The organism is Paraburkholderia sp. TE9906, from assembly GCF_056279605.1.
In genome coordinates this window covers 514,296-629,638 of sequence record NZ_JBWCCT010000002.1, presented here as the reverse complement: position 1 = coordinate 629,638, position 115,343 = coordinate 514,296, and the positions used below count along the sequence as shown (strand labels likewise).

General features: G+C 64.0%; 94 protein-coding genes, 1 tRNA gene, 1 other RNA gene, 2 pseudogenes and 1 riboswitch (2 of these 99 cut by a window edge). Of the genes and pseudogenes, 50 read left to right on the top strand and 48 right to left on the bottom strand.

The genetic code is table 11. The annotated features are described in order from the left end of the window. Window positions 1–610, bottom strand: the 5' portion of a protein-coding gene (locus tag ACZ9H4_RS06685; RefSeq protein WP_408141621.1) for a pirin family protein. It extends 98 nt beyond the left edge of the window; the window shows 610 of its 708 coding nt (coding positions 1–610); it begins with the start codon at window positions 608–610; its stop codon lies beyond the left edge, outside the window. A 717-nt stretch (window positions 611–1,327) separates the two neighbouring features. Here ACZ9H4_RS06685 and ACZ9H4_RS06680 point away from each other — a divergent pair. The 5 genes from ACZ9H4_RS06680 to ACZ9H4_RS06660 all read left to right on the top strand — a co-directional run bounded on the left by ACZ9H4_RS06680 (window position 1,328) and on the right by ACZ9H4_RS06660 (window position 6,422). Next, on the top strand, window positions 1,328–2,104 hold the full coding sequence (locus tag ACZ9H4_RS06680) for an ABC transporter substrate-binding protein (protein ID WP_408324553.1): 777 nt from the start codon (window positions 1,328–1,330) through the stop codon (window positions 2,102–2,104). Window positions 2,105–2,448: 344 nt separating this feature from the next. Further along, complete coding sequence (locus tag ACZ9H4_RS06675) at window positions 2,449–3,138, top strand: ABC transporter permease (protein WP_408141619.1); 690 nt, start codon at window positions 2,449–2,451, stop codon at window positions 3,136–3,138. Continuing rightward, a complete protein-coding gene (locus tag ACZ9H4_RS06670) occupies window positions 3,135–3,848 on the top strand; it encodes an ABC transporter permease (protein WP_121316851.1) in 714 nt (237 codons plus the stop codon). The genes ACZ9H4_RS06675 and ACZ9H4_RS06670 overlap by 4 nt, the downstream gene beginning before the upstream one ends. A gap of 48 nt (window positions 3,849–3,896) precedes the next feature. Then, window positions 3,897–4,676, top strand: coding sequence for an ABC transporter ATP-binding protein (locus ACZ9H4_RS06665; protein WP_408324554.1), 780 nt, complete (start codon window positions 3,897–3,899; stop codon window positions 4,674–4,676). Window positions 4,677–5,264: 588 nt separating this feature from the next. Beyond that, window positions 5,265–6,422: a porin gene (locus tag ACZ9H4_RS06660; RefSeq protein ID WP_408324555.1), complete on the top strand. Its 1,158-nt coding sequence runs from the start codon at window positions 5,265–5,267 to the stop codon at window positions 6,420–6,422. Between the two features lie 254 nt (window positions 6,423–6,676). Here ACZ9H4_RS06660 and glnK read toward each other — a convergent pair whose 3' ends face one another. Further along, complete coding sequence (gene glnK, locus ACZ9H4_RS06655; protein WP_006048444.1) at window positions 6,677–7,015, bottom strand: P-II family nitrogen regulator; 339 nt, start codon at window positions 7,013–7,015, stop codon at window positions 6,677–6,679. Between the two features lie 136 nt (window positions 7,016–7,151). Continuing rightward, a complete protein-coding gene (locus ACZ9H4_RS06650) occupies window positions 7,152–8,840 on the bottom strand; it encodes an NAD+ synthase (RefSeq protein ID WP_408141616.1) in 1,689 nt (562 codons plus the stop codon). 132 nt (window positions 8,841–8,972) lie between these two features. On the opposite strand from ACZ9H4_RS06650, the gene ACZ9H4_RS06645 reads away from it, so the two are divergent. Continuing rightward, window positions 8,973–10,142 carry a GNAT family N-acetyltransferase gene (locus ACZ9H4_RS06645; RefSeq protein ID WP_476118532.1) on the top strand — a complete coding sequence of 390 codons (1,170 nt, stop codon included), beginning with the start codon at window positions 8,973–8,975 and terminating at the stop codon, window positions 10,140–10,142. Window positions 10,143–10,151: 9 nt separating this feature from the next. Continuing rightward, window positions 10,152–10,478: a GIY-YIG nuclease family protein gene (locus ACZ9H4_RS06640; RefSeq protein ID WP_476118530.1), complete on the top strand. Its 327-nt coding sequence runs from the start codon at window positions 10,152–10,154 to the stop codon at window positions 10,476–10,478. A gap of 16 nt (window positions 10,479–10,494) precedes the next feature. Here the strand turns inward: ACZ9H4_RS06640 and ACZ9H4_RS06635 are convergent, their stop codons facing one another. After that, on the bottom strand, window positions 10,495–12,591 hold the full coding sequence (locus tag ACZ9H4_RS06635; RefSeq protein ID WP_476118529.1) for an FUSC family protein: 2,097 nt from the start codon (window positions 12,589–12,591) through the stop codon (window positions 10,495–10,497). Between the two features lie 302 nt (window positions 12,592–12,893). Next, the gene (gene ppa, locus ACZ9H4_RS06630) at window positions 12,894–13,421 is read right to left on the bottom strand and encodes an inorganic diphosphatase (protein WP_408141612.1); all 528 of its coding nucleotides are present in this window, start codon (window positions 13,419–13,421) and stop codon (window positions 12,894–12,896) included. 305 nt (window positions 13,422–13,726) lie between these two features. On the opposite strand from ppa, the gene ACZ9H4_RS06625 reads away from it, so the two are divergent. From ACZ9H4_RS06625 to ACZ9H4_RS06605, 5 genes are all read left to right on the top strand, one after another. Beyond that, entirely contained in the window at window positions 13,727–15,166 is a 1,440-nt protein-coding gene (locus ACZ9H4_RS06625) for an aldehyde dehydrogenase family protein (RefSeq protein ID WP_408152858.1), read from the top strand. 65 nt (window positions 15,167–15,231) lie between these two features. Continuing rightward, window positions 15,232–15,990: an SDR family oxidoreductase gene (locus ACZ9H4_RS06620; protein WP_408141610.1), complete on the top strand. Its 759-nt coding sequence runs from the start codon at window positions 15,232–15,234 to the stop codon at window positions 15,988–15,990. A 195-nt stretch (window positions 15,991–16,185) separates the two neighbouring features. Beyond that, window positions 16,186–17,502, top strand: a complete 1,317-nt coding sequence (locus ACZ9H4_RS06615) for an MFS transporter (protein WP_476118526.1) — start codon at window positions 16,186–16,188, stop codon at window positions 17,500–17,502. A gap of 513 nt (window positions 17,503–18,015) precedes the next feature. Beyond that, complete coding sequence (locus ACZ9H4_RS06610; protein ID WP_476118525.1) at window positions 18,016–20,337, top strand: type I restriction-modification system subunit M; 2,322 nt, start codon at window positions 18,016–18,018, stop codon at window positions 20,335–20,337. A gap of 381 nt (window positions 20,338–20,718) precedes the next feature. Continuing rightward, window positions 20,719–21,696, top strand: coding sequence for a restriction endonuclease subunit S (locus ACZ9H4_RS06605; RefSeq protein ID WP_476118524.1), 978 nt, complete (start codon window positions 20,719–20,721; stop codon window positions 21,694–21,696). Between the two features lie 968 nt (window positions 21,697–22,664). Here the strand turns inward: ACZ9H4_RS06605 and ACZ9H4_RS06600 are convergent. Beyond that, complete coding sequence (locus ACZ9H4_RS06600; RefSeq protein WP_476118523.1) at window positions 22,665–23,585, bottom strand: restriction endonuclease; 921 nt, start codon at window positions 23,583–23,585, stop codon at window positions 22,665–22,667. Between the two features lie 590 nt (window positions 23,586–24,175). Between ACZ9H4_RS06600 and ACZ9H4_RS06595 the strand changes: the two genes are divergently transcribed. Beyond that, on the top strand, window positions 24,176–24,580 hold the full coding sequence (locus tag ACZ9H4_RS06595) for a hypothetical protein (RefSeq protein ID WP_476118522.1): 405 nt from the start codon (window positions 24,176–24,178) through the stop codon (window positions 24,578–24,580). Between the two features lie 156 nt (window positions 24,581–24,736). Here the strand turns inward: ACZ9H4_RS06595 and ACZ9H4_RS06590 are convergent, their stop codons facing one another. The 3 genes from ACZ9H4_RS06590 to hemC are packed head-to-tail and all read right to left on the bottom strand — an operon-like array spanning window position 24,737 to window position 28,955. Beyond that, a complete protein-coding gene (locus tag ACZ9H4_RS06590; protein ID WP_476118521.1) occupies window positions 24,737–25,927 on the bottom strand; it encodes a heme biosynthesis HemY N-terminal domain-containing protein in 1,191 nt (396 codons plus the stop codon). Window positions 25,928–25,929: 2 nt separating this feature from the next. Then, window positions 25,930–27,948 carry a fused uroporphyrinogen-III synthase HemD/membrane protein HemX gene (gene hemDX, locus ACZ9H4_RS06585; protein ID WP_476118520.1) on the bottom strand — a complete coding sequence of 673 codons (2,019 nt, stop codon included), beginning with the start codon at window positions 27,946–27,948 and terminating at the stop codon, window positions 25,930–25,932. Next, a complete protein-coding gene (hemC, locus tag ACZ9H4_RS06580) occupies window positions 27,948–28,955 on the bottom strand; it encodes a hydroxymethylbilane synthase (protein WP_476118519.1) in 1,008 nt (335 codons plus the stop codon). The genes hemDX and hemC overlap by 1 nt, the downstream gene beginning before the upstream one ends. Window positions 28,956–29,405: 450 nt before the next feature. Between hemC and ppc the strand changes: the two genes are divergently transcribed. Beyond that, window positions 29,406–32,612: a phosphoenolpyruvate carboxylase gene (gene ppc / locus ACZ9H4_RS06575; RefSeq protein ID WP_476118517.1), complete on the top strand. Its 3,207-nt coding sequence runs from the start codon at window positions 29,406–29,408 to the stop codon at window positions 32,610–32,612. Between the two features lie 117 nt (window positions 32,613–32,729). Here the strand turns inward: ppc and ACZ9H4_RS06570 are convergent, their stop codons facing one another. Beyond that, the gene (locus ACZ9H4_RS06570) at window positions 32,730–33,482 is read right to left on the bottom strand and encodes a class I SAM-dependent methyltransferase (protein WP_476118516.1); all 753 of its coding nucleotides are present in this window, start codon (window positions 33,480–33,482) and stop codon (window positions 32,730–32,732) included. Window positions 33,483–33,664: 182 nt separating this feature from the next. On the opposite strand from ACZ9H4_RS06570, the gene ACZ9H4_RS06565 reads away from it, so the two are divergent. From ACZ9H4_RS06565 to ACZ9H4_RS06545, 5 genes are all read left to right on the top strand, one after another. Further along, entirely contained in the window at window positions 33,665–34,477 is an 813-nt protein-coding gene (locus ACZ9H4_RS06565) for a helix-turn-helix transcriptional regulator (RefSeq protein ID WP_408152870.1), read from the top strand. A 146-nt stretch (window positions 34,478–34,623) separates the two neighbouring features. Further along, window positions 34,624–36,030 (top strand): argininosuccinate lyase, encoded by a 1,407-nt coding sequence (gene argH / locus ACZ9H4_RS06560; protein WP_408152871.1) that lies wholly within the window; start codon window positions 34,624–34,626, stop codon window positions 36,028–36,030. Window positions 36,031–36,460: 430 nt separating this feature from the next. Next, a complete protein-coding gene (locus ACZ9H4_RS06555) occupies window positions 36,461–36,946 on the top strand; it encodes an energy transducer TonB family protein (protein ID WP_408141598.1) in 486 nt (161 codons plus the stop codon). A gap of 607 nt (window positions 36,947–37,553) precedes the next feature. After that, window positions 37,554–38,861 (top strand): MFS transporter, encoded by a 1,308-nt coding sequence (locus ACZ9H4_RS06550; RefSeq protein WP_476118514.1) that lies wholly within the window; start codon window positions 37,554–37,556, stop codon window positions 38,859–38,861. A 222-nt stretch (window positions 38,862–39,083) separates the two neighbouring features. Further along, entirely contained in the window at window positions 39,084–39,263 is a 180-nt protein-coding gene (locus ACZ9H4_RS06545; protein ID WP_476118512.1) for a hypothetical protein, read from the top strand. Between the two features lie 19 nt (window positions 39,264–39,282). Here ACZ9H4_RS06545 and ACZ9H4_RS06540 read toward each other — a convergent pair whose 3' ends face one another. Together ACZ9H4_RS06540 and waaC are read right to left on the bottom strand one after the other, a co-directional pair. Further along, window positions 39,283–39,414 carry a hypothetical protein gene (locus ACZ9H4_RS06540; protein WP_277873534.1) on the bottom strand — a complete coding sequence of 44 codons (132 nt, stop codon included), beginning with the start codon at window positions 39,412–39,414 and terminating at the stop codon, window positions 39,283–39,285. A gap of 648 nt (window positions 39,415–40,062) precedes the next feature. Next, on the bottom strand, window positions 40,063–41,067 hold the full coding sequence (gene waaC / locus ACZ9H4_RS06535) for a lipopolysaccharide heptosyltransferase I (RefSeq protein ID WP_408152872.1): 1,005 nt from the start codon (window positions 41,065–41,067) through the stop codon (window positions 40,063–40,065). 211 nt (window positions 41,068–41,278) lie between these two features. Between waaC and ACZ9H4_RS06530 the strand changes: the two genes are divergently transcribed. After that, a complete protein-coding gene (locus ACZ9H4_RS06530) occupies window positions 41,279–42,691 on the top strand; it encodes a chloride channel protein (RefSeq protein ID WP_408141595.1) in 1,413 nt (470 codons plus the stop codon). Between the two features lie 216 nt (window positions 42,692–42,907). On the opposite strand, the gene ACZ9H4_RS06525 is transcribed toward ACZ9H4_RS06530, so the two are convergent. From ACZ9H4_RS06525 to ACZ9H4_RS06485, 9 genes and pseudogenes are all read right to left on the bottom strand, one after another. Further along, the gene (locus tag ACZ9H4_RS06525) at window positions 42,908–43,219 is read right to left on the bottom strand and encodes a hypothetical protein (protein ID WP_408141594.1); all 312 of its coding nucleotides are present in this window, start codon (window positions 43,217–43,219) and stop codon (window positions 42,908–42,910) included. A gap of 372 nt (window positions 43,220–43,591) precedes the next feature. Further along, complete coding sequence (minE, locus tag ACZ9H4_RS06520) at window positions 43,592–43,846, bottom strand: cell division topological specificity factor MinE (protein WP_008922443.1); 255 nt, start codon at window positions 43,844–43,846, stop codon at window positions 43,592–43,594. Between the two features lie 14 nt (window positions 43,847–43,860). Further along, complete coding sequence (gene minD / locus ACZ9H4_RS06515; RefSeq protein ID WP_027799748.1) at window positions 43,861–44,676, bottom strand: septum site-determining protein MinD; 816 nt, start codon at window positions 44,674–44,676, stop codon at window positions 43,861–43,863. A 104-nt stretch (window positions 44,677–44,780) separates the two neighbouring features. Then, window positions 44,781–45,617 carry a septum site-determining protein MinC gene (gene minC / locus ACZ9H4_RS06510; protein WP_476118511.1) on the bottom strand — a complete coding sequence of 279 codons (837 nt, stop codon included), beginning with the start codon at window positions 45,615–45,617 and terminating at the stop codon, window positions 44,781–44,783. Between the two features lie 233 nt (window positions 45,618–45,850). Continuing rightward, complete coding sequence (locus ACZ9H4_RS06505; RefSeq protein WP_408141592.1) at window positions 45,851–46,384, bottom strand: GNAT family N-acetyltransferase; 534 nt, start codon at window positions 46,382–46,384, stop codon at window positions 45,851–45,853. 188 nt (window positions 46,385–46,572) lie between these two features. Beyond that, window positions 46,573–47,358 (bottom strand): type I methionyl aminopeptidase, encoded by a 786-nt coding sequence (gene map / locus ACZ9H4_RS06500; RefSeq protein ID WP_476118510.1) that lies wholly within the window; start codon window positions 47,356–47,358, stop codon window positions 46,573–46,575. Between the two features lie 318 nt (window positions 47,359–47,676). Further along, the gene (locus ACZ9H4_RS06495) at window positions 47,677–47,844 is read right to left on the bottom strand and encodes a hypothetical protein (RefSeq protein WP_476118509.1); all 168 of its coding nucleotides are present in this window, start codon (window positions 47,842–47,844) and stop codon (window positions 47,677–47,679) included. Window positions 47,845–47,926: 82 nt separating this feature from the next. Continuing rightward, window positions 47,927–48,112, bottom strand: a pseudogene (locus tag ACZ9H4_RS06490) (SAM-dependent methyltransferase); the annotation flags it as partial. Between the two features lie 130 nt (window positions 48,113–48,242). Next, window positions 48,243–48,287: pseudogene (locus ACZ9H4_RS06485) on the bottom strand (hypothetical protein); the annotation flags it as partial. Window positions 48,288–49,300: 1,013 nt separating this feature from the next. On the opposite strand from ACZ9H4_RS06485, the gene ACZ9H4_RS06480 reads away from it, so the two are divergent. Next, entirely contained in the window at window positions 49,301–50,041 is a 741-nt protein-coding gene (locus ACZ9H4_RS06480; protein WP_408152874.1) for a hypothetical protein, read from the top strand. Between the two features lie 158 nt (window positions 50,042–50,199). Here ACZ9H4_RS06480 and ACZ9H4_RS06475 read toward each other — a convergent pair. From ACZ9H4_RS06475 to ACZ9H4_RS06465, 3 genes are all read right to left on the bottom strand, one after another. Then, a tRNA-Ser gene (locus ACZ9H4_RS06475) sits at window positions 50,200–50,289 on the bottom strand. 184 nt (window positions 50,290–50,473) lie between these two features. Continuing rightward, a complete protein-coding gene (gene serS, locus ACZ9H4_RS06470; RefSeq protein ID WP_408141589.1) occupies window positions 50,474–51,769 on the bottom strand; it encodes a serine--tRNA ligase in 1,296 nt (431 codons plus the stop codon). Between the two features lie 156 nt (window positions 51,770–51,925). Next, window positions 51,926–53,239 (bottom strand): replication-associated recombination protein A, encoded by a 1,314-nt coding sequence (locus ACZ9H4_RS06465; protein ID WP_408141588.1) that lies wholly within the window; start codon window positions 53,237–53,239, stop codon window positions 51,926–51,928. Window positions 53,240–53,563: 324 nt separating this feature from the next. On the opposite strand from ACZ9H4_RS06465, the gene cytX reads away from it, so the two are divergent. Beyond that, window positions 53,564–54,880 carry a putative hydroxymethylpyrimidine transporter CytX gene (gene cytX, locus ACZ9H4_RS06460; protein WP_408141587.1) on the top strand — a complete coding sequence of 439 codons (1,317 nt, stop codon included), beginning with the start codon at window positions 53,564–53,566 and terminating at the stop codon, window positions 54,878–54,880. Between the two features lie 98 nt (window positions 54,881–54,978). On the opposite strand, the gene speB is transcribed toward cytX, so the two are convergent. Beyond that, the gene (speB, locus tag ACZ9H4_RS06455) at window positions 54,979–55,968 is read right to left on the bottom strand and encodes an agmatinase (RefSeq protein WP_408141586.1); all 990 of its coding nucleotides are present in this window, start codon (window positions 55,966–55,968) and stop codon (window positions 54,979–54,981) included. A gap of 171 nt (window positions 55,969–56,139) precedes the next feature. On the opposite strand from speB, the gene ACZ9H4_RS06450 reads away from it, so the two are divergent. Then, entirely contained in the window at window positions 56,140–57,060 is a 921-nt protein-coding gene (locus ACZ9H4_RS06450; RefSeq protein WP_476118508.1) for a LysR family transcriptional regulator, read from the top strand. A gap of 110 nt (window positions 57,061–57,170) precedes the next feature. Here the strand turns inward: ACZ9H4_RS06450 and lolA are convergent, their stop codons facing one another. Further along, window positions 57,171–57,905 (bottom strand): outer membrane lipoprotein chaperone LolA, encoded by a 735-nt coding sequence (gene lolA, locus ACZ9H4_RS06445; protein WP_408141584.1) that lies wholly within the window; start codon window positions 57,903–57,905, stop codon window positions 57,171–57,173. A 225-nt stretch (window positions 57,906–58,130) separates the two neighbouring features. Continuing rightward, entirely contained in the window at window positions 58,131–60,437 is a 2,307-nt protein-coding gene (locus ACZ9H4_RS06440; protein WP_408141583.1) for a DNA translocase FtsK, read from the bottom strand. 333 nt (window positions 60,438–60,770) lie between these two features. On the opposite strand from ACZ9H4_RS06440, the gene trxB reads away from it, so the two are divergent. The 5 genes from trxB (at window position 60,771) to ACZ9H4_RS06415 (ending at window position 65,568) form a co-directional block, all read left to right on the top strand. Continuing rightward, entirely contained in the window at window positions 60,771–61,772 is a 1,002-nt protein-coding gene (trxB, locus tag ACZ9H4_RS06435) for a thioredoxin-disulfide reductase (RefSeq protein ID WP_408141582.1), read from the top strand. A gap of 340 nt (window positions 61,773–62,112) precedes the next feature. Beyond that, on the top strand, window positions 62,113–62,871 hold the full coding sequence (locus ACZ9H4_RS06430) for a Smr/MutS family protein (protein WP_408324582.1): 759 nt from the start codon (window positions 62,113–62,115) through the stop codon (window positions 62,869–62,871). A gap of 13 nt (window positions 62,872–62,884) precedes the next feature. Next, complete coding sequence (locus ACZ9H4_RS06425; protein ID WP_476118661.1) at window positions 62,885–63,505, top strand: trimeric intracellular cation channel family protein; 621 nt, start codon at window positions 62,885–62,887, stop codon at window positions 63,503–63,505. 240 nt (window positions 63,506–63,745) lie between these two features. After that, on the top strand, window positions 63,746–64,405 hold the full coding sequence (locus ACZ9H4_RS06420) for a glutathione S-transferase family protein (RefSeq protein WP_476118660.1): 660 nt from the start codon (window positions 63,746–63,748) through the stop codon (window positions 64,403–64,405). A gap of 245 nt (window positions 64,406–64,650) precedes the next feature. Beyond that, complete coding sequence (locus ACZ9H4_RS06415) at window positions 64,651–65,568, top strand: LysR family transcriptional regulator (RefSeq protein ID WP_408141579.1); 918 nt, start codon at window positions 64,651–64,653, stop codon at window positions 65,566–65,568. 96 nt (window positions 65,569–65,664) lie between these two features. On the opposite strand, the gene ACZ9H4_RS06410 is transcribed toward ACZ9H4_RS06415, so the two are convergent. The 4 genes from ACZ9H4_RS06410 to ACZ9H4_RS06395 all read right to left on the bottom strand — a co-directional run bounded on the left by ACZ9H4_RS06410 (window position 65,665) and on the right by ACZ9H4_RS06395 (window position 70,120). Further along, complete coding sequence (locus tag ACZ9H4_RS06410) at window positions 65,665–66,780, bottom strand: ABC transporter ATP-binding protein (protein WP_408141578.1); 1,116 nt, start codon at window positions 66,778–66,780, stop codon at window positions 65,665–65,667. Window positions 66,781–66,892: 112 nt separating this feature from the next. Next, the gene (locus ACZ9H4_RS06405; protein ID WP_175158601.1) at window positions 66,893–67,750 is read right to left on the bottom strand and encodes a carbohydrate ABC transporter permease; all 858 of its coding nucleotides are present in this window, start codon (window positions 67,748–67,750) and stop codon (window positions 66,893–66,895) included. Further along, entirely contained in the window at window positions 67,740–68,678 is a 939-nt protein-coding gene (locus tag ACZ9H4_RS06400; protein WP_408141577.1) for a carbohydrate ABC transporter permease, read from the bottom strand. The genes ACZ9H4_RS06405 and ACZ9H4_RS06400 overlap by 11 nt, the downstream gene beginning before the upstream one ends. A 194-nt stretch (window positions 68,679–68,872) precedes the next feature. Beyond that, the gene (locus ACZ9H4_RS06395; RefSeq protein WP_168666398.1) at window positions 68,873–70,120 is read right to left on the bottom strand and encodes an ABC transporter substrate-binding protein; all 1,248 of its coding nucleotides are present in this window, start codon (window positions 70,118–70,120) and stop codon (window positions 68,873–68,875) included. A 551-nt stretch (window positions 70,121–70,671) separates the two neighbouring features. On the opposite strand from ACZ9H4_RS06395, the gene zwf reads away from it, so the two are divergent. From zwf to ACZ9H4_RS06375, 4 genes are all read left to right on the top strand, one after another. After that, window positions 70,672–72,135 carry a glucose-6-phosphate dehydrogenase gene (zwf, locus tag ACZ9H4_RS06390; RefSeq protein WP_408141576.1) on the top strand — a complete coding sequence of 488 codons (1,464 nt, stop codon included), beginning with the start codon at window positions 70,672–70,674 and terminating at the stop codon, window positions 72,133–72,135. Window positions 72,136–72,317: 182 nt separating this feature from the next. Continuing rightward, window positions 72,318–73,049, top strand: coding sequence for a 6-phosphogluconolactonase (pgl, locus tag ACZ9H4_RS06385; protein WP_408324587.1), 732 nt, complete (start codon window positions 72,318–72,320; stop codon window positions 73,047–73,049). Further along, complete coding sequence (locus tag ACZ9H4_RS06380) at window positions 73,027–74,943, top strand: bifunctional transcriptional regulator/glucokinase (RefSeq protein ID WP_476118506.1); 1,917 nt, start codon at window positions 73,027–73,029, stop codon at window positions 74,941–74,943. Before pgl ends, ACZ9H4_RS06380 begins: the two co-directional genes overlap by 23 nt. 193 nt (window positions 74,944–75,136) lie before the next feature. Continuing rightward, on the top strand, window positions 75,137–76,063 hold the full coding sequence (locus tag ACZ9H4_RS06375) for a bestrophin family protein (RefSeq protein WP_476118505.1): 927 nt from the start codon (window positions 75,137–75,139) through the stop codon (window positions 76,061–76,063). A gap of 30 nt (window positions 76,064–76,093) precedes the next feature. Here the strand turns inward: ACZ9H4_RS06375 and ACZ9H4_RS06370 are convergent, their stop codons facing one another. The 5 genes from ACZ9H4_RS06370 to apbC all read right to left on the bottom strand — a co-directional run bounded on the left by ACZ9H4_RS06370 (window position 76,094) and on the right by apbC (window position 81,779). Beyond that, window positions 76,094–76,819 (bottom strand): lysozyme inhibitor LprI family protein, encoded by a 726-nt coding sequence (locus ACZ9H4_RS06370; RefSeq protein ID WP_408141572.1) that lies wholly within the window; start codon window positions 76,817–76,819, stop codon window positions 76,094–76,096. Between the two features lie 2 nt (window positions 76,820–76,821). Continuing rightward, window positions 76,822–79,107 carry an Orn/Lys/Arg family decarboxylase gene (locus tag ACZ9H4_RS06365; RefSeq protein WP_408141571.1) on the bottom strand — a complete coding sequence of 762 codons (2,286 nt, stop codon included), beginning with the start codon at window positions 79,105–79,107 and terminating at the stop codon, window positions 76,822–76,824. Between the two features lie 87 nt (window positions 79,108–79,194). Continuing rightward, the gene (dcd, locus tag ACZ9H4_RS06360) at window positions 79,195–79,764 is read right to left on the bottom strand and encodes a dCTP deaminase (RefSeq protein ID WP_095417209.1); all 570 of its coding nucleotides are present in this window, start codon (window positions 79,762–79,764) and stop codon (window positions 79,195–79,197) included. Window positions 79,765–80,037: 273 nt separating this feature from the next. Beyond that, complete coding sequence (locus ACZ9H4_RS06355) at window positions 80,038–80,571, bottom strand: superoxide dismutase family protein (protein ID WP_408141570.1); 534 nt, start codon at window positions 80,569–80,571, stop codon at window positions 80,038–80,040. Between the two features lie 119 nt (window positions 80,572–80,690). Then, window positions 80,691–81,779: an iron-sulfur cluster carrier protein ApbC gene (apbC, locus tag ACZ9H4_RS06350; protein ID WP_408141569.1), complete on the bottom strand. Its 1,089-nt coding sequence runs from the start codon at window positions 81,777–81,779 to the stop codon at window positions 80,691–80,693. A gap of 339 nt (window positions 81,780–82,118) precedes the next feature. Between apbC and ACZ9H4_RS06345 the strand changes: the two genes are divergently transcribed. Beyond that, on the top strand, window positions 82,119–82,772 hold the full coding sequence (locus ACZ9H4_RS06345; protein ID WP_175158612.1) for a YiaD family glycine zipper/OmpA-like lipoprotein: 654 nt from the start codon (window positions 82,119–82,121) through the stop codon (window positions 82,770–82,772). A 367-nt stretch (window positions 82,773–83,139) separates the two neighbouring features. Beyond that, window positions 83,140–85,275, top strand: coding sequence for a methionine--tRNA ligase (gene metG / locus ACZ9H4_RS06340; RefSeq protein ID WP_476118503.1), 2,136 nt, complete (start codon window positions 83,140–83,142; stop codon window positions 85,273–85,275). Between the two features lie 137 nt (window positions 85,276–85,412). Here the strand turns inward: metG and ACZ9H4_RS06335 are convergent, their stop codons facing one another. Together ACZ9H4_RS06335 and ACZ9H4_RS06330 are read right to left on the bottom strand one after the other, a co-directional pair. Further along, a complete protein-coding gene (locus ACZ9H4_RS06335) occupies window positions 85,413–89,825 on the bottom strand; it encodes a translocation/assembly module TamB domain-containing protein (RefSeq protein ID WP_476118502.1) in 4,413 nt (1,470 codons plus the stop codon). 28 nt (window positions 89,826–89,853) lie between these two features. Further along, a complete protein-coding gene (locus ACZ9H4_RS06330) occupies window positions 89,854–91,689 on the bottom strand; it encodes an autotransporter assembly complex protein TamA (RefSeq protein ID WP_476118659.1) in 1,836 nt (611 codons plus the stop codon). 228 nt (window positions 91,690–91,917) lie between these two features. Between ACZ9H4_RS06330 and ACZ9H4_RS06325 the strand changes: the two genes are divergently transcribed. The 4 genes from ACZ9H4_RS06325 to panD all read left to right on the top strand — a co-directional run bounded on the left by ACZ9H4_RS06325 (window position 91,918) and on the right by panD (window position 94,470). Next, window positions 91,918–92,103, top strand: a complete 186-nt coding sequence (locus ACZ9H4_RS06325; RefSeq protein WP_168664913.1) for a DUF3460 family protein — start codon at window positions 91,918–91,920, stop codon at window positions 92,101–92,103. 16 nt (window positions 92,104–92,119) lie between these two features. Beyond that, entirely contained in the window at window positions 92,120–92,995 is an 876-nt protein-coding gene (locus tag ACZ9H4_RS06320) for a segregation and condensation protein A (RefSeq protein ID WP_408141566.1), read from the top strand. A 211-nt stretch (window positions 92,996–93,206) separates the two neighbouring features. Next, window positions 93,207–94,040: a pantoate--beta-alanine ligase gene (gene panC / locus ACZ9H4_RS06315; protein ID WP_408324593.1), complete on the top strand. Its 834-nt coding sequence runs from the start codon at window positions 93,207–93,209 to the stop codon at window positions 94,038–94,040. 43 nt (window positions 94,041–94,083) lie between these two features. Continuing rightward, window positions 94,084–94,470 carry an aspartate 1-decarboxylase gene (panD, locus tag ACZ9H4_RS06310; protein WP_012432059.1) on the top strand — a complete coding sequence of 129 codons (387 nt, stop codon included), beginning with the start codon at window positions 94,084–94,086 and terminating at the stop codon, window positions 94,468–94,470. Between the two features lie 187 nt (window positions 94,471–94,657). On the opposite strand, the gene ACZ9H4_RS06305 is transcribed toward panD, so the two are convergent. Next, entirely contained in the window at window positions 94,658–95,296 is a 639-nt protein-coding gene (locus tag ACZ9H4_RS06305) for a nucleotide-binding protein (protein ID WP_408141564.1), read from the bottom strand. Between the two features lie 228 nt (window positions 95,297–95,524). Between ACZ9H4_RS06305 and ACZ9H4_RS06300 the strand changes: the two genes are divergently transcribed. Further along, entirely contained in the window at window positions 95,525–95,944 is a 420-nt protein-coding gene (locus ACZ9H4_RS06300) for a PaaI family thioesterase (RefSeq protein ID WP_408141563.1), read from the top strand. A gap of 59 nt (window positions 95,945–96,003) precedes the next feature. Here ACZ9H4_RS06300 and ACZ9H4_RS06295 read toward each other — a convergent pair whose 3' ends face one another. Then, a complete protein-coding gene (locus ACZ9H4_RS06295) occupies window positions 96,004–97,461 on the bottom strand; it encodes a cobyric acid synthase (protein ID WP_476118658.1) in 1,458 nt (485 codons plus the stop codon). Window positions 97,462–97,809: 348 nt separating this feature from the next. Between ACZ9H4_RS06295 and cobU the strand changes: the two genes are divergently transcribed. The 4 genes from cobU (at window position 97,810) to ACZ9H4_RS06275 (ending at window position 101,343) form a co-directional block, all read left to right on the top strand. Next, entirely contained in the window at window positions 97,810–98,364 is a 555-nt protein-coding gene (cobU, locus tag ACZ9H4_RS06290; protein ID WP_408152886.1) for a bifunctional adenosylcobinamide kinase/adenosylcobinamide-phosphate guanylyltransferase, read from the top strand. Then, a complete protein-coding gene (gene cbiB / locus ACZ9H4_RS06285; RefSeq protein WP_476118657.1) occupies window positions 98,364–99,299 on the top strand; it encodes an adenosylcobinamide-phosphate synthase CbiB in 936 nt (311 codons plus the stop codon). The genes cobU and cbiB overlap by 1 nt, the downstream gene beginning before the upstream one ends. Before the next feature lie 4 nt (window positions 99,300–99,303). Beyond that, the gene (gene cobD, locus ACZ9H4_RS06280) at window positions 99,304–100,347 is read left to right on the top strand and encodes a threonine-phosphate decarboxylase CobD (protein WP_476118501.1); all 1,044 of its coding nucleotides are present in this window, start codon (window positions 99,304–99,306) and stop codon (window positions 100,345–100,347) included. A 75-nt stretch (window positions 100,348–100,422) separates the two neighbouring features. Then, complete coding sequence (locus tag ACZ9H4_RS06275) at window positions 100,423–101,343, top strand: cobalamin-binding protein (RefSeq protein ID WP_408152888.1); 921 nt, start codon at window positions 100,423–100,425, stop codon at window positions 101,341–101,343. Window positions 101,344–101,523: 180 nt separating this feature from the next. On the opposite strand, the gene cobC is transcribed toward ACZ9H4_RS06275, so the two are convergent. From cobC to ACZ9H4_RS06245, 6 genes are read right to left on the bottom strand one after another with little or no spacing between them, the layout of a single operon-like run. After that, window positions 101,524–102,114: an alpha-ribazole phosphatase gene (cobC, locus tag ACZ9H4_RS06270; RefSeq protein WP_408141559.1), complete on the bottom strand. Its 591-nt coding sequence runs from the start codon at window positions 102,112–102,114 to the stop codon at window positions 101,524–101,526. Then, window positions 102,099–102,875 carry an adenosylcobinamide-GDP ribazoletransferase gene (locus ACZ9H4_RS06265; RefSeq protein ID WP_476118500.1) on the bottom strand — a complete coding sequence of 259 codons (777 nt, stop codon included), beginning with the start codon at window positions 102,873–102,875 and terminating at the stop codon, window positions 102,099–102,101. The genes cobC and ACZ9H4_RS06265 overlap by 16 nt, the downstream gene beginning before the upstream one ends. A 37-nt stretch (window positions 102,876–102,912) precedes the next feature. Continuing rightward, window positions 102,913–103,974, bottom strand: a complete 1,062-nt coding sequence (gene cobT / locus ACZ9H4_RS06260; RefSeq protein ID WP_476118499.1) for a nicotinate-nucleotide--dimethylbenzimidazole phosphoribosyltransferase — start codon at window positions 103,972–103,974, stop codon at window positions 102,913–102,915. Window positions 103,975–104,011: 37 nt separating this feature from the next. Beyond that, a complete protein-coding gene (locus ACZ9H4_RS06255) occupies window positions 104,012–104,854 on the bottom strand; it encodes an ABC transporter ATP-binding protein (protein WP_408141556.1) in 843 nt (280 codons plus the stop codon). Beyond that, window positions 104,851–105,912 carry a FecCD family ABC transporter permease gene (locus ACZ9H4_RS06250; protein ID WP_408141555.1) on the bottom strand — a complete coding sequence of 354 codons (1,062 nt, stop codon included), beginning with the start codon at window positions 105,910–105,912 and terminating at the stop codon, window positions 104,851–104,853. Before ACZ9H4_RS06250 ends, ACZ9H4_RS06255 begins: the two co-directional genes overlap by 4 nt. Window positions 105,913–105,939: 27 nt before the next feature. Continuing rightward, on the bottom strand, window positions 105,940–107,931 hold the full coding sequence (locus tag ACZ9H4_RS06245) for a TonB-dependent receptor domain-containing protein (RefSeq protein ID WP_476118498.1): 1,992 nt from the start codon (window positions 107,929–107,931) through the stop codon (window positions 105,940–105,942). Between the two features lie 92 nt (window positions 107,932–108,023). Continuing rightward, window positions 108,024–108,283: riboswitch (cobalamin riboswitch) on the bottom strand. Between the two features lie 207 nt (window positions 108,284–108,490). Between ACZ9H4_RS06245 and ACZ9H4_RS06240 the strand changes: the two genes are divergently transcribed. The 5 genes from ACZ9H4_RS06240 to ACZ9H4_RS06220 all read left to right on the top strand — a co-directional run bounded on the left by ACZ9H4_RS06240 (window position 108,491) and on the right by ACZ9H4_RS06220 (window position 110,926). Then, window positions 108,491–108,847: an ATPase gene (locus tag ACZ9H4_RS06240; RefSeq protein ID WP_408141553.1), complete on the top strand. Its 357-nt coding sequence runs from the start codon at window positions 108,491–108,493 to the stop codon at window positions 108,845–108,847. Continuing rightward, entirely contained in the window at window positions 108,844–109,158 is a 315-nt protein-coding gene (locus tag ACZ9H4_RS06235; RefSeq protein ID WP_408141552.1) for a cell division protein ZapA, read from the top strand. Before ACZ9H4_RS06240 ends, ACZ9H4_RS06235 begins: the two co-directional genes overlap by 4 nt. Window positions 109,159–109,249: 91 nt before the next feature. Next, window positions 109,250–109,431: non-coding RNA, 6S RNA (gene ssrS / locus ACZ9H4_RS06230), on the top strand. Window positions 109,432–109,563: 132 nt separating this feature from the next. Then, window positions 109,564–110,022, top strand: a complete 459-nt coding sequence (locus ACZ9H4_RS06225; protein WP_408152894.1) for an EVE domain-containing protein — start codon at window positions 109,564–109,566, stop codon at window positions 110,020–110,022. A 172-nt stretch (window positions 110,023–110,194) separates the two neighbouring features. Continuing rightward, window positions 110,195–110,926 (top strand): SIMPL domain-containing protein, encoded by a 732-nt coding sequence (locus tag ACZ9H4_RS06220; protein WP_408141550.1) that lies wholly within the window; start codon window positions 110,195–110,197, stop codon window positions 110,924–110,926. Window positions 110,927–111,038: 112 nt separating this feature from the next. Here ACZ9H4_RS06220 and lgt read toward each other — a convergent pair whose 3' ends face one another. Further along, window positions 111,039–111,944 (bottom strand): prolipoprotein diacylglyceryl transferase, encoded by a 906-nt coding sequence (gene lgt / locus ACZ9H4_RS06215; RefSeq protein WP_408324604.1) that lies wholly within the window; start codon window positions 111,942–111,944, stop codon window positions 111,039–111,041. Between the two features lie 145 nt (window positions 111,945–112,089). After that, window positions 112,090–113,079, bottom strand: coding sequence for a LysR family transcriptional regulator (locus tag ACZ9H4_RS06210; RefSeq protein ID WP_408141548.1), 990 nt, complete (start codon window positions 113,077–113,079; stop codon window positions 112,090–112,092). 200 nt (window positions 113,080–113,279) lie between these two features. On the opposite strand from ACZ9H4_RS06210, the gene ilvD reads away from it, so the two are divergent. Together ilvD and ACZ9H4_RS06200 are read left to right on the top strand one after the other, a co-directional pair. Continuing rightward, window positions 113,280–114,953 (top strand): dihydroxy-acid dehydratase, encoded by a 1,674-nt coding sequence (gene ilvD, locus ACZ9H4_RS06205; RefSeq protein ID WP_408152897.1) that lies wholly within the window; start codon window positions 113,280–113,282, stop codon window positions 114,951–114,953. A 181-nt stretch (window positions 114,954–115,134) separates the two neighbouring features. Further along, window positions 115,135–115,343, top strand: partial view of a c-type cytochrome gene (locus ACZ9H4_RS06200; protein WP_408141546.1) — the 5' portion only. 133 nt of this gene lie beyond the right edge of the window; the window shows 209 of its 342 coding nt (coding positions 1–209); its start codon is at window positions 115,135–115,137; its stop codon lies beyond the right edge, outside the window.

Sequence of the window (115,343 nt, the reverse complement as noted above, 5' to 3'; positions counted from 1 at the left end):
CCTTGAGCGCCTGGCCGTTCACCGTCAGCGCACCGCGCGCCACGTGCACGTACGCAAGACGCCCCTTCGGCAACGCAAACGTGGCCGATTCCGCACCGTCGATCAAACCCGCATAGATCGATGCGTCCGCGTGAATCGTCACCGAGCCGTCACGGCCATCGGGCGACGCGACCACACGCAGACGGCCGCGCTTGTCGGCGGCGTCGAAACGCTTTTCCTCATAGCCGGGCTGGTCGCCCGCGCGCTTCGGAATCACCCAGATCTGCAACAGATGCGCGGGCTCGTCCTGCGATGCGTTGAACTCGCTGTGCTGCACGCCGGTGCCCGCACTCATGCGCTGCACGTCGCCGGGGCGGATGGTCGAGCCGTTGCCCATGCTGTCGCGATGGGCAAGCGCGCCCTCGAGCACGTACGTGACGATTTCCATGTCGCGATGGCCGTGCGTGCCGAAGCCCTCGCCGCCGGCGATGCGGTCTTCGTTGATCACGCGCAGCGGGCCGAAATGCACGTGCTGCGGGTCGCGATAGTCGGCAAACGAGAAGCTGTGATACGAGTCGAGCCAGCCGTGGTTGGCGTGGCCGCGTTCTTCGGAACGGCGAATCTCGATCATGGAAATACTCCCGGTAAGTAAATAGCGATGACGAGAATGTAGGGGCAGCGCGGCCTCCAAACAATCCGGCGCGAGTGCACCGGATCGTTCCATAAATCCATGCAATCAGGCCAGGCATGGCGGCAAACGCTCGGGCTAAGACTACGATCGCCCACGCGCCGCCCTCGCCGCGAGACCACGAGAAGCCACGAGAAGCCACGAAGCCCAAAAACCACGCCAGACCGGCAAACCAGGCGCGAGTCCCATGCGCAAGCCGACGCACGACCGACGCAAAGCCACATCCACGCAGGGGCAAATCCAGGCAGCGCACAAACCCGCGCAAAACCAGCTTAAGCGAAAAGGCCGCGCCACCGGCACGCTTACCGCAACCGGGGAAGCCGCGCCTCAGCGTCGCGCACGCACAACGCCAACAGCGGCCAGTTAACCGTCATCGGCGTTCCGGCCTGACGCCTCGCCTCTGTTCGGGTAAAATACCGCGCTTTTCAAGATGCGTGGGCGCCCTAGTGCGCCAGCGGACCCGGCATGGTCGGCTGCGAGGCGCTCGCAGCAGGCCTCAGGTCCGCGCCGGGTTTCCTCGACGCATCGAAAAGCCGCCCGCCGGAGCGCAGCAGCATCCCGCGCGGCGCAACAATTTTGACCGCCTAGAATAGCGACGGCCAGCCCAGCGCCGGCGGTCGCCGGGTCACCCCACGACGATCAGTTTGATCCAGGAGAAACATGAAGAAGTTCGCACTGTGCGTGGCGCTTGCGCTCATGGCCACCGGCGCGATGGCGAAAGAGTGGGAGACCGTGCGCATCGGCGTGGACGCCAGCTACCCGCCGTTCGAATCGAAGGCGCCGAGCGGTGAGGTCGTCGGCTTCGACGTCGATCTGACCCGCGCGCTGTGCACGAAGATGAACGTGAAGTGCGTCTGGGTCGAACAGGATCTCGACGGCATCATTCCCGCACTGAAGGCCCGCAAGTTCGACGCGATCGTGTCGTCGCTGACCGTCACGGACAAGCGCCGCGAACAGATCGACTTCTCCGACAAGCTGTTCGACGCCCCCGCCCGCATGATCGCCAAGGCCGGCTCGCCGCTCGTGCCCACGGTCGAATCGCTGAAGGGTAAGCGCGTCGGCGTCGAGCAGGGTTCGACCCAGGAAGCCTATGCCAAGGTCTGGTGGGAGCCCAAGGGCGTGATCGTGGTGCCTTACCAGAATCAGGATCAGGTGTACGCCGATCTCGGCTCGGGCCGTCTCGACGCCGCACTGCAGGACGAAATCCAGGCCGACGCCGGCTTCCTGAAGACGCCGCGCGGCAAAGGCTTCGGCTGGGCCGGCCCGGCGGTGCAGGATCCGAAGACGATCGGCGACGGCACGGCCATCGGCCTGCGCAAGAGCGACGCCAATCTGAAGGCGATGTTCAACAAGGCACTGGCGCAGGCCCACCAGGACGGCACGTTCAAGAAGCTCGAAAAGCAGTACTTCGACTTCGACATCTACCCGGGGCATTAAGCCGGGGCGCCGGGCCGGTTGCCGCGCAAGCGGCCCGCAGCAGGTGGCAGCAGCACAACAGGCAGCACGCAGCATCCACGAGACTCGGGGCTCGCCCGCATGGGCTTTCCCGGGGCTTCGTACTAGAGTCGGGAAGTCAGTCAGTCGGCAGTAGATTCAAACAGTTTCGAGACAAGTTTCCCAACAAGCGCGCTGCAAGGCCGGCAACGTCCATGCAGTCATGATTTGCACAGCGGTGCGCTGTGCGCCGCAGGTCACAGCGAGTATCCGGCTCGCGGCAAACGCGGCGCAGAGCTGGCCGCGTCTTTCGCGGTGCGTCGCAAACGCATCGTCAAGGACCCCATATGTTCCTTCAAGGCTACGGCCCGCTGCTTCTCAACGGCACCTGGCAAACCGTCAAACTGGCGGTGTTGTCGCTGGTGTTCGCCTTCGTGCTGGGCCTGCTCGGCGCGGCGGCGAAACTGTCGAAGAACCGCTTCTCCTACGGAGTCGGCACGGTGTACACGACGCTCGTGCGCGGCGTGCCCGACCTCGTGCTGATGCTGCTGCTGTTCTACAGCATCCAGATCTGGCTGAACGACCTGACCGACGTGCTCGGCTGGGACCAGATCGACATCGATCCGTTCGTGGCCGGCGTCGCGGTGCTCGGCTTCATCTACGGTGCGTACTTCACGGAGACCTTCCGCGGCGCGTTTCTGGCGGTGCCGCGCGGCCAGCTGGAAGCGGGCTCGGCCTACGGCATGACGAGCTGGCAGGTCTTCACGCGCGTGATGTTCCCGCAGATGATGCGCTTCGCGCTGCCCGGCATCGGCAATAACTGGCAGGTGATGGTCAAGGCCACCGCGCTCGTGTCGATCATCGGTCTCGCGGACGTCGTCAAGGCTTCGCAGGATGCCGGCAAGGGCACGCTGCGCTTCTTCTTCTTCACTTTGCTCGCAGGGGCGATCTACCTCGCCATCACCACCGTGTCCAACTTCGTGCTGATGTACCTCGAAAAGCGCTACTCGACCGGCGTGCGAAAGGCGGATCTATGATCGCGATCATCCAGGAATACTGGCGCAACTATCTCTTCACCGACGGCTACCGTTTCACCGGCCTCGCGATCACGTTGTGGCTGCTGGTGGTGTCGATCGGTCTGGGCTTCTGTTTGTCGATTCCGCTCGCGGTCGCGCGGGTGTCGAAGAAGAAATGGCTCGCCGGCCTCGTGTGGCTGTACACGTATATCTTTCGCGGCACGCCGCTCTACGTGCAGCTGCTGCTCTGCTACACCGGCCTGTACAGCCTCGAAATCATCCGCAATAACGAGCTGACCAACGCATTCTTCCGCGACGGCATGCATTGCACGCTGCTCGCCTTCACGCTGAACACCTGCGCGTACACCACCGAGATTTTCGCCGGCGCGATCAAGGCGACGCCGTATGGCGAGATCGAAGCGGCGCGCGCGTACGGGATGTCGTCGTTCACGCTGTACCGGCGCGTGATTCTGCCGTCGGCGCTGCGCCGCGCGCTGCCCTATTACAGCAACGAAGTGATTCTGATGCTGCACGCCACCACGGTCGCCTTCACCGCGACGGTGCCGGACATCCTCAAGATCGCCCGCGACGTGAACTCCGCGACGTATCAATCGTTCAACGCGTTCGGTATCGCCGCGCTGCTCTATCTATGTATTTCTTTCGCGCTCGTGTGGCTGTTCCGCCGCGCCGAGCGCCGCTGGCTCGCTTACCTGCGGCCGCAAGGCAAGTAAAACCGGGCACCACCGTGCCCCTGGCAAGTAAGCTCGTCAAGGATCCTGATGAACACCAAGAAGCAAAAGCTCTTCGTCGACGAGCTTCACAAGCAGTACGGCGATAACGAAGTTCTCAAAGGCGTGTCGCTGAAGGCCAACGCCGGCGACGTGATCAGCGTGATCGGCTCGTCCGGCTCGGGCAAGAGCACGATGCTCCGCTGCATCAACTTTCTCGAACAGCCGAACTCGGGGCGCATCTTCGTCGACGGCGAGGAAGTGCGCACGCAGATCGGCAAGGCCGGCGCGCTGCGCGTGTCGGACCCGAAGCAGCTGCAGCGCGTACGCACCAAGCTGTCGATGGTGTTCCAGCACTTCAACCTGTGGTCGCACATGAACGTGCTCGAGAACATCATCGAGGCGCCGGTCAACGTGCTGGGGTTAAAGCGCAAGGAAGCCGAAGAGCGCGCCCGCGAATATCTGGAGAAGGTCGGCCTCGCGCCGCGTCTGGAAAAGCAATATCCTTCGCATCTGTCGGGCGGCCAGCAGCAGCGTGTCGCGATTGCGCGCGCACTGGCGATGCATCCCGACGTCATGCTCTTCGACGAACCGACCTCGGCACTCGACCCCGAACTGGTCGGCGAAGTGCTGAAGGTCATGCAGAAGCTCGCCGAAGAAGGCCGCACGATGATCGTCGTCACGCATGAGATGGGATTCGCGCGCAACGTGTCGAATCACGTGATGTTTCTGCATCAGGGCCGCGTCGAAGAAGAAGGCCACCCCGACGAGGTATTCAAAAACACGAAAAGCGAACGGCTCAAACAGTTCCTTTCCGGAAGTCTCAAATAATGACCACTCGAAGCCCGATATTTGGGCTTTAACCGCATTGACATTACAAGGCGCTTACGAGCGCCTTTTTTACTTATCTCCGCGCATTTTTGCCGCAAGGGCCGCGAAACCCGCTTCGCGCGGGCCTCCCTCCTCGCCAGACCGCCCTACTCTGCCACTTTGAAAGCGTCAATAGTGGCAATCCTTAATCTTGCCCCCGCCGAACCGTGATTCCCTTACCAGATAAGGGTTTGCACGCTTTTCCAGGCCGCTGCAACGAGTCATTGCACACATTCTTATTGCAATTTGGAGACACCACCAAATGCCGGTACTAATTTCTTCTCCCACTCCAGGGTATTTTTGATAAATTAGTAACCAAAGTAGCAAAACAAAGTTGATTAAAAGTAGTTTCACTTCAAAGCACAGAGGAGAACCGGTCGGCGAGGGATCGGCATGACGAGCAGATAGCCCGAAGGCTACACGTCACGGCAGGAGACCCAATCCACCCGCTAATCTCCCTGGTACCACCGATTTCTGTTCGGCACGGCTCGTGTCCGAACACCATTCGCAGTACTGGGTTTCATTTTTTGACAGGGTATGGAGGAGAAGATGAAGAAAGCTTTGCTCGCCGCTGCGCTGATGTCGGCCGGGGTTGTCGCTCACGCTCAAAGCAGCGTCACGCTGTATGGCCGCCTTGATGCGGGCATCGAATACATGTCGGGTGTTCCGACCGGTGCCAACGCCAATGGCGCGGCCAATGGCAACACGAACCGCTGGAAAGCTGAAAGCGGCGACTGGGGTACCAGCCTGTGGGGCTTGAAGGGCGTTGAGGACATCGGTGGCGGCAACAAGGTCCTGTTCCAATTGGAAGGCTCGTTCAACACGATGACGGGCGCGGGTCCTGGCGGCGGCGGTCTCTTCAATCGTTGGGCAACGATCGGTTTGTCGAACGACCAGTACGGTACGTTCACGATGGGCCGCATGCTCTTCATCTCGAACGGCGTGTGGGACTTCGACCCGTTCGGTCAATCGAACTGGTCGTCGGCATCGCTGGTGCGTGGCCGCAACTGGCCGCAATCGAGCAACAACTTCGCGTACCAGTCGCCGAAGATCGCAGGCTTTGACTTCTACGGTCAATACGCTCTGTCGAACGCAACGGGCTGGAACGGCAACGGCACGACCGCACAAGGTCGCGAAGCCGGCGCACAAGTCACGTACACGAACTCGCTGTTCCAGATCCGCGGTATTTACGACGAAATCCGCAACCCGACCAACGGCGGTCTGTGGGGCGGCGCAGTCGCCAACAATGGCATCAATACGGCTAATACGAATAACGGCGTGTTCGCGGCATCGCGTGAATACTCGGCGCTCGTGAACGTTTTCCTCGGCCAGTTCAAGATTCAGGCGGCTTACCAGGCTGTCCGTTCGGCAGGTGCAACCGGCGTGCTGCCGGGCCAGCCGACCACGCTCGATCATGAATGGGGCGGTGTGACGTGGCAAGCAACGCCGGCTGCAGCGCTGATTGCAGCGGTCTACCACGTGAACGGCAACAATGGCGCAGGCAATGCGACGATCTACACGGTCGGCGGCTCGTACAACCTGTCCAAGCGCACGCTGCTGGATCTGCAGGTGGCAACGGTGCAGAACAGCCGTGCGGCCAACTTTGGTCTGAACGCGAACAACGCAGGTTACGCCGCTTCGACGGACAACCCGCTGCAAGGTCGCGCGCAATCCGGCGTGTACGCAGGTATTCAACACTCGTTCTAAGCGAACGAAGCGCCCCGAAGGAATTTCCTGCGGGGCGCGTTCAAGAGTTCTTCAAGAGAATCTTTTTCACGCTGCTGCGAGAGGCGCGTATCGGTGCAATATCCGCAAGGGTATTGCACCGTTTTTTATTTGTGCGCGCGGTTTTGCCGTGGTCCAGACGCACCGGCTCGGTGCGTGCGTGGATCAGAGAGGGCAAGACCGGCGTTTGCTGCGTTGTGCTTCGATACGCGATTTTGCGAAGCCGAACGCCTGCTTCAGACCGCCGCTTCGTTTTCTTCGCCGGTGCGGATTCGGATTACGCGCTCCACGTCCGCGACGAAAATCTTGCCGTCACCGATCTTGCCGGTGCGCGCCGCGCCGATGATTGCGTCGATGACCTGGTCGCACTGATTGTCCGCGACCACCACTTCGATCTTCACCTTCGGCAGAAAGTCGACCACGTACTCTGCACCACGATAGAGCTCGGTATGGCCTTTCTGCCGGCCGAAGCCCTTGACCTCGGTCACGGTCAGCCCCGTGAGGCCGACTTCAGCGAGCGCCTCGCGCACTTCGTCGAGTTTGAACGGTTTGATGACTGCAGTGATGCGCTTCATGGCGGACCTCGTCTCGTGACTGGAAGAGTGAAAGGGAAATGGATGATTTTTATTCTACGCCGCGCCGGATGCGTTGCGGCATTCCGGCGCGTGCTTCGGGTTGGCTTCGAGTGCGGCAGCAGTGCTGCGCCGCGTCTCACTCCACCGGCTCGGTGTAGCGTGAGGTGATCGGATAGCGCCAGTCGCGGCCGAACGCGCGATGCGTGACGCGAATGCCGATCGGCGCCTGACGGCGTTTGTACTCGTTGATCTTGATCAGGCGCGTGACGCGTTTCACGTCGTCGGCGGCATAGCCCGCGGCGATGATTTCACCGAGCGAGCGGTCCTCTTCCATGTACATGCGCATGATCGCGTCGAGCACTTCGTATTCGGGCAGGCTGTCCTGATCGGTCTGGTTTTCGCGCAATTCCGCCGACGGCGCGCGCGTGAGAATCCGTTCGGGAATCACGTCACGCTTTTCGAACGTCGTGGCTTCGTTGCGATAACGGCACAAGCGGTACACGAGCGTCTTGGCGATGTCCTTGATGACCGCGAAGCCGCCCGCCATATCGCCGTACAACGTGCAGTAACCAACCGCCATCTCGCTCTTGTTGCCGGTGGTCAGCACGATCGAGCCGAACTTGTTCGACAGCGCCATCAGCAACGTGCCGCGAATGCGCGCCTGGATGTTCTCTTCGGTGGCGTCTTCGGCGCGGCCCGCGAATTCCTGCGCGAGCGAACCGCGGAACGCGTCGAACATCGGCGCAATCGCGATTTCGTCGTAGCGCACGCCGACGCGGCGCGCCATCTCGGCGGCGTCGGTGGTGGAGATGTCGGCCGTGTAGCGCGACGGCATCATCACCGCGCGCACCCGGTCCGCGCCGAGCGCGTCGCATGCGACGGCCAGCACCAGCGCCGAATCCACGCCGCCCGACAGGCCGATCAACGCGCCAGGGAAACCGTTCTTGTTGATGTAGTCGCGCACGCCCATCACGAGCGCCGCATATACCTGCGCTTCGAGCGACTGCTCTGCGGCGATCGCGCCCGGCAACGGCACACCGTTGTCGAATTCGACGATCGCGGTCGCTTCCTCGAACTGCGCCATCTTCGCGATCAACCCGCCTTGCGCGTCGAGCACGAATGAACCGCCGTCGAACACCAGCTCGTCCTGCGCGCCGACCATGTTCAGGTAGACCATCGGCAGGCCGGTTTCGCGAATCCGCGCACGCAGGATGTCGAAGCGCACCGCTTCCTTGTTCAGGTGATACGGCGAGCCGTTCGGAATCAGCAGCACTTGCGCGCCCGCCGCCTTCGCCATTTGCGCGGCCGATGCATGCCACGCGTCCTCGCAGATCACCACGCCGTACTTCACGCCGTCGAGGTCGAACACGAACGGCTGCGGGTCAGAGGCGAAGTAGCGCTTCTCGTCGAACACCTCGGTGTTGGGCAAATCCTGCTTGCGGTAGGTGCCCTTCACTTCGCCGTCCACGATCAGCGACGCCGCGTTGAACGTATCGACCGGCGGCACGCCGCGCTCGATCGGCGCGTTTGCATTACCATGGCCGTGCGCTGCGTCGCGCGAAGGATGACCGACGATCACATGCAAGCCGCTGAACGGTTTGAGTTGCACAGCGAGGTCGGCCAACGCCGCCGCGCTCGCGGTATAGAACGCGGGACGCAGCAGCAGATCTTCGGGCGGATAGCCGGAGAGCGCGAGTTCAGGCGCGATCAGCAGCTTCGCACCATCGTTGTGCGCCGCGCGTGCGGCGGCTACGATCTTCGCGACGTTGCCGGCGAAGTCGCCGACAGTGACATTGATTTGAGCAAGAGCGATTCGGGTCTTCATGGCAGGATCGACAGGCAAGCCGGGTGGCTTGCGAGTACCGCGGCTGGTTGGCTCGACGGAACGGACAAATCGGATAAACAAACGACGCGGTCATCACGACACCGCGCCGCTCATTGGGAACAGTCACACAGATTGAACCAGGAACGCTTCGATTATCGCACGGGCATTCTGGCGTCGCCCTCCGAGGTGGACGCCGCCGAATGGAATGCCCTCCTCGCGCAACAGGCGCAACCCACGCCGTTTCTGCGGCACGAGTTTCTGAGCGCGCTGCATGCGACCCAATGCGCGGTCGCCGATACCGGCTGGGCGCCGCAATTCGTCACGCTCACCGACGCGCGCACGGGCAAGCTCGCGGCGGCTGCGCCGGTGTATCTGAAGGGGCACTCGTACGGCGAGTATGTGTTCGATTGGGCATGGGCCGATGCATATAAGCGCAACGGCTTGCCGTATTACCCGAAGCTGCTGTGCGCGGTGCCGTTCACGCCGGTGCAGGGCAACCGCTTGCTTTCGGCGGATGCTCACGCGTTGCGGCATCTCGCAGCCACGCTGATGGCGTTCGCGGAGCAAGCCGACGTGTCGTCGCTGCACGTGCTCTTTCCCACCGAAACCGAAGCAAACGCGCTCACCGGCATGGGCATGATGCAGCGTGAAGGCGTGCAGTTTCATTGGCTCAACGACGGCTATCGCGACTTCGACGATTTCCTCTCGACGCTCGAACAGAAGAAGCGCAAGAACATTCGCGCCGAGCGTCGCAAGGTGCACGACGCCGGCGTGACGATGCGGCGGATTCGCGGCGAGGACATTCAGGATGCGGACTGGCGTTTCTTCAGCAAGTGTTATCGGCAGACGTACCGTGAACACTTTTCGAGTCCGTATCTAAACCTCGATTTCTTCCGCATGATCGGCGCGACGATGCCGGAGAATCTGCTGCTCGTCATCGCTGAATACGAAGGCAAGCCGATTGCCAGTTCGCTCGTGGTGTATCAGCGCGATGAGAAAACCGGCGGCACCTTGTATGGACGCTACTGGGGCGCGCTGGAACATGTGCCGTGTCTGCACTTCGAAACCGCGTACTACCAGCCGCTCGAATTCTGCATCGAGGAAAAGCTCGGCGCGTTTGAAGGCGGCGCACAAGGCGAGCACAAGATGGCGCGCGGTTTTCTGCCGACGGTGACGCGTTCCGCGCATTGGCTCGCGCATCCCGCGTTCGCCGATGCGGTCGGCCATTTTCTCGACAACGAAAAGAACAGCATCCACGCTTACGTGGACGAGCTGCGCGAACACAATCCGTTCAAAGGGTAAAGCGCGTTTATGGCGTGGTTTCTTTATCTGCTCGAATGCTCGGACGGCAGCGTTTATACCGGCATCGCCGTCGATGTGCAGGCGCGTTTCGACAAGCACGTGAGCGGCATGGGCGCGCGTTATACGCGCTCACGCAAACCGGTGCGGGTGCTCGCGTCGTTCGAACTCGCGGACCGGTCGAGCGCGTCGCGGGCGGAGTATTGGGTCAAGCGCTTGTCGGCGGTCGATAAGCGCGCGCTGGCGGCGGGGTTGCGGACGATTGAATCGGTGGTGCCGGCGGCCGAGCCCGAACCGGTTGTCGTTGAAGAGGATCAGGAGGAACGTGGCGCCGCGTGACTCACCCTCCTCCCCACTACCCCCTCGCCTCCCGCATCCTCTCGGTCAACAATCGCTGCATCCGCGCCAGCTCGCCCACCGCATCGGCCTCCAGCGACGTCAACGTGTCCCGCGCGGGAAGCTCATGCCGAACCGGCCGCAAGGTCCGGTTTAACGCCGCGTCGATATCGGCGCTCACCTGCGCAACCCATTCGCCGAGTCCATCGTGCCGGTCGCGCCGGTTCGTACTCAGACGCAACTGCGTCGCGGTCCCGGCCATCCGGCGCAACAGGCTGAGCACCGTCAGCGTCACCGTATCGACCAGCGAGTCTTCGAGTTTTTCGAGGCGAATCCGTCCGATCGCTTCTTCGGCGTTATTGCTGCCGAGACCGGCCGCGCGGCGCAAACGCTCCATGTCCTTCGCGCTGCGATGTGGCGACTCCAGCGCGGCACGCAGATACGCCACATTCGCACGCACCGCATCGCTCAGATAAGCACGGTAGTCGGCCTTCTCGCGCGTCGGCCACAGATAGAAAGTCGCGAGCAGCGCGAGCACGCAGCCGAGCACGTTGTTGCCGAGCCGCGTGAGCGCGAACGAAAATTCGTTGGCGCCCGGCGTCGCGAAGTCGGCGACGAGCACGAAGGTCGGCGTGAGGAACAGTACGAAGAGGCTATAGCTGACGGGCCGCAGCGCCATCGTCGCCATCACCAGCGGGAAAACCGCGAGCGAAATGCCGAGCGGCGAATGAATCGCGTAGCCGATCCCCGCCGCCAGCACTCCGCCGACGATGCTGCCCGCCGCGCGCTCGATGCTGCGCGGCCAGGTCGCGGAAATCGACGGTTGCAGGATCAGCAGCGTCGCCATCGTGGCCCAGTAGCCGAACGGCAGCCCGAGCGCGCGAATCACCAGAAAGCCCGCCGTGGTTGTCACGCCGACGCGCGCCGCGTGCCGCAAGCCGACCGACTCACTCGACAGATTCGCCTTGAGCGTCGCCCACGTGCGCGCCGCGAAACGGGCCGCGCTGTCGCTCCACGATTCGGGCTGGGCATAGCGCGGCGCGAAATCGACCAGCTCGAAATCGGACTGCAGCTTCACGGGTTCCATCAACGCACTTTCGAGGCGCGTCGCGAGACGGCGCAAGCGCTGCTGCAACTCTGCGATCCGGTCCCAACGCGCGTCGCTGGTCGCGGCGGCGATCGCACGCAGTACTTCGCCGAGCGCGCTCAGGAGGCGCGTCGCGCGCTTCGCGCGCCAGGCATCGTCGGGGACTTTCTCGCTCGCGCCGGACACGGCGATCAGATACGCGAACAGCGCTTCGCCATCGGTCAGCAAGCCGAGCAGCGTGTCGTAGACCTGCCGGCCGTTCGTGCGCGACGCGGGCACCTTCGCCAGCGCCTCCCGTGAGCGCTCCAGCGCGGCGCGCGCATCGGCGCGGAATTTCGCGGCATGCGTGGCCCATTCGCGCGGCGGTGCGCGATGCTCCAGCAAACGCGCGCTGTCCAATGCGATGTCGGCGAGCCGCAGATACACCGCGCGCAGCGTCGAGCGGCTCGCGCCGAACGGATGAATGCGCCACACGCTCAAACTCAGCGCGACGGCAAACAGGCAGCCCACCAGATACACGCCGAGAAACGCGAGACCGGCGCGCACGTCGTGCATCGGACGGTCGACCATCACCACGCAGGCGGTGGCCGCGAGAATCGTCACCTGTGAAGTGGGCGCGCCCCAGATGCGGCCGAACGCGCCGAGCGTCGTGAACACGAGCACCGCGAGCGCCGCGAAGCCCGCCCCAGCGCCGGAGGCAAATGAGGTGAGGCCGCCGCACAACGTCGAGAGCAACGCGAAGCCCATCATCGACGCAAAGCGCGCGCGGTTGGAACCGGCGGCATCAGCGAGACAGGTCCAGAACGCGCCGATCGCCGCCCACGCGAAAATCGGATCGTGCAGCAGGTTGCCCACCGCGAGCATCGCCGTGGAAGCGCACGCCGCCCTCAACCCTTCCGACAGACTGGCCTCGCTCGTCGCGAACGACACCATCCAGACCGGCCGCTTGCGATAGATCGTCGCGACGAGCGCGTACAGGCGGCTCGACCAGCGTGATGACGTCGATGGGTGGGGCTTGCGGTTCATCATCCGGGCGGTGGTTCCTGAAAACGCGTCTTGGGGTGTTGCGGTTCACGCTACGTCGCGCGCTGATCCAGCCGATGGCTTGCGGCGATGATAAGGGTTTACACCTAAATATAAAAATGCCTTCGCTTCATCCGCATGATGCGCTGCGTCTATGCGCGCAGCCCACAGCCTACGCAGAGTGGCGGCCCATGCCTATCACCCGGCAAGCGACGCTTGGCAACGCGCAAGAAAAAACCGCGCGGCCCTTGCGGACTCGCGCGGTCTTTTTGAACAGCAGCCGGCCAATCAACCGGCATCCAGCACGCTTACTTCCCGAAGTTAGCGACGCCTTCGCTGATTTCCTTATGCGCGGCTTCGATGCCCGCCCAACCCTCGACCTTCACCCACTTGCCCTTCTCCAGCGCCTTGTATTGCTCGAAGAAGTGCTTGATCTGGTCTTTCAGGTAAGCCGGGACGTCGTCGATCGACTTGAGGTCGGCGGTCATCGGGCAGACCTTGTCGTGCGCGACGGCGACCAGCTTCGCGTCCACGCCCGACTCGTCGGTCATCTGCAGCATGCCGAGCGCACGTGCGCGCACGACCGACCCAGCCAGCAGCGGGAACGGCGTGATGACGAGCACGTCGACCGGGTCGCCGTCGCCCGACAGCGTTTGCGGGATGTAACCGTAGTTCGCCGGATAGCGCATGCCGGTGCCGATGAAACGGTCGACGTGAAGCAGGCCCGTTTCCTTGTCGGCTTCGTACTTCACCGGATCGCTTTGCGCCGGGATTTCGATGATGACGTTGAAATCGTGCGGAAGGTCTTTGCCTGCGGGGACGTGATTGAAGCTCATGAGCGCTCTCTGATCAGGATGGAAGTCGGAACACGGCGTGCGGCGCGCTGGCTCGAGTTTGCAGGACCTGCGTGAATCTCGTGTGGACCTTGCGTCGAGCGTCATTGCGCACCGGACAGTGCGGAATGCGCCATTATAGCCGCTCGGCCGTTGGCACCTGGCCCGGGATCGGCGCGATAATCGTTCTGCGTCGCCCGCTCGCGTCACGCGTTTGCCTCACCCGATTGCTTGTGCGTCACTTGTATCTCTCGTTTGTGAACACCGCGTCGCCGGACACGGCTCGCGCGAAACATCAAGGAGCATGCATGGAAGAAGCTCGACACTTCATCGGCGGCGAGTGGTCCGCCGCATCCGGCGGCGACACGATCGCCGTGCTCGATCCCTCGGACGGCCAGCCGTTCACGCGCTTGGCGCGCGGCACCGCGGCCGATATCGACACCGCCGTGCACGCCGCCCGGCGCGCGTTCGAAGGCGCGTGGGGCGCGGCGAGCGCGGCCGAACGCGGACGCGTGCTGTACCGGCTGTCGATGCTGGTGGCCGCGCGCCAGGAAGAACTGGCGCAGCTCGAAGCCCGCGACACCGGCAAGCCGCTCAAGCAGGCGCGCGCCGATTCCGCCGCCCTCGCCCGCTATTTCGAGTTCTACGCGGGCGCCGCCGACAAGCTGCACGGCGAAACCCTGCCTTATCAGAACGGCTACACGGTACTGACGATCCGCGAGCCGCACGGCGTGACCGGCCACATCGTGCCGTGGAATTATCCGATGCAGATTTTCGGGCGCAGCGTGGGCGCGGCGCTCGCCACCGGCAATGCGTGCGTCGTCAAACCCGCCGAAGATGCGTGCCTCTCCGTACTGCGCGTCGCCGAACTAGCCGCCGAGGCGGGCTTGCCCGCCGGTGCGCTGAACATCGTCACCGGCTATGGCCATGAAGCGGGCGCGGCGCTCGCGAGCCATCCAGGCATTGATCACATTTCGTTCACCGGGTCGCCGGAAACCGGCAAGCTGGTCACGCAAATGGCCGCTGAAAACCACGTGCCGGTCACGCTGGAACTGGGCGGCAAGTCCCCGCAAATCGTCTTCGCCGACGCCGATCTCGACGCGGCGCTGCCCGTGCTGGTCTCGGCGATCGTGCAGAACGCCGGGCAAACCTGTTCGGCGGGCAGCCGCGTGCTGATCGACCGGGCGATTTACGAGCCTTTGCTCGACCGGCTCGGCAACGCGTTCAACTCGCTGCGCGTGGGCCCTTCGCAGGCCGATCTCGACTGCGGTCCGCTGATCAGCGCGAAACAGCAGCAGCGCGTGTGGGACTTCCTCTCCGATGCGCAGCACGACGGCATCGCGATGGCCGCGCATGGCGAAGTGATTCCTGAGGCGCCGGAAAGCGGCTTCTATCAGGCGCCGACGCTGCTGCGCGACGTGCCCGCAAGCCACCGCCTCGCGCGCGACGAAGTGTTCGGCCCGGTGCTCGCCGCAATGTCCTTCGCCGACGAAGACGAAGCGCTCGCGCTCGCCAACGGCACGCAATACGGGCTCGTCGCCGGTATCTGGACACGCGACGGCGCGCGGCAAATGCGTCTCGCGCGACGCGTGCGCTCCGGCCAGGTGTTCATCAACAACTATGGCGCGGGCGGCGGCGTCGAATTGCCGTTCGGCGGCGTCAGGCATTCGGGCCACGGACGCGAGAAAGGCTTCGAAGCGCTGTACGGCTTCACCGTGCTGAAGACCATCGCGATCCGGCACGGCTGACGCGGGCATCCCGCTTCGATTCACGCAGGCAAGAATCACCCTCTACAACAAGCAACGGAGACATCATGCGGTTGACAGGTAAAACGGCCATCGTCACGGGTGGCGGCTCGGGTTTCGGTGAAGGCATCGCGAAGACCTACGCGCGCGAAGGTGCGAACGTGGTGGTCAACGATCTGAACGGCGCGGCCGCCGAGCGTGTCGCGAGCGAAATCGCGCTGGCCGGCGGCAAGGCGATTGCGGTGGCGGGCAACGTCGCGCAGCAGGACGACTGGAGCAAGCTGCGCGAGGCCGCGCTCGAAGACTTCGGCAGCGTGCAGATCGTCGTCAACAACGCGGGGACCACGCATCGCAACAAGCCGGTGCTCGAAGTGACCGAAGCCGAGTTCGACCGCGTCTACGCGGTGAACGTCAAAAGCATCTACTGGAGCGTGCAGGAGTTCGTGCCGTATTTCCGCGAGCAAGGCGGCGGCTGCTTCATCAACATCGCGTCGACGGCGGGTGTGCGGCCGCGTCCGGGGCTCGTCTGGTACAACAGCAGCAAGGGAGCGGTGATCATCGCGAGCAAGTCGCTTGCGGTCGAACTCGGCCCGGACCGGATTCGCGTAAATTGCGTGAATCCGGTGATGGGTGAAACGGCGCTGCTCTCCGAGTTCATGGGCGTCGAAGATACGCCGCAAAATCGACAGCGTTTTCTGGCGGGCATTCCGCTTGGGCGCTTCTCGACGCCGCAGGATATCGCCAATGCCGCGCTGTATCTGGCGTCGGATGAGGCGGAGTTCATCACCGGCGTGTGCCTCGAAGTGGACGGCGGGCGCTGCGTATAACGGCGCGGCTGGCTCGACGTGACGGGCGCAACGACCACACCCGGTAACCGCGCCCGCCCGCGCAGCCCGCTCACGCGCGGCTGCGCGGGAGTCAGTGTTTTCCCCCGGTATTGATTCGTCATGCAAAGCACCGGGCGCGGCTAGAATCGGTTCCAGTTGTCCGCACTTCAATTCCACAAGAAAAGAGGAGACATCATGGCTAGTCCTGCAAATCCGCTTCAGCACCCCGGCGCAGGGGCGCCGTCCACCTTCGAAGAGGCCACCTACCGGAAGGTCACCTGGCGGCTCGCGCCGCTTCTGATGCTGTGCTACGTGGTCGCGTATCTGGACCGCGTGAACGTCGGCTTCGCCAAGTTGCAGATGACGAGCGACCTCGGCCTGAGCGATGCGGTGTACGGCTTCGGCGCGGGGATTTTCTTCCTCGGCTATTTCATCTTCGAAATTCCGAGCAACGTGATCCTGCACAAGGTGGGCGCGCGCGTGTGGATTGCGCGGATCATGGTGTCGTGGGGCATCATTTCGATGCTGACGATGTTCGTCACCACGCCGACCATGTTCTACGTGATGCGCTTTCTGCTTGGGCTCGCCGAGGCGGGGTTCTTTCCTGGGATCATTCTGTACCTCACCTACTGGTATCCGTCGCATCGGCGCGGGCGCATGACCACCTGGTTCATGACGGCGATCGCGCTGTCGGGGGTGATCGGCGGGCCGGTGTCGGGTTATATCCTGAAGACCTTTAACGGCGCGAACGGCTGGCATGGCTGGCAGTGGCTGTTTCTGCTCGAAGGGATTCCGTCGGTGATCGTCGGGGTCATGGTGTTTGTGATGCTGGACGATCGCATCTCGAAGGCCAAGTGGCTGACGAAGGAAGAGCAGCAGTTGCTCGAGCGGCAAGTGTCGGCGGAAGAAGCGACCAAGCATGACATGCCGATTCGTCAGGTGCTCACGAATGGGCGTGTGTTGATGTTCAGCCTCACGTACTTTTCGTTCGTGATGGGCTTGTATGGGGTGAGCTTCTGGTTGCCGACGATTATTAAGGCGACCGGCGTGACTGATGCGTTCATGATCGGGTTGTTGTCGGCGATTCCGTTTGCGGCGGCGGTTGTCGCGATGGTGCTTGTTGCCCGCAGTGCGGATCGGCAGAGGGAGCGGCGCTGGCATATTGCGTTGCCGGCGTTTGCGGGGGCGGTTGGGTTGGTGCTTTCTGTCGTGTGGGCGCATAACACCTTGTTGGCGATGGCGTCGCTTACTCTGGCTACGATGGGCATTCTCACTACCCTGCCGCTGTTCTGGAGTTTGCCTACGGCGATTCTTGCGGGGACCGGGGCGGCGGCTGGGATTGCGATGATTAATTCGATCGGCAACCTGGCCGGGTTTCTTAGTCCTTATGCGGTGGGGTGGTTGAAGCAGGCTACTCAGGCTAATGATTCGGGGATGTATATGTTGGCGGCGTTTATGGTTCTTGGTGGGCTGCTTGCGATTAGTGTGCCGGCTAGGATGGTTAATAAATGAGTAGCCTAGGTGCAGGCGTCGACGGCAATCTATCGCCGGAGCTTTGGTGTGTGAACAGGAGGCCGCTTTACTGTTGAAAACGGCTGCTTACCCGAAGAAACATCGAGCGACAAACGCGGGCCGACTGCTGCAAACTGCTTGGGGCAGTAGTCGGCCGTAACCTGTCGTTTAGGGATTCGGGCAACCCACCATTGGAATAGCTGCGATACACCCAACAACGGGCGATGGGCCGCACGCTTCTGCATGTGAAGAAGCTGATCCACGTGTTGATCTGTTCAAAGCGCCGTTGCACTTGCGGAATTGATTGATGCCGAGTATCTCGACTGCACCAAAGTCGCCGATATTGATCCACACAATCCCGATGAGCTCTTGTGGGATAGGTGATGAGCAAGTTGGAGCGGTCATCGAACGTTTCTTCCCACGTCAGGAGAATTTCTCGTTGTGAGAGGCTGCTGTGGCGCGTTCGTCGTTATTGCTAGAATACTGGGTTGATCCCAACAGAACTCGTATCAGATGGCCACCGCCAAAAAGAACAAGGCAGCTCCTGAGGCGCATACGCCGCAGCCGCTCAGCGTCCAGCGGGACGTGACAACGGCCCGGATTTTCAGTCCTTTGCGCAACAAGTGGTTGGTCGAGACTCCGGAAGAAGGCGTCCGTCAGGCCTATCTGTGTGTCTTAGTCAACGAATATGGCTTTACGCTTGACCAAATCGGGGAGGAAATTCCCGTCACGAACCGTGGATCGGGTCAAGCTCGAGCCGACTTCCTAATCTGGCGATCCCCCGCTGACAAGGTGGGAACGAAACACCCCTTTATCGTTGTCGAGTGTAAGGCCGACAACGTCCAGATCGATGCGGGAACGTACACGCAGGGCGCTAACTACGCCCAGTATTGTAAGGCTCGATTCTTTGTAACTCACAACAACCGGGAGACCAAGTTCTGGAGGGTTGACCACGGCCGGATGATGCCCAACTTTGACGAGATCGAGAATATCCCGCACGCGGACGCGTCCGATCGTGAAGTCGAAGAGCTCATTAGCAAGTTGCGTATCTTCAAGGAGGAAGAATTCGCGGATCTCCTCCAGCGGTGCCATGACGTCATTCGCAACCGAGAGTCTCATGATCCAACGAAGGCATTCGACGAGACTGCCAAGATTCTGTTCGTGAAGGTATGGGTTGAGCGCGAGCTTAAGGACAAAAAGCGCCGCAAGAACATTTTCTCCGTCGAATTCCTCGACGACCAAGTGGGCGACGACCCGATCAACGACTTGTTCGCCAAGACCAAGCGGCACTATGAAAAGGCGGCGCTCTTTCATACCGACGAACGAATTAACTTGCGCCCTGAGACTAGTCGCGAGATCGTTCGCCTCCTTCAGAGCTACAACCTGTCTGACACGAGCGAGGACATCAAAGGAATTGCGTTCGAGCGCTTCCTTGGACGGACGTTTCGCGGGGAAATCGGCCAGTTCTTCACGCCTCGCCCCATCGTCGAATTCATGATCCAAATGCTCTCACCCGAAGAGGGCGACATCATTTGTGATCCTGCTGCTGGCTCCGGCGGATTTCTGATCCGGTCGTTCGAGATTGTCCGACAAAAGATCCTTCGGTCGGCGGACGACGAATATCGAGCCTACGAAGCCGACATTCGGAAGAAAAAGGCAATGTCTGCGGAGGAGCGTGCGAAGGCTCTTCTCAACAAATACAACGAAATACAGGCCCAACTGGACCAGCGATTGCCTAAGTCTCGCACTTGGAAGCTGGCCAATGAGTGCATTTTCGGCACAGACAAGAATGATCGGATGGCCCGCACCAGCAAGATGAACATGATCATGCACGGTGACGGGCATGGTGGCGTTCATCACTGGAACGGGTTTCTGAACGTCAATGGGATCTTTGAATCGCGTTTCGACCTTATCCTGACCAATCCGCCGTTTGGCTCCAAGCTGGAGAGCGATGAGAAAATTCTCGCAAATGACATCGCGCTGCCAGAGGAGGTCGAGGAGCACTACGAGCGCCTCTATAAAGAGCCGTACCGGCAAGCGCGTGCAGCGCTAAAGGCCGCCGTCAATAAGCCCATTGCATCGCTATTTGAATTGCCGGCTGCCGAAGGTTCGATCAAGACCGAATTGCTCTTCATCGAGCGATGCCTTAATCTCCTGAAGCCCGGCGGACGACTCGGCATCGTGCTACCCGAAAGTGTGTTTAACAACCCCACTGCGGCTTATGTCCGACACTTCGTCGAAGATCAGGCGAAAATCCTTGCAGTCGTCAGTCTTCCGGCAGATACATTCGCGGCCAGCGGCGCCACGGTCAAGACCTCCCTTCTGTTCCTGAGAAAGTTTAGCGTCCCTGAACAAAGCCAATATGATGCGTGGGCTGAGCAGACGCACGCCGACGCGCGGGCAGCACGAAAAGCCGACATTGAAGAGTTAGAAGCTATCTTGGCGAAGCCCTTCGCTAAACAGGCCGACTTCTTAGTAGGATTGAAGAAGCAAACCGCCGAGCAGAAGGCAGCGGCATCAGTCAAAGCACGCGATGCCAATGAAAGCAGAAAGGAGCAAAAAAAGGTCGCTACCCGGACCCTTCGAGTCATAGAGTCAGAAGTAGAGCTTGATGCGCGCCAACGCCTGCGCAAGAAGGCTCGCTATCCAATCTTTATGTACGAGGCCGATCACGTCGGGATTACCGCTACCGGTGCGGCCGATGACAACGAGTTGTTCCCGAACCCGCGGGTTCCCGCCGGCATAACTAAGACTGCGTTGGAACTCTACCGAGAGTTCGTTCAAGACCCCAAGATGTTCCTGGATGCTGCACAAGCTGAGGGGAAATCGTTGTGAAAGCGTTTGGAGTATGGCTTGATGAAACTTCCGAGCGTTGGGATCTGAAAGGTGCCCAAGCGGCCATTTTCAAGGACCAACACCCGGACTTTGTGCCCATGGGGAAGTTCGTTGAAGAGCAATCAATCTTGGTCAGAGCCTTTGATAAGCCCGATCATGATTGGCCCGTCTATGGTGTGAGCAAGAAGGATGGTGTATTTCCGAGCCATTTGCAAAAGGGCGTCGACTTTCGAGTACCTTACAAACGCATCGAAAAGGACTGGTTCTTCCATAATCCGACCCGTGCAAACGTGGGGTCCCTAGGGCGGGTGCCGAACGTAGAACCGGACGCACTAACTAGCCCTGAGTACCAAGTCTGGCGCATCAAAGATCCAGATCTTTTTGCCGGACTATGTCGAAGCCCTTATCAAGATGCCGTTCTTCAACTTGATGGTGCACGTCAATCGTGTAGGTGCCGTGAAGGAGCGTCTCTACGCGCGTAACCTCATGGAAATCCCAGTTCCACTAAGGACTCAAGACTTCCAAGTCGCGATGGTTAAGAAGTGGAAGGGGTTGCACCAACGAGTTGCCAAGGCGGAAGAACGGATTGCTGCGCATGAGTCCGCGTTGGTCGCCGACGTATTAGCTGCAGCCGGCATCGAAGTCAACACAATCGCTCCGCGTCCAAAGGTTTATGCGAAGGAGTTAGACGAAATCGATCGTTGGGGGGTTGGTTTTAATCGGCAACGCTGGGCGCTCGAAGACCTGCTCGGTTCACGCCGTTGGCAGCGGGTGCCGTTGTCTTCTGTGGCGGAGGTCAATCCGAAGCGGCGGACACACATGATCGAGGAAGGCTCGAGGGTATCGTTCGTGCCAATGGAAGCAGTATCCGAACGATCCGGGACTATTGAAACGGGCGAGGAAGCGCTGGTTGAGGAAGTCTCAAAAGGCTATACCTCCTTCGAAGACGGTGATGTTATCTGGGCAAAGATTACCCCTTGCATGGAGAACGGCAAGAGCGCTGTTGCGCGGAACCTGAAAGGTGGCGTTGGTTTCGGATCCACCGAATTTCACGTCATCCGATCCATCGATCCCAAGAAAGCGCTTCCTGAATACCTATGGGTTTTGCTGCGTCTAGATATGGTCCGCCGCGCCGCAGTGCATTACTTCATAGGATCGGCGGGCCAACAACGCGTTCCAGCTAATTTCCTAGAAGGGCTTGTTATACCGCTACCCGATCCTCACGCACAGAAAGCGATTGTTGATGGCGTATTGGCCAAACGCCGCGCCGTCGAGATGGAGCGCACCTCGATCGACCTATACCGTGTGGCGATGCTGCGCGAGATCGAGCGCGACATCATCACTGGTACGGTGTCCTAGCGCTCGTCTTCAATTGAACCATATAAGCTGAATGGCCCCCGAGGGAGCTAACGCAGGTTTTGTCGTAGCGAATAACGATAGCCCAGCATTGCTTAATGCCTGACGAGGAAGTTCTCGATCAGGCGGTGAGCCTTGTATAACGCCAGTCGTAGTTTCGCTACTGCTTGAGCGTGCGCTGACTGGAAATGCCCACGCCTCGACCACAACTTACGAACCCTTACGCTTTGCGAATGTGGTTCAGAAACTGGAAACGGCATCTTCATCACTACCGGCAGCAGCATGCCACGCACTCGCCCTGAGCCAGATTCGGCAGAATCTCCGTGATCGCATTGGCATTGGCAGGAAAGAGCCGCACCTAGGTCTGATCAGAGTTGTTCGTTAGGCGCAGGGACATGAAGTTGTTGCACTGGGCAAATATCGTCTCTGACACTTCCGGGGGCCGCAACTCGGATTTCCGAAAGTCAAAAGCGATTCTTTTCTTTCCTGCAAGATGAAACTAGTAAAGATCGTCGTAGTGCCGCCGTAGGAGCAGTCCTAGCTACTGCCCTTGCGTGGCTTGGTCTGTATCTGTTTGGTGTCTTCGTCCTGCACGGCAAAGGAAGTTTGTTCGATGCTTCGCGCACATCGGAAAACACCTTCTTCATTGCCTGGTTTGCATTGATAGCCATATTTTCAATTGTGGGCGGTTACGTCGGCTATGCAAACGACACCGGCTAGAAAGAGAACTGAACGGTAGGCACGCGGGGAAGGGAGCGTTGGGTCGTGGGCCTCGGCAGTGATCTACCGCTGAGGCTTTGAGTCGGTGTACGAAGGAGCATCCGCTTTGCTGCAGCACACAGTGTTTCGACAAATGCCGGCCGACTCCTGCCAACGGCACGAGGCAGTAATGAGCCGTGAAACGTCGTTCGCGTGCGCCACTGTCCGGGCGTTTAGGTGTCGGCGTCGCTCAATAAACGACCGTTCGAAGACTACTCAAAAAATTCCTCGTCAATCTTCTTCAACTGAATGGTTTCTTCAACACGACAGCCAACGTTGTACCTAATCATCAGCTTCGCTAACTGGCGACCGTCGATTAGGACGATACGTTTGCTGAGGAAATCAGCTGTCTCTCTTGCAGAAGCCGAAAAGGCCGAGGTGGTAACAAAAAGTCCCTTTGCTGCCTTGAAGCGATCCAGTGATCCGAAGAAATCACGGACCGCGCCTGAGCTGATGTTATTTCCATCCGAGTACCGCTTGGCTTGCACGTAGATACGATCCAGGCCCAACGCGTCTTGGTCAATAACTCCATCAACACCGCCGTCGCCACTCCTGCCTAACGCTCGACCAGCGTCGCTTGTGGAACCCCCGTAACCCATGGCAAGCAGTAACTGGACCACAAGGCGCTCAAAAAACTGCGGTGGGGCCGCAATAACACGCGCCAGCAAATCAAGACTTAGTTCATCGTCCAGCTCTGCATGAGCTTTTCGAATGATTTCGTCTGGCGTCATGCCACTCGCCTGAACTGCTTCGACCGCCGGGGAGGCTTTTCCGGCGTTGTCGGTACCACTGCCGGCCTCCCGGAACAGTACAAACTCTGGAAATTGCTCCAGAAAGTGAACGTCGATCTTTTCAGGCGGATTAGCCAATACATCACGCCCCCGGTCAGTTATCTGGAAGTGTGCTCGTTTGGTCAACTCGACTAACCCTGCCTTGCCCAGATAACTTTTGGCCCAATGCACACGATTGGCGAAGGTAGTCTGCTTTCCGGATGGAAGCAATTCTGATCGCTCGTCCTCTGTCAGTTGGAATTTGTCAGCCAATGACTGAACGACATCCGAAATTCTTACTTCGCTCATTGCGGATGAACGCAGGACGGGCAGCATCAAAGTCTGAAAATCAGGAACGGCCATTGTCGAGAGTCAATTTATCCAAGCGGCACCGATGCGGCGCTGCCTTGTGGTGGGTAATATCATACCTCTTAACCCCCAGTCTTCTTTGGTACACGTCGTTCCTAGTGCCATGGCGAACAGTCAGTTTCGGGTCGACTCCAGCCCGAGAGCGTCCATTCTGCGTAGCCGTGATCGCATGGAACGTTAACGATCGTGACGCCGAAGCGTCGGCCACCAACTTTGCGGCTGAAATCGACAGCCCATCAAATTGTCTCTCCTGCCCTATTCCCCCTTATCCCTTCGGCCAATCCCAACATTTAAGCACAGGACTAAATCCGAGACAGCCCCCTCCCTTATAATTGCCAAGTCGCAGGGAGACACCCAGTGACCAGGTTTAGCAGCCTGACCGTTGTGTCCGCATTCCCGCCCAGGTGGGAATGCGTCTACCTCTGCACGTCTATAGTTCTATGGGCGGGCTGTGGTGGGGGAGCCGCAAGGCTCGCCGGTTTGACACAACGCCGGTCTGCTAACCCCGCCACGTGCCCGCTCACCCCTTCCGCAAACAAGGCAAGTGTCCGGGCGATCCAAAGCAGCAACAGGGAGATCACACCATGCCCGGGCCCATCAAAAATCAACCGGCTTCGCGTCCCCCAGTCGACGCCCTCCAGTACGAAAAGCTTGCCCTTTCCGCGTTCGATTTATGCGACCGGCAGGTGGGTCAACTGGACACCTTGATCACACTCGCGACCTCAATAGTCAGAAATCCTGCAATTACGCGCGATGAAAGAAAGCGCCGCCAAACGCTACTCGAATTGCTGCTGGACACAACCGAGCAGTATCAGCAGGAACTCGAATGCGACCGCGAGTTGTTCCAGGTGATTGCACTCGACGCGAAGGGCGTCCCGCGCAGCCACCTCACCGCGCAGCATGCGGCGAACTTGCTGGCTGAAGCATCGCAGAGAGCCAAAGCGACCTCGACCGCCGTGCAGCAGCACCAGTCCCCTGCCCCGCACTAAGCAACCCAATCAGCCCCCACACACAACAGCCAACCGCCAGCACAAAAACAAATGGCCGCAGCAAAAGCTGCGGCCATCGACTAGCGCTCCGAGGGGCTTACAGCAGTACGCCAACAATCACAAACGTCCGGCGCACGCACCACCAGCACCCACCCCTCAAACAATATTCATCGCCAACGCACTCTCCCGATAATGCTGACTAGCCTTATCGCTATCCCCAAGCTGCTCATGCAACCGCGCCAAAGCCCGATGCGAACGAATCCGCAACGTCTCGTTATCCGCCAGCTTCAACGCCCGCTCAAGGAACGACTGCGCCTTCCCCCACAACTGCTGATGCAGGCACAACCGCCCCAACGCAAACATCAAATCCGCATCTTCCGGCCGATCCTTCTGCCACCCCTCAGCCTTCTGAATCAGCGGCAACGCATCTCCCCCCGCCGTATCCGGATAACGCCGCAACAACCGCGCATCCCAATTCTGCGCCAGCGCTTCCTCGACGATCTTGCGCGCTTCCTGCGGCCGATTCAGCGCCACCAGCAATTCAGCCGCGAGATCGGCAAGACGCGGCGAATGACGCTCGGTCGCCGACAGCGAATTCCACAACTCCAGCAACGCATCCGCGTTATGACGCCGGTCGCGCAACAGGTTCTCCGCCGCCAGTTGACGCAGACGCACCGCCACCGCCGGATGAATCGCCTCGCGCTTTTCCAGCGTCTTGACGAGCTTGAGCACTTCGCCCCAGTTCTTCAATTGCTGCTGCGCGCGCAACATGATCTGCTGCGCGTGAATGCGCCGCGCGCCCAGCGACTGCATTTCGGTCAGCGCGGTCAAGGCGCCGTCCGCGTCGCGGCCGTCGGCGCGCATGTCGGCGGTGGCCATCAGGCGCGCGTCCTGCCAGTCGGCTTCGTCGATCTTCGCGAGCCATTCGTCGCGCCGCGCATATTCATGCATCCGATGCGCGGCCGTGGCCGCGATCAAACCGGCCGCGCCCTTGTTGTCGCCGTTCGCGAGCGCATCCTTCGCGGCTTTTTCGGCACGCGAAAAACGTCCCGCGTACAGGTTGCCGATCGCGTCACGCAGCGCGGCGTGCGCCTTCGCGACACGCGAGCGCGCACGGTAAGCGGCCACGCGCTGCGGCATGCGCCAGACATTGCGGATGATGCGCAACAGCGCATACAGCAGGATGAACAGCACCACCAGCCCGACCACGAACAGATTCAGCGAAATGTCCACGCGGTACGGCGGATAGATCAGCAGCACCTGCCCAGTGTCGAAGCGCCCCGCCACCGCCAGCACCACCGCGATGGCGAACAGAAACGCCAGCCATAGAAGTCCCCGGATCGCCATGATTAACCTCGGCTCCGGTATTGATTGACGGCTTGCAGGCTCGTGTCCAGATTCGGCAATTCGACCGCGGCCGAACCCGCATCCACCTGCTTGACCAGATCGAGCACGGTCTGCGTTTGCTTCGACGAACTGTCGAAGTAGCGCGTGAGCGCGCCCTGCGCCGCCTGCAGGTCGGACTTCAGCGTGGTCTGGTTGCGCGAGAGCAGCGCGAGTCGCGCGGACAGCAAACGCAGCTTGAGATTCTCACGCACGAAGTAGCCTTGATCGGGCGTGGTCAGCATCGCGTCGGCGTTATCGATACGGCGCACCTGCACGAGGCTCGTCAACTGGTCGCCGATGCCGGTGGTCACTTCCTTCAACCACACTTCCCAGCGCGGCTTGCCGGTGGCCGCGGCCACCTTCTCGGTGTCGGCCCACGTGGCCGCACGCGGTGTGGCGTGCGGGATTGGCGCTTCGCCGGAGAGCGGCAGGTCGTCGATGTGGTCGATCGCGTTGTCGAGCTTGATCGCGAGACCGGTGAGGTCGGTAGAAGGCGCGGCCTTCAGCTTGTCGATGTCCAGCGCGATGGCTTTGCGCACGGCGGCCACCTGCGTGCTGTCCGACGCGGCGAGGCGCGTGTCCGCGCTTTGCAGCGCGAACAGCGCGAGCTGCGTGTTGCCGGTGAGCCGCAATTGCTGGCTCGCGGCCGACAGCATCTGCGCGACTTCGGCGAGCGTCCAGTCGTCGCGATTGCGCGCGAGGTCCGTATATTGCTGTTCCAGCGCCTGCTGCGCGGCTTGCGTATCGGCCAGCTTGCCGGTCACCTGCGCGACCTGCGCATCCGCCTGATGCACGGTCGCGAGCGCCTGCTCGACCTTGATGCGCAGTTCGTTCGCCTGGGTGTCGTTGGCTTGCTGGCGTTGCGCGAGTTGCTGCTCGGTGCGCTCCAGCTTGCGGTTCAGCGCAAAGCCCGCCACGCCCACCGCGCAAGCGATGATCACCACCACGAACCACAACAGCGGCATGCTCGCGTTGCGGCGCTTTTGCGCTTCGTAGGGCGTGAAGGGTTGGTTCGGCGGCAACGGGGTGCTCGCGGCCGGCTGGGGAGCAGCGTTCTTGGATTCGTTCGTTTCAGTCATGCGTGATTTAGCCGGTGATTGAGCCGGGTTGGACGGTACCGGTTGAACTACGGGCGGAACGGCGGCAAGCAGCGCGCGGACAATGCGCTCGTCGCCCGCACCGGACACCGTAATCCTATCAAAACCCAATGCCCGCGCGGTTTTCGAGATACGGGGATGCGGCGTGACGAGCGGCGCGCGTTTGAGTTGCACGATTTCGTCAGCGGTCAGGTGCTCCTGCGCGAGTTCGTGCAGGTTGCGCACGCCTTCGGAACTGGTCAGCAGCCACGCATGCGGCGCGCCCGCGAGCAACGCGTGCACGCGCGCCCAGCCGCCGATCGATGGTTCCGGCACGATGCGGCGGTAGGCAGCGACCGCTTCGACTTCGGCGCCCGCTTCGCGCAGGCGGTCGGCGAGCCATTCGCGGCCGCCGTCGCCGCGTACGATCAGCACGCGCTTGCCTTCAAGACTCGTCGCGCCTAGCGATGTCTCGATCGCTGCATAGAGGCCTTCGGAGTCGAAGCTCGTCGATTCGTCGTCGTTGGCGGAGGCGGGGCTGATCACTTGATGCGCCGGGGCCGCGACGCCGTGGCGTGCCAGTGCCTGCACGCTGCCCGGACCGACCACGCCGACCGGCAACGCATGCGGCCAGATGCCGTCGCGGCGCGCGAACGCGTGATCGACGGCGTTCGGCGAGACGAACACGACCAGCGCATAGCGTTCGAGCGAAGCGAGCGCCGCGCGCAACGGGGCGTCGTCGATGACGGGCGCGATGTCGATCAGCGGGAAGTCGAGCGAGGCGACGCCGGCGGCGGCGAGTTCCTTGATCAGTTCACTCGACTGACCGGCCGGTCGCGTAATCACGACCGTGAACGCCGCCTTGTCGGCGGAGGAAGTAGCGTTGCCTGGGATGTCGGCTGCCATCACGCGCCAGTCGCCGCGCTGTCGTCGCGTGATGCGGCGGCGGGACCGCTGGCGGTGCTGAGCGCGCCCACGATGTCCATCGCGCCTTGCTGTTCGAGCGCGCTCGCCACTTCCTGCCCAAGCGCAAGCGCACGTTCGACAGTAGGCGCGGGCGCCGAAGCCTGCGCACTCAACACGCGCTGACCATCAGGCGTAGCGACGATACCGCGCAGATGCAGCGCGCCGTCATGCCAGCTTGCATACGCGGCGAGCGGCACTTCACAACTGCCGCCGAGCGCGCGCGACACCATGCGCTCCGCTTCGACAGCCGCCGCCGTGTGTTCGTGGTGCAACGGCGCGAGCCACGCGGCCATGTCCGCGCGATCGGCGCGAATCTCGATGCCGAGCGCGCCCTGCCCCGCTGCGGGCAAGCTGTCCTCCGGATCGAGCAGCGCACGGATGCGCTCGCCCAGACCCAGGCGCTTCAAACCAGCGGCGGCAAGAATGATCGCCGCGTAATCGCCGCGATCGAGTTTCGACAGACGCGTGTCCAGGTTGCCGCGCAAAGGCCGCACTTCGAGATGCGGATAACGCATGCGCAGCATCGCCTCGCGGCGCAAGCTGGAGGTGCCGACCACAGCACCAGCGGGCAACGCGGCCAGCGAGTCGTATTCGTTGGACACCAGCGCATCACGCGGATCTTCACGCTCCATGATGGTGGACAGCGCAAAGCCCTCGGGCAACTCCATCGGCACGTCTTTGAGCGAGTGCACCGCGAGATCGGCGCGGCCATCGGCCAATGCGGCTTCGAGTTCCTTGACGAACAAGCCCTTACCACCGACTTTCGACAAGGTGCGATCGAGAATTTGATCGCCACGTGTCGTCATTCCGAGGATTTTTACGTCACAAGATGGATATAATTTGTGCAGCGCACATCGCACATGCTCCGCTTGCCACATGGCCAGGCGGCTTTCTCTCGACGCAATCACAAGCGTGTGGGGTGGCGTGGAAAACGTCTCGGTGTTCATTAGCTTGCTGATCGAATGACGGGATGTAATAACAATCAATGTTAGCACGCGCCCTGGTGTCTTCCTTGCCTCTCAAGACACAGCGGAGCGCCGTGCCGGCGCGGTATCGATGGAGGAGACGGGCTTCGCGCGGCGCGCGCCTGCCCCATCCCGCTCATGTTCACGCACGGTCGTTCGCGCACCGTGTCCCGGCATGCGGGATGATGCAATGCGGCGCGACCTGCGTCGCCTGCATGCGTACATGTCTTCGCGCGTGGTGCGTAGCGTGGGGTGTACTCAGCAAGTGCGCCTCGCGTGGTTCGTGCAGTTCGTGCGAACGCGCGGCCCCCCTCTCCGGCGTAGTGCCATCGGTCCAGACCGTTTCGTGCAGTTCACGTTGCAGTTCCAAGTGCAGTTCCGCAGTAGCAGTTCATCACTTAACAGACCCTGGCTTCCCTGAGGAAACCCATCGTGACGTCTTCCGGATCGGCGCGCCCTGCCCGCCGCAACACTGCATCGCCCAACGCACGCGCGGCCGACGCCGCTGCGCCCACGAATTCCGCCGCCACCGCTGCCGGGATCGGCAACGCAGCCCAGGCCGCGTCGACATCCGGCCAACGCGCCGGTAAAACCGCGTTGGCCGCCAAAGCCCCCAAGGCCGCGAAGACCTCCACGCCGGTCAAGGCGAACAAAGCGCTGAAGACCGTCAAGGCGGATAAAGCAAACAAAGCGGACAAGCCGGCCAAGGCCGCCTCGTCCGCGAAGGTCAAAGCAGTGGCGACTAGCGCCGTCGCGGAACCCGCGAGCGCCCCGGCGTTGCAAGCCGTATCGGCCGACACGCCGATCGCCACGCCGAAAAGCAACGGCCGCACGCGTGAGAACAAGGACCATCCGCTGTTTCAGGACATCCGTTACCTTGGACGTCTGCTCGGCGACGTGCTGCGCGAGCAGGAAGGCGACGAGGTGTTCGACGTCGTCGAAACGATCCGTCAGACCGCCGTGCGTTTTCGCCGTGAGGACGACAGCGCCGCCGCGCAGACGCTCGAGAAGAAGCTGCGCTCGCTGAGCCCGGAGCAAACCGTCAGCGTGGTGCGTGCGTTCAGCTACTTCTCGCATCTCGCGAACATCGCCGAAGACCGCCACCGCAACCGCCGTCACCGGATTCACGCGCTGGCCGGCTCGACCTCGCAGCCGGGCACGATCGCTCATGCGCTCGAACGCCTCGTCGAAGCGGGCGCGGCCGCCACGCCCGTGCTGCAGCAGTTCTTCAACGACGCGCTGATCGTCCCCGTGCTGACCGCTCACCCGACCGAAGTCCAGCGCAAGAGCATTCTCGACGCGCAGCACGACGTCGCGCGGCTGCTCGCCGAACGCGACCTGCAGTTGACCAGCCGCGAACGCGCGCACAACGAAGCGATGCTGCGCGCGCGCGTCACGTCGCTCTGGCAAACGCGGATGCTGCGCGACTCGCGCCTGACTGTGGCCGATGAAATCGAAAACGCGCTGTCGTTCTACCGCTCGACCTTCCTCGAAGAAATCCCGGCGCTCTACGCCGACATCGAAGAATCGCTCAAGGAACACGGTCTCGAAGCGCGCCTGCCACCGTTCTTCCAGATGGGTAGCTGGATCGGCGGCGACCGCGACGGCAATCCGAACGTCACCGCCGAGACCCTCGAAAACGCGATCACGCGCCAGGCCGCGGTGATCTTCGAGCACTACATGGAGCAGGTGCACAAGCTCGGCGCGGAGTTGTCGGTGTCGAACATGCTGGCCGGCGCGAGCGATGCGTTGAAGGAACTCGCGGCCACCTCGCCCGACCAGTCGCCGCATCGCACCGACGAGCCGTACCGGCGCGCGTTGATCGGCATGTACACGCGGCTCGCGGCGAGCGCGCGCGTGCGTCTGGGCGAAGGCAGCGTGCCTGTGCGCAGCGCGGGCCGCGGCGCGGCGCCGATCCGCGCGAAACCGTACGACGACTCGTCCGAGTTCGTGCGCGACCTGCACGTGCTGATCGATTCGCTCGCCGAGCATCATGGCGCGCCGCTCGCCGCACCGCGTCTGTCGCCGCTCGCACGCGCCGCAGAAGTGTTCGGCTTCCATCTCGCGAGCATCGACTTGCGGCAAAGCTCGGACATCCACGAAGCGGTGATCGCGGAACTGCTCAAGCGCGCGGGCGTCGAGGACGATTACGCGGCGCTCTCCGAAGAAGACAAGCTCAAGGTGCTGCTCGCCGAACTCGCGCAGCCGCGTCCGCTGCGTCTGCCGTACGCGGAGTACTCGGACCTCGTGAAGAGCGAACTCGGCGTGCTCGAAGAAGCACGCGTCACGCGTCAGAAGTTCGGTGCGCGCGCGGTGCGCAACTACATCATTTCCCACACGGAGACCGTCAGCGATCTGGTCGAAGTGATGCTGCTGCAGAAGGAAACCGGTCTGCTGCGCGGGCGTCTGGGCGACGTGAACGATCCGGCTCACGCTGGCCTGATGGTGATCCCGCTGTTCGAGACGATCCCCGACTTGCGCAACGCGCCGCACATCATGCGCGATCTGATCGCGCTGCCGGGCGTCGACGCGCTGATCGAACATCAGGGCAACGAGCAGGAAGTGATGCTCGGCTACTCGGACAGCAACAAGGACGGCGGCTTCCTCACGTCGAACTGGGAGTTGTATCGCGCGGAACTCGCGCTGGTGTCGCTGTTCAACGAGCGCGGTGTGACGCTGCGTCTGTTCCATGGACGCGGGGGCACCGTCGGCCGTGGCGGCGGCCCGACCTATCAGGCGATTCTGTCGCAGCCGCCGGGCACCGTTGATGGCCAGATCCGCTTGACCGAGCAAGGCGAAGTGATCGCGAGCAAGTTCGGCAATCCGGACATCGGCCGGCGCAATCTGGAAACGGTGGTGGCCGCGACACTCGAAGCGTCGCTGCTGCCGCACGGCAATGCGCCCGAGCAACTGCCCGTGTTCGAAGAGACGATGCAGCAGCTGTCCGACGCGGCAATGGCTTCGTATCGCGCGCTGGTCTACGAAACGCCCGGATTCAAGGAGTATTTCTTCGAGTCGACGCCGATCGCGGAGATCGCCGAGCTGAACATCGGCAGCCGGCCCGCTTCACGCAAGTTGCAGGACCCGAAGCAACGCAAGATCGAAGATTTGCGCGCGATTCCCTGGGGCTTCTCGTGGGGGCAGTGCCGTTTGCTGCTGACCGGCTGGTACGGTTTCGGCAGCGCGGTGGCCGCGCATCTCGACAGCGCGCCGAGCGATGCCGAACGCGCGCGCCGCCTCGCGCTCCTGAAGAAAATGCACAAGACGTGGCCGTTCTTTTCGAACCTGCTGTCGAACATGGACATGGTGCTTGCCAAGACCGACCTCGCCGTTGCATCGCGCTATGCGGCGCTCGTGTCGGACAAGAAGCTGCGCAAGCATGTGTTCGAGCGGATCGTTGCTGAATGGGAGCGCACGTCGAAGGTGTTGTCGGAGATCACCGGCAAGAGCGAGCGGCTCGCGGAAAATCCGCTGCTCGCGCGGTCGATCAAGAACCGTTTCCCGTATCTCGATCCGTTGAATCACTTGCAGGTGGAACTGCTCAAGCGGCATCGCGGGGGCGATACCAATGCACGCGTACGGCGCGGGATTCATTTGAGCATCAACGGGATTGCGGCGGGGTTGCGCAATACGGGTTGAGTCCGCGCAGTGCCATGTACGCGGCGTGCCTGGTTGGGCGCCGCGTAGGTTCAAGGTGGTTCGCTGCGGCGGGATGTCGGTTTGTCGGCATCCCGCCGTTTTCGTTTGCGGCGGCGCTTACTGCGCGGCGATCATCAAAGCGTCGAGCTTGAAAGAGTGATCCGCCTGCACGTCGAAATACTGCCGCACTTCATCGGGCGCACCGTCCCACAGCGAATGGATCGCCACCACACGCGGCTCCGGCGTGCGCATGCGCGCGACCCACGAAGCGAACTCGATATCGATGCGCCAACTCTCGCGAATCGCCGCCTTGAACCCCGCCGCTTCGAACAACGCCACCCATTCATCAGCGCGGTAATCGCGGATATGCGAGCCGTCGCGCAGCAACTCGATCGCCTGGATATGCGTGTCGAGCAACGGATGATCGATCCCGGCGATATCGACGAACAACACCTTGCCGCCCGGCTTCAGCACGCGCCGCACTTCGGCGAGTGCGGCCGGCACGTCGTGCCAGTGATGCGCGCTCATGCGGCTGATCACCCAGTCGAACGAATGGTCGTCGAACGGCAGCGTTTCGGCCGCGCCCTGCTGCGTGCGGATGTTGGCAAGGCCGCGCTCCTTCGCCGCGCCGTCGACCGTCGCGAGCATTGGCGGCGCGATGTCGTAGGCGACCACGTCCTTCGCATGCGGCGCGACCGCGAAACTCGCGTGCCCCGCGCCGCAGCCCATGTCGAGCACCGTCGCGCCCGGCGTCGCGGCAATCGACTCGGCCAGCATTCGCAGATCGGCGCCGGTTGCATGGGTTTGACTCGTCAAATACGCGGCGGCGGTCGAGCCGAAGGCGTCGGCGACCTGATCGTGATGCTTCATGGGGAGGCTCCGGTTATTGGTTGGAAACTGCGGATTGGAAACAGCGCCACACGCGCTCCGGCAGGCGATTTGCCGTTCCAGCCGCTACAATAGGGCCCGCCGTGTACCAGTACAAGTTGAGCAAGTATTCTGGTATATCTATTACTACCCCAAACCCACGCCCCACTCACCACCCGATCAGCATGACCACGCCGTCTTCCGCCGACCACCCGCCGCCACTCGACGCCACCCCGGCCCGCGCGCTCGGCGACTTCATCCGCGCGCATCGCGAACGGCTCTCGCCGCAAGCGGTCGGCCTGCCACCCGGGCCGCGCCGCCGCACGCCGGGCTTGCGGCGCGAGGAAGTCGCGCAGCTGTGCGGTGTGAGTCCGACCTGGTACACGTGGATCGAGCAAGGCCGCCCGGTGTCGGCATCCGCCGATGCGCTCGCGCGCATCGCCGTTGCGCTGCAACTGTCGCGCGCCGAGCGGGCTTATCTGTTCGAACTGGCCGCGCAGCGCGACCCGGCCGAGCCCGACCCGGCCGCCGCCGACGCGCCCGCTACCCTGCTGGAAACGGTGCAACTCGTGAACGCGCCGGCCTACGTGCTCGACCGGCAATGGACCGCGCTCGCGTGGAACGAGCGTGCCGCCGATCTGTTCGTCGGCTGGCTGGACGGCGCGCACGACCGCAATCTGCTGCGCTACACCTTCACCGAGCCGGCCGCGCGCGCGTTGATCGTCGACTGGGAAACGCGGGCGCGGCGGCTCGCCGCCGAATTCCGCGCCGACTCGATCCGCCATCTGAGCGACGCGCCCACGCGCGCGCTGATCGACTCCCTGACCACCGCAAGCGACGCGTTCACGCGCTTCTGGGCGTCGCAGGATGTGGGCGGCCGCGAGGGCGGGCGGCGCGAGTTCAACCATCCGCGCGATGGGCGCATCGTCTACGATCAGATCACCTTCAAACCCGCGCACCGCGAGGATCTGAAGCTGGTGGTGCTGGTGCGTGAATAGCGGCGAGGCGTCTTGAACGCCCACCGCCAGTGTTAAAATCCCTGTCTTTCCTCGCTTCGGCGGCACCTTTGCACGGTACGTGACGTGCATGACGCGCCGTCAGCCTGTTCACCGCTCGCTCAACTGCCGCTTAACTGCCCAACACCATGACGTCCCAACTGCACAAAAAAAGCGAAGCCTGGTCGGCTCGCTTCTCGGAGCCGATGTCGGAGCTCGTCAAACGCTACACGTCGTCGGTTTTCTTCGACAAGCGTCTGGCGCTCGTCGATATCGAAGGGTCGCTCGCGCACGCCTCGATGCTGGCCGCGCAGAAGATCATCGCCGCCGACGACCTCGCCGCGATCCAACGCGGCATGGCGCAGATCAAGGGTGAAATCGAACGCGGCGAGTTCGAGTGGCAACTCGATCTGGAAGACGTGCACCTGAACATCGAAGCGCGCCTGACCGCGCTGATCGGCGATGCGGGCAAGCGCCTGCACACGGGCCGCTCGCGTAACGACCAGGTCGCGACCGACATCCGCTTGTGGCTGCGCGGCGAGATCGACCGCATCGGCGGCTTGCTGACCGAGCTGCGCAGCGCGCTGCTCGAGATGGCGGAGAAGAACGCGTCGACCATCATGCCGGGCTTCACGCACCTGCAAGTCGCGCAGCCGGTCACGTTCGGCCATCACCTGCTCGCCTACGTCGAAATGTTTTCGCGCGACGCCGAGCGCATGCTCGATTGCCGCAAGCGCGTGAACCGCCTGCCGCTCGGCGCGGCGGCGCTCGCCGGCACCAGCTATCCGATCGACCGTCACGCGGTGGCGAAGACGCTCGGCTTCGACGGCATCTGCGCGAACTCGCTGGATGCGGTCTCCGACCGTGACTTCGCGATCGAATTCACGGCGGCGTCGGCGCTCGTCATGACGCACGTGTCGCGCTTCTCGGAAGAACTCGTGCTGTGGATGAGCCCGCGCGTCGGCTTCATCGATCTGGCCGACCGTTTCTGCACCGGTTCGTCGATCATGCCGCAGAAGAAGAACCCGGACGTGCCCGAACTTGCACGCGGCAAGACGGGTCGAGTGAACGGCCATCTGATGGCGCTGCTCACGCTGATGAAAGGCCAGCCGCTCGCGTACAACAAGGACAATCAGGAAGACAAGGAACCGCTATTCGACACCGTCGATACGGTGGCCGATACGCTGCGCATCTTCGCTGAAATGGTCGCCGGTATTTCGGTGAAGCCGCAAGCGATGCGCGATGCCGCGTTGCAAGGCTTCTCGACGGCCACCGATCTGGCCGACTACCTGGTCAAGCGCGGCCTGCCGTTCCGCGACGCGCACGAAGCGGTCGCGCTGGCTGTGCGCATCTGCGCGGATCGCGGCTGCGATCTGGCGGACCTGACGCTCGAAGAAATGCGCGCCGAACTGCCGAACGTCGCGCATCTGATCGGCGAGGACGTGTTCTCGTATCTGACGCTCGAAGGCTCGGTCGCGAGTCGCAATCATCCGGGCGGCACCGCGCCGGAGCAGGTGCTCGCGGCGGTGAAGGCAGCACGTGAGGCGTTGAAGTAACGAAAGTGGCAGGCGGCGCGGCAGGTTAGCGAGCGCCGCTTACCGTTTGCATTGCGCATGCTTGAGAAAGGCGGACCCGTCAGCGGGTTCGCCTTTTTTATTTAGCGGGCCGGGTCGCACTTCCTATGCAAACGCGCCGCCGCGCAAAAAAATAAAGCCCGCACGAAGCGGGCTAAAAAAGACTTCCACCGATGCCTCCCGAAGGAGGCCATCGAAGTGTAGGCGCGTTCCGGCCGCCAACCAACCCGCCTCATATTTCCGGCTATTACACGCAAGCGCGGCGAGACGTCGAGGCCCGTTGCGGGCGAACGCCAATTGCATCCTGTCGGATTTTGACTACCATCAAATCAGGTCCTCTCCGCGCTTCTCGCCGACCATGCTCACCCGCTCGCGTCACCTTCTCCGCCTGACCGGACGCTGCGCGGCCTGCATGGAGGCGGCGCCATCGCGCACCCAGCGGGCGCTGCTCACCATGGCGCTGGCCGCCGCCGTGGCCGGCTGCACGATCACGCTGCCGTCGCACGAGCCCGCAGTCAATACGCCGATGGCCGCAATCAACAGCGCGACGCTCGATCAGTATCGCGAGGCGGTCGCGCGTCGGATCACCGACCGCAATCCTTCGTACGTGTTGCGCGGCACGCCGCAGGCGATGCTGCGCTCGCTGGTGGTGGTGTCGTTCACGGTGGATCGCAACGGGCACATCGTCGAGTCGTCGGTGTACCGCACCAATGGGGATGACGAAACCGAGAGCACCGCGCTCGCCACGCTGCGGCGCGCCGCCCCGCTGCCGCAACCGCCCGGCAAGCTGCTGAACGGGCGCGGCCAGCTCGAACTGTTCGAAGACTGGCTGTTCAACGACGACGGCAAGTTCCAGTTGCGCGAGCTTGCATCGCCGCAAGCGCAGACGATCGATTGAAGGCGGGTGGCTTTGCGGCGCGCGTCGCGACGGTGCGCGTCAGACCGACGTCGTAACCACTGCATCGCGGCCTGGCAACCGCCTCGCCACGATCCCACCTCACACGGCGCTCCTTAAGCCGCCATTGCTGCTCGACACCCGCGCTCGCTATAATTTTCCGATTCCCTGCGCCGGAGCCTTCCGGCATGGCTCACGCCGCCCGCCTACCCGCCGGCACGGCGCGACGCCCGATTGCAGCGCCGCAGCGCCATCCGCGCGCGCCGTCTGCCTGATGCGCGATGCACACGACGTCTGATGCTCAGGTTTAACGCCCGATGGCTCTTACCGGGCAGTCAGCGCGTCGTGCCGCACCGGCCGCCTCGTCATCCGCACGCGTCATGCAACCCACCTGGTTATTCCCCTGGTATGGCCACTGTCGCGCGCGACCTGCGGGGGCTGCCGTTGTAAGCTGTTGCTTCATCGCCCGCGCCGCACGTGGCTTTACTCAGCCAGCGAACGGCGCCGGGCTGGCGAACCCCAAAATGATGCTGCCCGGCACGCGCCGTCGAGTTTCGACGTACTGCGACGCACGGCACCCCGGCGGCCCTACGACACCTGGAGACCCTGCATGTCCACATCGCCGATTTCCTCGGCCCAGCCCAACGCAAGCGGGCAGAACAGCAGCGCGCGGATCATCTTCGCGAGCTTCATCGGCACCGCGATCGAGTTCTACGATTTCTACGTCTATGCGACCGCTGCGGCGCTCGTCATCGGACCGGTGTTTTTCCCGCACAGTTCGACGACCGCTCAGGCCTTGTCGGCCTTCGTCACGTTCGGCATCGCGTTCATCGCGCGGCCGATCGGCTCGTTCCTGTTCGGCCACTTCGGTGACCGGATCGGCCGTAAATCGACGCTGGTCGCGTCGCTGCTGGTGATGGGCCTGTCGACCACGCTGATCGGCTTCGTGCCGGGCTACGACTCGATCGGCAGCCTCGCGCCGATCCTGCTGTGCGTGCTGCGCTTCGGCCAAGGTATCGGCCTCGGCGGCGAATGGGGCGGCGCAGCATTGCTCGCCACCGAAAACGCGCCGGCCGGCAAGCGTGGCTGGTTCGGCATGTTCCCGCAGCTCGGCCCGTCGATCGGCTTTCTCGCGTCCAACGGGCTGTTCTTCGCACTGGCCACGTCGTTGAGCGACGAGCAGTTCCGCAGCTGGGGCTGGCGCGTGCCGTTCATCGTCAGCTCGGTGCTGGTCGTGCTCGGCCTGTACGTGCGTCTGAAGATCGCCGAGACGCCGGCCTTCCAGGCCGCCATCGAGCGCAAGGAACGCGTCAAGGTGCCGATCGCCACGCTGCTGTCGCAACACTGGGTGCCGACTGTGCTCGGCGCGCTCGCGATGGTGGTTTGCTACACGCTGTTTTACAACGCGACCACGTTCTCGCTGTCGTATGGCGTGTCGGTGCTGCATGTTCCACGGCAGACCTTCCTCGGCCTGCTGTGCATCGCGGTGGTGTTCATGGCGCTCGCCACGCCGCTGTCGGCGCGTGCGAGCGATCGCTTCGGGCGCAAGCCGGTGCTGATCGTCGGCATCATCGCGGCGATTCTGTCGGGCTTCACGATGGCGCCGCTGCTCGGCAGCGGAGAAACGCCGCTGGTGCTGCTGTTTCTCGTGATCCAGCTGTTCCTGATGGGCGTGACCTTCGCGCCAATGGGCGCGCTGCTGCCGGAGCTGTTTCCGACCAACGTGCGCTATACCGGCGCGGGCGTCGCGTACAACCTGGGCGGGATTCTCGGCGCCTCGGTCGCGCCGTATATCGCCCAGGTGCTGTCCGCGCACGGCGGGTTGCCGTGGGTCGGCATGTATGTGTCGGCGGCTGCCGCGGTCAGCCTGATCGGCGTGCTGTGCATGCGCGAAACGCGCGACGCGCGCCTGATGTAATGCCGTAGACGGCATCGGCGCGCGGCTCCTCTGCCGATGCCTCAAATGCAACGCCGCCCGGCGCGTGATGAACGCGCCGCGGCGGCGGCCGTTGCCCCTTCCGCTCAAGCTTCGCTTTCGTTCTGCTTACCGGGCATTCGCTGGGTAAATCCTTGCCTTGCGCGCCTTTTTGACTTGCCTATACTCAGCTTGAATAACCCTAAGGCAAGCAGGGAGGCTCGGATGAACATTCATCTCCACAGCTCGGATATCGTGATGATCATCGCGCTCGCACTGCTCGGTGCGCTGCTGCTCGCGTTGCGTTTTCGTCCGGCGACATGGAAGGGCATCGTCGTCGAAGCGGTGGCGGCGAACGCGGCTGCCATTGCCGCGGTAGTCGCGTTCGAAATGCTGATGGCTTGAGCGGCGTACCGGTGGTGGCTTATCGGTAGTAATAGCCGCCGTGATGGTAGTAGCCGCCGCCGTAGTAGCCCGGTGCCGGGGCAACGATGCAGCCGCCGAGTGCCGTTGCGAGGAGCGTGCCGGCGGCGAGGGTCAAGATCAAGCGTTTCATGTTGTTCTCCATCGAGTCGAGATTCATTCGAGCCAAATCCCCGAATGACCCGATTGGACACGACGCCGACCCGCAGGAACGTTGCGATTTGTAAGGGAACATCACCACCTCGTTACATGATCGGTGCGGGACGCTCGCTCGTTTCGAGGCATGGGAGGATCGGTTCACGTCGGCGGAAAACAGCGCCTATACTGCGGTGAACGTTGTTCATGAAGTGCGCGCCCTGCCGGCGCGGCCAGGCGGCTCAAGACGTTGCGCGTGGGCACGAGGTTTGCACTGTGGCGCACGCCAGGCTGAAGCCGCGGGCGGTGCGAATACGGCCTCGTTCAGGCAATGTGGCATTCAACGAAAAGCGACAGATTTAACAGGCGTGTAATGTGTGAAGAGCGGTGCGAGGAGCGGTGCGAGGAGCGCCGCGAATCTCACACTGATCGACTTTGAGATCGGAACGTGAGCCGCAACGCAGCTTCGTGCAGCCAATGCAGTCCAGATTTTTTGCAACGATTTCCTCTCCGCCCGCTGTTCCCCGACGCGGGCGTTTTCGGAGGCGTTACGTGGCAGCGCCTGTTTGATTGGGCGGATGCGCGTCACGCCTCTTTTCTTTTTGAGCAAACGATTGCGCATCGGCAAGACGCCACGGCGCCACGATCACGCGATGGCTGAACGCGGCTCGTTGGCATGCTCATGAGGCGTGCCATGCACGTAGTCGATCGCGTCGAGTGCAGCGCTGACCGGCGGCACGGAATGGCCATCGCCAATCGAGATCGAGCGATTCGGCGATTCGACGCCGCAATGCGACGGCGACGTCGCCACGAAGATCATCACGGTGCGTTTCTGCAACGCATGAGCAAGGTGCACGAAGCCCGTATCGGTGCCGACCACCAGCGCGCATGCGTCGATCATCTGCGCGATTTCGGTCACGCTCATCTTCGGCAGCACGCTCGCGCCCGGCACCTGCGCGGCAATCTTCTCCGCCTCGGCGCGCTCCGCGTCCGAGCCCCACGGCAAGACCACGCGAAAGCCGCGTCCCGCGAGTTCGAGGCCGACTTCGACCCAATGACTCAGCGGCCACTTCTTGTCGTCTTTGGAAGTAGCGTGGAAAAACGCCGCGACCGGCGCACTGCCGGAGGCAAAGGGCGGCTTGGCCGGTTCGGGCAGGCGCAGGTTGTAGACAGGCGGGCCCTTCACCTCGTAGTCGAGCGCCTCGCCGGCGCTGATGCGCATGCCATGCCATGCATTGCCCTGCGGGCGCGGGCCGAATCGTCCGGTGTACGCGAAGGCGGCGCCCCGCTCGCCCAGATCCTGGGACTGATAGCCGATGCGCCGCGACGAGCGCGCGAGGAACGCGATGATCGCGCTCTTGTAGACGCCGTGAATGTCGATGATGAAATCGTAGCGATACGCGCGCAACTCGGCGATGGACGCCCAGATCGCCTTGAGGTCGCTCCAGTTGCGCGCTTTCTTGAAACGGCGCAACGGCGCGCACAGCACGCGGTCCACGCTTTCGCTCCAGTGCACGAGTTCGGCGAAAGCCTCGTCTGCCGCCCAATCGACCTGAACGCCCGGAAACGCGCGCTTGATATCGGCGACCACCGGCAGGGCCTGCACGATATCGCCGAGTGAGGTGACCTTGACGATGAGGACTCGCTTCATTGAAGACCTGTTAGTTGTTCAAAAATCACACCATTTTAGCCGACGATTGAAATTTCTTTTCCAATTCGCCTTGGTGCGCGCGCCGCAGTCGCAATACCGCGCATTACATCGCGCGCCTGGGAGCGGCGATTCTGCGGCATTTCAAAAAAACTTTCCTACGCGTTTGCACGCGCGAGGCGCTCTATACTTTACGCTTTTGCGCCGGCCCGCCATGCCCAAGCTCTTCGCTCTGCATCCTTCCGTCGTCCTGCGCCGCGCGAGGCGCCTCTGGCGCCAGTACGGCATTTTCTGGCTCGGTGCGATCGCCGTCGGCCTGATTGCGGTGCTGTATGCCCGCCTGATCGATTGGGGCTACGCCGAATTCCGCACCTTGCAGCAAGGGCACGCATGGGCGCCGCTCATCGTCACGCCCGCGGTCGCGGCGCTCGCTGTCTGGCTCACGCGCACCTTCTTTCGCGGCGCCGAGGGCAGCGGCATTCCGCAAGTGATCGCCACGCTGCATTCGAAACCCGGTCCATACGGCGAGCGGCTGCTGTCGTTCCGGATTCTGTTCGGCAAGATCGCCGTGTCGTTTCTGGGGATTCTGGGCGGCTTCACCATCGGCCGTGAAGGACCGACCGTGCAGGTCGGCGCGGCGCTCATGTTCAATCTGCGGCGGCTCTATCCACGCTCGAATGCGCAGATCGAGCGGCAACTGGTGCTGGCCGGCGCGGCCGCGGGCTTGTCCGCGGCATTCAATACGCCGCTCGCCGGCATCGTGTTCGCCATCGAGGAACTCACGCGCAGCTTCGAGGCACGCGCGAGCGGCGTGCTGATTACGGCGATCATCATCGCCGGCGTGGTCGCGCTTGGGTTGAACGGCAACTACACGTATTTCGGCACCATCCAGATTGGCGTGCACTTCCCCGACCTGCTCGCGCTCGCGGTGCTGCTGACCGCGGTCGTCACCGGTATCGCAGGCGGCACGTTCGGCTGGCTGCTGTTGAACACCGCGCGCTGGATTCCCGCCCCGCTGCGTCAATTGCACGGCGAACGGCCGGTCGTGTTCGCGGCGTTGTGCGGTTTCACGATCGCGGTGGTCGGGCTGATTTCGGGCGGCACGACCTTCGGCAGCGGTTATGCGGAAGCGCGCGGATTGCTCGACGGCCATGAGCGCTTGTCGGTCTTCTATCCGTTCCTGAAGATGATCGCGATGATCGGCTCATACCTGCCCGGCATTCCGGGCGGTATCTTCGCGCCGTCGCTGTCGATCGGCGCGGGCTTCGGCAATCTGCTGCACATGGTGTTCGACTCGATGCAGTTGCCGATGCTGATCGCGCTCGCGATGGTCGGTTATCTCGCCGCCGTCACGCAGTCGCCGATTACGTCGTTCGTGATCGTGATGGAGATGATCGACGGCCACGCGCTGGTGATTTCGCTGATGGCCACCGCGTTGATCGCGAGCCGTGTATCGCGCCTGTTCGCGCCGCCGCTGTACGAGTCGCTGGCGCAACGTTATATGGCGCCATTGCCGCAGCCGATGCCCGCACCAACGCCCGAAGTGCCCGAGGTGCCCGAGCCGGCGACGGAGCCGGTCGACGGCGAGCCGCCTGCCGAAGACGGCGCCGACACGCCGCGTCAGTAAACGACGACGCGCGGCGCATGCACATACAACGGCCGCACCGGCACGATGACACACCCGGCCAGCATGACCGCAAGCGCGGCGAGCAGAAGCAGATTCTTTTTCATCACGTATTTCCCTGAAGACACGGGCGCGCGCTACGCGGCGCCCGTGTTGTCGAACTGGTGAAGGCGGCGCGACCGATATCGAACACGCCGCGCGTGGCCGAACATTGTCGCGTTAGGCCCAGTGCCCCTGGACCCAGCGGTAGTTCGGACCATGCGAGACCCAGTGGCCCGGCACCCAGTGATAGCCGACGCGTTCGGCCTGCCAGTGGCCCGCGACCCAGACGTAGCGGCCATGATCCCAGCGCCAGTGACCGTGATCCCACACGTAGCCGGCACGCGCCGCGGGCACGGCTTCGTCACGCACAGGCGGCGGCGCGGACGGCGCGATCACGACCACTTCCGCAGCCGACGCGGACGCCACAGCGGCGGCACCGGCCGCGATCAACACGGTATGGGCAAGCAGCAAGCGAAAGGTTCTGTTCATGATTTCCCTCTGTGATTGAACACCGGATACGGCGTTACCCGTTTAATGCACGAGGGCTGCGACTGGCTGACGATGGGCGTGTAACGGCACACGCTGAAGTGCAACGGTTTATTTCGACGCAAGGACCGCGCATGGGGAAGCGTCATGACAGGCGTGCGCGACGCTGAGGGACGCGACTCGGCGCAGTGACGCAGCGAGACCCGCGACAGCTCGAAGAAAACGAGAGAGGGAAATGAAACTGCAAGGAAGCGACTGAGAAGCCGCGCACTTAATCACGCAGCGCACACCGCACGGCATCGCGTCATCTCAACGCAACACCGCGCGGCATACATCGGCCAAAACCAGCCGCAGAACAGAACCGCTTCCGGCCGATCAGGCCTGCGGTATTTCGATCTTGACCTCGAGCACTTCGAGATCGTCCTGACGCTCGAGACTCACGCGAATATCGTCATCGGAAATCTTCACGTACTTCGAAATCACGGCTACCAGTTCACGTTGCAACGCAGGCAGATAATCGGCGGGCGCATGGCCGCCGGCGCGCTCATGCGCGATGATCAACTGCAGGCGTTCCTTCGCTACCGACGCGGACTTCTTTTTCTCGCCCAGCAAAAACGAAAGAATCGACATGACGTGCGCTCCCCTTACTTGGTGCCGAAGAGGCGCTGCAGCAGCCCGGGCTTCTGGTAATCGGTAAAGCGAAGCGACTTCTGCTCGCCGAGAAAACGCGACACGACGTCCTTATAGGCTTCGGCCACATCGGTGCCGTCCAGATGCACGGCGGGCAGACCCTGGTTCGACGCGTGCAGCACCGCTTCCGATTCCGGAATCACGCCGATCAGATCGATGCGCAGGATTTCCTGGATGTCGGTGAGCGACAGCATTTCGCCTTCGCTGACGCGCTTCGGGTTGTAGCGGGTAATCAGCAGGTGTTCCTTGATCGGCTCCTTGCTTTCGATCGCGCGCTTGGTCTTCGACGACAGGATGCCGAGAATGCGGTCCGAGTCGCGTACCGACGACACTTCCGGATTGGTCACGATCAGCGCTTCGTCGGCGAAGTGCATCGCCAGCAGCGCGCCCGATTCGATACCGGCCGGCGAATCGCAGACGATGTATTCGAAGTCCATCGCGATCAGGTCGTTGATGACCTTCTCGACGCCTTCCATCGTCAGCGCGTCCTTATCGCGTGTCTGCGAGGCCGGCAGGATGAACAGGTTCTCGCACTTCTTGTCCTTGATCAGCGCCTGGTTCAGGTTGGCTTCGCCCTGGATCACGTTGATCAGGTCGTACACCACACGGCGCTCACAGCCCATGATGAGATCGAGGTTACGCAGGCCGACGTCGAAGTCGATCACGGCGGTTTTGCTGCCACGCAGTGCGAGGGCCGATGCAAAGCTCGCGCTCGTGGTCGTCTTGCCCACGCCACCCTTGCCCGAAGTCACCACAATGATTTTTGCCATTACCCTTACCTTGTGTTCGTCAAATTCATCAATTATGTGCGGCCATATTTGCCGTGAAACGCCGCGCGCCGGATTCGTTCAGCGCCGCACCCGTTTCCCGACGCTTACGTGAGCCGCAGCGGTTCGATCATCAGTTTTTCTTCTTCGAGCCAGATCTGCACCGGCTTGCCGAGTACATCGGACGGCAGCGGGTTCTCGGTCGTTCGATAGATGCCCGCGATCGAGATGAGTTCCGGTTCGAGACACGTGCAGAAAATGCGCGCGTCGTGATTGCCCTGCACGCCGGCCAATGCCCGGCCGCGCAACGGCGCGTAAATATGGATGTTGCCTTCCGCGATCACTTCCGCGCCGTAGCTCACGAGACCGAGCACGACGAGATCGCCCTTTGCGTAGATGCGCTGGCCTGAGCGCAACGGCTTCTCGACCACCATCGTTTGCGACGACGTGGCGAGGCGCACGGGTTCGGCCGCGACTGCCGGCTCGATCGCAGCGGGGGAGCCGGATTCGGGGACGTCGGGCGGAAGCAGGCTCGCTTGGGCCGGTACGTCTGCCGCCGGCGCGGCGCTGGTCGTGCCGGCCGCCGCGTCGGTGCCGCCTTCGTCGGCAGCCTTCGACACCGCGCCGCGACGATCGCGCGCTTCGAGCAACGGCAGCGCCGATTCCGCCGCCCACTTCTGCTGCGCGTTGGCGACCACGCCGACCGGACGCATGCGCACGCTGTCGAGCAGTTGCGCGATGTCGGCGAGCCGCACGCGTTCGTTGTCGGCGAGACGCCGCACGTCGATCGCGACGACGTCGTTAGCGAAAAACTCGGGGGTCGCCTCGAAGCGCCGGGTCAGCTCGGCACGCATGGCATCGAGGTCGGTGGTCTTGACCACGAACAGGAGCGTATCGACCGAGCCACTGCGGAGTTCGAAAAAGGGCGATTTCTTGGGCGACATAGCGTTCGGCAAAAAATTTTGCGTATTTTACAGGCGTCCACGCGCGCGGCCAGCTTTTTTGCCGGTGAATGCACGACCTCGACGAACCACCTCGATCGCGGCAACCACGCACAGGGCATTCAGGCCGCGCCATGGCCAACGATCGGGCCGCTCGCAAGACCGGCGAGCCGGCCACGATGGCTGGACTGACGCGGAAGGGAATCGAGCGGCAGACTGTTGCGCCGCTCGCGAGATCACTGCTGGAACGCCTGTGACGTGCTCGGCACGTGGCGCACCAGCAGACTTTCGACTTGCTCGGGCGCGCGTTCGACACGCCGGTGTTCGCCGGTCGGACCGAAGCCGAGCGCCTCGTAAAAGCGCATGGCGTTGCGGTTGGCGTCGGCGACCCACGCGTAGATTTCCGTCGCGCCTTCGCCGGCAAGCCAGTGGCCGGCCGTGTCGACCAGCAGTTCGCCGCCGCGCAGATGACGCACGGCCGGCGCCACCCACAACTCGCAGACGAACGCGCGGTGCGCCGCGGTGTCGTCGAAATGCGCTTCGATCAGGCCGGCCGGATGGCCTTCGGTGTAGAGGATGAACGTGGCGACGGAGAACGAAACCGCGCGCTCCGCGGCGGAGGTGTCAAAACTGGCTGCATCGGCCGACAACGCGTCTTCGAGCGTCGCGCCGAAGGCATAGGGCGCCTCCCGTAGCGACGCAGTACGGAGTTCGCGAAAAACGGCGCCCTGTTCAGCGGCGATACGGCGAACGGTCAATGACGGACTCATGCAGACGAAAACCCCTTGAAACCCTAAGGCGTAGCTTTAACCGAACCGGCGCGCGAGTCAAATCATTATTGACCGGACCGCGCCATCGCTCGACGTATTCGCACGCGGCACGCACAAAGCCACGGCATGCCATGCCGGCGGCACAGGCCGCTAGCTGCAAGCAGCCAGGTGTTGCGCGCGCAGCGTGCTCACGGCGCTTCGTAGCTACCGGTGCCATCCGGCCACGGCGTCAGCAGTTCATAACCGTCGTCGGTGACGGCGACCATGTGCTCCCATTGCGCGGACAGCGAGCGGTCTTTCGTGACCACCGTCCAGCCGTCGCGTTGCACGCTGGTGCCGGCGCGGCCCGCGTTGATCATCGGCTCGATCGTGAAGACCATGCCTAGCTTCAGGCGCACGCCCTGCCCCGGCTGGCCATAATGCAGCACCTGCGGGTCTTCGTGATAGACCTTGCCGATGCCATGCCCGCAGTAGTCGCGCACGATCGAGAAGCCGTCGCGCTGCGCGACTTTCTGGATTGCGTAGCCGACGTCGCCGAGCGTCGCGCCCGGCTTCACTTCACGGATGCCGGCGAGCATCGCCTCGTAGGTCGTGTCGATCAGTTGGCGCGCCACCGTGCTCGGCTGACCCACGCAATACATGCGGCTGGTGTCGCCGAAGTAGCCGTCCTTGATGATCGCGACGTCGATGTTGATGATGTCGCCGTCCTTCAGAATCTCGCCGCGATTCGGGATGCCGTGGCACACCACCTGGTTGACCGAGGTGCACACGGTCTTGGGAAACCCCAGATAGCCGACATTGGCCGGAATCGACTTTTGCGTGTTGACGATGTAGTCGTTGCACAGCGCGTCGAGTTCGTCGGTGGAGACGCCGGCCTTGACGTGCTCGCCGATCATCGCCAGCACGTCGGCCGCGAGGCGGCCGGAAATGCGCAGTTTGGCGATGTCGTCGGGAGTCTTGTAAGTAATGGCCATGAATTCAATCGATGTGAGTCGGATGGGGTTCGAGGTTCGGCGCGGGACGCCAGGCCGCCGCAAGCGGCACGGCAAAAGCAGGCTCACGCCGACAACCGATCGGCCAATTGTACAGAGGATCGCCGCCCGAGCCGGGCAAAATGGGCTGAACGGGCCAGTCGGGCGATTTTGCGTTGGTGGTGGACGGCATGTGAAATGCCTCGCGCTCGCCCGCCCGCGCTTCGCGCAACGAGTCTCGCGGGCTGTCCGTCACCACGCCAATCGGCACACGCGGCGCTCGCCCACAGTGCCGGCACGAGAGCCGCGAGCGCGCGCATGTCAGTCGGCTTTCGCGATCACGAACTGCATCACGTCGGTGCGCCCTTCGTCGAAGCCCGCTTCGCAATACGCCAGATACAGCCGCCACGTGCGCACGAAAACCTCGTCGAAGCCTTGCGCGCGGATCGTGTGGAGCCGCGCTTCGAACGCGCCGCGCCGGCGGCGCAAGGTCTACGCGCAATCGCGGCCGAATGCCAGTGACGTGCACGCCACCAGCCTGGCGCGCCGCGTGCAGCGCCAAACCGCCCCAGCCGCAGCCGATTTCGAGAATCCGCATACCCGCGCTCAAATCGAGCGTATCGGTGATGCGTTGATACTTCGCACGCTGTGCATCGTCGAGCGAACATTGAAGATCGCCGTCGAACAGCGCGCTCGAATAGATGGACTGCCGTCCGCTTCTTCGATGCCCGCCGCCGCGAGCTGCGTGCGCATCCACGCGGCGAGATCGCTGCCGTCGCGCGGGCCGTGGTCACGCCGATAGAAACTGGGCCGCCGCCAACGGTCGATACCGAACAGCCACTGTCGAGCGATGCGAGACGGTCCAGATCGCAGCGCACGTAGAACACCAGATAAGTAAAGCGATGACGCTTCGGACGTAGCCGCTCGTGCATCACGCGGCCTCTCTGGAGCCACGCGGCGGGCGCGAGATTGGCGACGTTGGTGGCGACGCTGCCAGGCTGCTCGATGCGAGTGCGCTTCATAGCCTGGCCCATCCCGGCACTGCGTGGTGTCGGGGCCGGCGTATTCGCCCGCCACACCCCAGGCCTTCGCGAACTTGTATTCGACGCCGCCGCCGTCATGCAGGCGCGTGTGCGGCCAGGAGGCCGTCAAGCCAATGCGTACGTACGGCATGATGTTGCCGTTAATCGGGGTGCCGATCTGCAGGTCGAGGCCGCCGTCCTTCTTTGTCGTCGAGCCTCCGTGGAAGTCCGCGAATCCTTCGAAGCCGATCACGAAGTGGTCCACGTCGTCATTCACTTCGGCGACGAGGCCGGGGAAGTACGTCGCATGCGCCGACTCGGCGAACTGGCTGTGCGGTCCATGCACGCCCATGAACTTGAGCAGAATCGGATCCAACGCCTCCGAGTGCACCTGGGTCGCGCAAAGCAGCGAAACGAGCACGGGGGGGCGAGACGCTTCTTGATACTTGTCATCAAATGAATCGTGAGTGAAGCGGCGCCTGGTGCATAAGTGAATGCGGGCGAACGCTTTTGAGCGGACAACGCACTGCTGCGTGACGTCGCATCCAATTGCTTTTACGCAAGCAGCGTGGAGGATAGTTGCCGGCAACGGCCATCAAAAGGGGCTTTGTCCCAAAGCGCGGATTCGTTTGAGTGGGTGTTTCGCGTTCGAAATGGACAGGCCTGACGGGCGAGCACGTATTAGCGCGGAAGAGTGGAATGATTGAGGCGTGTGCGCGATTTCATGTCGTCGTTCAGCCTCGGCCGAATGCCATCCGGCGTCAGATACGCTCCTAAAGGCAGTCACAGGCCAACCGTTCAAATCACTGGTGGCGTTGCCGCCAGGGCCAGTGTCCCACCCAGCGAGTTGAAGCATTGAGTATCACAATGGCAACGAGCAGCGGCACCACCGCTAAGGATCTACACCCCTACTCAGCAAACAAATGGCACAAGAGTGGCTGAAGTCCGAACGTGAAGTGCTGCGCCGGATAGTGTCCGACGTGCAACACCTCGCCAATACGATCCATTTTGCGCTTGATTCCGCGTTTCCCTATCCAGAACACGCCTTTGGGCAGGATGTACTGGTCGGGATGAATGTAGCGCGTGAATTAGTTGGGCTTTCTCCAGGCAAAAAGCCCGGCGACGTTGATCTACTAGTAATTCCCGTCAGGGAAGTTCCCCTTTTTACTCACGCTATAGCGATCGAGGCAAAAATCGTGCGGCCGACGATTGCAAATCCGTCACGCAACGCCAATTCGATGGGACGAGAGCAAGCGCTGGGATTGCTCAACGATGGATTTCCTTTCGTAGCCCTTGTGCACATTTCACTACCAGAGCCACTGCCTTCTGAGCAATACCTTCGGATTCCAGTCATGTCGAATGAGCTGGATGAGAACGGTGATTTTCAGCATACCGGCGGATATGCTTTGGTGAATCCGTTCCCGCTTGCCAGCGCCCGCCGTCAGGAAGGACGCTTGAAAAGCCTCGCGCTTCCCAAAGAGATTGCCTTCAAATCGGTGGGATTCTCTCTTTCGGCCGATCAAAACGATTTTGATGGCTGCAACATGGGAGAGATGAGGCGGGGGTCGAGGAACCCTCACACGTCGCAGGAGCTAGTCGTCTCGTTAAGTCAGCTAGTGAATCAGCGGCGGGATATGTTCCGGCAAATCCATTGGTTTCGATGAATCTGCAAATAGCGCTGATGCTGATGCTTCAGACATTCAGGCGAAGCACTGACACTGCCGTGCCCCGCAAGGAATGATACGAAGCAAAGCACGCGAACGTTTTCGACTTCCCAAAGCAAAACCCCCGCAGAACTTCCGTTCTGCGGGGGTTTTAAATTTGGCGGAAAGGGTGAGATTCGAACTCACGGTACCCCTAAAGGTACACTGGATTTCGAGTCCAGCGCATTCGACCACTCTGCCACCTTTCCGTGTTTTCCAGCTCACAGCGATGAAGCTGCCTCGCCAGAACCAAGCGGGTCGTTGCTTGGGAGAGAAAGATTATAGAACAGCTAAATCCGTTTTCCAAGTCCCTCGTCAAAAAATTTTCAAAGAGGTTGGGCAACAAGGTGGCAACCGGCGGCGGAGCCTGGCCGCATCGCCGTAGCAAGCAGATCAGCCCGCCGGCACTTCCAGCCGTTCGACACCGCCGAGGTAAGGCCGCAATGCCGTCGGCACCGTGACCGAGCCATCGGCATTCTGGAAGTTCTCCAGCACGGCCACGAGCGTGCGTCCGACCGCCAGCCCCGAACCGTTCAGCGTATGCACCAGCTCCGGCTTGCCCTGGGCATTGCGATAACGCGCCTGCATCCGGCGAGCCTGGAACGACTCGGTGTTCGAGCAGCTCGAAATCTCGCGATAGGTGTTCTGCGCCGGCACCCACACTTCGAGGTCATAGGTCTTCGCGGCTGAGAAGCCCATATCGCCCGTGCACAACGTGATCACGCGATACGGCAGTTCCAGCTTCTGCAAAATCGCCTCGGCGTGGCCGACCATCTGCTCCAGCGCGTCATACGACGCTTCGGGCGCGACGATCTGCACCATCTCGACCTTGTCGAACTGATGCTGGCGGATCAGGCCGCGCGTGTCGCGGCCATACGAGCCCGCTTCCGAGCGGAAGCACGGTGAATGCGCGGTCAGTTTGATCGGCAACGCGTCCGCTTCGACGATGCTCTCGCGCACGGTGTTCGTCAGCGAAATTTCCGACGTGGAGATCAGATACTGCGTGACCGTGTTCTCGTCCCCGCCCTTCTCGACGCGGAACATGTCGTCGGCGAATTTCGGCAGTTGGCCGGTGCCGTACAGAATCTCCGGATTCACGATGTACGGCGTGTACACCTCGGTGTAGCCGTGCTGCTGTGTGTGCGTGTCGATCATGAACTGCGCGAGCGCGCGATGCAGCCGCGCAATCTGCCCGCGCAGCAGCGTGAAGCGCGCGCCCGACAGCTTCGCGCCGGTCTCGAAGTCGAGCCCGAGCGGCGTGCCGACGTCCACGTGATCCTTCACCTCGAAATCGAACTGGCGCGGCGTGCCCCAGCGGCGCACTTCGACATTGCCGGCTTCGTCGTCGCCGACCGGCACGCTTTCGTGCGCGAGGTTCGGCACGCCGAGCAGCAGGTCCGACAGACGCTTCTGGATATCGTCGAGCTTCGCCGCCGACGCCTTCATCTCGTCGCCGATGCCGCCGACTTCGGCCATCACCGCCGAGGTGTCCTCGCCCTTGCCTTTCATCGCGCCGATCTGCTTGGACAGGCTGTTGCGGCGCGCCTGCATTTCTTCGGTGCGGGTCTGGGTGTCGCGGCGTTCCGCTTCGAGCGCGGTGAACGCCGCCGCGTCGAAGGTATAGCCGCGGTCGGCGAGGCGCTTGGCGACGCCGTCGAGGTCTTTGCGCAGCAGCTGAATGTCGAGCATGGGATGGGACGGGTATTCGTTGTATGAACGTGGGATTTTAGCGCACCGGCGTGCGCGGCCGGTGCGTTCGATGGTCAACGCGCGCGGATTGAGGCACGGCGACCACGACGGCGCGACTCACGGCGCGACGCACGGCGCCGGAAAGACCGACAGGCCTCAGCCCTTCTTGCGCTTGTTCTCGCTGCGCCATTGCGCATCCAGTTCGGCCAGACGCGCCATCTTGTCGCCGATCTTGCCTTCGAGCCCGCGCGGCGTCGGCTCGTACCAGTGCGGATCGCGCATGTTCTCCGGCAGATAGGTCTCGCCTGCCGCATACGCATCGGGCTCGTCGTGCGCGTAGCGATACTCGTGGCCGTAGCCAAGCTCCTTCATCAGCCTGGTCGGCGCGTTGCGCAGATGCACCGGCACGCCGCGCGATTGATCCTTGCCGACGAAGCGGCGCGCTTCGTTGTACGCGTTGTACCCGGCGTTCGACTTCGGCGCGACCGCGAGATAGATGATCGCCTGCGCCAGCGCCAGCTCGCCTTCCGGCGTGCCGAGGCGCTCGTAGGTTTCGGCGGCGTCGAGCGCGATGCGCGCGGCGCGCGGGTCGGCGAGGCCGATGTCCTCCCACGCCATGCGCACGATGCGGCGTGCCAGATAACGCGGGTCCGCGCCGCCGTCGAGCATCCGGCAGAACCAGTACAACGCGCCGTCGGGACTGCTGCCGCGCACCGATTTATGCAGCGCGCTGATCTGGTCGTAGAATGCGTCGCCGCCTTTGTCGAAGCGGCGCAGGTTTTCCGCAAGCGCGCTGCCGAGCAATGCTCCGTCGATCTCCGTGGTCTTTTGCTGCGCGGCCGCGCGCGCGACGATTTCGAGGTTGTTCAGCAGCTTGCGGCCGTCGCCGTCGGCGGAACCGATCAGCGCGTCGCGTGCTTCGTCGGTGAACGTGAGGCCGCCGAGTTCCTGCTGCGCGCGCTCGAGCAGTTCACGCTGTTCTTCGTCGGTGAGACTCTTGAGCACGTACACCGCGGCCCGCGAGAGCAACGCGCTGTTCACCTCGAACGACGGATTCTCGGTCGTCGCGCCAACGAACACGAACAACCCCGACTCGACGTGCGGCAAGAACGCGTCTTGCTGGCTCTTGTTGAAGCGATGCACTTCGTCGACGAACACCAGCGTCTGATGGCCGTTCGCGCGATGGATCTGCGCGGTCTCGACGGCTTCGCGGATATCCTTCACGCCCGAGAGCACCGCCGACAACGCGATGAACTCGGCGTGAAACGCATCGGCCATGAGCCGCGCGAGCGTGGTTTTGCCGACGCCGGGCGGGCCCCAGAGGATCATCGAATGGGCTTCGCCGGATTCGAACGCGACCCGCAACGGCTTGTTCGGGCCAAGCAGGTGCTTCTGGCCGATCACTTCGTCGATATTGCGGGGCCGCAGGCGTTCGGCGAGCGGAACATTGGCACGGGTTTCTTCAAACATGACGTTTTGGGGATAATCTCGGCTTTTCCGGACGCGGTCCGTGGGAAGGCGGCGTGCTGCCGGATGAGCGCAAAGCCGGCACATGAAGGTGCGGGCAACGTCCCGCATTATGACAGTGACGGCGTGCGGACGAGGATCGCGCGGCGCGGCGGCATGACTTGGGCGGCAACGGCCGCCGGAAGTTAGGCCGTGAAAGCCGCAGCCGCGCACGCCACCATGGCCTAAAGGCAAATGCAAACATAAAACAGTACAAGCAACCCGGTAAACACGCCGCCAGGCGGCATGGCAAGCAACACCGCAACACCAACAGGGACACAACTACAGATGGCACAAGATCCACTTGCCGGCGACGCCGGTTCCACCTACGCGCCGCTCACGCCGGTGCCCGACGCGCGCCGCGCGTTCCGCACCGGCGACGCGTTCGCGCTCTGGTTCTCGCTCGGCATCGGCCTGCTGGTTGCGCAGGCCGGGGCGCTGCTGGTGCCGGGATTGTCGCTGCCGCACGCGCTGCTGGCGATCGTGATCGGCAGCGTGATCGGCGTCGTGCTGCTGGCGCTGGCCGGCGTGATCGGCACCGACACGGGGCTCGCGGCGATGTCGTCGTTGCGCCCGACGCTCGGCGTGCGCGGCGCGTCGGTGCCGGCTGTGCTGAACGCGGTGCAACTGGTCGGCTGGGGTTCGTTCGAAGTGATCGTGATGCGCGATTCCGCCGACGCCCTCGCCAAACAGTCGTTCGGCCTTTCAATGCCGCTGATCTGGACCGTCGTGTTCGGTCTGCTCGCGACGCTGCTGGCGATCAGCGGCCCGCTGTCGTTCGTGCGGCGCTTTCTGCGCAAGTGGGGCATCTGGCTGCTGCTCGCGGGCGCCGCATGGCTCACGTGGAATCTGCTCGCGCGCCACAACCTGGCCGAGCTGATGCGCCGTCCGGGCACCGGCGAGATGTCGTTCGGCGGCGCGATCGACCTGGTGGTGGCGATGCCGCTGTCGTGGCTGCCGCTGATCGCCGACTACACGCGCTTCGGCCGGCAACCCGGCGAGACGTTCCGCGGCACGCTGCTCGGCTACGGCATCGCGAACATCTGGTTCTACGCGCTGGGCGCGGTCTACGGCCTCACGGCCGGCGGCGGCGACGCGCTGCTGACCAACGCGCTGGCCCAGGCGGGCGGCGGCCTGGCGCTGCTGCTGATCCTGATCGACGAAATCGACAACGCGTTCGCCGACATCCACTCGGCCGCCGTCTCGACCGGCACGTTCTGGACGCGCGGCAGCGTGCCCTTGCTGTCGGCGGCGTTCGGCGCGCTGTGCACGCTGATCGCGCTGCTCGTGCCGATGGCGAAGTATCAGAACTTCCTGCTGCTGATCGGCTCGGTGTTCGCACCGCTGTTCGGCGTCGTGCTGATGGATCACTTCATCGTGCGCAAGCGCCGTATCGAGGCGGCCGTGCTCGCCGATGTGCGCGGCCGTTACGGCTTCTCGGGCGGATGGCATCTGAGCGCGTTCATCGCGTGGGCGATCGGCATCGCCTCGTATCAGCTGATCAACCAATGGCTGCCGAATCTCGGCGCGACCTTGCCGTCGCTCGTGATCGGCGCGGTGTGCTACTACGTGTTCGTGTCGGCGCGTAAGACGGCTTACGCCTGACGCATCGGGCGCGTTGTCCACGCGAGTCGCGCTGACGAAGAAAAAGCCTGCATTTGCAGGCTTTTTTTGCGCATGACGCTCCGTGCGTTCAGTTCACTTCAACGCGCGGCGGCCCGATACTCGACACCCGGCAGCACGCATAGCAATTCGAACGCGAGATTCGCGCCGAGCAGCGCGGTCGTGCCGAACGGATCATACGGCGGCGCCACCTCGACCAGATCGCAGCCGACGATGTTCAAACCGCGCGCGCCGCGAATGATCTCCAGTGCCTGCGGCACCGTCAGCCCCGCGATCTCCGGCGTGCCTGTGCCCGGCGCAAAAGCCGGATCGATCCCGTCGATGTCGAAGGTGATGTACACCGGGCCGTCGCCCATCCGCTCGCGAATGCGCGCCATCAGCGGCGCGAGCGACTGGTTCCAGCAGGCCTCCGCCTGCACGACCTCGAAGCCCTGATCGCGGCACCAGTCGAAGTCTTCCGCCGCATAACCGGTGCCGCGCAAGCCGATCTGCACGACCCGCTCGCAATCGAGCAGGCCCTCCTCCACCGCGCGGCGAAACGGCGTGCCGTGCGCGATCTTCTCGCCCATCATCGTGTCGTTGACGTCGGCGTGCGCGTCGACGTGAATCAGCCCGACCTTGCCGTGCTTGCGATGAATCGCGCGCAGGATCGGCAGCGCGATGGTGTGATCGCCGCCCAGCGTGATCGGCTTGCAGTCGTGCTGGAGGATTTCGTCGTACGCGGTTTCGATCCGCGCGATCGAATCATGCAGGTTGTATGGATTGATCGCGACGTCGCCGAGATCGGCCACGCGCAGCGAGTCGAACGGTGCCGCGCGGGTCGCCATGTTGTACGGGCGCAGCAGCACCGATTCGCTGCGGATCTGGCGCGGCCCGAAGCGCGCGCCCGTGCGGTTCGACGTGCCGAGATCGAACGGCACGCCGACGAAGCACGCGTCAAATCCGGCCGCCGAGCCGACGTTCGGCAGCCGCATCATCGTCGCGATGCCGCCGCAGCGGGGCATAGCGTTGCCGGACAGCGGCTGCGGCCGTTCGCCGGCTTCGGGGGAAATGAAGGAGGAAGTATTCATCGTGGCTCGGCAATGAAAGAGACGCGGCGCGGAAAATCTGCGGAAACCGGTCAAAACGCGGCATGAAAAGCACGTCTCACCGGAGGAACTCCGATTCTTGAGCCATTTCCCGCCAACTTAAATAGCGCCGGCGCACCCTTCACATCGATTTTCAGCGATGTATGCTGAAGCATGTTCTCCCAACTCACAGATCTCGACCTGCGGCTGATCCGCGTCTTTCTCGCCATCGTCGACGCGGGCGGGGTTTCGCCCGCCCAGGCGACGCTCAATATCGGCCAGTCGACCATCAGCACCCAGCTGGCGACGCTCGAAACGCGCCTCGGCTACCGCCTGTGCGAGCGCGGCCGCGGCGGCTTCAGTCTGACCGCGCGCGGCGAGCAGTTCATCGAGGCCGCCCGCGCACTGCTGTCGGCCGTCGACACCTTCGGCATGCAGGCGCGCAACGTGGGCCGCAAGCTGGTCGGCACGCTCGACATCGGCATGATCGGCCATACGCCGGTGTCGGCGAGCGCGCGCATCAGCGACGCGATCGGCCGCTTTCGCGCGCGCGATCAGTCGGTGCGTTTTTCGATTCTGGTGCGCTCGCCGGGCGAGCTGGAGGAGCTACTGCTCAATGGGCGGATTCAGATCGGCATCGGCTATTTCTGGCATCGCGTGCCGTCGCTCGAATACACCGAGGTGTTCGCCGAGGACCAGTTCGCCTACTGCGCGAAAGGTCACCCGCTGTTCGCGCAGGCGGGCGGCGTGTCACCCGAAGAGGCCGCGCAGCACGAATGGGCGTGGCGCAGTTATCCGTTGCCCGAAGCGGAGAGTTCGACCACGCCGCAGAACGTCACCGCGGTCGCGGACAACATGGAAGCCGTTGCGATGCTGGTGCTGTCATCGCAACACCTCGGTTATTTGCCGGGGCATTTCGCGGCGCCGTTCGTCGCGCAAGGGCTGCTCGCCGCGTTGAACCCGCTGCAGATGCGCTACCGCGTCGCGTTTCACATGGTCACGCGCACGCGTCAGCATCGGACGGAGATCGTCGAAGCGTTTATCGACGATATGAAAGCGGCGCATGCGCTACAAGTTCCGATGGGGGACGAGTAGCGCCTCCTCAAGCGCTCGTACTTGTGAGGCGCACCCTGAAATTGAAAAGCCGCGCCCGAGGAGCGCGGCTTTGTTGTTGCCTGCGTGCAAAGCTATGTCAATCAGCAAGCTTATCCGTTGATCACATCCGCGCCCTTCGGCACCGTGAACTTGAATGCATCGGCGGGCAGCGGCGGGTTCTTCTGGATGTTCGAGAACGTCAGCAGCGTCACATTGCCGAACACGTCGTGCAATTCCATCGCTTCGAGATTGCCGTCCTTGAAGCCGATGCCGACGCGTTGAAACTGCGTGTCCTTCGCCTTCGGCGTCAGTTCGAGCCAGTCGATGCCGGCCTTCACGCCTGCGTCGCGCAGCGTGAAGTTCTTGTCCAGATCGTTGCTGCCGAACAGGATCGCCGCCGGGCTCGCGCCTAGCGCGCCGCCGAGCGCGCGCACCGTCACCTGGTTCAGATCCTTGTCGTACACGTAGAGCTTGTCGCCGTCCGCCTGCAACAGTTGCGAGTAAGGCTTCTCGTATTGCCAGATGAACTTGCCGGGACGCGCGAACGTAAAGGTGCCGCTCGACGTGCCGGTCTTGCCCGCGCCGCCGGTGGACAGCGCGCCGCTCGCGCCCTGCGCCTTGCTCGGCGCGCGCACTTCCTGCTGCACGAAGGTGCCGTGCGCGGAGTGCACCTGCGCGACGAACGCCTTCAGTTGCTCGGTGCCGCTCGCGAATGCCTGCGACGCGACGAGCATCGATGCGCCGATCGCCACGCTGCCGACGCTACGCACGATAGTCCGCGCGAGTTGGCCGAAGCGGCTGGCTTGAGCACTCTGTCGAGTGCGCTGCTGCGCGAATAGCTGCATGTAGTTTTCTCCCTTGATTGAATTCGATGAGCGGGGGGCGAAGGGCGGTGAGGACGGCGATGGTCGCTGCCCGCTTCCAGTGGCAGGCCAGCACGCGTGGGCGAGCAGATCCGCGCGCGGCGCGTTGCCCGACACGTCGAGCGGTCGAGCTTGAACGCGCGTTGCAAACCTGTTGCAGCGAGCACTTGTCCACGGACCGGCTCGCTGCGCGATCGCGCCGTCCGCCTATTCCGCCTCCCGTGCCGGCGCCAGAATCTCGCGATTGCCGTTCGACGACATCGCCGACACCACGCCTGAGTTTTCCATCTGCTCGAGCAGACGCGCCGCCCGGTTGTAGCCGATGCGCAAATGCCGCTGCACCAGTGAGATCGACGCGCGACGGTTCTTCAGCACCACGTCGACCGCCTGGTCGTATAACGGGTCCGACTCGCCATCGGCAGATCCGGTTCCCGCCGAGCCTTCGTCGCCCTCGCCGGTCACGCCGCCTTCGAGAATGCCCTCGATGTAGTTCGGCTCGCCCTGCTCCTTGAGTTTGTCAACGACGCGGTGCACTTCTTCGTCCGAGACGAACGCGCCGTGCACCCGCACCGGCAAGCCGCTGCCCGGCGGCAGATAGAGCATGTCGCCCATGCCGAGCAGCGATTCCGCGCCCTGCTGGTCGAGAATGGTCCGCGAGTCGATCTTCGACGATACCTGGAAGGCCATCCGCGTCGGCACGTTGGCCTTGATCAGGCCGGTGATCACGTCGACCGACGGACGCTGCGTGGCGAGAATCAAATGGATGCCGGCCGCGCGCGCCTTCTGCGCGATCCGCGCGATCAGCTCTTCGACCTTCTTGCCGACCACCATCATCAGGTCGGCCAGTTCATCGATTACGACGACGATGTTCGGCAGGCGCGTGAGCGGCTCCGGCTCGTCCGGCGTGAGGCTGAACGGATTCGGCAGCTTCTCTTCGCGCTTGGCAGCTTCGTCGATCTTGTTGTTGTAGCCGGCGAGGTTGCGCACGCCGAGCTTGCTCATCAGCTTGTAGCGGCGCTCCATTTCGGCGACCGCCCAGTTCAGCGCGTGGCCGGCCTGGCGCATGTCCGTCACGACCGGACACAGCAGATGCGGAATACCTTCGTAGACGCTCATTTCGAGCATCTTCGGATCGATCAGGATCATGCGGACCTGTTCGGCGCTCGCCTTGTAGAGCAGCGACAGGATCATCGCGTTGATGCCCACCGATTTGCCCGAACCGGTGGTGCCCGCCACCAGCAGGTGCGGCATCTTCGCGAGGTCGGCGCATACCGGCTTGCCGCCGATGTCCTTGCCGAGACCCATGGTCAGCGGCGAGGCGGCGTCTGCATAGACCGCCGAGCCGAGAATCTCCGACAGGCTCACGGTCTGGCGGCGCTGGTTCGGCAACTCCAGCGCCATGAAGTTCTTGCCCGGAATCGTTTCGACCACGCGGATCGACACGAGCGACAGCGAGCGCGCGAGATCCTTCGCCAGATTGACGATCTGGCTGCCCTTCACGCCGGTGGCCGGTTCGATTTCATAGCGCGTGACGACCGGCCCCGGATAGGCGGCCACCACGCTCACCTCGACGCCGAAGTCCTTGAGCTTTTTCTCGATCAGACGCGACGTGAATTCCAGCGTGTCCGCGGAGATGGATTCCTGCGCGGCGGGCGCGGGGTCGAGCAGCGAAATGGGCGGCAACGTGGAGTCGCCCGGCAGGTCGGTGAAGAGCGGCACTTGCCGTTCCTTCTCGACGCGCTCCGATTTGGCCGGCGTGACGACCGGCGGCACGATCACGACCGGCTCGTGCTCCTCGATCCGCACACGGCCCTTCTCGACCTTGCCTTCGCGCTTCACCGCCGCCGCTTCGCCGAGCTTGCGGTCGCGGCCGGCCTCGCGGCGCAGCTTCGCGAAAGTCACCGCCGAAATGATCGACTCGCCGACTTTCTCCGACACCGACAGCCACGAGAAACGGAAATACAGCGACAAGCCGATTGCGAGCGCGATCAGCAACGCGAGCGTGCCGCCGGTAAAGCCCAGCGCATGCGACACCCCACGCGCGACGGCCTCGCCGACCACGCCGCCCGGCGCGCGCGGCAACTGCACTTTGAGCGACCACATGCGCAGCGCTTCGATGCCGTTGCACGCGAGCAGCACGAGCAGGAACGCGAACGCATCCGCGAGCCAGCTCACGCCGCGCGGCGCGTCGTCCTGCTCGTCTTCGTGACGCGTGATGCGCTTGTAGTTGCGGGAAATGTGGCGGCCGAGCAGCACGATCCACCAGTAGGCAGACAGGCCGAACAGCAGCAGCAGGATGTCCGAGGTCCACGCGCCGACGCGGCCCGCCCAGTTGGAGATATGGTCGACCTGCGCGGCGTGGGTCCAGCTCGGGTCGCGCCTGCTGTAGCTGACGAGCGCCATGAGCAGGAAGACGCCGAGCGCCACCTGCAGGATCCAGCGGATTTCGGTGAAAAGGCGCGACATGCGGTGCGGCAACGCCTGCGCGCTCGCGGAATAGGGAGCTTTTGCCATTGATCCTGTTGCGTGGGTAGCCGGTTGCCGACCGGAAGCGCGGCCAGAGCCACGCCCAGCGTGGCTTCGGGTCCGATCCCGGCGACCGGAAACGTCGATCCGGGCTATTGTAAACGCACTGTCCCGCGCAAGGCTGTAAATGACGGTAACTTGGCCAATTGGCCACAGAGCCGCACCCCGAATGGGCCACGGCGCTATCGCGGCGATCGGAAAGCTTCATGGAGCAGCCTCGCGCCCCGACCTTTATAATGCCGCACTGGCACCCATCTACAGTTACAGCTCAAGTCGCACGGCCTCGCATGGGCGAGCCCGGCGCCGTACAAGGATTCAATCATGCCCGCAACTTCAACGAAACACGCCAAGGTTCTGATTCTCGGTTCCGGCCCCGCCGGCTACACGGCTGCGGTCTACGCGGCGCGCGCCAATCTCGCGCCGGTGCTCGTCACGGGTCTGGCCCAGGGCGGCCAGCTGATGACCACGACCGACGTCGAAAACTGGCCCGCCGACGCCAACGGCGTGCAAGGCCCGGAACTGATGGCGCGCTTCCTGGAGCATGCAGAGCGCTTCAACACCGAAATCATTTTCGACCACATCCATACGGCCAAGCTGGATGAGAAGCCGATTCGCCTGATCGGCGATTCGGGCGAGTACACCTGCGACTCGCTGATCATCTCGACCGGCGCATCGGCGCAGTACCTCGGCCTGCCGTCCGAAGAAGCGTTCATGGGCAAAGGCGTGTCGGCTTGCGCGACCTGCGACGGCTTCTTCTACAAGCAGCAGCACGTGGCCGTGATCGGCGGCGGCAATACCGCGGTCGAAGAAGCGCTGTACCTGGCCGGCATCGCAAAGAAAGTGACCGTGATCCATCGCCGCGACAAGTTCCGCGCCGAGCCGATCCTGATCGACCGGCTGCTGGCGAAGGAAAAGGAAGGCGTCGTCGAGATCAAGTGGAACCACACGCTCGACGAAGTGACCGGCGACCAGTCCGGCGTGACCGGCCTGCGCATCAAGCACACGCAAACCGGCGAATCCACCGACATCGCACTGCAAGGCCTGTTCGTCGCGATCGGCCACAAGCCGAATACGGACATTTTCGCGGGCCAGCTGGAGATGAAGAACGGCTACATCATCACCAAGGGTGGTCTGAACGGTTTCGCGACCGCCACCAGCGTGCCGGGCGTGTTCGCCGCGGGCGACGTGCAGGACCACGTGTACCGTCAGGCGATCACCAGCGCGGGCACCGGCTGTATGGCGGCACTGGACGCGCAACGCTATCTGGAAACCATCAACGAGATGGCCGGCGAGCATGCGATGAGCCAGGAAGCCGAGCGTTAATCGGCGGCGCCGAACTGCGACGTTTGGCGCGACGGTAAAATAGCGGCTGGGCGTAACCCGGCCACTTGCTTCAGAGAAGGCCGCGGCTGAAAAGCCGGCGGCCTTTTTTGCGTTCAGGCGGGTGGGGTGGGGGTGGGTTTGCCTTGCGGGTATGCAAAGCTTTGCAATGCGGCAGCACCACCCTGTTTGCGTCGCGCCCCGGCGGCCCGATTTGCAGTGCATCCGCTGAGCGTCCATTCGTTGTCGAGCGCTTCACCGCACGCCAAGCTCACTACCCGTTTCGCAGCCCCTAAAAATACCGTCGCGCGACCGATCCACATTTTCTGCGTGTATTACCGATATGCCGAAGAATCAGCCCCATCCAAGCGAACCGAAGCGCGCGCGCGCCGTCGCCACGCCCGCGCCCGAGCCGGCCGCCCCCGCTGCCAAGCCGAAGCTCGATCCCGCCGCGGGTCTCGCCGGACTCGGCGCATTGCGCGACGCATTGAAGGTCGATACGCAACGCCGCGAGCGCGAACGCGCGGCGGCTGCGGCGGCGCAGCGCGAAGCCTCAGCGGATGCCGATCTGTTTCGCCGCGAGATCGGTTCGGTGGCCCCGCTCGTGTCTGCCCCGCGCGCGAGCTTGCCGCGCAATCCCCCGCCGCCGCTGCCGGTGCAAACCCTGCTCGACGAAGAAGCCGTCCTGCACGAAGCGATTTCCGACGAGTTCGACCCCGAAGTGCTGCTCGAAACCGACGAAACGCTTTCCTATTGCCGACCCGGCGTCAGCCAGGAAGTCGTGCGCAAACTGCGGCGCGGCGACTGGATCGTGCAGGCGCAAATCGACCTGCATGGGATGCGGCGCGACGAAGCGCGCGAGGCGCTTGCCGAGTTCATCCGCGAATCGGTGAAACGGGGCTTGCGCTGTTTGCGCGTGATTCACGGCAAAGGCCTGGGATCGATCGGCAAGGAGCCGGTGCTGAAGGGCAAGGTGCGCGCGTGGCTCGTGCAGAAGTCCGAGGTGATCGCGTTCTGTCAGGCGCGTGCGCACGACGGCGGCGCCGGCGCGGTGGTCGTGCTGCTGCAGCCGGGCGCGTTGCCGCCTCACGCCAAGCCCTGACGGAGTCACTGTGATCCATCCGAGGCTGACGCTGGCGCTGACCATCATGGAGGCGCTGGCTATTTTCGCGTACGCCATTTCCGGGTTCATCGAAGCCCGCAGCCGCCGGCTCGACGCGGTAGGCACCTTCCTCGTGGCGATCGCCACGGCGTTCGGCGGCGGCACGTTGCGCGACGTGCTGCTGGAGCGCCGGCCCTTCTACTGGGTCGAGCATCAGGCTTATCTGATCGCGATCTTCGTGATGGCCCTGTTCGCGCCCACGCTGTTGAAGATGACCTCGCGCCTGCTCTCCGAGCGGGTGCTGCTGGTGGCCGATGCCATCGGGCTGGGCCTGTTCAGTATCGCGGGCACGTCGATCGCGCACGACGCGCAAATGCCGTGGTTCACGTCGGTGATGATGGGCGTGCTCACGGGGGTGTTCGGCGGCGTGATCCGCGACGTGCTGTGCAACGAGGTGCCGCTGATCCTGCGCGATTCGCGGCCCTACGCGACCTGTGCGTTCGTCGGCTGCTGGCTGTACGTGTTGCTGGATTATGTGAACCTCGACACCGTGTATAGCGCGTTGATCGCGACCGCGTTTATTCTGCTCGCACGGCTGGTGACGTACCGGTTCGATGTGCGCTTGCCGCATTGAGCGCGAAACGGGATGGGCGTTCTGGCGTCGAGCGTGGCTGCGTAAGCAGCCGTTCGCGCAGTGAGTGGCGTTCGGCGCACCTGCGGTACTCACCGTGACGGGCGCAGCCGCGACGCCCACCGCACCGCAACCCTCGTCCATGACTGTCGATTTTCACCCGCGTCGTTCGTCGTGAGGTAAGCGGCCCTTTTGGCCGTCGCTGCGCCACGGCGCACCCTGCAACCGTCAAAGGTGACTGCGATGCCCCTGAAGCTTTATGCCCACCCGTTCTCTTCGTACTGCCAGAAGGCCCTGACGGCGCTTTACGAAAACCGCACACCGTTCGAGCTGCGCCTGCTGGCTCACGACGATCCGCCGATCATGGCGGAGTTCGCCGCGCTTTGGCCGATCAAGCGCTTTCCGGTGTTGGTGGACGGCGAGCGGACCGTGGTCGAGGCGAGCATCATCATCGAATATCTCGGCCTGTATCACCCGGGGCCTGTGCCGCTCTTGCCCGCCGACGCCCGCGCCGCGCTGGAAGTGCGCAGCATGGACCGCTTCTTCGACAACTACGTCTCGACGCCGCAGCAAAAGATCGTCTACGACCACATGCGCCCCGAGCCGGAGCGCGATCCGCGTGCGGTGGCCGACGCGCGGGCGATGCTCGACACCGCCTACGGCTGGCTCGACAAGGTGATGGCCGAACGCGAATGGGCCGCCGGCGACACCTTCAGCCTTGCCGACTGCGGCGCCGCACCGTTTCTCTTCTACGCCGACTGGACGCATCCGATCGATCCCGCCTTCGCGCATGTGCGGGCCTACCGTCAGCGGCTGCTGGCAAGGCCGTCGTTCGCACGCGCGGTCGACGAAGCGCGGCCGTATCGTCCGTTGTTTCCGCTCGGCGCGCCCGAGCGTGACTGACAGCGACTGAGCGGCACTCACGCACGCGAGCCTGCGCGCGCACCGGCGCAATCTGCCGTGCGCCGTGCGAGGCGGCCTGGCGCAACCCGCGAACAGGCTGCCTCGCCCGCCCATCCGGGGCCCTCGGCCGGAATCCGCCCCGACAGAGGCGCGCAACACCGCGCCCCCCCATCGCGACAACAATATTTCCACCCTGTAAACTCCACATCAAAAGCCACTTCCGGCCATCACTCATAAGGCACACCATGGACCGTTTCGAAGCGATGGAGATATTTACGCGTGTGGTCGAGGCGAACAGCTTCACCAAGGTATCCGAATCGCTCGACCTGCCCCGCGCCAAAGTCAGCCGCACGATCCAGGCGCTGGAGGAGCACGTCGGCGTGCGCCTGCTGAATCGCTCGACGCGCCAGGTGAGCGTCACCGACGATGGCGCGGCGTTCTACGAGCGCTGCGTGCAGATCCTCGCCGAAGTCGCCGATGCCGAATCGTCGCTGTCGAACAAGCGCGAAAATCCGGCCGGCACGATCCGCGTCGATACGTCCGGCACGCTTGCCCGTGCACTGCTGCTGCCCGCGCTCGACGACTTCTACCGGCAATACCCGGAGATCGACGTGCGGCTCGGCCTCGCGGATCGCAACATCGATCTGATCCAGGACGGCGTGGATTGCGTGATCCGCATGGGCACGCCGGAGGAATCGAGCCTCGTCGCGAAACGCATCGGCGAGGCGCGCATCGTCACGTGCGCGTCGCCCGCCTATCTGGAGAAGTACGGCACGCCGACCACGCTCGAAGAACTCGCGGAACATCGCGCCGTCAACTACGTGTCCGCGCGCACCGGCCGGACCTTCCCGTTCGAATACCAGGTGGACGGCGAGATCGCCAAGGTAACGCTGAAAAGCGTGCTCGCGGTCAACGACGGTTCGGTCTACATCGGCGCGGGCGCCCTCGGCCACGGCATCATCCAGCCGTCGCGCTTCATGGTCGCCGACTTGATCAGGCAAGGCGCGCTGAAAGAGATCCTCACCAACTACACGAGCCCCGGCACACCGCTGTCGATCCTCTACGCGCACCGCCGCAATCTGAGTTCACGGCTGCGCGCGTTCATCGACTGGGTCAGCGAATTGTCGCGTAACAACCCGGACCTGCGCATCCCGGACGCGTGAGCCGCGACAAAGCAGGCGCCCAAAACAAAGCCCCATGCGTAACGAAACGCATGGGGCTTTTTTTAAAGCGTCAGACTACGCGGCGAAGCACTCGCCTCAGGCAATCCGCTCTTCGTTCGACGGATCGAACAGCACCGCCTTCGACGTATCGAACAGCAGCGTCGTGTTCGTCAGCGGCTGCGGATTCGACGCCGGGTGCACACGGCTCACGATGCGCTTGCCGTTGACCTGCGCGAACACCAGCGTGTCCGGGCCGGTCGGCTCGATCACGTCGACCTTCACTTCGATCGGCTGCAGTTGCGCGTTGTCGCCATGCGCGCCGCGCGCGTCGGTGATGCGCTCCGGGCGCAGGCCGAGAATCACTTCGCGGTCAACGTGCGACTTCACCTTCGCCGAGTCGAACGGCAGGTTCAGCACCTTGCGTGCAACACCCGTGTCCAGTTCAATGCCGACGCCCGCGCCCTGCTCCACCAGCTTGCCCTGGATGAAGTTCATCGGCGGCGCGCCGATGAAGCCGGCCACGAACAGATTCGACGGCGAGTCATAGATTTCCTGCGGCGCGCCGAACTGCTGCACGATACCGTCCTTCATCACCGCAATGCGGTCGCCGAGCGTCATTGCTTCAATCTGATCGTGCGTCACGTAGACGATCGTCGTGCCGAGGCGCTGATGCAGCAGCTTGATTTCCGAACGCATCTCGATACGCAGTTTCGCGTCGAGGTTCGACAGCGGCTCGTCGAACAGGAACATCACCGGATCGCGTGCGAGCGCGCGGCCCATCGCCACGCGCTGACGCTGGCCGCCGGACAACTGACCCGGCTTGCGGTCGAGCAGGTGCGTGATCTGCAGCGTGTTCGACACGCGATCGACGATCTGCGCCTGCTCCTGCTTCGGCACCTTGCGGATGTTCAGGCCGAACGAGATGTTCTCGCGCACCGTCATTGACGGATACAGCGCGTACGACTGGAATACCATCGCGATATCGCGATCTTTCGGCGACAGGTTGTTGACCGTCTTGCCGTCGATCTGGATCTCGCCCTTGGTCACGGTCTCGAGGCCCGCGATCATGTTGAGCAGCGTCGACTTACCGCAGCCCGAGCCGCCGACCAGAATCAGGAACTGGCCGTCTTCGATGTCGATGTTGACACCCTTCAGAACCGGCACCCCGTTCGGGTAGGTCTTGTACACGTCACGGATGGAAAGGCTTGCCATGCTGTGAATCCTCTTGTCTCTGGTACTGCCTGAAAACGTCTTGTCGGGTGACGGCGGCGCTTTTCTCTTGAAGCGCCGCCGCGCTCGGATGGTTTGGCCCGCGGCCCGGGGTTTAGCCCTTGACCGCGCCGGCCGTCAGGCCGCGCACGAAATAGCGTCCGGCGATGATGTAGACCAGCAAGGTCGGCAACGCGGCGATGATCGCGCCGGCCATGTCCACGTTGTATTCCTTCACGCCGGTCGAGGTGTTCACGAGGTTGTTCAGCGCCACCGTGATCGGCATCGAATCGACGCCGGAGAACACGATCCCGAACAGGAAGTCATTCCAGATCTGCGTGAATTGCCAGATCAGGCACACCATGAAAATCGGCAGCGACACCGGCAGCAGGATCTTCGTGAAGATCGTGAAGAAACCCGCGCCGTCGATGCGCGCCGCCTTCACGAGTTCAGCCGGAATGCTCACATAGAAGTTGCGGAAGAACATCGTGGTGAACGCGATACCGTAGATCACGTGCACCAGCACCAGACCGGTCGTCGTGTTCGACAGGCCCATCATGCCTTCGAAGCGCGCCATCGGCAGCAGGATCGCCTGGAACGGAATGAAGCAGCCGACCAGCAGCATCGTGAAGATCGGGTCCGCGCCGCGAAAGCGCCAGTGCGTGAGCACATAACCGTTGAACGCGCCGATGATCGACGAGATCAGCACGGCGGGAATCACCATGCGCACCGAGTTCATGAAGAACGGCTGCATACCGTCGCAACGCACGCCGGTACAGGCGCCGCTCCATGCCTTGATCCACGGATCGATACTCCAGTGCGTGGGCGGCGTGAGCAGGTTGCCGGTGCGCAGCTGGTCGATGTCCTTGAAGGACGTCGACAGCATCACGTACAGCGGGAACAGGAAATACAGGGCGAACAGAATCAGGGCCGCGTAAATGACGGCACGGCTGATCGTCATCTTAGGCTGCATTGCGGGTGCTCCTCGATTCCAGGTACATCAGCGGCACGAGCACGGCCACAACGGTGGCGAGCATCATCATCGACGATGCCGCGCCGACGCCGAGCTGCCCGCGATTGAACGAAAACGTGTACATGAAGATAGCCGGCAGCGACGACGACGTGCCCGGACCGCCCGCGGTCAACGCGACGACCAGGTCGAAGGTCTTGATGGTGATGTGGCAAAGAATCAGCAGCACGGAGAAGAACACCGGGCGCATACTCGGAATCACGATCTTGCGGTAGATGGTGGGCAGGTTCGCGCCGTCCATCTGCGCGGCCTTGAAGATTTCACCGTCGACGCCACGCAGGCCCGCGAGGAACAGCGCCATCACGAAGCCGGTGGATTGCCATACCGCCGCGATCACGACGCAGAAAATCGCCCGGTCCGGATCGCCGAGCCAACTGAACGAGAAGCTCGTCCAGCCCCAGTCGTGGAACACCTTTTCGAGGCCGACGCTCGGCGTCATGATCCATTGCCATGCCGTACCCGTCACGATGAACGAGAGCGCCATCGGGTACAGGAACACGGCGCGCAATGCGCCTTCGTTGCGGATCTGCTGATCGAGCAGGATCGCGAGAAAGAGACCCAGGCCGATACAGATCGCGATGAACGGAATGCCGAACCAGCCGAGGTTGGCCGCCGACGTCCAGAACACGTCGTTGTCGAACAGTTCCCGGTAGCGATCGAGACCGGCGAATTCATACTTGGGCATCAACCGGGACGTGGACAGCGACAGAAAACCGGTGATTGCGATGAAGCCATACACGAAGATCAGGCTGATCACGACGCTGGGTGCGAGCACCAGCTTCGGAATCCAGCGATCGGCAAGGGCCGCCATGGGCGACGCGCGGCGGGCGGCGCTGGCCGTTTTCCCGTTTCCGCTGATAGAAGCAGTCACTACTCGACTCCTGCTGAAACTGTACCGCCGGGATGCTCGCGCACGAATGACGCGAGGCGGCGACGGCATAGGTGTGACTCTATGAAACCAGGGTGAAGCCGCCTGCAAGCCGCACGCAACGCACGCGCGGCAGCCGGCAGCCCGAAGAACACGCCCGGCGCTTCCTCAGGAAGCCACCGGGCGTGCCGCTTCGCTTACTTGGTCTTCGCTGCCTTCGCGAGCGCCTGGACCGCGCTCTTCGAATCCTGCTGCGAGTTCATGAACTTCGTGACCACGTCGGAGATCGCGCCGGCTGCTGCATCCGGTTGCGCCATGCCGTGAGCCAGCGACGGCACATAGCCGCCCGCCTTGATCGCGACCTGTTCATCCGCGTACGACTTCTTCGCGCAGTCGTCGAACTTGTCCATCGGCACACCGAGACGCACCGGGATCGACCCCTTGTTCAGGCTGAACTGCTCCTGGAACTCCGGCGTCATGATCGTCTTCGCGAGCGCGAGCTGACCCGGCGTTGCCGCCTTCTGGCCCTTCTGCTGGAAGAACACGAACGAGTCGACGTTGAACGTGTAGCCCTTGTCGGTGCCCGGTACGACCGCGCAGATGAAGTCCGAACCCGACTTCTTGCCGGCGTTGGTGAATTCGCCCTTCGCCCAGTCGCCCATGAACTGCATGCCGGCCTTGCCGTTGATGACCATTGCCGTGGCGAGGTTCCAGTCACGGCCGGTACGGCCCGCGTCGAAGTAGCCCTGGATCTTGCGGACCGTGTCGAACACGCCGATCATCTTCTCCGACGTCAGCGTCTTCTCGTCGAGGTCGACGATCGCCTTCTTGTAGAAGTCCGCGCCTTGCGACAGCACGACGTCTTCCCACAGCGTCAGGTCTTGCCACGGCTGACCGCCCATCGCGACCGGCTGGATGCCTGCGGCCTTCATCTTGTCGGCCACCGCGAAGAACTCAGGCCACGTGGTCGGCACCTTGCCGCCTGCCTTTTCGAGTGCCGCCTTGTTGATGTACAGCCAGTTCACGCGGTGCACGCCGAACGGTGCGCCGACATAGTGACCGTCCGCGTGCATGATCTTGTCGATTTCCGGCGGCAGGTTCTTCTTCCAGTCGCCCGCGACCGAGTCGATCGGCACCAGCACGCCCTGCGAAGCCCAGTCCTGGATCAGCGGACCCTTGATCTGCGCGGCGCTCGGCGCATTGCCCGAGATCACCTGCGTCTTCAGAGCCGTCATGGCTGCCGCGCCGGCGCCACCCGCAACCGCGAAGTCCTTCCACGTGTAACCCTGCTTCGTCATGTCGTCCTTGAGGACGCCGACGGCTTTCGATTCACCGCCCGAGGTCCACCAGTGCAACACTTCGACCGACTCGGCAGCCTGCACCGCCGAGACGCCACACATCAGACCCGCAGCGCACAAAGCGCCCATGATCGCGCGAAATTTCATTGCTTATCTCCTCCAGACACCTGAACAAAAAACAAATGGCCCCTGATGTCGCCAGGGTGCTGTGGTTGGTTCAAACAGGCAAAACACTGGGCGATCGAGCACGGTCGGGCGCATGCGCAAGGCATGTGCCGGCGGACCGTTGTCCGGCCGCTAGAAGCTCAAGAGATGAGTGGTTTGGGATGCAACTGTCTGTCTCCTCTTTTGATTTTTGCCTGCCCGCGTCGCGCGCGGCAGACTCGAGGTGCCTTGCAAGTCAACCCGGCCAGCCACCCGCCAGCCGCTCCACGACCCGGATTTCCGTAAGGGCCGCCGGGCAGGCTGGCACGTGCCGACAGGCAATGTCCATTAACATGCAGGGACGCCCGCCGATTCGAAAAACCGCGCAAGTTGCCAAACAGCGCACGCTTTTTTCATCGAATTAGCGCTACCTCTTGATTTGGATTGTAGTTAAACTACAATTCAGTGTCAAAAAATATTTTATCGGACTACGGTCGCCCTTTTCGAACACTGCGCGCTCAGCGCGGCGGCCACCAGGACATCGACGGAGACTCATGCAAACCGATTCAAGCTTCACCTTCGTTCTCTTCGGCGGAACCGGCGATCTGTCGATGCGCAAGATCCTGCCGGCACTGTTTGAAGCGCACCGTGCGGGCGGCATGCTCGCGGACAGCGGCAAGATCGTCGCGGTGGCGCGGCATGCGGCGGATCGCGGCGAGTATCTGCAGTGGGTGAACGAACACGTCAAGCCGCATGTGTCGAAGAACGGTGTGGACGAAGCCGCATGGACGAGCTTCCTCGCGCGCATCGAGTTCGTGAAGATCGATCTCGGCAACCCCGAAGACTTCGTGCACTTGCGCGACGCCATTCAGGATTTGCCCGGCATCCGCGTGTTCTATCTGGCCACGGGTCCGTCGCTGTTCGTGCCGATCTGCCACGCGCTCGCGTCGGTGGGGCTCAACGAGAACGCGCGCATCGTGCTGGAGAAACCGCTCGGCTACGACCTGAAGTCGTCGAACGCGATCAACGACGCGGTCGGCGAAATTTTCGCGGAAGAACAGATCTACCGGATCGACCACTACCTCGGTAAGGAGCCGGTGCAGAACCTGCTCGCGCTGCGCTTCGGCAATGCGCTGTTCGAGCCGCTGTGGCGCCGCGAGTGGGTCGAAAGCATCCAGATCACGATCGCCGAGGAACTCGGCGTCGAAGCGCGCGGCGACTTCTACGACAACACCGGCGCATTGCGCGACATGGTGCAAAACCATTTGCTGCAGTTGCTGTCGATCGTCGCAATGGAGCCGCCTCACTCGATGGACTCGGATTCGGTCCGCGACGAAAAGCTGCGCGTGCTGCGCGCGCTGAAGCCGATCGATCCGAACGAGATCGGCAAGGTCGCGGTGCGCGGCCAGTATCATGCCGGCGGTATCCGCGGCACCGCGGTGCCGGGCTACGCGACCGAACCGGGCGTGAAGCCGGACAGCACGACCGAAACCTTCGTTGCGCTGAAAGTCGAGATCGAGAACTGGCGTTGGGCCGGCGTGCCGTTTTTCCTGCGCACCGGCAAGCGCCTCGCCGACCGCGTCGCCGAGATCGTGGTGAATTTCCGCGCGGTGCCGCATTCGGCGCTGGGCGCCTCCGCGCTGCGCGCCGGCGCGAACCGTCTGGTGATCCGCCTGCAGCCGAACGAAACGATTCGCCTCTACTGCCTCGCGAAGCAACCCGGCGAAGGCATGAACCTCGCGAGCGTGCACCTCGACCTCGCGTTCGACAAGTTCTTCCGCGAAGGGCAGATGGAGGCGTATCAACGCCTGTTGCTCGACGTGATCCGCGGCCGCCTCGCGCTGTTCGTGCGGCGCGACGAGCAGGAAGCCGCATGGCGCTGGGTCGAACCGATCCTGAACGAATGGAAGACCTCGACCAAGCCGCCCAAGCCGTACGCGGCGGGCACGTGGGGACCGGCCGCGGCGAGCGCGATGCTCGCGCAGCACGGCACCTGCTGGCTCGAAGAAGAGAATTGATGCACGGCGTTGCGCAAGCTTCGCGCGAAGCTCACGCAACGCCCAGGTAAGACCCACCGACGAACTGAACGGAATGGCGCCGGTATCGCGAAGGCGCCTGCAAGTCATCCCACTGGCAGGCGTCGCGCGAGAGCAGTACGGCGGATTCCGCAGATCTAACAAAAAAGCAGCACGGAGGAGAAGTGATCGAGCTTCACGCTTTCGACGATCAACGCGCCCAATCCGACGCGTTGGCGAAGGCGGTTGGCGACGCGTTACATGCGTCGCTTGCCGCACAGGCGGCCGCTACCGGCACGCCCACTACCGGCACGCCCACTACTAGCCCACGCCCCGCCGTGCTTGCAGTGTCCGGCGGCAGCAGTCCGCGTCCGTTCCTGCAAACGTTGTCCACGCAATCCTTCGACTGGTCGCGCATTGCCGTGACGCTGGTCGACGACCGCTGGGTGCCCGAGACGGACAGCGCAAGCAATTCGCAGCTGGTGCACGCGACGCTGTTGCAGAACGCCGCGAAGGACGCGACCTTCTGGCCGCTCGTCGACACCGCGCAGGATCTGCACGCGCACGTCGCCGCGCTGAACGCGGACGCACGCTTTAGCGCCGTGCCCGACGTCGCGATTCTCGGCATGGGCGAGGACGGCCACACCGCGTCGATCTTCGCGGACGCGCCCGAATGGGATCACGCGATCACCACCGCCGAGCGCTTCGTCGCCGTGCATCCGGGCAGCGCGCCGCATGCGCGCGTGAGCTGGTCGCTTTCCGCGCTGAAGGAAGTGAAGCACCTGTTTTTGCTGATCGCAGGACCGCGCAAGATGGACGTGCTCAATGCAGCCGCCGCTTCGCTACAAAAAAATGCCATCTCGCAGTTGGCAAACGACAAGGGAGTGAGACTCGATGTCTACTGGTGTGCAAACTAAGGCTGTACCGGGCACGGGCCAGCACGCCGACGGACCGAGGCTTCTGGCCGACATCGGCGGCACCAATGCGCGCTTCGCGCTGGAGACGGGCCCGGGCGAAATCGCTTCGGTGCAGGTCTATCCGTGTGCGGACTATCCGGGCGTCGCCGACGTCATCAAGAAGTATCTGAAGGACACCAAAATCGGCCGCGTGAATCATGCGGCGATCGCGATTGCCAACCCGGTCGACGGCGATCAGGTGAGCATGACGAATCACGACTGGAGCTTTTCGATCGAAGCGACGCGCCGCGCGCTCGGCTTCGACACGCTGCTGGTGGTGAACGACTTCACCGCGCTGGCGATGGCGCTGCCGGGCCTCACCGACGCTCAACGCGTCCAGGTGGGCGGCGGCGCGCGTCGTCCGAACAGCGTGATCGGCCTGCTCGGGCCGGGCACCGGCATGGGCGTATCGGGCCTGATTCCCGCCGACGACCGCTGGATCGCGCTCGGCAGCGAAGGCGGCCACGCCACCTTCGCACCCGCCGACGAACGTGAAGACATCGTGCTGCAGTACGCGCGCAAGAAGTGGTCGCACGTGTCGTTCGAACGCGTGGCCGCGGGCCCCGGCATCGAAGTGATTTATCGCGCGCTCGCGGGCCGCGACAAGAAGCGCGTGGGGGCCAACGTCGACACGATCGAGATCGTCAAGCGCGCGCTGGACGGCGAGCCGCTCGCGGCCGAATCGGTCGACGTGTTCTGCGGCATTCTCGGCACCTTCGCGGGCAACATCGCGGTGACGTTGGGCGCGCTGGGCGGCATCTACATCGGCGGCGGCGTCGTGCCGCGCCTCGGCGAATTCTTCGCGCGCTCGTCGTTTCGCCAGCGCTTCGAAGCGAAGGGCCGCTTCGAGGCGTATCTGCAAAGCGTGCCGACCTATGTGATTACCGCGGAATATCCGGCCTTCCTCGGCGTCTCCGCGATTCTCGCCGAGCAGTTGTCGAATCGCGCGGGCGGCAGTTCGTCGGCGGTGTTCGAGCGGATTCGCCAGATGCGCGATGCGCTGACGCCGGCCGAGCGCCGCGTCGCCGATCTCGCGTTGAACCATCCGCGCTCGATCATCAACGATCCGATCGTCGATATCGCGCGCAAGGCCGACGTGAGTCAGCCCACGGTGATCCGCTTCTGCCGTTCGCTCGGCTGCCAGGGTCTGTCCGATTTCAAGCTGAAGCTCGCGACCGGTTTGACCGGCACGATTCCGGTGAGCCACAGCCAGGTGCATCTCGGCGACACGGCGACGGACTTCGGCGCGAAGGTGCTGGACAACACCGTGTCGGCGATTCTGCAGTTGCGCGAGCATCTGAACTTCGATCAGGTCGAACGCGCGATCGATCTGTTGAACGGCGCGCGCCGCATCGAGTTCTACGGGCTCGGCAATTCGAACATCGTCGCGCAGGACGCGCACTACAAGTTCTTCCGCTTCGGCATCCCGACCATTGCGTACGGCGATCTGTACATGCAGGCGGCCTCCGCCGCACTGCTCGGCAAGGGCGATGTGATCGTGGCGGTCTCGAAGTCGGGCCGCGCGCCCGAGCTGCTGCGCGTGCTGGATGTCGCGATGCAGGCCGGCGCGAAGGTGATTGCGATCACGTCGAGCAATACGCCGCTCGCCAAGCGGGCCACCGTTGCGCTCGAAACCGATCACATCGAGATTCGCGAGTCGCAGTTGTCGATGATTTCGCGGATCCTGCATCTGGTGATGATCGATATTCTCGCGGTCGGCGTGGCGATTCGTCGCGCGGTGCCTGCCGCGGATGTCGCCGAGACGGTCGCCAAGGCGCGCGAGGGCGCCGACGACGACGCTACCGCCGTGCTGGACTGGCTGAGCCACGGCGCGGCCTCGTCGGCCCGCGATTGAGCTGGTAAATGTGAATGGCCCACGGGGTGCGTATCGAATGTGATGCGCGCGCCGTGGGCCATCCTCTTCGTTGCCCGCTTATTCGCCCGCATCGCGTCACGTCCGCCTCTGAAACGCGTGCCCGCGCGGCACCGCCGTCCGGACAACAAGCGATAATAGACACCCTATCGCTCGAGACCGACGGCTCAACCCAATGATCATCCGCCCGCATCTCCATTGGTTCCGCATGCTGCTCGCGTGGCGGGGTTCGGTCCTTCCGCAGTTGCTACCGCGGCTCGCGCTGATCTTCTGCATCTCGATCGTCGCACTGGCCGCCCACGACCACCTGCTGCCGATTTCGCTGAACCTCAACACGACCGCGCCCTTCTCGCTGATCGGCATTGCGCTCGCGGTGTTCCTCGGCTTTCGCAACAACGCCAGCTACGATCGCTGGTGGGAAGCCCGCAAGCTGTGGGGCCAGCTGCTGAACGAGTCGCGCTCGCTCACACGCCAGGTCTTCACGCTGCCGTCCCGGCCGTTGCCGAAAGAAGACCTCGAAGCATTTCTCGCCGCGCTCTGTGCGCTGCCTCACGCGCTGCGCCACCAGCTTCGTAAGAGCGATCCCCGCGACGATCTCGCCGCGCGCTTGCCCGCGCCGCTGTTCGAGCGCGTCATCGCCTCGCGCTACAAGCCGGCGACCTTGCTGCTCTATCTCGGCGAATGGGTGCAGCACCAGGCGCAGGCAGGCGCTATCGAGCCGATGGCGGTGCTTGCCCTCGACCGGAACCTGAACGGACTTTCGGATGTGATCGGCGGATGCGAGCGCATCGTCTCGACACCACTACCGTTCGCGTACTCGGTGATGATTCACCGTACGGTGTATTTCTTCTGCGCGTCGCTGCCGTTCGGGCTGGTCGACAGCATCGGCGTTTTCACGCCGGTGTTCGCGGTATTCGTCGCTTATACCTTCATGGCGCACGAAGCCATCGCATCGCAGCTCGAAGAACCCTTCGGCACCGACGACAACGACCTCGCACTCAACACGATGTCCACCATGATCGAGGATGCGCTGCGCGATCTGCACGGCAAGCCGGCACGCACGTTGCCGAGCCGGCAAGCGGAAGACTATCTGTTCGATTGACCGTGTGCGAGGCGCAGGCGATGCGCGCACTCAGTCGTTGCCGACCGTCTCCGACAACCGCTTGAGCGTCGCCACCCGCGCGCCGATGATGTCGATGCGCCCGCGTTCGTCGACCACCGGCGTGGTGGCGGCGAGATACGCAGTCCAGGCTTTTTGCGCGCGCACGAGCGTGGGACGCGAATGCACCGGCATCTTCGACTGCAAGCGGCGGTAGTAGCGGTTCAGATCGAACATCGCGTGCTCGCATTGCGCGTCGGCGCTACAGGCACGCGGACGAGGCGGCGGCGGCCCACTGGCCTTGTCCACCGCGCTGCGCAGCGCGAGCGCGCGGTCGCGCACCGGCTGCAACTGCATGTCGGCTTCGGCCAGCACGTACATCGTGCCGCGCGTCGTCGCGAACACCGCGGCCAGCAACTGCTTCTCGGCCTCGCGCGAGGCGAGCCAGCTCGTCTGGCTCCTTTCCCACAGCTTGCGCCGAGCGGAGGGCAACTTCGCCTGAAGCTGCTGCCACGCGCTGTCCAGCGCGGCCTTCCAGCCGATCCGCGCATTGTCCATGCACTGCACCTGCCCCACCGTCGTCGACATGTCGCTGCGCGCGAGACACGAGCGCATCGACGCGTCGATCGGATCGGCGGCCGCGACCTCGGCATGCGCCGCCGGCGACAGCGCGCCGACAAGCGCCGCCGACGCCAGCATCAGCGCGCCGGCGATGCGCCGCCAGCTAGCGGCACCCAGCCAGGACTTCAGAGCTCGCATCGTCAGGCGCGAACGCAATCGACGAAATATTCGATGCGCCCGTTGATCATTTCGCCGACCAGCCCGTGGATGTCCGTATGGAAACCCGGGAAGCGCTCATTGAACTCGCGCGCGAAACGCAGATAGTTGACGATGGTCTTGTTGAAGCGCTCGCCCGGAATCAGCAACGGGATGCCCGGCGGATACGGCGTCAACAGGATCGACGTGACGCGGCCTTCGAGTTCGTCGATCGGCACCCGGTCGATCTCGCGGTGCGCGAGCTTGGCGAACGCGTCGGACGGCTTCATCGCCGGCTCCATGCTCGACAGGTACATCTCGGTCGTCAGGCGCGCGATGTCGTTCGCGCGGTAGACGCTGTGAATCTGCTGGCACAGATCGCGCAAGCCGACGCGCTCGTACATCGGATGATGCGCGACGAACTCGGGCAGCACGCGCCACAGCGGCTGGTTGTTGTCGTAGTCGTCCTTGAACTGCTGGAGTTCGGTGACCATCGAGTTCCAACGGCCCTTGGTGATGCCGATCGTGAACATGATGAAGAACGAATACAGCCCGGTCTTCTCGACGATGATGCCGTGCTCGGCCAGGTACTTCGTGACGATCGCGGCCGGAATGCCGGTCTCGCCGAAGCCGCCGTCCATGTCCAGACCCGGCGTGACGATGGTCGCCTTGATCGGGTCGAGCATGTTGAAGCCTTCGGCGAGCGGACCGAAGCCGTGCCACGCGTCGTTCGGACGCAGCATCCAGTCTTCGCGCGAGCCGATGCCCTCTTCCGCGAACTGGTCCGGGCCCCACACCTTGAAGAACCAGTCGTCGCCGTATTCGGCGTCGACCTTGGTCATCGCGCGGCGGAAGTCGAGCGCTTCGGCAATCGACTCTTCGACGAGCGCCGGGCCGCCCGGCGCTTCCATCATCGCCGCGGCCACGTCGCACGACGCGATGATCGCGTACTGCGGGCTCGTGGACGTGTGCATCAGATAGGCTTCGTTAAAGCGGTGCTTGTCGAAGCGGCTGTTCTTCGAGTCCTGCACGACGATCTGCGAGGCCTGCGAAATGCCGGCCAGCAGCTTGTGCGTGGAGTGCGTCGCGAATACCATCGCGCCGATGCGCGGACGGCCCGCGCCGATCGCGTGCATGTCCTGATAGAACTCGTGGAATTCCGCGTGCGGCAGCCAGGCTTCGTCGAAGTGCAGCGTGTCGAGCCAGTCGCCCAGCATCTCCTTGATCATCTCGACGTTGTAGATCACGCCGTCGTACGTGCTTTGCGTGATCGTCAGAATGCGCGGCTTGAGGCCCGGGTTCTTCGCGAGCGCTTCGCGCGCGAACGGATTCGCCTCGATCTTCTTGCGGATGTTTTCCGGCTCGAACTCGCTGCGCGGAATCGGGCCGATGATGCCGAAGTTGTTGCGCGTCGGCGTGAGGAACACGGGGATCGCGCCGGTCATCGTGATCGCGTGGAGAATCGACTTGTGGCAGTTACGATCCACCAGCACGATGTCGCCCGGCGCGACCGTGCCGTGCCAGACGATCTTGTTCGAGGTCGACGTGCCGTTGGTCACGAAGAACACGTGGTCGGCGCTGAAGATGCGCGCGGCGTTGCGCTCCGAGGCCGCCACCGGGCCGGTGTGGTCGAGCAGCTGGCCGAGTTCGTCGACCGCGTTGCAGACGTCGGCGCGCAGCATGTTCTCGCCGAAGAACTGGTGGAACATCTGGCCGAGCGGGCTCTTCAGGAACGCGACGCCGCCCGAGTGGCCCGGGCAGTGCCACGAGTACGAACCTTCTTCGGCGTACTGCACCAGTTCCTTGAAGAACGGCGGCGCGAGCGAGTCCAGATACACCTTGGTCTCGCGGATGATGTGGCGCGCGACGAACTCCGGCGTGTCCTCGAACATGTGGATGAAACCGTGCAGCTCGCGCAGGATGTCGTTCGGCAGGTGGCGCGAGGTGCGCGTTTCGCCGTACAGGAAGATGGGGATGTCAGCGTTGCGGCGGCGCACTTCCGTCACGAACGCGCGCAACGCGACGATCGCCGCGGCCAGCTCCGGCGTCTCGCCTTCCACGACCACGTTGTCGACGTAGGGCAGCAGCTCGTCGTCGTCGATCGACAGGATGAAGCACGACGCGCGGCTCGACTGCTGCGCGAACGAAGTCAGGTCGCCATAGCTCGTCAACCCGAGCACTTCCGCGCCTTCTTTCTCGATAGCTTCGGCCAGAGCCCGGATGCCGGAACCCGAGATGTTCTCGGAGCGGAAATCTTCGTCGATGATGACGACGGGAAAACGAAACTTCATGGGCGATTCTCCAAAAAGAACGACCGCTGCATTCTGTCAAAAGCAGCGGTCACCCTGTGTATCCAGTGGGTCAGTGCGCTGCCGACGTCACGTCTTGGGCAACGTGACGCCGTGCTGACCTTGATATTTGCCGCCGCGATCCGCGTACGACGTTTCACAAATCTCGTCGCTTTCGAAAAACAGCACCTGGGCGACGCCTTCGTTCGCGTAGATTTTCGCAGGCAAAGGTGTCGTATTCGAGAATTCGAGCGTGACGTGGCCTTCCCATTCCGGCTCGAACGGCGTCACGTTGACGATGATCCCGCAACGCGCGTACGTGGACTTGCCCAGACACACCGTCAGCACGCTGCGCGGAATGCGGAAGTACTCGACCGTGCGCGCGAGCGCGAACGAATTCGGCGGGATGATGCAAACGTCGCCCTTGAAATCGACGAACGACTTCTCGTCGAAGTTCTTCGGATCGACGATGGTCGAATTGATGTTCGTGAAGATCTTGAATTCGTCGGCGCAGCGGATGTCGTAGCCGTAGCTCGACGTGCCGTAGCTGACAATCTTCCGGCCGTCTTCGGAGACGCGAACCTGATCGGGCGCAAACGGCTCGATCATCTTGTGCGACGCGGCCATGCGCCGGATCCACTTGTCGGATTTGATGGTCATAGGTGAACGCTGCTCGACGTGAATGACAGGTGTGTGACGGATAACAACCCGGCGGAACCGGGCGACTTTCGGGTAATGGGGCGCTGACTTCGCGGCACCTTCGAGGTCCGCGGGCTGCGCTGCGCGCCGCCTGAACGGGCCTTGCCACGCTCCGGGACCGGGTGCTCGACACCGGCTCCCACTAAGGATTTTTGCCCGGCGCCCCAACGGAAGGCGCTTATTTTACGCGATCACGAGAATGCTGCCGTGGGCAATGTCTGAAGGGCTCGCCGCTCACTGGCGAATCACGCCGCAGGCGATGGCGGAGCCGGCGCCATGCGGTGGGTAGGCGTAGGGATCAGCCGCATCGCGATGCAGCAGCACGGCGCGCTGCAACACCGAACGGATGCCGTCGAGCGAAACATCCGGCGCGACGATGAAGCCGGTGGCCACGCCGTTTGCATCCGCATGAATGTTGGCGAGGTCGCCTTCGACCCGCGCCCCCACCTTGAGACGCTCGGCCGCCGGCGAGAAGATCGGGCCCGCGCTGGAGCCGTCGGCGGCATTGCAGTCGCCGCGTTCGTGGACCTGCAATGCGTGGTCGCTATTGGGCGGCAAGCCCGTGAGGTTGTAGGTGACCTGCACGCCGTCCGAGCGCTCGATAAACGTCACGAGGCCGCGCGCCTGATTGCCCACGGTGGGCAGCAACTGCGCGTCGGCACGCTTTTCCTGTGGTCTCAGGAACGCGCTGCAGCCGCTCAACAGCACACAGCTGGCAGTCAGGACGATGAACATATGCACCGCCTGCCCGTCGATTCGTTTTCCCATGCGATCCTCTTGCCGGCCGGCGAGCGCCCCTGCGGCCGCCGAGCCGAACCTGTGAAGTCGACATGATACCGCGAGACCAGGCGCAAATAGGCGCCTTGGCCCCTTGTCCGAATGGCTGCTCAGGTGTTCTGCACGACGATGTTGGGAAACTTCGACGTCATGTCGCGAGCCCGCTCGGCGATATGGATCGCCACCTTGCGCGCGATCGAGCGATAGATCTCCGCGATGCGCCCGTTCGGGTCCGCCACGACAGTGGGCTTGCCCGAGTCGGCCTGCTCACGGATCGCGATGTCGAGCGGCAGGCTGCCGAGCACGTCCACGCCGTATTCCTTGCCCATCCGCTCGCCGCCGCCGGCGCCGAAGATATGCTCTTCGTGGCCGCAGTTCGAGCAGATATGCATCCCCATGTTCTCGACGATGCCGAGGATCGGAATGCCGACCTTTTCGAACATCTTGAGACCCTTCTTCGCGTCGAGCAGCGCGATGTCCTGCGGTGTCGTGACGATCACGGCGCCCGTCACCGGTACGCGTTGCGAGAGCGTGAGCTGGATGTCGCCGGTGCCCGGCGGCATGTCGACGATCAGATAGTCGAGGTCGTGCCAGTTGGTCTGCCGCAGCAGCTGTTCGAGCGCGGAAGTAGCCATCGGGCCGCGCCACACCATCGGATTGTCCTGCTCGATCAGAAAGCCGATCGAACTGGCCTGCAGGCCGTGGCCGGTCATCGGGTTCATCGACTTGTCGTCGGGCGACTCGGGACGGCCGGTGATACCGAGCATCATCGGCAGCGACGGGCCGTAGATGTCCGCGTCGAGCACGCCGACCGACGCGCCTTCGCTCGCCAGCGCGAGCGCCAGATTCACGGCGGTCGTGCTCTTGCCGACGCCGCCCTTGCCGGACGCCACCGCCACGATATTCTTGACGTTCGGCAGGAGTTTCACGCCACGCTGTACGGTATGCGCGGCGATTTGCTGGGACACCTCGACACGCGCATGGACGACGCCCGGCACGGCGCGCAGCGCGTCGGCGAACTGGGCGCGAATCGCTTCGAACTGACGCATGGCCGGATAGCCGAGCACCACCTGGAGGCTGACGGCGTCAGCTTCCACGGCGACGTTGCGGATGTTCTTGGCGGCCGCATACGGCAAGCCGGTGTTGGGGTCAGTGACGGCTGCGAGGGCAGCGTCGACCAATGCCCGATCGATACTCATTAACACTCCGTGGGGGAACACGCACGGCGCGGTGGAATCGAAGTTTCGGCCACGCGCCGGAATTTGAAAGAAATTGTTAGGCAGGATTGCGAAATCCAGACGGCCCGGGCACCCTTCGGGCAGGCGGAACGCCATGGGGTCGCATCACTGCGTGACTTCAACCACTATTGTAGTGGCTCACGCCGTGCGCTGCCGTAAGACCCTTCTTCACTGTCGGACCGGAGCGAAGAGAGGGGAGGATTTCCCTGTTTCGCGTGCTCTACCGTACCGCCGTAATGTTGCTCAGATAGATTGACGGCTATTCGCCGGTTTATTCGCTTCAATCAAGAGGAATCGAAAATGAATGCAAAAATCATGACTCGCCTGGCTGTTTTCGCCGTTGCCGGCTCCGTGCTGGCAGGCTGCGCCACGCAACAGGGCACTAACACCGCCGTTGGCACGGGCGTGGGCGCCGGCACCGGCGCGGCACTGGGCGCGATCTTCGGCGGCGGCAAGGGCGCGGCGATCGGCGCCGGCGTCGGCGCAGCAGTGGGCGGCGTCACGGGCTACAACTGGCAAAACATTCGCAACCGCATGTCGGGCGCCACCAAGGGTACCGGCACCGAGATCACCGAGCAGCCGGACGGCTCGCTCAAGCTGAACATTCCGAGCTCGGTCACGTTCGACACCAGCAGCTACGCGATCAAGCCGTCGTTCGCACCGGTGCTGGATCAGCTCGCGCAAACGATGCAGCAGAATCCGGAGATCGTCGCGTCGGTGGTCGGCCACACGGACAGCACCGGCTCGCCGCAATATAACCAGACGCTGTCGGTCAATCGCGCGCAAAGCGTGACGGGCTACCTCGGCCAGCGCGGCGTCGCGCCGCAGCGCCTGTCCGCCACCGGCATGGGCCAGAACCAGCCGATCGCCGACAACAACACCGAAGCCGGCCGGGCGGCGAACCGTCGCGTGGAAATCTATCTGCGCGCTACCGCCCAGCACGCACCGCAATAAGGACGAGGCTTCAGGAGAATGACGCGAGCGGGCGCCGGGGCTCGGCCAGCGGCGCCCGGCCCGGCGTAAAAAGCGGAGGAAAGAAAATCTCGCACGAGAACGAAAAAAATTTCGAACTCTGCAGAAAATCCGCGGTCTGTCTTTACGGTACGTGGCTGGCGAAGCCGCCGCGTCACCATTCTCCTCTTGTCGTTGTTGCTCCGGGGTTTAATCACCCCGGTTTTTTTTGGGCGCACGGCATCCCCCGGTTTTTTGCGCGCTTGCGCGCCGCGCCCCACCGGCCCCGCGCCCGCGCGGCCCATCCCGCGCAGGGCGGCCGCCCTGCTAGAATCAACGTTTCGTCCCACCGCAGGCTCCCACCATCCTTATGTCAGCACCCGCCACCGATCTCTCCGCAGGCGCGCCGTCAGGCCGTCGCCAGATTCTCGTCACGTCGGCCCTTCCGTATGCGAACGGGCAAATCCATATTGGCCACCTGGTCGAATATATCCAGACGGACATCTGGGTCCGGACGTTGCGAATGCACGGGCACGAGGTCTACTACGTGGGCGCCGACGACACGCATGGCACGCCGGTCATGCTGCGCGCGGAGAAGGAAGGTCTCACGCCGAAGCAGTTGATCGAGCGCGTCTGGCAGGAACACAAGCGCGATTTCGACAGCTTCGGCATTTCGTTCGACAACTACTACTCGACCGATTCCGAAGAAAACCGCGTTCTCAGCGAAAACGTTTATCTGGCGCTCAAGGAAGCGGGCCTGATCGAAGCGCGCGACATCGAACAGGCGTATGACCCGGTCAAGGAAATGTTCCTGCCGGACCGTTTCATCAAGGGCGAATGCCCGAAATGCGGGGCGAAAGACCAATACGGCGACAGCTGCGAAGTATGCGGTTCGACGTATCTGCCCACCGAGCTGGTCAATCCGTATTCGGTCGTCTCCGGCGCCACGCCGATCCGCAAGACCTCGACGCACTACTTTTTCCGCCTGTCCGACCCGCGCTGCGAGAACTTCCTGCGCGCGTGGGTGGGCGGCCTGGCTCAGCCGGAAGCCACCAACAAGATGCGCGAGTGGCTCGGCGACGCGGGCGAAGCCAAGCTCGCCGACTGGGACATCTCGCGCGACGCGCCCTACTTCGGCTTCGAAATCCCGGGCGCGCCGGGCAAGTATTTCTACGTGTGGCTGGACGCGCCGGTCGGCTACTACGCGAGCTTCAAGAATCTCGCCGAAAAGCGCGGCCTCGACTTCGACGCGTGGGTCCGCCAGGGTTCGAAGGCTGAGCAGTACCACTTCATCGGCAAAGACATCCTGTACTTCCACACGCTGTTCTGGCCGGCCATGCTCGAATTCTCGGGCCATCGCACGCCGACCAACGTGTTCGCGCACGGCTTCCTGACCGTGGACGGCGCGAAGATGTCGAAGTCGCGCGGCACCTTTATCACCGCGCAGAGCGTGATCGACACGGGCCTGAATCCGGAATGGCTGCGCTACTACTTCGCGGCCAAGCTGAACAGCACGATGGAAGACCTCGACCTGAACCTCGACGACTTCCAGGCGCGCGTGAACAGCGACCTGGTCGGCAAGTACGTGAACATCGCGAGCCGCGCGGCCGGTTTCCTGATCAAGCGCTTCGACGGCCGCGTGCAGGACAGCGCGATGCAGCACCCGCTGCTCGCCACACTGCGCGCCGCCGTGCCGCAAATCGCCGCGAACTACGAGGCGCGCGAGTACAACCGCGCACTGCGTCAAACGATGGAACTGGCCGACGCGGTCAACGCGTACGTCGACACCGCCAAGCCGTGGGATCAGGCGAAAGACCCGGCGAACGCGGTCGCGCTGCATGAAACCTGCAGCGTGAGTATCGAAGCGTTCCGCCTGCTGTCGCTCGCGCTGAAGCCGGTGCTGCCGAAGCTGGCCGAAGCGGTCGAGGCCTTCCTCGGCATCGAGCCGCTGGTGTGGGCCGACGCCAACGTGCCGCTCAGTTCCGCACGTCCGATCAACGCGTACAAGCATCTGATGACGCGCGTCGATCCGAAGCAGATCGAAGCGCTGATCGCGGCCAATCGCGATTCGCTGCAAGCCGCGCCGGAAGCGGCGGCACCGGCCGATGCGAAGAACAAGGCGAAGGCCGCGAAAGCCGCCGCCGCCAACCACGACGACATCCCCGGCGTGATCTCGATCGACGACTTCGCGAAGATCGACCTGCGCATCGCGAAGATCGTCGACTGCAAGGCGGTGGAAGGCTCGGACAAGCTGCTGCAACTCACGCTCGACGTGGGCGAGGAGAAGACCCGCAACGTGTTCTCGGGCATCAAGGCGGCGTATCAGCCGGAGCAACTGGTCGGCAAGCTGACGGTGATGGTCGCGAACCTCGCGCCGCGCAAGATGAAGTTCGGCCTGTCCGAAGGAATGGTGCTGGCGGCATCGGCGGCGGACGAGAAAGCCGAACCGGGCCTGTACGTGCTCGAACCGGATAGCGGCGCGAAGCCCGGCATGCGCGTGAAGTAACGCGCGGCGGCATCGCGCGCGGCGTTCGGCGCCGCGGGCTCGCATGAAAAAAACGGCACGCCTTTCAAAGCGTGCCGTTTTTTATTCGCCGGGTGGTGATGCGCGCAGCCGCATCGCACGACATCAGCACAAACGCGTCACCACAACGACTTGAACCGATCGAAGCGGCGCGTGTACAGCACGTCGGCTCCATAGAACGTGCCGCCGTAAGCGACCACTGACCAGTAGCGCGTCAGGTTGATGGTCGCCTTGATCGCATTGCTCGCCGATTGCAGCCCTTGCTCGTAGCCGATCACGAGCCACTCGTTGATCGCCTTCGACACCATCACCACCTGAGGATCGGTCAGCCCGACATCGCTTCGGCCGATCGAAAACTCGTCGAGCCCAACCGTCTCCGCGATCCGCTTGCCGGTCGCGCTGCCGAGCAGCGCGAGCGCGGTTGTCATCGTGCTTTGCTGGCCGAGGTTGTTGCCCTGATCCGTGCCATGTCCGAACAGCAGCCACGAGAGCTTTTCGTTATCCGGCACGCTCGGCTCCGACACCAGCCGCGCCACCGGCGACTGAACCGTGCCGGTCACCTGCACGCCCGCCTCGACCTGCTGGTTGCGGCGCATCGCCAGAATATTGATGCCGGGGTTCGTCACCGGACCGTTGAACGTGAAGAAACCATTTTCGATGGTCAGCTTGCGGCCGAACGCGGTATAGGTCGAACCCTGCGTGACGCGCACGTTGCCGACCGCGCGCAGCGGCGTGTTCGGCGCGCTCATCGCGGTGATCGTACCGGTCAGGCCGAGATCCGCGCCCTGCCCGCGGAAGCGGAAGTCATTGCCGAGGCTGATCTCGATATTGGCGTTCGGCGTGAACGGACCGACCGGCTGGGTGCCGCCCGCCACCGGCCGTGGCCGGCCACCTGAGGTGGTGCCGTCCGGGCGCACGATCACGACGTCGTCGCCGAGACTCGGCGCGGCCTGCTCCGGCAGATCGAACAGCGCGTGATCGACCACGAACTTGCCGTTGATCGCCATCCCGCGCTGCGCGCCGCCGTTGGCGATGCTCGCGCTGCCCGTCAGCGACAGATTGCGATCCGGCGACGCGAACAGTTCGAGCTTGTCCGCGACGATGCTCGCGGTCAGATCCGGCTCCGCGCCGTCCAGCCGCACGCGCCCGGTGGCGCGCAGCGTGCCGCTCGCGCCGCGGAACTCGACCTGCTGGAAGTCCACCAGATTCTCCGACAGCGCGATGCGCACCACGCCTTCCTTCAACTGCACGCCCTGGTCGACCATCGTCGCGGACAGGCCGTCGCCGATCAGCGAGCCGGTCAGGCTCGGCTTGGCGACCGTGCCGCCGAGCGCGAGCTTGAGCGCGAGATGGCCGTCGAGCAGATAGCTCGGGCCGAGCAGGCCGCCGGTCGTTTTCAGCGACGGCACGTTCGCGTTCACGCTGCCGGACAGCGCCCCCTCGGGGTTGAAGGTCAGCAGGCCGTCGCGCATCACCAGCGTGGTGTGCGCGTCGGCGTCGATCACGCCGAGCCGGCTCGCCTGCGCGCGCAGCGTCGCGTTGAGGCGGTTGCCGCCGCTGAATTCGGCGCGCGCGCTTATATCTGAGATGCCGGTCGACGCGAGCCCGCGGCCAATCTCGACCGTGACGTCGCCGCTGCGCCGGCGCAACTGGATGTGGCCGCTCGCCGTGGCGCCGAGCGAGAAATCCCAGTCGCCGTCGAACACCAGATCGGTTCTGACGGCCGGCGGCTCGCCGGTGATCTCGTGGCGCAACTGCTGCAAACGCGTGACCGAAATATCGGTGAGGCTGCCCGCGGACTGGATCCTGCCGTGATCGAATGCGAACGACTTCAGACTCAGCACCGCGCCTTCGAGCGTCAGCCGCGTCGCGCCGAGTGTCAGCCGGTTCGGTGCGGCGCTCACCGCAAGCGGCGACTCGAGATTGAACGCCGGCGTGCCGCGGTTCTGCAGACGCGTCACGCTGCCGTCCCAGCGCGTGCCGTCGCGCGCTTCGGTCAGCTTGCCGTTGGCGGCGAGCGTCAGATCGAGCGGCCGGTCCTGCAGCTTGCCGGTGGCTGCCGCTTCGAGCGTGTGATTGGCGCGCGTGCCGGACAGGCGCGCGGTGAGCGTGCTCAGGTCGACGCCGCCCGCGCTGAGATTGCGCGCGTCGGTGGTGAAGGCGAGCGCGCCGTTCGCACCGTCGCGCAGTTCGGCGCGGCCTTCCGCATGGCCCACGCGGTTGCTGCCGAACACCACGCTGTCGGCCTTGTAGCTCAGCGTGACGTTCGGGTGCGCGAACGAGCCGGTGACGTCGCCATCGGCGGCGATGAGACCTGCGAGGCCGAAACCGAGCCGCTCGAGCTGCGGCGCGTCGATGCGAAACCGCAGCCGGTCGCCGCTCGCGCCGAAGCTGCCCTGCAAATCGACCTGGTTGCCCGCCACCGACAGATTCGCGCGGCTCGGCAGGATTCGCGAGCCGGCCAGCTGAATCGTGCCGCCGCCGGTCAGCGGCAGGTTGTCGTAGACGCTCGGGCCCAGCTTGAACTCGGCCTTGGTCGTGAAGACGGGACCCAGCACGCCGGCCGCGGTGAGCGTGCCGTTCACTCGCGCCTCGATCTTGCGCGCGGCAGGCGCGGCGTGTGTGGCGGCGCGAGCCGGCGCGGGCGTCCTGCGCTGCACCACCTCGGTCTGCACCGCGGCTTTGGCCGTGTTTTTTGCTATCGCGGCGGCCTGGTCGCCCGGCGCCGCGCTTCTTGCGCCGGCCGTGCTGCCGGCTTGCGCCGCGGCTTGCGCGGTGCGCGCGCGCTGCGCGCCGCTCGCCGCGGGCGCCGGGCCCGCGACCGGCGTGCGCGACGGCATCTGCGAAGCCAGCGTCAGCGGGTCGAAATCGGTCAGTTGCGCTTTCAGGTTGTAGGTGGAATTCGCGTCGTGCTTGAGCGCGCCGGACAAATCGATGCGCCCGCGCCCCGACGTGATGCGCACGTCGTTGAAGCTCATCCGGGCGGGATCGAACGTCACCTTGCCTTGCGCGCGCAGCGCCGCGCGCGGGTCGGCGAGATCGAGCGTGAGGCTCTGGATGTCGTCGTTCAGGCGGATGCCGATGGTCCCGGCGAGTTGCGTGGGCCGCACCGTCGCTTGCAGTGCGTTCAGGTCGAGCCCCGCTACGCGCAGATCGAACTGCCCGCGCCGGCCGGTCAACGCGCCGCCGCCGGTGACCGTCGCATTGCGGACGATCCGCACGTTCAGGTTCGAGATGTGCTGGGCCTGGGCGTCGAGCCGCACGTCGGCATTGGCGTCGATCAGCGGCAGCAGGTTCTGGTCGATCGCACCGGGTTTGGCATTGACGATCGATACGTGGCCGGTGACCGCGAAGCCTGCGGCGCCGGTTTGCGCGGCGTCGTGCTTGCCGTGGCCGGCAGCGTGGTTCGCAGCCGTGCTACCGCCTGGAACGACGGCGCTGGCCTGTCCCGGTGCGCCGCCCGCCGCGCCGCTGGCGGCATCCGCCGCACCGCTCGCACGACCCGCGACCGTCCCGCTGGCAGCGCTCGCTGCGACACCGCTCGCGCCCGGCGCTCCCGCCTCATCCTGCCCCACGGGCTGCAACTCCGCGCGCACGGCCAGATCGGCCAGCGGCGCGCCGGGCGCGAAGGCTTGCGGATTGACATGGTCGAAGCTCAGCGTCGCACGTTGCAAGGGCACCGCGGCGAACGGCGTAGCCTCGAGCCGCGCATGGCCGGCGAGCTTCATACCGGTGGCATCGAGCTCGGCGACAAGCTGTTCGAGCGAGCCGCTCAGATGCCCACCCACCTCCACCGCCTCGTTGTTGACCTTGCCCGAATAGCCGACCTCGCCGGTGAGCGGAAACGGTTGCACGCCGTCGAGCTTCGCCGACGCCGTCACCGCGCCGAACGGCGTATCGAGCCGCTCGATGGCGGCCTCGTGATGAAGTCCGTCGCTGCGTCCATGAAATGCGAAGCTCGACAGTTCGGTGGTCGATGCGCCCTGATGCAGCAGCAGCTTGTCGACCTGCACGTCGCGGATGTCGAGTTGCATCGGCAAGCGCAAGTCCTGCGGCAGCTTCAGCGGTTCGCTGCTGCTCGACGACGACGCACCGATTCGCGCGTCGATCGTGCCGACATGCAGGTAGTCGATCGTGAAGCGCCACGGTTCGCGCGCGAGCGCCCAGCGGCCGGCGACGCGGTCGATCTGGATATCGGTGCCGCTGCCGTCGAGGGCGCGCCAGCGTACCTGCCGCAGTTGCACGCCGTTCGCGAGCGTGCCGCCCTCCAGCGTGCCGCCCAGCCGGCCGTCCAGCAGCCTGAGCGCCGCCTGCCACGCATAGGCGGTGCCGCGCTCGGTGGTCAGCGCGCCATACAGCAGGCCGACCGCCAGCCCGACCAACAGCACCAACACCAGCACCGTCGAGACGAACGTTTTCAGCAACACGCGGCCGAGCCGATGCCTGCGCGGCGGCGGTTCGGGCAGCGGCTGTCCGGGCGGCTCGGCGCCGGGCGGCTGCGGGTTGGGCGGGTCGGCTGCGTCCGTGGTCATGCGCGAATCATGTCAAAACAGGTTTTCATCAGAAGGCGATACCCAGCGTCAGATAAGGCCGCACGCGGTTGTCGCGGATCCCGTAAGCGATATCGACGTTGACCGGGCCGACCGGACTGCGCCAGCGCGCCCCGATGCCGACGCCCGGATAGAAGACTTTTTCGCCCCAGGTGTCGGTGGCGGTGCCGATGTCGAAGAACGCGGCCGCGCCCCAGTCGTGCGAGAACCAGTGCTGATACTCGGCTGCCGCCGTCACGAGATATTTGGTGGGCAGCACCGAACCGCCGACGTTGTTGCCGATGCTCTGGAAACCGTAGCCGCGCACCGAGTTCGATCCGCCCGCCCGAAACAGCAGCGACGCCGGTATGCCGCTCGACGGGCCGCTCGTGAACACACCGCCGAGCTCGGCGCGGATCAGCACGATGTCGTCCTTGCCGATCGGCACGTATTGCTGGCCGCGCGCGTAGCCGCGGATAAAGGTCTGATCGGTCAGCACCCCCTTGATCGCGAAACCCGCCTCGGCGTGAATCAGATTGCCTCTACGCGGGAACAGCGGGTCGTCGGTATCGCGTCGGGTCCACGACCACGCGGGCACCAGCGCGCGTGCGGTGGAAGGCGGGGCCGTGTTCTGGTCGAGCCGGTCCTGGTAGTACAGCAGCGAGTAGTTGTAGTCGAGGAACTGCGACGTGCGGGCGCGCTGAACGCCGCCCCGGATGCTGTAGATGCGCGTGTCGGAAACGTCGGTGGTGGTGTAGGACGCCAGCACGCTGTTGGTCCACCCGCGCAGCCCCGGGGGCATCGCGAGCTGGATTTGCCCGTATTGCTGGGTCTGGTCCGCGCGGCCTTCGACAGTGAACGGCCATGCCTTACCGAACGTATTCAGATAGGTGTACGAACCCTGGACGAGGGGGCCGTTATCGGTCGAGTAGCCCACGCCGCCGCGGAAACCGTGAAATGGAAATTCCGAGACCTTCACATGGACCGGTGTGTTGACCGGCTTGGTCGGGTCGTTATCCAGGTCGATCGCGACGCTCGCGAAGTACGGCGTGTTCTGCAACTGCCGCTGCAATTCGGCGACACGGCGCGTGTCGTAAATGTCGCCGGGCGAAATCGGATTGACGTTGTGGACGATCCGCTCGGGATAGCGCCGGGTGCCCGATACGTCGAGCTCGCCCATCGTGAAGGTCGGCCCGCTTTCGTAGGTGACCGACAGTGCCGCCTCATGCGTGCGCGGATCGATCCGCGCCTCGGAGTGATAGATCTTCGCGGCCAGATAGCGGCGCGAAGACAGGACCCGGAGCGACGCGTTCTTGGCGTCGTCCCAGGCGCTCTGCGAGAACGGTTCGCCCTCGTGCAGCGAAAACGCGAAGCGCGTGGCGTTTTCCTGCCCCGGGTCTTCGGTGAGCACCGCGCCGCGAAACGCCAGCGTAACCGACTTGACGATGGTTTGCGGGCCCGGATCGACGTTCACCGTGACGCGCCGTGTGGCGTCGACGGTACGCACGTCCGTGCTCATGACCGGCGTGAAATAGCCCTGCGTCGCGGCCAGATCGCGCACCTGCTGGGGCGTGGCGGTAATCAGGAAGGCGAACTGGTCGTCGCTGACGTCGGGGCGTTTGGCGAAGCGGGCAATGTCCAGATGCGCTTCGAGCAGCCGGCGCAGCGAGCGCGGCGTGGCCACGACGTCGACCTTGTAGCTCGCCGCCGCGCGCGCGGCGTGTGCGTCGCCGGCCGCCAGCGTCAGCATGACAATGCCGAAGGCCAGCCACGCGCGCAGCCGGCACAGCACGGACGCCGCACGCCCGCGCTCCGAGCCGGCCCTGCCGCGCCGCAGACGCGGCTTGTCGATCGCACCTCCCGCCAAACGGGACCTCCCAGCCATGATTGATGATTTCTTCCCCGCCTGGCCGCGCGGCGGCCATGGCATGCTATTTGACCACATCGGCGGGGGCCGCGAGATCTCAAAAAGGGCCGCTGCCGCCGTTTTTCGACCGCGCGCGGCGCATGCGGTAAAATTCCGGATTAACGGCGCTGCGCCCCGCCAGGTTCCTGCCGGGCAGCCGCCCACTCACCCACCCACGGACGTCGAGCCATGTATCAATCGGACATCACCCAGTTCCTGAACCAGCTCAAGCAACAGAAGCCCAATCTGGAAGCCGAACAACGCCGCGGCCGCGCGCTGCTGTGGGACAAACAGCCGATCGATCTCGAAGAACGCGCCGCGCAGAAAGCCTCGCGCGTGGAACAGACGTCTTACTCGTACTATCAAAACTTCTAAGCGCCCCGCCGCCGCGATGACCCACGCCGACGAGGCACACGGCCCCGCGCCGGCCTCCGCCGACGCCGCGCTTGCCGCGCCCGCCACCGATTCGACGCCCGACACGGTCGACGGCATCGCATTCGCGCGCCTGTACGGCGAGCCGCTCTTCAAGCTGCCGACCGACCTGTACATCCCGCCGGACGCGCTCGAGGTGTTCCTCGAAACGTTCGAAGGACCGCTGGATCTGCTGCTGTACCTGATCCGCAAGCAGAACTTCAACGTGCTCGACATTCCGATGGCGGACGTCACGGTGCAATACCTCGGTTACGTCGACCAGTTGCGCCAGACCAATCTCGAACTCGCGTCCGAATATCTGCTGATGGCCGCGATGCTGATCGAGATCAAGTCGCGCATGCTGCTGCCGGTGAAGAAAGCCGACAGCGGCGAGGAAGCCGAAGATCCCCGCGCGGAACTGGTGCGCCGCCTGCTCGAATACGAGCAGATGAAGCTCGCCGCGCAACGCATCGACCAGTTGCCGCAACTCGGGCGCGACTTCCTGCGCGCCGAGGTCTACATCGAGCAGAGCATCACGCCGCGTTTCCCGGACGTGAACAGCGAGGATCTGCGCAGCGCGTGGGCCGATGTGATCAAGCGCGCGAAACTCGTGCAGCATCACAAGATTTCGCGCGAGGAGCTGTCGGTGCGCGAACATATGAGCTCGATCCTGCGGCAACTGCAAAACGCCCGCTTCATCGAGTTCTCCGACCTGTTCGACACCAGCAAGGGCGTGCCGGTCGTGGTGGTGAACTTCATCGCCGTGCTCGAACTGTGCCGCGAGTCGCTCGTCGAAATCACCCAGGCGGAACCGTTCGCGCCGATCTATGTGCGGCTCGCCTATTTGCCGGCCTGAACCCGCCATTGCCGCGCGTGTCGGAGCCGCTTGCGCCAGCCCACCGGCGGCGGCTTCGCGGGCTTGCCTCGTTTCGGTGCGCCAAGCTCACAAATCCACTACAATCCCGCGCTTCAAACCCGTCATCGTCAATGAGACGGCGGCCCGCGCGATTCCCTGAAGTCTTGCGCCAACCGAGTCGCGCGCCGCGCGAGGAAATCCCTGTCCGATCATGAAAGTCATCAGCTCGATCCATGAATTGCGCGACCAGTTGCGCGGCCAGAATCGCACGGCCTTCGTGCCGACCATGGGCAACCTGCACGAGGGTCATCTGTCGCTGATGCGCCTCGCGCGCCAGCACGGCGACCCGGTCGTGGCGAGCATTTTCGTCAACCGGCTGCAGTTCGGCCCGAACGAAGACTTCGACAAATACCCGCGCACGCTCGAAGCCGACATCGACAAGCTGCAGAAGGAAGGCGTCTACGTGCTGTTCGCGCCGACCGAGCGGGATCTGTATCCGGAGCCGCAGGAGTATCGCGTGCATCCGCCGCATGATCTGGGCGACATCCTCGAAGGCGAATTCCGGCCGGGCTTCTTCCAGGGCGTGTGCACCGTGGTGATGAAGCTGATGTCGTGCGTGCAACCGCGCGTCGCGGTGTTCGGCAAGAAGGATTACCAGCAGCTGATGATCGTGCGCCGCATGTGCCATCAGTTCGCGCTGCCGACCGACATCATCGCTGCCGAAACCGTGCGCGACGCCGACGGCCTCGCGCTCAGCTCGCGCAACCGCTACCTGCAGGCCGCCGAGCGCGCCGAGGCGCCGGTGCTGGCCGCCGAGCTCAATCTCGTGCGCGACGCGGTGCACTCGGGCGAGCGCAACTTCGCGAAACTCGAACAGGCGGCAATGGCGGCGCTGGCCGCGCGCGGCTGGCAGCCCGATTACATCGCGGTGCGCAAGCGCTCGGACTTGCTGCCGCCCGGCGCGCAGGACGCGAACGCGGAACTGGTCGTGCTGGCCGCAGCCAAGCTCGGCGCGACCCGTCTGATCGACAACCTCGAAATCTGAAGCCGTCACCGAAAGCAGTCACTGAAGCCATACAGGATTGGTCATGCAACGCAACATGCTGAAGTCGAAAATCCACCGCGTCGCGGTCACGCACTGCGAGCTGCACTACGAAGGTTCGTGCGCGATCGACGAAGATCTGCTCGAAGCAGCGAACATCGTCGAAAACGAACGGATCGACATCTGGAATATCAACAACGGCGAGCGTTTCTCGACCTATGCGATCAAGGGCGAGCGCGGCAGCGGCATGATTTCGCTGAACGGTTCGGCCGCGCGGCGTGCGCAACTGGGCGACCTGGTGATCATCGCCGCCTTCGCGGTGGTCGATGAAGCGGAACTGAAAGCGGGCTGGAAGCCGGACCTGGTGTTCGTCGACGACAACAACAAGATCAAGGGCAGCCGCGATCACGTGCCGACGCAGAACTGGACCTGAGCGAGGCGGTCGTCGTTCGTTTTTTCGGCCGTCGGGTTTTGGGTTTGCTTTGCACGCGCGTTGCTTTTTGACGCGCGTTTTCATTTCACTGACATGCGCAATCGCGCGTCGTCACGCGCCCGCGATTGCGCAAGCGCCCGGTGAGCGGGCGGCCACCGCCGCCCGGTCGTCTTAAGCCCGCTCCGCCTCAACCCTTCCGCGCTGTTCCATTCGTCCATTCGAGGATCGGCTGCCACTGCTCCAGGTCCTTCTCGACGCGGCTTTTCGCGACATCCCACAGGGTCAGCCCATGGGCCGCCAGTTGCACGTAGTTCTGCGTGTCGCGCAAAAAGCCGAGCACCGGCAGCTTCAAGCCCTCGACAAAGCGATGCAGCTGTTCCGCCGAACGCGTGCGCGCATCGACGCGCATGCCGACCACGCCGACTTCGATCGCGCCTTTCCTGACCGCTTTTTCCTTCGCCAGCCGCTCGAGAAATTCCTGGGTGGCGAGAATGTCGAACATCGACGGCTGCAGCGGCACGATCACCTTGTCGGCCAGATCCAGCGCGATGCTCAGGCGATGGCCGTGCAGGCCCGCCGGCGTGTCGATGACCGCGTGCTCCAGGCCCTTGGGCGGTTTGGCCGGCGCGTCCTGGTTGACTTCCCAGGTTTCGATGGCCGGCAACGTGTCGGGCCGCAACGCCAGCCACGCGTGCGCGGACTGCTGCTTGTCCAGGTCGGCAAGCGCCACCCATTCGCCGGCCGCGGCGAAATAGCCGGCCAGATTGGTCGAAAGCGTGCTCTTACCCACGCCGCCCTTTGGATTCGCCACCACGATCACCGTCATGAATGCTCCCGGAAAGAAGGCTGGTCACCGCCAGCCGGTTTGCCGCGCGATTGCTTATTGCTGTGACTTGCGCCGGCGGGTTCCGATCCGTACCGTTTTCGGGTTCGCCCGCCGATCCAGGCGTTGATAATATCGACAAATGCACTGCGGCGAAGCCCCCATATGGCGAATCGGGGCTAATCGACCGCTTCGCCCTGCCGTTTCTTTTCAATCAAGGACCCGAATCTCATGAGCAAACTCCGCCCGGAATACACCGTCGAACGCCTGCACGAACGCCAGCAGGGCAAGCTGCCAGGCTTGCTGGGCGTACGCGTGCTATCGCTGGAAGAAAGCGTTTTGACCGCGGAATTGACCGTGCGCCCCGAGTTGCTCGCGCCGAACGGCTTCCTGCACGCGGCCACGGTGATCGGTCTCGCGGATACCGCGTGTGGCTACGCATGCCTCGCGCACCTGCCGGAGACAGCGCGCAATTTCACGACCATCGAACTGAAAAGCAATTTTCTCGGCACGGCGACCGAAGGGACGATCCGCGCGGTCGCCAGGGGCGTGCATCTGGGACGCAGCACGCAGGTATGGGATGCGACCGTCACCGACTCGAACGGCAAGACGATGGCGCTGTTTCGCTGCACGCAGATCGTGTTGTATTGAACGGTCGAGCGCGGCCCGGGGCACTGCGGAATTTAACCCCTCACCTCGAACCGATCCCCTCAGCCAATCGCCGCAAAAAGCTTCGCCAGGTCGAGATGGGCGGCCAGCGTATCGGCGAGGCGCTCCAGCGACGCCTCGCGCAGCGCCGGGTAGTCGATCTGCTGCGCGTCGCTCAGACCCGCCCACGCGAGCAATGCGGCGCACGCGGCCGGCGTGTCGAACAGGCCGTGCACGTAGGTGGCGAGAATCTGGCCGTCAGCGGACATTGCGCCATCGGGACGCGTCCCTTGCGCGGTTTCCAGACGCAGCGCGGGCGCGTCCAGCGCCGGGCCATGCGTCTCGCCCATGTGAATTTCGTAGCCGGCCACTTCGGGCGAACCAGGCAGCGCGAGGCCTCCAGTCACGTTCTTCAGCGTTTTTTCCCGCGTGAGGACCGTCGAGTAGTCGAGCCAGCCGAGCCCCGCCCACATCCCCGGCACGCCCTCCACACCGTGCGGATCGGCCACTTCGCGCCCGAGCATCTGCATGCCGCCGCAAATGCCGATCACGCGCCCACCGTAGCGCAGATGCCGTTGCAGCTCCGCGTCCCAGCCTTGCGCGCGCAGAAACGCGAGGTCGCCGGGCACGTTTTTCGACCCCGGCAGGATGATCAGATCGGCCGGCGGCAGCGGCGTGCCGCTGCGCACGTAGTGAAAGTCGACCTGCGGGTGTGCGCGCAGCGCGTCGAAATCGGTGTGATTGCTGATATGCGGCAGCACCGGCACAACTACCCGTAGCGTCCGTTCCCCGCCGCTGTGCGCGGCGCGCAACTCGGGCGGCAACATGTCTTCCGCGTCGAGCGTGAGGCCGTGCAGATACGGGACGACGCCGAGCACCGGCTTGCCGGTCTGAGCTTCGAGCCAGTCGAGCCCCGGCTGCAGCAAGCCGATGTCGCCGCGAAACCGGTTGATGATGAAGCCGCGCACCCGCGCCTGCTCGCTCGCCGACAGACACGCGAGGGTGCCGGTCAGATGCGCGAACACGCCGCCGCGATCGATATCGGCGACCAGCACCACCGGGCAATCGACGGCTTCCGCAAAACCCATGTTGGCGATGTCGCGCTCGCGCAGATTGATCTCGGCGGGACTGCCCGCGCCTTCGACGAAGATCGTGTCGTATGCGGCCTGCAGACGCGCATACGACTGCAGCACCGCTTCAAACGCGACGGGCTTGTACTCGTGATACGCGCGCGCGTCGAGATTCATGCGCGCCTTGCCGTGGATGATCACCTGCGCGCCGCGGTCGCTCGTCGGCTTGAGCAGCACCGGGTTCAGGTCGGTGTGCGCGGCGATCCCCGCGGCCACCGCCTGCAACGCCTGAGCGCGGCCGATCTCACCGCCGTCGACGGTCACCGCGCTGTTGAGCGCCATATTCTGCGGCTTGAACGGCGCGACCCGCACGCCGGCGCGGCGCGCGAGCCGGCAGAGGCCCGCGACCAGCGTGCTCTTGCCGGCGTCGGACGTGGTGCCCTGGACCATCAGCGTGCCACGCGGCACGGGGACGGCGTCATGCGCAAGCGGAAGCGAAGTCGAAGTGGTGGTCACGGGAGGTCGGGGTCGGCGGTGAAAGGGCGATGAAGCAAAAGGTGGTGAAGGTTGTAGCGAAACGGCAAACGGTGGTGTGGGTGCGGCGTTGAGGCGGTAAGGACGCGGCAAGACACGACAACGGAATCGCAACGGAAAAACAAATCGCGTGGGGCGTTGAAGCACACCGTGTGCTCCGGCTCAGCGCGCCGCGCCGCGTGCCTCTCCCACCCCCACACACCACCACGCCCGCCGCATTATCCCATCGCGCCGGCCCGCACTGCACGCCGGTACAATCACGCGATGACTCCCCGCGACCTCACCTTCGTTCTCGGCGGCGCCCGTTCGGGCAAGAGCGTGCACGCCGAACAGCTTGCCGGCGACAGCGCCCTCCCCGTCACCTACATCGCCACCGCCCGCGTGGCCGACGACGCCGAATTCAGCGCGCGCATCGCGCACCATCGCGCGCGGCGTCCCGCGCATTGGCGGTTGCTCGAAGCAGGCGTCGACCTCGCTGGTGCCGTCGCGCAAAGCGACGCCCCCGGCCATTGCATGCTGATCGACTGCCTGACGCTGTGGCTCGCCAATCTGCTGTGTCCCGCCGAAGGCGACGCGCTGCCGATCGACCTCTATCACGCGCACGTTGCCGCGCTCGAAGCGGCGCTCGTGAACGCCCACGGCAAGATCATCGTGGTCAGCAACGAAATCGGCCTGGGCGTGGTGCCGCTCGGCGCGGCCACGCGTCTTTACGTCGATGAACTCGGCCGCCTCAACCAGCGCATCGCCGCCTTGAGCACCACGGCCACGATGATGGTCGCCGGCTTGCCGCTCGCGCTGAAAACAGCGAGCCGCGCATGATGCTCTCGCTTCCTCTGCTCGCAACGCTTGCGACCGCGGGCGTGGTCATCGACCGCTGGTTCGGCGAGCCGCGCGTCGCACACCCGTTGGTGGGTTTCGGCAACTGGGCGAAGCGTCTCGAGAAGCGCTATAACACCGGCCGGCGCTTGCGGCTCAAGGGACTCCTCGCGTGGGCGCTGGCGGTGCTGCCGCCGGTGTTGATCGCGTGGTGGCTGGTCGCGGTGCTGCCGTTCTTCGCGGCCTGCGCGGTGCACGTCATCCTGCTGTGGTTCGCGCTCGGCGCGCGCAGCCTGCACGATCACATTGCGCCGATCGCACGGGCCCTTCTGCAACGCGATCTCGAAGAAGCGCGCCAGCTGACCGCGCGCATCGTGTCGCGCGAAACCGCCCATGCCGATGAAGCCGCGCTCTCGCGTGCAGCGGTCGAATCGGCGCTCGAAAACGGCAACGACGCGATCTTCGGCGCGCTGTTCTGGTTTGCGATCGCGGGCGGCCCGGGCGCGCTCGGGTTTCGTCTGGCCAACACGCTCGATGCGATGTGGGGCTATCGCACGCCGCGCTATCTGCGTTTCGGCTGGGCCGCGGCGCGCCTCGACGACGTGCTCAACTGGATCCCCGCGCGTCTCACGGCTGCCAGCTATGCGCTGCTTGGTGACACGCACACCGCGTGGCGTTGCTGGCGCGAGCAGGCACCGCGCTGGGACAGCCCGAATGCGGGACCGGTGATGGCCTCCGGCGCCGGCAGTCTGAACGTGCTGATCGGCGGGCCGGCGGTGTATCACGGCGCGCTCGAACATCGCCCGACGCTCGGCTTCGGCCACCCCGCCAAGGCCAGCCACGTGAGGGCTGCGCTGGCGCTGGTCGAACGGACGATCATTCTCTGGCTGGCGGTCCTGATCGTGCTGGCGTTGCTGAGCGTGCCCTTTCATGGTTGATCACATGACGGACCACCCGAGCCGCGCGGCGAACGACGTCGTGGTCCACGGCGGCAATCTGCACGAAGCAGCCGAACGCTACGGCATCCCGTACGCGCGGTGGCTCGACCTCTCGACGGGCATCAATCCGCACGGCTACCCCGTGCCGCCGGTTCCCGCCGATGCATGGCGGCGTCTGCCTGACGAAGGCGACGACTTCGCCGCCTGCGCCGCGCGCTACTACCGGGCGCCCGACGCGGCGCACGTGCTGCCCGTCGCCGGCAGCCAGGCGGCGATTCGCGCGTTGCCCGCGTTGCTGCCGCGCTCGACGATCGGCATCGCGCCGCTCACGTATAGCGAATACGCGCCCGCGTTTGCACGAGCAGGACATCGCGTCGCGCCGCTCGACGTGTGCTGCGAGCGCTTGCCGAATGCGCTCACTCACGCGATCGTCGTGAATCCGAACAATCCGACGGCCGCGCATCTGAGCGCCGACACACTGCTGCATTGGCATGCGCAATTGCACGCACGCGGCGGCACGTTACTGGTCGACGAAGCCTTCGCCGATACGATGCCCGAGGCGTCGCTCGCGGCCAGCACGCATCTTGAAGGACTGATCGTGCTGCGCTCGCCGGGGAAATTCTTCGGGCTCGCCGGCGTGCGCGCGGGCTTCGTGCTCGCTGCGCCCGCGTTGCTCGACACCTTGCGGCGCACGCTGGGCGCATGGACGGTCAGTGGTCCGGCGCGTCATGCAGTCAAGGCCGCACTCGCCGACGAAGCATGGCAACGGCAAATGCGCGCGCGGCTCGACAGCGAAAGCGCCCGACTGGTCGAGCTATTGCATGCTCACGGTTTTGCGACACACAGCACGCCGCTTTTCGCATGGAGCGACGACGCGCGCGCCGCCGCTTTACACGAAGCGCTGGCGCGGCGTGGCATATGGACCCGTCTCTTCACCGCGTCGGGCAGCGTGCGTTTCGGCCTGCCCGCTAGCGAAGCCGAATGGACACGCTTCGAAGAAAGCCTGCGCGAAGCGATGCAGGCACTCGATACCGCGCGAGCCGGTTGACGTAGCGAAGCAGGCACGACCCTGCAGCGTTCCCTCATGCCCCATGCCCTTCACGCACACCAACCTCTTCGCCCGATGACCCGACTCGCCCGCTTCATCCCGTGCTTCATCGCCGCGTCGCTTTGCGTTACCTCACTGCACGCCCGCGCCGCAATCAGCGTCACCGACGACACCGGCGCAACCGTCACCTTGCCCGGCCCCGCGCAACGCGTGATCAGCCTCGCGCCGCACGTCACGGAACTGTTGTACGCGGCGGGCGGCGGGGCAAAAATGGTCGGCGCCGTGTCGTACAGCGACTACCCGCCGCAAGCGCAGCAGCTGCCGCGCGTCGGCGACAACAAGGCGCTCGACCTCGAGCGCATCGTCGCGTTGAAGCCCGATCTGATCGTCGTCTGGCGGCATGGCAATGCGCAGCGTCAACTCGAACGCCTGCGCGAACTGCACGTGCCGCTGTTCTTCAGCGAGCCGCATCATCTCGACGACGTAGCCGTCTCGCTAACGAAACTCGGGCAATTGCTCGGCACGTCGCCGCTCGCGGATGCCGCGGCGGCCGCGTATCGTCACGACATCGCACGATTGCGCACGCAGTATGCGCGCCGGCCGCCGGTCAGCGTGTTCTATCAGGTGTGGGACAAGCCGCTGATGACCCTCAACGGCGAACACATGGTCAGCGACGTGATCACGCTGTGCGGCGGCCGCAACGTGTTCGCGGGACTTGAGCCGCTGGTGCCAACCGTCTCGACCGAAGCGGTGCTCGCCGCGAATCCGGAAGCGATCGTCACGTCGGCGCCCGGCGCGACGCAGCCGGACACCCGCTTGCCGCAACTCGACACGTGGCGCGCGTGGCCCGCTCTCACGGCGGTGGCGAATCAGAACCTCTTTGCCATCGATGGCGACCTGATCAACCGGCCAGCCCCACGCATCGTGCAGGGCGCGCAGCGGCTGTGTGACGATCTGGAGACGGCGCGCTCGCGCAGGAAACCGGCTGCGCAGTGAAGCGAAGGCATGCCGATACGCGGCGCGAGGTCGATCGCATACCGGCATGCCGGTCGCCGCGTGCCAACCGGCTGCGTCAGACCTCGACGTTGCATGCCAACTGCCGTGCGATCAATCCAGCCTCAAGCGCAAACGCCGCACCTCGCAGTCAACCGCGACTTACCGCGCCAACCGCCCCCTTCACGCATTCCACCGCACCAGCGACCACCGCTGCGCGTCGTCATTCCGGCGCAACCAGACGACTCCCGCCATTTCGAGCGACCATTTCAGACACCGCTCCAGCGGCACGTCCAGCACCAGCGACGCGATCACCCGCATCACGCCGGCATGCGTGACCACATAAGCCGGCGACAGCTCGCGCGTCTGCGCGAACGCATCGACCCACGCGCGCACGCGCTCGACGAATTGCGCCACGCTCTCGCCGCCATGCGCACGCGCGTGTTCGAAATTCGCGGCCCAGTCGTCCAGCAGCGCGCGATCGATCTCGTCCCAGCGCTGCGTCTCCCATTCTCCGAAATTCATTTCCATCAGCTGGTCATCGTGACTGAGCACGCAACCGAAGTCGTTCGCTATCTCGGCGGCGAGCGCCGAGCAGCGCGTGAGCGGACTCGAGATCAACACGCGCGGCGCCGGCACCTGCAACTTCGCGAGCTTCAACGCGAGCGCGCTCGACGAAATCGCGGCGTCGGCGGCGAGCGCAACGTCGCTGTGCCCATAGCACACGCCCGCGTCGAGCGCGACGGCGGGATGGCGAATCAGGACGATATCCATGCAAGCCCCACCAGGTAGATGATCAATTCGAAGATCTGCTGCGCGAAGCCGAGACAGTCGCCGGTATAGCCGCCAATGCGTTTCACGAAATAGCGGCCCAGTGCAAACCGCAGCGCGATCAGCACCGCCAACGTCACGGCCGCGAAGCGCCAGTCCGGCACGCCAGGCCCATTCGGCCACAGCAGCCAGGGTAAGCCGAACAACGCCGCGCACAGCAACGCAGGGCCGCTCAGGCGCTGCGCGACCGGCTTGGCCTTGCCTTCGGCGCGGACATATTCGAGCGTGGCCAGATAGCTGATCGCGCACGCGCGGCTCGCCGCATGCGCGGCAATCATCAGACTTGCGGCGCGCACCGGCGGCAATGCCGCGAGCGTCTGCCACTTCAACGCGAGCGCGATCACCAGCGCGATGGCGCCGAAAGCGCCGATGCGTGAGTCATGCATGATGCGCAACGCATCGCTGCGGTTATATGCGCCACCGAACGCATCGACGCAATCGGCGAGACCATCCTCATGAAAGGCGCCTGTCGCCAGTAACAACGCGGCCATCGACAGCAATACCGCCACGCCCGCCGGAAACACGCGCAGCGCCATCAGATAGACCAGCGCGCTGAACGCGCCGACCAATGCGCCGACCAAAGGGAAGTAGCGCGCGGCCGCATTCAGATAATGCGGCTCGTAGCCGACCCAGCGCGGCACGGGCACGCGCGTGAAATAACCGAGCGCCGTGAAGAAATAGCGCAGTTCCGCAAGCGGGTTCATGGATGGGCCGGGTGTCAGTCAGTTGCCGTCATGCGGATCAGGCTTCGCGATTCGCAATGCCCGCCGAATCGAAGCTCGCCATTTCGTTGATGAACGCCGCGGCGGCGCGCAAGAGCGGCACCGCGAGCGCCGCGCCGGTGCCTTCGCCGAGACGCAGGTCGAGCGACAGCAACGGCAGCGCGCCGAAATGATCGAGCATGCGCCGGTGCCCGGCTTCGTTCGACGCATGCGCGAACACGCAGTACTCGCGCACGTTCGGTGCGAACGCATCGGCGATCAGCAACGCGGAAGTCGCGATGAAACCGTCGACGAGGATCGTCATCCGCGCTTCGGCGGCCGCGAGATACGCGCCGGTCATCATCGCGATTTCGAAACCGCCGAAGGTCGCGAGCACGTCGAGCGGCGCCGTGGCTCCAGCATGCTGCGCGAGCGCCGATGCGAGCACGTTGCGCTTTTTCGCGAGCCCCGCGTTGTCGAGACCGGTGCCACGGCCGACGCATTCGTCGATCGGCACGTTGCACACACGGCTCATCAGACACGCGGCCGACGACGTGTTCGCAATCCCCATCTCGCCGAAGCCGATCACGTTGGTGCCGAGCACCGCGTGATGATGCACGCGCGCCGCGCCCGCCTGCATCGCGGCGAGTGCCTGCGCATGCGTCATCGCGGGTTCGTGCGCGAAGTTGCGCGTGCCGCTCGCCACCGGAATATCGACGAGGCCGTCGGTCGACGGCAACGGCGTCGCGATGCCGGCATTGACCACTTCGAGTTCGATGCCGGCAACGCGGCTCAATGCATTGATCGCCGCGCCGCCCGCAAGAAAGTTGGCGACCATCTGCGCAGTCACCGCTTGCGGATACGGGCTCACGCCTTCCGCGGCAATGCCGTGGTCGCCGGCGAACACGATCATCGCCGGGCGCTGCACCGTCGGCTGCGTGCTGCGCTGAATCAGGCCCATCTGCCGCGCGAGCGTTTCGAGCCGCCCCAGGCTGCCGGGCGGCTTGGTCTTGGTATCGATGATGTGTTGCAGCTCGGCGCGTAGCGTTTGATCGAGCGGTGCGACTTCGGGCAAACCGGCCGGGCGTGGCAAGGAGGTCATAAGCGTGGTCTGAAATGAGAGTGTTTGGTTCGAGCGATTATCCTGCCGATGTGTCATAACCGGCAGGCGATTCGTGACGCGCACGCGGCGCGGGAATCAGCGCCTCGTGTTCGCCGTCGCGAATCAGAATCAACGGATAGCCGAATGCGCGGCTCGTCAGCGTGGGCGTGAGCACATCATGCACCGGTCCGGCATGCACGCCGCCCGCACCGTCGAGCAACAGCGCGTGCGTCGCGAAGCGGCGTGCGAGATTCAGGTCGTGGCACGAGAACATCACGGTGCGGCGCGGCTCGCGCGTCCATGCGGCGAGCGCTTCGAGACAGTCGATCTGATGATGCAGATCGAGATGCGACAACGGTTCGTCGAGCAGCAACAACGGCGCGTCCTGACACAGCACCGCCGCGAGCGCGACGCGCTGACGTTCGCCGCCCGATAACGACAGCACGTCACGCGCGGCGAAGTCGGCGAGACCCAGCAGGTCCAGCGCGGCATGGGCGGCCACGCGATCCGCTTCGCGCTCCCAACCCCAGCCGCTCAGATGCGGAAAGCGATTCAACGTCACGATGTCGAGCACGCTCGCGCTGAACGCGTCGGGTGCGCTTTGCGGCATCAATGCGCGCCGCTGGGCGAGCGGCAACGGCGCCCAGTCGGACATGCGCACGCCATCCAGTTCGACATGGCCCGCCGCTGGGCGCAACAGACCCGCGAGCGTGGACAGCAGCGTGGTCTTGCCCGCGCCGTTCGGGCCCGCGACGCACCAGATCTCGCCCGCATGGAAGGTATGCGTGAACCCATCGAGCAAGGTGCGCGCGCCGGCACGCAAGGTCAGGCGTTGTACGCTGAGCACGGCGGGTTCGAGATTGGTATGAGCTTGCGTCATCGGCGTTTGCGCAACAGCATCCAGAGGAACACCGGCACGCCGACGATCGACGTGATCACGCCGACCGGCAATTGCGCCGGCGCAATCACGGTGCGCGCGATCAGGTCCGCGCCCATCACCGCGACGCCGCCGCCGAGCGCGGCGGCAGGCAACAGCATGCGCTGATCGTTGCCGAACGCGAGGCGCAACATATGCGGCACCACCAGACCGACGAAGCCGATGGTGCCCGCCGTCGTCACTGCGGCGGCCGCCGCGAGCGACGCCACCAGGTAGACGCGCAAACGCAGCGGCATCACCGCGACGCCTAAGGCTTGCGCAGCGGCGTCGCCACGCAGCAGCACGTTCAGGCGCGGGGCCACCGGCACGATGGCCAGCAACGCGACGGCGAGCGCAACGAGCGCGGTCCACGGCAACGCGCCGCCATTGAGGTCACCGGTCAGCCAGAACAACATGCCGCGCAAACGGCTGTCGGGCGCGAGATTGAGCAGCAGCGTGATAAGCGCGCCCCACCCCGCCGCGATCACCGCGCCGGTCAGCAGCAAACGCGGTGACGTGTCCTGCGGCTCGCCGCGCCACAACTCGCGGCGCGCGAGACCGAGCACCAGCAGGATCGATACGAAGGCGCCGGCGAATGCGCTGGCATCGACGATCCACCATGCGCTGCCGGCGATCATCGCCACCAGCGCGAAGCTCGCCGCGCCACCCGACACGCCCAATATGTACGGTTCGGCAAGCGGGTTGCGCAACAGCACCTGCAGCAGCGCGCCGGCCAACGCCAGCAACGCGCCGCATGCGAAGCCGGCCAGCGCGCGCGGCAAACGCAGCGTGCGCACGATCTCGCTGGCAAGATCCGCCGACTCGCCCGGCCACCCAGACAACCCATGCGACGGCAGCAGCGCCGCCAGCACGCGCGACGGGGCGAGCGACACACTGCCGAGCGCGAGCGACGCCATCAGCACCGCCAGCGCGAGCATCGCAAGAACGAGCCAGATGGCGGCCGCCCGTTTCGCGTTCATCACGCGCACGGCGGCCGGCATCGAACCAGGATGCCGGCTCATTCGCGCACGCTCAACGCGGCAAAGCCGTCACTGCTGCTGCCAACCGATCGTGACATACGCGCCGCGTCCCGGCGAGTTATACGAGTAGGCCGTTTCATAGTCCTTGTCGAACAGGTTCTGGATTTGCGCGGTCACGTACCACGCTTTCGTGATGTTGTAGCGCGCCGACAGATTCACGACGCCGTAGCCCCCGAGCTTGCCGCTGCTGTCCTCGCGCGGGCCGCTCACGATCCACTCGCCGCCGACGCGCCATCCCGCGATGCCGCGATTCACAGTGAGCGAGCCGAATCGCCGCGCGCGCCGCACGAGGTCGACATCGTTGTCGAGGTCGACGGGATTTTGCAGCGTCAGCGACGCGCGCACGTCCGTCTCGCCGACATGTCCGCTCCACGATCCTTCGAGCCCCTGCACTTTCGCACGGCCGACGTTCTCGGCCAGATAGATGCCGGGCGTCACCTGCGCGTAGTCGATCAGATTCGAATAGCGCGTCTGGAATACGCTCAGACGCATCACGCCGAGCGCGTTCGACGCGTACTGCAACGCCGCTTCGAGCGAATGACTGTGCTCGGGCTGGATCGACGGATTGCCGCTGATCGGATAGTAGAGATCGTCGAAACTCGGCGCGCGAAACGAATCCGAATAGCTTGCGGTTGCCTTCCAGTGTTCGGTGATGTCGAAACCGTAGCCGAGATAGTAACTGTTCGCCCCGCCGAAATCGGAATACTGGTCGTGCCGTACGTTGGCCTGAAACTGGTTGCGCCCGAAACGTCCCGTGTAGCCGATGAAGCCCGAATCCACATGACGATCCGGCGCCGCGAACGTATCGGAGTCGAGGCTCTGATCGAGATGCTCGTAGCCCACCTGCAGTTTCTGCCGCGCGGCGAACGCGAAATCGTTCTGCCAGGTGTACTGCCGATTGTCGGTATCGAAGCGGCCGTTGTAGATGCCGTTGGTCTTCGACACGCTGCGGTCGTCGCCTTCGGAGACGATGAAGTGCGTGGTCCACCAGTCGGTCAGCTTGCCGTTCGCGAACACCGACGCCTGGCGCACCTTGCTGTACAGGTTGTTCAGATCGGTCGGCACGCCGTACGCGTTGTCGTAGCTGTTATTGCCGTTCGACTGGAAATAGTTGACGCCCGCGTCCCAGCGGTCGTTGAACTTGTGACGCAACGACCCCGTGACGCTCTCGTTCAGATAGCCGTTCGCATTCGGATTGGCGCCGGGCGCCTGTTGCGGATTGAGCGATGAAAAGCCGTCGTCCTTCGAACGCGCGAGCGAGAGGCTGAAGGTCGTGCGGCCGTCTTTGTCGAGTGCGCCGTTCACGCCTGCCTGCTGCGTTTGCGTGTGATAGCTGCCGTAGCCCACCGAAAAGTTGAAACGCGGCGGATGATCGCCGCCCTCTTTCGTGAACACCTGCACCACGCCGCCGATCGCGCCCGAACCGTATAACGCGGAGACGTTGCCGTTCACCACTTCGACATGATCGATCTGGTCGAGCGGAATCTGCGCGAGTTGCGGCGCACCGAGACTCACCGAGTCGACGCGCACGCCGTCGATCAGCAATAGCGATTGCGTCGACGATGCTCCGCGCAAATAGACGCTCGTCGTCGAACCTGGCCCGCCTGTGCGCGAGATTTGCGCACCGGGCGCGAGTTGCAGGAGGCCGGGCAGGTCGGTCGCGGTGGTATCGGCGAGATCCTGCTGATCGAACAGCGAGGTCTGCGGGATCGCGTCCGCGAGCGCTTGCGGCCCGCGCTCCGCGGTCACGACGACTGGTGACAACACGGCGGGCGTGGCATTCTGCGCGGCGGCGTTCGCCTGTGCGTTGGTTTTTGCACTGGCATCGGAGGCGGACGAAGGCTGAGCCGACAAAGGCGCCGCGGAGGTGGCCGAAGCGCCGGCCGAAGCAGCAGACGAACCGGCGGACGAACCCGGCGACGAGTCCGCGGTTTGCGCGTGCACGACGAGCGGCAAGCCCGCAAAAGCAAGCAGCGTCGCGCGGGCGATGGGGGACAGCATGGGATGACGATTCCTGTGGATAGCTCGCGCGGCCCGCTTCCCCGCAGGCCGATGCATAACGAAGCGCCCGCGCTTTCTTGCATTTCGCGGGGGACGTGCCTCTCCCTCTGGCCGGTATCCGGGCTAACGACACATCGATCCCGCCTTCCCACGCGTAACGCGCAGTGGCACACTCGCATGTTGAACTTTCAGACACGCGATCAGGACCGACCTGCATGACGAATGCGGTCGCTTACCGTTGCGGGGGCAGCGCAGGTTCGCGCGTTCAGTTCGATGAGTGGCGCGCCCTGCTTCCCGTTTAACTGCGCGCACTGTGAACAGCGGCGCGGGCACCAGAGTGCCGGCAGTTTAGGAGCGCCCTCGACGTGCGTCAAGAAAGGTCAAACCGGGCGCAATCCGTTCTGTTAAGTGCAGGTTATTGTCCGATGGGCGAGTACTTTTTCATCATATGGTCGGGAAAAGCCTGCACATAGCGATGTTGTTACGTCTCGAAACGAGACAATTGTCGGAACCTGCAATATTCCGCGCTAAAATGCGATGTCTTTAGAGGACGCAGCACATGCTCACCGAACTCGAATCACTCTCACAGAATATCGGCAAGCTGATTGCGATCAGCCAGCGCCACAATGAAGCGCGGCTCGCGCTCGAAGATCAACTCGCCCAATCGCGTGCCGAACTGGATGCCACGCGCACGGAACTTGCGCTGCTGCGCGAGGAGCGCGATGCACTGCAAGCGGAGCGCGACACGCTGTCCGCCAAGATCGACGACGCTCAGGTGCGCCTGAATGCGATTCTCGAGAAACTGCCGCGGGCTCGCGCGAGCAGCGAGCCTGACAACCAGCTCGATCTGCTCGAGCCGGTTCAGGACGCTGCCGACGCGCAGAGCGAGGTTACCCGCCACGGAGAAAACGCATGACCGCCAAGCAGATCGAAGTATCGATTCTCGACGTGCCCTATCGCCTTGCATGCTCGCCGGAAACGGAAGGCGCGCTGCTCGAAGCGGTGGCACGCGTCGACGCCGAAATGTCGAAGATCCGCAATAACAGCAACGTGCGCGGCACGGATCGCATTGCTGTCATGGCTGCGCTGTCGCTGGCATCGGAACTGCTTAGGCTGCAATCGAGCGTACGACACGGAGAAGCATTTCCCGCTGAGGAAATCCGGCGTACAATGCAGCAAATGAACGAACAACTGGGTACTGTGATTCAGCAGTACAGCATGCAGTAAGTATCGGCCGGTCCTGAGATCTGCCGCGAATTCAAACAAAGCGAAGTCTCCGCAAACGTTTGAGTTCTATCGTTTAAGTTTCATCGGTTTAGCTTCCCTGCCTGGTTCGCCAAGGTCATATATTCCTTGAACCAATGCCATGTGCACGGTTGCGGAAATTTGTAGCACGGGCGTGCGCGTCACTCTGTCTGATGTACCCGAAGTGTTGCTAACTGCGACCAATTCTGAACCCCCGGTTCAGGATGCCGGCCTAGCGGCTAAGGCGGGGACCTTATCTAGAACGGCATCGGACTTCGGTTCGATGCCGTTTTTCTTTGTGCGTCCGCTGGCGTGTCTGTGGGTGCGCCTCGCCTCACAGGTTTCGATTTTTTCACGTCGTCCAACCTTTAACGTTCAATTCGATTCATGCGCTACTGGCTAATGAAGTCCGAACCGGACGAGGCGAGCATCGACCATCTCGCCCACGCACCACACCGCACGCTGCCGTGGACCGGCGTGCGCAACTATCAGGCGCGCAACTTCATGCGCGACATGATGCAGGTCGGCGACGGCGTGCTGTTCTATCACTCGAGCTGCCCTGAACCCGGCATTGCGGGGCTCGCGCAAGTGTCGTCCACCGCGTATCCTGACCCGACCCAGTTCGATAAAGAGAGTCCGTACTACGACGCGAAGTCGTCGCAGGAAACGCCTCGCTGGCTGCTGGTCGACGTGGTGTTCAAGAAGAAAATCCCGCTGATTCCGCTGGCCGCGCTGCGCGAGCATCCGGAACTGCAGGACATGCGCGTGCTCGCCAAAGGCAATCGCCTGTCGATCACGCCCGTGACCGAAGCCGAATGGCGCTTCATCACCACACGGCTCGCCTGAAGGCTCGCTCACTTCGACGCGCCGTCGCCCCTGACAGGCAACGTCAATTAGGGAACCAAGCTCCGGTTACGAGCGCCTAACAGGCGCACAAACGCGCCCGCAAACGTCATGCCACCACTGCGTGGCGTTCGCGCCAATCGTGCACAACCCTGTTCAAGCAAGGAGTCCAGCAATGTCGAAAAAAACCGCACGGGCACTCGCACTCGCTCTCGTCTGCACCGCGCCTGTCGCGCTCGCGCTCACCCCGGCCATGGCCCGCGCGCAAGGCGTCATGCAGGCCCAGCCATCGGGCGTGCTGTCGCTGAACGCTCAGGCCAGCGCGGAAATTCCGCAGGACGTCGTCGATATCACGCTGTTTTACGAGCAGGAAGCGAGCGACCCCTCCGCGCTCACGGCCACGCTGAATCAGCGCGCCGACGCGGCGTTGCAGAAGGCGCGAGGCGTGAGCGGCGTGACGGCCCGCACGGGTTCGTTCGCCATCTTCCCCTCCACCGATCGTGACGGGCGTATTTCCGCGTGGCGCGGCCGCACGGAGGTCGTGCTCGAATCGCATGACTTCGCCGCGGCGTCGAAGCTCGCGGGACAAATGGCCTCGGTCATGCAGGTCGGCAACGTGCAGTTCTCGCTGTCGCCGGAAGCGCAACGCGCCGCCGAGCAGAAGCTCACCGGCGAAGCGATCCGGTCGTTCCGCGATCAGGCCGCGTCGTCGGCGCAGGCATTTGGCTTCAGCGGCTATTCGATTCGCGAGGTCAACGTGAATCACAGCGGCGTGATGCCCCGTCCGATGATGATGATGAGCGCGCGCGCCATGAGCGCCGACGCGAAGACGATGGCGCCGATGCCGCTCGAAGGCGGCACGTCGACGGTGACGGTCAACGTATCGGGCTCGGTGCAGATGAAGTAACGCTAGCGCGCGGCCGCGTTTGCGCGCTCAGCATGTCTCGTGCTGCAAAAGAAAACGCCACGGCATGCCGTGGCGTTTTTCATCGTGCGCTCGCTACGACGAACCGTAGCGCTCAGCTCGCGCTGACCGCCTGCGCCGGTTCACGGCGTGCACGGCGATACGACCACACCAGCATGCCGATGCCCGCGAGGATCATCGGCAGCGACAGCCATTGGCCCATCGACAGGCCCATCGCCAGCAGTCCGAGGAAGTCGTCCGGCTCGCGGGCGAATTCGACCGTGAAGCGCGCGAGACCGTAGCCGATCAGGAACACCGCGGAAATCGCGCCCAGCGGCTTCGGTTTGCGCGAGAAGAAGAACAGCACGAAGAACAATGCGACGCCTTCGAGCGCGATCTCATACAGCTCCGACGGATGTCGCGGCAGCATGTGATATTGCGCGAACACCTCGTTCAGATGCCATTGCGCGGCCAGTTGCGGATGCGCGGCGAGCCACGCGGCGTCGTCGGGCGCGGCGCCCGGAAACAGCATCGCCCACGGCGCGGACGGGTCGGTCACGCGGCCCCACAACTCGCCGTTGATGAAATTGCCGAGGCGCCCTGCCGCGAGCCCGGTGGGCACCATCGGCGCGACGAAGTCGGTGACCTGCAGCCACGAGCGTTTGCGCTGATACGCGAACAGCACCATCGCCAGCGTCACGCCGAGGAAGCCGCCGTGGAACGACATGCCGCCCTCCCACACCTTGAAGATGTCGAGCGGATGCGCGAAATAAAAGCTCGCCTTGTAGAACAGCACATAGCCGAGCCGGCCGCCGAGGATCGTACCCAGCACGCCGTAGAACAGCATGTCGTCGATATCCTTGACGGTCCAGCCTTGCGCCGCGACAAACGGCAAACGCAGCCGCAGCCGGCCGACGACGATCGCCGCGATGAACGCGACGAGGTACATCAGTCCATACCAGCGCACGGCGAGCGGCCCCAGATGAATGGCAATGGGGTCGAAATTCGGATGAATGAGCATCGTGTTGTTATGGGCAGTTCAGGTTCAGAAGCGGGGTTGGTGTAATCGGTTCGCGCGCGGCGGGTTAGTCGTTCGTCAGCGGTTCGCGCGTTATCCGGCGCATGCGTTGGACGGTGCGAGCCGCGATGCGTTCGCGGCAGCGCCGCTAATCGCCTGCCGCGAGACCCGGCGCGCCGACGGAGGCGGCATGCGTACGCACGATGTCGATGAAACCGGCCAGCACCGGACTCACCTCGTCGGTGCGCCACGCGAGCCCCGTCTCGATCGCGGGCACCGACTCGGACAGCGGCCGGTACACGACACCCGTGCGGCGCAGATTACGTAACGATTGCGGCACCAGTGCGACACCCATGCCGGCCGACACGAGGCTGACGATGGTCTGCATCTGGATCGCCTCCTGGCCGATCCGGGGTACGAGGCCCGCGACGCCGTAGCAATCCATAATGATGTCATAAAAGCCTGGCGCCAGACGTCTGGGGAAGATCACGAGCGGCGCGTCGGCGACATCGCGCAGGCTGATCGGCGTGTCGAGCCATTCGGCGCGCGGGTCCGAGCCGGCGCCGGAGCCGGCGGCGCGGCTCACCTGCTCCGCCATGTCCGCCGACATCGCGATCACCAGCGGCTCGCGCACGATCGGCAGCCACGCGAGTTGCGCGGCGTGGCGCGACGGCAGCGGCGCGATCACGAGGCCGGCGTCGATGCGCCCGGCCGTCAACTCGTCGAGTTGCACGTCGCTGGTGGCTTCCGTCAATTCGAGCCGCACCCTCGGATAGCGCGCGCCGAAATCCCGCAGCAGCGGGGGCAGCAAGCCGTAGTCCGCGGTGGACACGAACGCCAGCGACAACACCCCCGCTTCGCCGCGCGCGAGGCTCTGCGCGAGCGGCCTCAAGCCCTCGGCGCTCGCCAGCAGGCGCCGCACCTCGGGCAACAGATCCGCGCCGACCGAGGTCAATTCGACCGAACGTTTGGTGCGCGCGAACAACTCGACGCCGAGCGTCTCTTCGAGCGCGCGGATCGCTTGCGACAGCGGCGGCTGCGTCATCGTCAGACGCGCAGCCGCGCGCCCGAAGTGCATCTCTTCGGCGACGGTGACGAAATAGCGCAACTGGCGCAGGTCGGGAACGGCAGGCAGCATGATTAATACATTTTACGACCTAATTGTGCCTGAATAATATATTGGACACGCAGTTTGCAAAACTGCATCCTTGCTCGACGCTGCGGAACTACACTGAACTGGAGCACCGCCCAGCAAGCCGGCCAATGCGGCAATACCGGCAAATCGCAGGGCAGACAGCACGCAGCGCGGCTCAAAACAAAACAGATTGGAGATTCCCCATGGCATACAACCGTCGTTCGAAGAACATCACGCAAGGCGTGGCGCGTTCGCCGAACCGCTCGATGTACTACGCGCTCGGCTACCAGAAAGACGATTTCGACAAGCCGATGATCGGCATCGCCAACGGCCACTCGACCATCACGCCATGCAACGCCGGCCTGCAGCGTCTGGCCGACGCGGCGGTGGTCGCGGTCAAGCGCGCCGACGCGAACCCGCAGATCTTCGGCACGCCGACCATCTCGGACGGCATGTCGATGGGCACCGAAGGCATGAAGTATTCGCTGGTGTCGCGCGAAGTGATCGCCGATTGCATCGAGACCTGCGTGCAAGGCCAATGGATGGACGGTGTGGTCGTGATCGGCGGGTGCGACAAGAACATGCCGGGCGGCATGATCGGCCTCGCCCGCATGAACGTACCGGGCATCTACGTGTACGGCGGCACGATCCGTCCGGGCAACTGGAAGGGCACTGACCTGACCATCGTGTCGTCGTTCGAAGCGGTCGGCGAATTCACGGCGGGCCGGATGTCGGAAGAGGACTTCGAAGGGATCGAAAAGAACGCGTGTCCGTCCACCGGCTCGTGCGGCGGCATGTACACCGCCAACACGATGAGCTCGTCGTTCGAGGCGCTCGGCATGTCGCTGCTGTATTCGTCGACGATGGCCAATCCGGATCAGGAAAAGGTCGACTCGGCCGCCGAATCGGCGCGTGTGCTGGTTGAAGCGGTCAAGCAGGACCTGAAGCCGCGCGACATCATCACGAAGAAGTCGATTGAAAACGCCGTCGCGCTGATCATGGCGACCGGCGGCTCGACCAATGCCGTGCTGCACTATCTGGCGATCGCGCACGCGGCCGAAGTGGAATGGTCGATCGAGGATTTCGAGCGCATGCGCAAGAAAGTGCCGGTGATCTGCAACCTGAAGCCGTCGGGCCAATACGTTGCGACCGATCTGCACAAGGCCGGCGGCATCCCGCAAGTCATGAAGATCCTGCTCGACGCGGGTCTGCTGCACGGCGACTGCATCACCATCACCGGCAAGACGCTGGCCGAAGAGCTCAAGGACGTGCCGGCCAGGCCCCGCGCCGATCAGCAGGTGATTTTCCCGCTGGAAAAAGCGCTGTACAGGGAAGGCCATCTGGCGATCCTGAAGGGCAATCTCGCCGTCGACGGCGCGGTCGCCAAGATCACCGGCCTGAAGAACCCGGTCATCACCGGACCGGCGCGTGTCTTCGAAGACGAGCAAAGCGCGCTGGAAGCGATTCTGGCCGACAGGATCGTCGCCGGCGACGTGGTGGTGCTGCGCTACCTCGGCCCGAAGGGCGGCCCCGGCATGCCGGAAATGCTCGCGCCGACCTCGGCGATCATCGGCAAAGGTCTCGGCGAAACCGTCGGCCTGATCACCGACGGCCGCTTCTCGGGCGGCACGTGGGGCATGGTGGTCGGCCACGTCGCGCCGGAAGCGTTCGTGGGCGGCACGATCGCGCTCGTGCAGGAAGGCGACTCGATCACGATCGACGCGCACAAGCTGCTGCTGCAACTGAACGTCGACGATGCCGAGTTGCAGCGCCGCCGTGCCGCATGGCAGCAACCGCAGCCGCGTTACACGCGGGGCGTGCTGGCGAAGTATTTCGCGCTGGCGCTGCCGGCGAACCGGGGCGCGGTGACAGGCTGAGCACACGCACGTGAGCTGCCGGCGCGACCGGCTTTCAGGGCAAGTTCGACGCGACATTGACGGTGGCAAAGTGCTTGCGAGCGTTACGTAAAAGCGCAAGGGGCGCACGGGAAAACGTGCGCCTCTTTCCTTTTATAATGCTCGCACCACGAGTCGGGCACCTGCACCGACGGAGACCACAATGAAATCAATGTCGTATGCAGCGGTCGCAGCAGCCGTCATGCTGGGCGCCACGTTGAGCACCGGCAGTCCGGCCGCGCATGCCGAGGCGCCCGCCGGTCTCGTGTTGGCCCAGCAGCAGAACTGCATGAGTTGCCATTCGGTTACGCGCTCCTTCATGGGACCGGCACTGCACGAGGTCGCGGCGAGATATGCCGGACGCGAAGACGC

Bases quoted from the DNA above. Each gene is read 5' to 3' on its own strand.
- ACZ9H4_RS06680 (WP_408324553.1), top strand. From the start codon at position 1,328: ATGAAGAAGTTCGCACTGTGCGTGGCGCTTGCGCTCATGGCCACCGGC.
- ACZ9H4_RS06675 (WP_408141619.1), top strand. From the start codon at position 2,449: ATGTTCCTTCAAGGCTACGGCCCGCTGCTTCTCAACGGCACCTGGCAA.
- ACZ9H4_RS06670 (WP_121316851.1), top strand. From the start codon at position 3,135: ATGATCGCGATCATCCAGGAATACTGGCGCAACTATCTCTTCACCGAC.
- ACZ9H4_RS06665 (WP_408324554.1), top strand. From the start codon at position 3,897: ATGAACACCAAGAAGCAAAAGCTCTTCGTCGACGAGCTTCACAAGCAG.
- ACZ9H4_RS06660 (WP_408324555.1), top strand. From the start codon at position 5,265: ATGAAGAAAGCTTTGCTCGCCGCTGCGCTGATGTCGGCCGGGGTTGTC.
- glnK (WP_006048444.1), bottom strand. From the start codon at position 7,015: ATGAAGCGCATCACTGCAGTCATCAAACCGTTCAAACTCGACGAAGTG.
- ACZ9H4_RS06650 (WP_408141616.1), bottom strand. From the start codon at position 8,840: ATGAAGACCCGAATCGCTCTTGCTCAAATCAATGTCACTGTCGGCGAC.
- ACZ9H4_RS06640 (WP_476118530.1), top strand. From the start codon at position 10,152: ATGGCGTGGTTTCTTTATCTGCTCGAATGCTCGGACGGCAGCGTTTAT.
- ACZ9H4_RS06635 (WP_476118529.1), bottom strand. From the start codon at position 12,591: ATGATGAACCGCAAGCCCCACCCATCGACGTCATCACGCTGGTCGAGC.
- ppa (WP_408141612.1), bottom strand. From the start codon at position 13,421: ATGAGCTTCAATCACGTCCCCGCAGGCAAAGACCTTCCGCACGATTTC.
- ACZ9H4_RS06625 (WP_408152858.1), top strand. From the start codon at position 13,727: ATGGAAGAAGCTCGACACTTCATCGGCGGCGAGTGGTCCGCCGCATCC.
- ACZ9H4_RS06620 (WP_408141610.1), top strand. From the start codon at position 15,232: ATGCGGTTGACAGGTAAAACGGCCATCGTCACGGGTGGCGGCTCGGGT.
- ACZ9H4_RS06615 (WP_476118526.1), top strand. From the start codon at position 16,186: ATGGCTAGTCCTGCAAATCCGCTTCAGCACCCCGGCGCAGGGGCGCCG.
- ACZ9H4_RS06610 (WP_476118525.1), top strand. From the start codon at position 18,016: ATGGCCACCGCCAAAAAGAACAAGGCAGCTCCTGAGGCGCATACGCCG.
- ACZ9H4_RS06600 (WP_476118523.1), bottom strand. From the start codon at position 23,585: ATGGCCGTTCCTGATTTTCAGACTTTGATGCTGCCCGTCCTGCGTTCA.
- ACZ9H4_RS06595 (WP_476118522.1), top strand. From the start codon at position 24,176: ATGCCCGGGCCCATCAAAAATCAACCGGCTTCGCGTCCCCCAGTCGAC.
- ACZ9H4_RS06590 (WP_476118521.1), bottom strand. From the start codon at position 25,927: ATGGCGATCCGGGGACTTCTATGGCTGGCGTTTCTGTTCGCCATCGCG.
- hemDX (WP_476118520.1), bottom strand. From the start codon at position 27,948: ATGGCAGCCGACATCCCAGGCAACGCTACTTCCTCCGCCGACAAGGCG.
- hemC (WP_476118519.1), bottom strand. From the start codon at position 28,955: ATGAACACCGAGACGTTTTCCACGCCACCCCACACGCTTGTGATTGCG.
- ACZ9H4_RS06570 (WP_476118516.1), bottom strand. From the start codon at position 33,482: ATGAAGCATCACGATCAGGTCGCCGACGCCTTCGGCTCGACCGCCGCC.
- ACZ9H4_RS06565 (WP_408152870.1), top strand. From the start codon at position 33,665: ATGACCACGCCGTCTTCCGCCGACCACCCGCCGCCACTCGACGCCACC.
- argH (WP_408152871.1), top strand. From the start codon at position 34,624: ATGACGTCCCAACTGCACAAAAAAAGCGAAGCCTGGTCGGCTCGCTTC.
- ACZ9H4_RS06555 (WP_408141598.1), top strand. From the start codon at position 36,461: ATGGAGGCGGCGCCATCGCGCACCCAGCGGGCGCTGCTCACCATGGCG.
- ACZ9H4_RS06550 (WP_476118514.1), top strand. From the start codon at position 37,554: ATGTCCACATCGCCGATTTCCTCGGCCCAGCCCAACGCAAGCGGGCAG.
- ACZ9H4_RS06545 (WP_476118512.1), top strand. From the start codon at position 39,084: ATGAACATTCATCTCCACAGCTCGGATATCGTGATGATCATCGCGCTC.
- ACZ9H4_RS06540 (WP_277873534.1), bottom strand. From the start codon at position 39,414: ATGAAACGCTTGATCTTGACCCTCGCCGCCGGCACGCTCCTCGCAACG.
- waaC (WP_408152872.1), bottom strand. From the start codon at position 41,067: ATGAAGCGAGTCCTCATCGTCAAGGTCACCTCACTCGGCGATATCGTG.
- ACZ9H4_RS06530 (WP_408141595.1), top strand. From the start codon at position 41,279: ATGCCCAAGCTCTTCGCTCTGCATCCTTCCGTCGTCCTGCGCCGCGCG.
- ACZ9H4_RS06525 (WP_408141594.1), bottom strand. From the start codon at position 43,219: ATGAACAGAACCTTTCGCTTGCTGCTTGCCCATACCGTGTTGATCGCG.
- minE (WP_008922443.1), bottom strand. From the start codon at position 43,846: ATGTCGATTCTTTCGTTTTTGCTGGGCGAGAAAAAGAAGTCCGCGTCG.
- minD (WP_027799748.1), bottom strand. From the start codon at position 44,676: ATGGCAAAAATCATTGTGGTGACTTCGGGCAAGGGTGGCGTGGGCAAG.
- minC (WP_476118511.1), bottom strand. From the start codon at position 45,617: ATGTCGCCCAAGAAATCGCCCTTTTTCGAACTCCGCAGTGGCTCGGTC.
- ACZ9H4_RS06505 (WP_408141592.1), bottom strand. From the start codon at position 46,384: ATGAGTCCGTCATTGACCGTTCGCCGTATCGCCGCTGAACAGGGCGCC.
- map (WP_476118510.1), bottom strand. From the start codon at position 47,358: ATGGCCATTACTTACAAGACTCCCGACGACATCGCCAAACTGCGCATT.
- ACZ9H4_RS06480 (WP_408152874.1), top strand. From the start codon at position 49,301: ATGGCACAAGAGTGGCTGAAGTCCGAACGTGAAGTGCTGCGCCGGATA.
- serS (WP_408141589.1), bottom strand. From the start codon at position 51,769: ATGCTCGACATTCAGCTGCTGCGCAAAGACCTCGACGGCGTCGCCAAG.
- ACZ9H4_RS06465 (WP_408141588.1), bottom strand. From the start codon at position 53,239: ATGTTTGAAGAAACCCGTGCCAATGTTCCGCTCGCCGAACGCCTGCGG.
- cytX (WP_408141587.1), top strand. From the start codon at position 53,564: ATGGCACAAGATCCACTTGCCGGCGACGCCGGTTCCACCTACGCGCCG.
- speB (WP_408141586.1), bottom strand. From the start codon at position 55,968: ATGAATACTTCCTCCTTCATTTCCCCCGAAGCCGGCGAACGGCCGCAG.
- ACZ9H4_RS06450 (WP_476118508.1), top strand. From the start codon at position 56,140: ATGTTCTCCCAACTCACAGATCTCGACCTGCGGCTGATCCGCGTCTTT.
- lolA (WP_408141584.1), bottom strand. From the start codon at position 57,905: ATGCAGCTATTCGCGCAGCAGCGCACTCGACAGAGTGCTCAAGCCAGC.
- ACZ9H4_RS06440 (WP_408141583.1), bottom strand. From the start codon at position 60,437: ATGGCAAAAGCTCCCTATTCCGCGAGCGCGCAGGCGTTGCCGCACCGC.
- trxB (WP_408141582.1), top strand. From the start codon at position 60,771: ATGCCCGCAACTTCAACGAAACACGCCAAGGTTCTGATTCTCGGTTCC.
- ACZ9H4_RS06430 (WP_408324582.1), top strand. From the start codon at position 62,113: ATGCCGAAGAATCAGCCCCATCCAAGCGAACCGAAGCGCGCGCGCGCC.
- ACZ9H4_RS06420 (WP_476118660.1), top strand. From the start codon at position 63,746: ATGCCCCTGAAGCTTTATGCCCACCCGTTCTCTTCGTACTGCCAGAAG.
- ACZ9H4_RS06415 (WP_408141579.1), top strand. From the start codon at position 64,651: ATGGACCGTTTCGAAGCGATGGAGATATTTACGCGTGTGGTCGAGGCG.
- ACZ9H4_RS06410 (WP_408141578.1), bottom strand. From the start codon at position 66,780: ATGGCAAGCCTTTCCATCCGTGACGTGTACAAGACCTACCCGAACGGG.
- ACZ9H4_RS06405 (WP_175158601.1), bottom strand. From the start codon at position 67,750: ATGCAGCCTAAGATGACGATCAGCCGTGCCGTCATTTACGCGGCCCTG.
- ACZ9H4_RS06395 (WP_168666398.1), bottom strand. From the start codon at position 70,120: ATGAAATTTCGCGCGATCATGGGCGCTTTGTGCGCTGCGGGTCTGATG.
- zwf (WP_408141576.1), top strand. From the start codon at position 70,672: ATGCAAACCGATTCAAGCTTCACCTTCGTTCTCTTCGGCGGAACCGGC.
- ACZ9H4_RS06380 (WP_476118506.1), top strand. From the start codon at position 73,027: ATGTCTACTGGTGTGCAAACTAAGGCTGTACCGGGCACGGGCCAGCAC.
- ACZ9H4_RS06375 (WP_476118505.1), top strand. From the start codon at position 75,137: ATGATCATCCGCCCGCATCTCCATTGGTTCCGCATGCTGCTCGCGTGG.
- ACZ9H4_RS06370 (WP_408141572.1), bottom strand. From the start codon at position 76,819: ATGCGAGCTCTGAAGTCCTGGCTGGGTGCCGCTAGCTGGCGGCGCATC.
- ACZ9H4_RS06365 (WP_408141571.1), bottom strand. From the start codon at position 79,107: ATGAAGTTTCGTTTTCCCGTCGTCATCATCGACGAAGATTTCCGCTCC.
- dcd (WP_095417209.1), bottom strand. From the start codon at position 79,764: ATGACCATCAAATCCGACAAGTGGATCCGGCGCATGGCCGCGTCGCAC.
- ACZ9H4_RS06355 (WP_408141570.1), bottom strand. From the start codon at position 80,571: ATGGGAAAACGAATCGACGGGCAGGCGGTGCATATGTTCATCGTCCTG.
- apbC (WP_408141569.1), bottom strand. From the start codon at position 81,779: ATGAGTATCGATCGGGCATTGGTCGACGCTGCCCTCGCAGCCGTCACT.
- ACZ9H4_RS06345 (WP_175158612.1), top strand. From the start codon at position 82,119: ATGAATGCAAAAATCATGACTCGCCTGGCTGTTTTCGCCGTTGCCGGC.
- metG (WP_476118503.1), top strand. From the start codon at position 83,140: ATGTCAGCACCCGCCACCGATCTCTCCGCAGGCGCGCCGTCAGGCCGT.
- ACZ9H4_RS06335 (WP_476118502.1), bottom strand. From the start codon at position 89,825: ATGACCACGGACGCAGCCGACCCGCCCAACCCGCAGCCGCCCGGCGCC.
- ACZ9H4_RS06325 (WP_168664913.1), top strand. From the start codon at position 91,918: ATGTATCAATCGGACATCACCCAGTTCCTGAACCAGCTCAAGCAACAG.
- ACZ9H4_RS06320 (WP_408141566.1), top strand. From the start codon at position 92,120: ATGACCCACGCCGACGAGGCACACGGCCCCGCGCCGGCCTCCGCCGAC.
- panC (WP_408324593.1), top strand. From the start codon at position 93,207: ATGAAAGTCATCAGCTCGATCCATGAATTGCGCGACCAGTTGCGCGGC.
- panD (WP_012432059.1), top strand. From the start codon at position 94,084: ATGCAACGCAACATGCTGAAGTCGAAAATCCACCGCGTCGCGGTCACG.
- ACZ9H4_RS06305 (WP_408141564.1), bottom strand. From the start codon at position 95,296: ATGACGGTGATCGTGGTGGCGAATCCAAAGGGCGGCGTGGGTAAGAGC.
- ACZ9H4_RS06300 (WP_408141563.1), top strand. From the start codon at position 95,525: ATGAGCAAACTCCGCCCGGAATACACCGTCGAACGCCTGCACGAACGC.
- ACZ9H4_RS06295 (WP_476118658.1), bottom strand. From the start codon at position 97,461: ATGGTCCAGGGCACCACGTCCGACGCCGGCAAGAGCACGCTGGTCGCG.
- cobU (WP_408152886.1), top strand. From the start codon at position 97,810: ATGACTCCCCGCGACCTCACCTTCGTTCTCGGCGGCGCCCGTTCGGGC.
- cbiB (WP_476118657.1), top strand. From the start codon at position 98,364: ATGCTCTCGCTTCCTCTGCTCGCAACGCTTGCGACCGCGGGCGTGGTC.
- cobD (WP_476118501.1), top strand. From the start codon at position 99,304: ATGACGGACCACCCGAGCCGCGCGGCGAACGACGTCGTGGTCCACGGC.
- ACZ9H4_RS06275 (WP_408152888.1), top strand. From the start codon at position 100,423: ATGACCCGACTCGCCCGCTTCATCCCGTGCTTCATCGCCGCGTCGCTT.
- cobC (WP_408141559.1), bottom strand. From the start codon at position 102,114: ATGGATATCGTCCTGATTCGCCATCCCGCCGTCGCGCTCGACGCGGGC.
- ACZ9H4_RS06265 (WP_476118500.1), bottom strand. From the start codon at position 102,875: ATGAACCCGCTTGCGGAACTGCGCTATTTCTTCACGGCGCTCGGTTAT.
- cobT (WP_476118499.1), bottom strand. From the start codon at position 103,974: ATGACCTCCTTGCCACGCCCGGCCGGTTTGCCCGAAGTCGCACCGCTC.
- ACZ9H4_RS06255 (WP_408141556.1), bottom strand. From the start codon at position 104,854: ATGACGCAAGCTCATACCAATCTCGAACCCGCCGTGCTCAGCGTACAA.
- ACZ9H4_RS06250 (WP_408141555.1), bottom strand. From the start codon at position 105,912: ATGAGCCGGCATCCTGGTTCGATGCCGGCCGCCGTGCGCGTGATGAAC.
- ACZ9H4_RS06245 (WP_476118498.1), bottom strand. From the start codon at position 107,931: ATGCTGTCCCCCATCGCCCGCGCGACGCTGCTTGCTTTTGCGGGCTTG.
- ACZ9H4_RS06240 (WP_408141553.1), top strand. From the start codon at position 108,491: ATGCTCACCGAACTCGAATCACTCTCACAGAATATCGGCAAGCTGATT.
- ACZ9H4_RS06235 (WP_408141552.1), top strand. From the start codon at position 108,844: ATGACCGCCAAGCAGATCGAAGTATCGATTCTCGACGTGCCCTATCGC.
- ACZ9H4_RS06225 (WP_408152894.1), top strand. From the start codon at position 109,564: ATGCGCTACTGGCTAATGAAGTCCGAACCGGACGAGGCGAGCATCGAC.
- ACZ9H4_RS06220 (WP_408141550.1), top strand. From the start codon at position 110,195: ATGTCGAAAAAAACCGCACGGGCACTCGCACTCGCTCTCGTCTGCACC.
- lgt (WP_408324604.1), bottom strand. From the start codon at position 111,944: ATGCTCATTCATCCGAATTTCGACCCCATTGCCATTCATCTGGGGCCG.
- ACZ9H4_RS06210 (WP_408141548.1), bottom strand. From the start codon at position 113,079: ATGCTGCCTGCCGTTCCCGACCTGCGCCAGTTGCGCTATTTCGTCACC.
- ilvD (WP_408152897.1), top strand. From the start codon at position 113,280: ATGGCATACAACCGTCGTTCGAAGAACATCACGCAAGGCGTGGCGCGT.